Annotated in this window: 94 protein-coding genes, 2 tRNA genes, 2 pseudogenes and 1 riboswitch (2 of these 99 running past the window's edge); of the genes and pseudogenes, 49 read left to right on the top strand and 49 right to left on the bottom strand. The window is 57.5% G+C overall.

The genetic code is table 11. The features are described 5' to 3' along the window. The 3 genes in view from M8N44_RS05395 to M8N44_RS13910 are tightly spaced (at most 12 nt apart) and all read right to left on the bottom strand, a layout consistent with a single transcriptional unit that may run on beyond the window. Nucleotides 1-568, bottom strand: partial view of a S1C family serine protease gene (locus M8N44_RS05395; protein WP_022397152.1) — the 5' portion only. It extends 476 nt beyond the left edge of the window; 568 of the gene's 1,044 nt are visible here — the first part of the coding sequence; the start codon lies at nt 566-568; its stop codon lies off the left edge, out of view. Nucleotides 569-580: 12 nt separating this feature from the next. Further along, complete coding sequence (locus M8N44_RS05390; protein WP_022397151.1) at nt 581-1,321, bottom strand: S1C family serine protease; 741 nt, start codon at nt 1,319-1,321, stop codon at nt 581-583. Nucleotides 1,322-1,333: 12 nt separating this feature from the next. Further along, nucleotides 1,334-1,462: a hypothetical protein gene (locus M8N44_RS13910; protein WP_257228587.1), complete on the bottom strand. Its 129-nt coding sequence runs from the start codon at nt 1,460-1,462 to the stop codon at nt 1,334-1,336. A 188-nt stretch (nt 1,463-1,650) separates the two neighbouring features. Between M8N44_RS13910 and M8N44_RS05385 the strand changes: the two genes are divergently transcribed. Together M8N44_RS05385 and M8N44_RS05380 are read left to right on the top strand one after the other, a co-directional pair. Then, nucleotides 1,651-1,725: transfer RNA gene (locus M8N44_RS05385), tRNA-Gly, on the top strand. Between the two features lie 546 nt (nt 1,726-2,271). Next, complete coding sequence (locus tag M8N44_RS05380) at nt 2,272-3,495, top strand: BACON domain-containing protein (RefSeq protein ID WP_102749411.1); 1,224 nt, start codon at nt 2,272-2,274, stop codon at nt 3,493-3,495. Between the two features lie 115 nt (nt 3,496-3,610). Here M8N44_RS05380 and M8N44_RS05375 read toward each other — a convergent pair whose 3' ends face one another. Both M8N44_RS05375 and M8N44_RS05370 read right to left on the bottom strand, forming a co-directional pair. Next, a complete protein-coding gene (locus M8N44_RS05375; protein ID WP_102728130.1) occupies nt 3,611-4,798 on the bottom strand; it encodes an acyltransferase family protein in 1,188 nt (395 codons plus the stop codon). Between the two features lie 308 nt (nt 4,799-5,106). Beyond that, nucleotides 5,107-5,913 (bottom strand): LexA family protein, encoded by an 807-nt coding sequence (locus M8N44_RS05370; protein ID WP_249853043.1) that lies wholly within the window; start codon nt 5,911-5,913, stop codon nt 5,107-5,109. Between the two features lie 112 nt (nt 5,914-6,025). On the opposite strand from M8N44_RS05370, the gene M8N44_RS05365 reads away from it, so the two are divergent. The 15 genes from M8N44_RS05365 to M8N44_RS05295 all read left to right on the top strand — a co-directional run bounded on the left by M8N44_RS05365 (nt 6,026) and on the right by M8N44_RS05295 (nt 21,224). After that, the gene (locus tag M8N44_RS05365) at nt 6,026-6,343 is read left to right on the top strand and encodes a hypothetical protein (RefSeq protein ID WP_146019686.1); all 318 of its coding nucleotides are present in this window, start codon (nt 6,026-6,028) and stop codon (nt 6,341-6,343) included. 424 nt (nt 6,344-6,767) lie between these two features. After that, nucleotides 6,768-7,955 carry an iron-containing alcohol dehydrogenase gene (locus tag M8N44_RS05360; protein WP_249853042.1) on the top strand — a complete coding sequence of 396 codons (1,188 nt, stop codon included), beginning with the start codon at nt 6,768-6,770 and terminating at the stop codon, nt 7,953-7,955. A gap of 17 nt (nt 7,956-7,972) precedes the next feature. Continuing rightward, nucleotides 7,973-8,509 (top strand): flavodoxin family protein, encoded by a 537-nt coding sequence (locus tag M8N44_RS05355; protein WP_102728133.1) that lies wholly within the window; start codon nt 7,973-7,975, stop codon nt 8,507-8,509. A 402-nt stretch (nt 8,510-8,911) separates the two neighbouring features. Next, a complete protein-coding gene (locus M8N44_RS05350; protein ID WP_022397142.1) occupies nt 8,912-9,265 on the top strand; it encodes a cyclophilin-like fold protein in 354 nt (117 codons plus the stop codon). A gap of 183 nt (nt 9,266-9,448) precedes the next feature. After that, nucleotides 9,449-10,768, top strand: a complete 1,320-nt coding sequence (locus tag M8N44_RS05345) for a DUF418 domain-containing protein (RefSeq protein WP_215709528.1) — start codon at nt 9,449-9,451, stop codon at nt 10,766-10,768. A 21-nt stretch (nt 10,769-10,789) separates the two neighbouring features. After that, nucleotides 10,790-11,800 (top strand): EamA family transporter, encoded by a 1,011-nt coding sequence (locus M8N44_RS05340; RefSeq protein WP_102728134.1) that lies wholly within the window; start codon nt 10,790-10,792, stop codon nt 11,798-11,800. A gap of 275 nt (nt 11,801-12,075) precedes the next feature. Continuing rightward, nucleotides 12,076-12,948 carry a DUF3737 family protein gene (locus tag M8N44_RS05335; protein ID WP_102727817.1) on the top strand — a complete coding sequence of 291 codons (873 nt, stop codon included), beginning with the start codon at nt 12,076-12,078 and terminating at the stop codon, nt 12,946-12,948. Beyond that, a complete protein-coding gene (locus M8N44_RS05330; RefSeq protein WP_102727808.1) occupies nt 12,945-14,120 on the top strand; it encodes a MalY/PatB family protein in 1,176 nt (391 codons plus the stop codon). The genes M8N44_RS05335 and M8N44_RS05330 overlap by 4 nt, the downstream gene beginning before the upstream one ends. A gap of 76 nt (nt 14,121-14,196) precedes the next feature. Then, a complete protein-coding gene (locus tag M8N44_RS05325) occupies nt 14,197-15,210 on the top strand; it encodes a DUF362 domain-containing protein (RefSeq protein ID WP_102728135.1) in 1,014 nt (337 codons plus the stop codon). A 76-nt stretch (nt 15,211-15,286) separates the two neighbouring features. Then, nucleotides 15,287-15,997, top strand: a complete 711-nt coding sequence (locus M8N44_RS05320; RefSeq protein ID WP_215451154.1) for a flavodoxin family protein — start codon at nt 15,287-15,289, stop codon at nt 15,995-15,997. A 181-nt stretch (nt 15,998-16,178) separates the two neighbouring features. Next, a complete protein-coding gene (locus M8N44_RS05315; protein WP_102728136.1) occupies nt 16,179-17,024 on the top strand; it encodes an aldo/keto reductase in 846 nt (281 codons plus the stop codon). Between the two features lie 24 nt (nt 17,025-17,048). Beyond that, the gene (locus tag M8N44_RS05310; protein ID WP_102728137.1) at nt 17,049-18,128 is read left to right on the top strand and encodes an alpha/beta hydrolase; all 1,080 of its coding nucleotides are present in this window, start codon (nt 17,049-17,051) and stop codon (nt 18,126-18,128) included. 140 nt (nt 18,129-18,268) lie between these two features. After that, nucleotides 18,269-19,408, top strand: coding sequence for a metallophosphoesterase (locus tag M8N44_RS05305; protein WP_102728138.1), 1,140 nt, complete (start codon nt 18,269-18,271; stop codon nt 19,406-19,408). A gap of 182 nt (nt 19,409-19,590) precedes the next feature. After that, complete coding sequence (locus tag M8N44_RS05300) at nt 19,591-20,169, top strand: flavodoxin (RefSeq protein WP_249853039.1); 579 nt, start codon at nt 19,591-19,593, stop codon at nt 20,167-20,169. A gap of 77 nt (nt 20,170-20,246) precedes the next feature. Then, on the top strand, nt 20,247-21,224 hold the full coding sequence (locus M8N44_RS05295) for a carboxymuconolactone decarboxylase family protein (RefSeq protein ID WP_215451153.1): 978 nt from the start codon (nt 20,247-20,249) through the stop codon (nt 21,222-21,224). A 156-nt stretch (nt 21,225-21,380) separates the two neighbouring features. On the opposite strand, the gene M8N44_RS05290 is transcribed toward M8N44_RS05295, so the two are convergent. Both M8N44_RS05290 and M8N44_RS05285 read right to left on the bottom strand, forming a co-directional pair. After that, a complete protein-coding gene (locus tag M8N44_RS05290) occupies nt 21,381-21,866 on the bottom strand; it encodes a MerR family transcriptional regulator (protein WP_022397129.1) in 486 nt (161 codons plus the stop codon). Nucleotides 21,867-22,148: 282 nt separating this feature from the next. Then, nucleotides 22,149-22,856 carry a PEP-CTERM sorting domain-containing protein gene (locus M8N44_RS05285; RefSeq protein ID WP_102728139.1) on the bottom strand — a complete coding sequence of 236 codons (708 nt, stop codon included), beginning with the start codon at nt 22,854-22,856 and terminating at the stop codon, nt 22,149-22,151. A gap of 880 nt (nt 22,857-23,736) precedes the next feature. Here M8N44_RS05285 and M8N44_RS05280 point away from each other — a divergent pair. After that, complete coding sequence (locus M8N44_RS05280; RefSeq protein ID WP_180971813.1) at nt 23,737-24,216, top strand: NanQ anomerase/TabA/YiaL family protein; 480 nt, start codon at nt 23,737-23,739, stop codon at nt 24,214-24,216. Between the two features lie 89 nt (nt 24,217-24,305). On the opposite strand, the gene M8N44_RS05275 is transcribed toward M8N44_RS05280, so the two are convergent. After that, entirely contained in the window at nt 24,306-25,796 is a 1,491-nt protein-coding gene (locus M8N44_RS05275; RefSeq protein WP_102728140.1) for an alpha-amylase, read from the bottom strand. A gap of 395 nt (nt 25,797-26,191) precedes the next feature. Beyond that, entirely contained in the window at nt 26,192-27,577 is a 1,386-nt protein-coding gene (locus M8N44_RS05270; protein ID WP_022397124.1) for an MATE family efflux transporter, read from the bottom strand. Between the two features lie 180 nt (nt 27,578-27,757). Here M8N44_RS05270 and M8N44_RS05265 point away from each other — a divergent pair, with 180 nt between their 5' ends. Both M8N44_RS05265 and M8N44_RS05260 read left to right on the top strand, forming a co-directional pair. After that, the gene (locus M8N44_RS05265) at nt 27,758-28,204 is read left to right on the top strand and encodes a hypothetical protein (protein WP_102728141.1); all 447 of its coding nucleotides are present in this window, start codon (nt 27,758-27,760) and stop codon (nt 28,202-28,204) included. Between the two features lie 110 nt (nt 28,205-28,314). Beyond that, nucleotides 28,315-30,492, top strand: a complete 2,178-nt coding sequence (locus M8N44_RS05260; protein WP_102728142.1) for a family 20 glycosylhydrolase — start codon at nt 28,315-28,317, stop codon at nt 30,490-30,492. 105 nt (nt 30,493-30,597) lie between these two features. Here the strand turns inward: M8N44_RS05260 and M8N44_RS05255 are convergent, their stop codons facing one another. Then, entirely contained in the window at nt 30,598-31,548 is a 951-nt protein-coding gene (locus M8N44_RS05255) for an enolase C-terminal domain-like protein (protein ID WP_146020165.1), read from the bottom strand. 72 nt (nt 31,549-31,620) lie between these two features. Here M8N44_RS05255 and M8N44_RS05250 point away from each other — a divergent pair, with 72 nt between their 5' ends. Together M8N44_RS05250 and M8N44_RS05245 are read left to right on the top strand one after the other, a co-directional pair. Beyond that, nucleotides 31,621-32,544, top strand: coding sequence for an SDR family oxidoreductase (locus tag M8N44_RS05250; RefSeq protein ID WP_180971814.1), 924 nt, complete (start codon nt 31,621-31,623; stop codon nt 32,542-32,544). After that, nucleotides 32,541-33,851, top strand: a complete 1,311-nt coding sequence (locus M8N44_RS05245) for a class I SAM-dependent rRNA methyltransferase (protein ID WP_022397119.1) — start codon at nt 32,541-32,543, stop codon at nt 33,849-33,851. The genes M8N44_RS05250 and M8N44_RS05245 overlap by 4 nt, the downstream gene beginning before the upstream one ends. Nucleotides 33,852-33,971: 120 nt before the next feature. Here the strand turns inward: M8N44_RS05245 and M8N44_RS05240 are convergent, their stop codons facing one another. Both M8N44_RS05240 and M8N44_RS05235 read right to left on the bottom strand, forming a co-directional pair. Next, on the bottom strand, nt 33,972-34,928 hold the full coding sequence (locus M8N44_RS05240) for a hypothetical protein (RefSeq protein ID WP_249853037.1): 957 nt from the start codon (nt 34,926-34,928) through the stop codon (nt 33,972-33,974). Continuing rightward, nucleotides 34,903-35,925, bottom strand: a complete 1,023-nt coding sequence (locus tag M8N44_RS05235) for a hypothetical protein (protein ID WP_146024298.1) — start codon at nt 35,923-35,925, stop codon at nt 34,903-34,905. Before M8N44_RS05235 ends, M8N44_RS05240 begins: the two co-directional genes overlap by 26 nt. Before the next feature lie 224 nt (nt 35,926-36,149). On the opposite strand from M8N44_RS05235, the gene M8N44_RS05230 reads away from it, so the two are divergent. Further along, the gene (locus M8N44_RS05230) at nt 36,150-38,618 is read left to right on the top strand and encodes a phage tail protein (RefSeq protein WP_102728146.1); all 2,469 of its coding nucleotides are present in this window, start codon (nt 36,150-36,152) and stop codon (nt 38,616-38,618) included. 13 nt (nt 38,619-38,631) lie between these two features. On the opposite strand, the gene M8N44_RS05225 is transcribed toward M8N44_RS05230, so the two are convergent. Both M8N44_RS05225 and M8N44_RS05220 read right to left on the bottom strand, forming a co-directional pair. Continuing rightward, nucleotides 38,632-38,913, bottom strand: coding sequence for a KH domain-containing protein (locus M8N44_RS05225; RefSeq protein WP_012420852.1), 282 nt, complete (start codon nt 38,911-38,913; stop codon nt 38,632-38,634). A gap of 320 nt (nt 38,914-39,233) precedes the next feature. Further along, nucleotides 39,234-40,418: a class I SAM-dependent rRNA methyltransferase gene (locus M8N44_RS05220; protein ID WP_102728147.1), complete on the bottom strand. Its 1,185-nt coding sequence runs from the start codon at nt 40,416-40,418 to the stop codon at nt 39,234-39,236. A 680-nt stretch (nt 40,419-41,098) separates the two neighbouring features. Between M8N44_RS05220 and nagB the strand changes: the two genes are divergently transcribed. The 3 genes from nagB to M8N44_RS05205 all read left to right on the top strand — a co-directional run bounded on the left by nagB (nt 41,099) and on the right by M8N44_RS05205 (nt 43,885). Further along, nucleotides 41,099-41,842 carry a glucosamine-6-phosphate deaminase gene (gene nagB, locus M8N44_RS05215; protein WP_022397114.1) on the top strand — a complete coding sequence of 248 codons (744 nt, stop codon included), beginning with the start codon at nt 41,099-41,101 and terminating at the stop codon, nt 41,840-41,842. Nucleotides 41,843-42,445: 603 nt separating this feature from the next. Next, entirely contained in the window at nt 42,446-43,138 is a 693-nt protein-coding gene (locus M8N44_RS05210; RefSeq protein WP_102728150.1) for a type 1 glutamine amidotransferase domain-containing protein, read from the top strand. A gap of 18 nt (nt 43,139-43,156) precedes the next feature. Beyond that, nucleotides 43,157-43,885: a nitroreductase family protein gene (locus M8N44_RS05205; RefSeq protein ID WP_102728247.1), complete on the top strand. Its 729-nt coding sequence runs from the start codon at nt 43,157-43,159 to the stop codon at nt 43,883-43,885. 119 nt (nt 43,886-44,004) lie between these two features. On the opposite strand, the gene M8N44_RS05200 is transcribed toward M8N44_RS05205, so the two are convergent. Next, the gene (locus M8N44_RS05200; RefSeq protein WP_102721986.1) at nt 44,005-44,733 is read right to left on the bottom strand and encodes a TlyA family RNA methyltransferase; all 729 of its coding nucleotides are present in this window, start codon (nt 44,731-44,733) and stop codon (nt 44,005-44,007) included. Nucleotides 44,734-44,894: 161 nt separating this feature from the next. Between M8N44_RS05200 and M8N44_RS05195 the strand changes: the two genes are divergently transcribed. Then, on the top strand, nt 44,895-45,458 hold the full coding sequence (locus tag M8N44_RS05195; protein WP_102728151.1) for a DUF2062 domain-containing protein: 564 nt from the start codon (nt 44,895-44,897) through the stop codon (nt 45,456-45,458). A 72-nt stretch (nt 45,459-45,530) separates the two neighbouring features. On the opposite strand, the gene M8N44_RS05190 is transcribed toward M8N44_RS05195, so the two are convergent. Beyond that, a complete protein-coding gene (locus M8N44_RS05190; RefSeq protein ID WP_022397108.1) occupies nt 45,531-46,229 on the bottom strand; it encodes a pirin family protein in 699 nt (232 codons plus the stop codon). A 190-nt stretch (nt 46,230-46,419) separates the two neighbouring features. On the opposite strand from M8N44_RS05190, the gene M8N44_RS05185 reads away from it, so the two are divergent. Beyond that, nucleotides 46,420-49,599, top strand: coding sequence for an AsmA-like C-terminal region-containing protein (locus M8N44_RS05185; protein WP_102728152.1), 3,180 nt, complete (start codon nt 46,420-46,422; stop codon nt 49,597-49,599). 293 nt (nt 49,600-49,892) lie between these two features. Here M8N44_RS05185 and M8N44_RS05180 read toward each other — a convergent pair. From M8N44_RS05180 to M8N44_RS05150, 7 genes and pseudogenes are all read right to left on the bottom strand, one after another. Then, nucleotides 49,893-50,462: pseudogene (locus M8N44_RS05180) on the bottom strand (autotransporter domain-containing protein); the annotation flags it as partial. Nucleotides 50,463-50,492: 30 nt separating this feature from the next. Then, a complete protein-coding gene (locus tag M8N44_RS05175; RefSeq protein WP_102728153.1) occupies nt 50,493-51,026 on the bottom strand; it encodes a metal-dependent hydrolase in 534 nt (177 codons plus the stop codon). A 531-nt stretch (nt 51,027-51,557) separates the two neighbouring features. Beyond that, nucleotides 51,558-52,373, bottom strand: a complete 816-nt coding sequence (locus tag M8N44_RS05170; protein ID WP_102728154.1) for a class II aldolase/adducin family protein — start codon at nt 52,371-52,373, stop codon at nt 51,558-51,560. A 13-nt stretch (nt 52,374-52,386) separates the two neighbouring features. After that, entirely contained in the window at nt 52,387-53,811 is a 1,425-nt protein-coding gene (fucK, locus tag M8N44_RS05165) for an L-fuculokinase (protein ID WP_022398387.1), read from the bottom strand. Nucleotides 53,812-53,856: 45 nt separating this feature from the next. After that, nucleotides 53,857-54,213 (bottom strand): four helix bundle protein, encoded by a 357-nt coding sequence (locus tag M8N44_RS05160; RefSeq protein ID WP_022398386.1) that lies wholly within the window; start codon nt 54,211-54,213, stop codon nt 53,857-53,859. Between the two features lie 93 nt (nt 54,214-54,306). Then, nucleotides 54,307-56,085: an L-fucose isomerase gene (locus M8N44_RS05155; RefSeq protein WP_102721996.1), complete on the bottom strand. Its 1,779-nt coding sequence runs from the start codon at nt 56,083-56,085 to the stop codon at nt 54,307-54,309. A gap of 573 nt (nt 56,086-56,658) precedes the next feature. Beyond that, nucleotides 56,659-58,044: pseudogene (locus M8N44_RS05150) on the bottom strand (sugar MFS transporter); the annotation flags it as partial. A gap of 188 nt (nt 58,045-58,232) precedes the next feature. On the opposite strand from M8N44_RS05150, the gene M8N44_RS05145 reads away from it, so the two are divergent. Both M8N44_RS05145 and M8N44_RS05140 read left to right on the top strand, forming a co-directional pair. Continuing rightward, nucleotides 58,233-58,745: a hypothetical protein gene (locus tag M8N44_RS05145; protein WP_102728156.1), complete on the top strand. Its 513-nt coding sequence runs from the start codon at nt 58,233-58,235 to the stop codon at nt 58,743-58,745. 144 nt (nt 58,746-58,889) lie between these two features. Continuing rightward, entirely contained in the window at nt 58,890-60,938 is a 2,049-nt protein-coding gene (locus M8N44_RS05140) for a sialidase family protein (RefSeq protein WP_180973611.1), read from the top strand. A 322-nt stretch (nt 60,939-61,260) separates the two neighbouring features. Here the strand turns inward: M8N44_RS05140 and M8N44_RS05135 are convergent, their stop codons facing one another. Then, the gene (locus M8N44_RS05135) at nt 61,261-61,854 is read right to left on the bottom strand and encodes an RNA polymerase sigma factor (protein WP_022398380.1); all 594 of its coding nucleotides are present in this window, start codon (nt 61,852-61,854) and stop codon (nt 61,261-61,263) included. Nucleotides 61,855-62,156: 302 nt separating this feature from the next. Between M8N44_RS05135 and M8N44_RS05130 the strand changes: the two genes are divergently transcribed. From M8N44_RS05130 to M8N44_RS05095, 8 genes are all read left to right on the top strand, one after another. After that, complete coding sequence (locus M8N44_RS05130; RefSeq protein ID WP_102728158.1) at nt 62,157-62,642, top strand: GNAT family N-acetyltransferase; 486 nt, start codon at nt 62,157-62,159, stop codon at nt 62,640-62,642. 213 nt (nt 62,643-62,855) lie between these two features. Continuing rightward, nucleotides 62,856-63,131, top strand: a complete 276-nt coding sequence (locus tag M8N44_RS05125; RefSeq protein ID WP_022398378.1) for a metal-sensing transcriptional repressor — start codon at nt 62,856-62,858, stop codon at nt 63,129-63,131. A 125-nt stretch (nt 63,132-63,256) separates the two neighbouring features. Next, nucleotides 63,257-65,167, top strand: coding sequence for a heavy metal translocating P-type ATPase (locus tag M8N44_RS05120; protein WP_102728159.1), 1,911 nt, complete (start codon nt 63,257-63,259; stop codon nt 65,165-65,167). A gap of 142 nt (nt 65,168-65,309) precedes the next feature. Further along, a riboswitch (TPP riboswitch) is annotated at nt 65,310-65,429 on the top strand. Between the two features lie 65 nt (nt 65,430-65,494). After that, on the top strand, nt 65,495-67,321 hold the full coding sequence (thiC, locus tag M8N44_RS05115) for a phosphomethylpyrimidine synthase ThiC (protein ID WP_102728160.1): 1,827 nt from the start codon (nt 65,495-65,497) through the stop codon (nt 67,319-67,321). Between the two features lie 102 nt (nt 67,322-67,423). Further along, complete coding sequence (locus M8N44_RS05110; RefSeq protein ID WP_102728161.1) at nt 67,424-68,368, top strand: thioredoxin fold domain-containing protein; 945 nt, start codon at nt 67,424-67,426, stop codon at nt 68,366-68,368. A 120-nt stretch (nt 68,369-68,488) separates the two neighbouring features. Continuing rightward, nucleotides 68,489-69,067, top strand: a complete 579-nt coding sequence (locus tag M8N44_RS05105; protein ID WP_240454321.1) for an RNA polymerase sigma factor — start codon at nt 68,489-68,491, stop codon at nt 69,065-69,067. A gap of 15 nt (nt 69,068-69,082) precedes the next feature. Then, nucleotides 69,083-69,754 carry a hypothetical protein gene (locus M8N44_RS05100; RefSeq protein WP_146021090.1) on the top strand — a complete coding sequence of 224 codons (672 nt, stop codon included), beginning with the start codon at nt 69,083-69,085 and terminating at the stop codon, nt 69,752-69,754. 386 nt (nt 69,755-70,140) lie between these two features. Next, a complete protein-coding gene (locus M8N44_RS05095) occupies nt 70,141-71,094 on the top strand; it encodes a S1C family serine protease (protein ID WP_180972842.1) in 954 nt (317 codons plus the stop codon). A gap of 272 nt (nt 71,095-71,366) precedes the next feature. On the opposite strand, the gene dgt is transcribed toward M8N44_RS05095, so the two are convergent. The 3 genes from dgt to M8N44_RS05080 all read right to left on the bottom strand — a co-directional run bounded on the left by dgt (nt 71,367) and on the right by M8N44_RS05080 (nt 76,030). After that, nucleotides 71,367-72,686, bottom strand: coding sequence for a dGTP triphosphohydrolase (gene dgt, locus M8N44_RS05090; RefSeq protein WP_215709530.1), 1,320 nt, complete (start codon nt 72,684-72,686; stop codon nt 71,367-71,369). A gap of 68 nt (nt 72,687-72,754) precedes the next feature. After that, nucleotides 72,755-75,004, bottom strand: coding sequence for a multicopper oxidase domain-containing protein (locus M8N44_RS05085; protein WP_102728248.1), 2,250 nt, complete (start codon nt 75,002-75,004; stop codon nt 72,755-72,757). Between the two features lie 141 nt (nt 75,005-75,145). Next, nucleotides 75,146-76,030: an EamA family transporter gene (locus M8N44_RS05080; protein ID WP_146018191.1), complete on the bottom strand. Its 885-nt coding sequence runs from the start codon at nt 76,028-76,030 to the stop codon at nt 75,146-75,148. 80 nt (nt 76,031-76,110) lie between these two features. Here M8N44_RS05080 and M8N44_RS14145 point away from each other — a divergent pair, with 80 nt between their 5' ends. The 3 genes from M8N44_RS14145 (at nt 76,111) to M8N44_RS05065 (ending at nt 77,416) form a co-directional block, all read left to right on the top strand. Further along, nucleotides 76,111-76,725, top strand: a complete 615-nt coding sequence (locus tag M8N44_RS14145; RefSeq protein ID WP_146021091.1) for a hypothetical protein — start codon at nt 76,111-76,113, stop codon at nt 76,723-76,725. Between the two features lie 69 nt (nt 76,726-76,794). Further along, nucleotides 76,795-77,082, top strand: a complete 288-nt coding sequence (locus tag M8N44_RS05070) for a hypothetical protein (protein WP_215709531.1) — start codon at nt 76,795-76,797, stop codon at nt 77,080-77,082. A 22-nt stretch (nt 77,083-77,104) separates the two neighbouring features. Further along, nucleotides 77,105-77,416 (top strand): hypothetical protein, encoded by a 312-nt coding sequence (locus tag M8N44_RS05065; RefSeq protein WP_146021093.1) that lies wholly within the window; start codon nt 77,105-77,107, stop codon nt 77,414-77,416. Between the two features lie 346 nt (nt 77,417-77,762). On the opposite strand, the gene M8N44_RS05060 is transcribed toward M8N44_RS05065, so the two are convergent. The 4 genes from M8N44_RS05060 to M8N44_RS05045 form a co-directional block, all read right to left on the bottom strand. Further along, nucleotides 77,763-80,912 carry a type I restriction endonuclease subunit R gene (locus M8N44_RS05060; RefSeq protein WP_102728169.1) on the bottom strand — a complete coding sequence of 1,050 codons (3,150 nt, stop codon included), beginning with the start codon at nt 80,910-80,912 and terminating at the stop codon, nt 77,763-77,765. Between the two features lie 187 nt (nt 80,913-81,099). Beyond that, nucleotides 81,100-82,233, bottom strand: coding sequence for a restriction endonuclease subunit S (locus M8N44_RS05055; protein WP_102728170.1), 1,134 nt, complete (start codon nt 82,231-82,233; stop codon nt 81,100-81,102). Beyond that, the gene (locus M8N44_RS05050) at nt 82,223-83,728 is read right to left on the bottom strand and encodes a type I restriction-modification system subunit M (RefSeq protein WP_102728171.1); all 1,506 of its coding nucleotides are present in this window, start codon (nt 83,726-83,728) and stop codon (nt 82,223-82,225) included. Before M8N44_RS05050 ends, M8N44_RS05055 begins: the two co-directional genes overlap by 11 nt. A 226-nt stretch (nt 83,729-83,954) precedes the next feature. Further along, nucleotides 83,955-84,029 (bottom strand) — tRNA-Val (locus tag M8N44_RS05045). A 216-nt stretch (nt 84,030-84,245) separates the two neighbouring features. Here M8N44_RS05045 and alr point away from each other — a divergent pair. Next, on the top strand, nt 84,246-85,349 hold the full coding sequence (gene alr / locus M8N44_RS05040) for an alanine racemase (RefSeq protein WP_102728173.1): 1,104 nt from the start codon (nt 84,246-84,248) through the stop codon (nt 85,347-85,349). Between the two features lie 409 nt (nt 85,350-85,758). Here the strand turns inward: alr and M8N44_RS05035 are convergent, their stop codons facing one another. From M8N44_RS05035 to M8N44_RS04975, 13 genes are all read right to left on the bottom strand, one after another. Continuing rightward, nucleotides 85,759-86,766 carry an ABC transporter ATP-binding protein gene (locus M8N44_RS05035; RefSeq protein WP_102728174.1) on the bottom strand — a complete coding sequence of 336 codons (1,008 nt, stop codon included), beginning with the start codon at nt 86,764-86,766 and terminating at the stop codon, nt 85,759-85,761. A gap of 20 nt (nt 86,767-86,786) precedes the next feature. Then, on the bottom strand, nt 86,787-87,764 hold the full coding sequence (locus M8N44_RS05030) for an ABC transporter ATP-binding protein (RefSeq protein WP_102728175.1): 978 nt from the start codon (nt 87,762-87,764) through the stop codon (nt 86,787-86,789). A 3-nt stretch (nt 87,765-87,767) separates the two neighbouring features. Continuing rightward, entirely contained in the window at nt 87,768-90,017 is a 2,250-nt protein-coding gene (locus M8N44_RS05025) for an extracellular solute-binding protein (protein WP_102728176.1), read from the bottom strand. 28 nt (nt 90,018-90,045) lie between these two features. Then, nucleotides 90,046-91,653 carry an ABC transporter permease subunit gene (locus M8N44_RS05020; RefSeq protein WP_102728177.1) on the bottom strand — a complete coding sequence of 536 codons (1,608 nt, stop codon included), beginning with the start codon at nt 91,651-91,653 and terminating at the stop codon, nt 90,046-90,048. Between the two features lie 5 nt (nt 91,654-91,658). Then, nucleotides 91,659-93,047 carry an ABC transporter permease gene (locus M8N44_RS05015; protein ID WP_102728178.1) on the bottom strand — a complete coding sequence of 463 codons (1,389 nt, stop codon included), beginning with the start codon at nt 93,045-93,047 and terminating at the stop codon, nt 91,659-91,661. Between the two features lie 175 nt (nt 93,048-93,222). After that, nucleotides 93,223-93,960: a metallophosphoesterase family protein gene (locus M8N44_RS05010; RefSeq protein WP_102722090.1), complete on the bottom strand. Its 738-nt coding sequence runs from the start codon at nt 93,958-93,960 to the stop codon at nt 93,223-93,225. Nucleotides 93,961-94,125: 165 nt separating this feature from the next. Next, nucleotides 94,126-95,004 carry a hypothetical protein gene (locus M8N44_RS05005; RefSeq protein WP_102728179.1) on the bottom strand — a complete coding sequence of 293 codons (879 nt, stop codon included), beginning with the start codon at nt 95,002-95,004 and terminating at the stop codon, nt 94,126-94,128. A gap of 55 nt (nt 95,005-95,059) precedes the next feature. Continuing rightward, a complete protein-coding gene (locus M8N44_RS05000; protein WP_180972851.1) occupies nt 95,060-97,021 on the bottom strand; it encodes a DNA/RNA helicase domain-containing protein in 1,962 nt (653 codons plus the stop codon). A gap of 31 nt (nt 97,022-97,052) precedes the next feature. Beyond that, the gene (locus M8N44_RS04995; protein ID WP_102728180.1) at nt 97,053-97,970 is read right to left on the bottom strand and encodes a 2-dehydropantoate 2-reductase; all 918 of its coding nucleotides are present in this window, start codon (nt 97,968-97,970) and stop codon (nt 97,053-97,055) included. A gap of 38 nt (nt 97,971-98,008) precedes the next feature. Beyond that, nucleotides 98,009-99,631 carry a formate--tetrahydrofolate ligase gene (locus tag M8N44_RS04990; protein WP_102722091.1) on the bottom strand — a complete coding sequence of 541 codons (1,623 nt, stop codon included), beginning with the start codon at nt 99,629-99,631 and terminating at the stop codon, nt 98,009-98,011. Nucleotides 99,632-99,940: 309 nt separating this feature from the next. Next, a complete protein-coding gene (locus M8N44_RS04985) occupies nt 99,941-100,519 on the bottom strand; it encodes a DUF1287 domain-containing protein (protein ID WP_102722019.1) in 579 nt (192 codons plus the stop codon). 30 nt (nt 100,520-100,549) lie between these two features. Further along, a complete protein-coding gene (purD, locus tag M8N44_RS04980; RefSeq protein WP_022398354.1) occupies nt 100,550-101,806 on the bottom strand; it encodes a phosphoribosylamine--glycine ligase in 1,257 nt (418 codons plus the stop codon). Nucleotides 101,807-102,043: 237 nt separating this feature from the next. Beyond that, entirely contained in the window at nt 102,044-102,544 is a 501-nt protein-coding gene (locus M8N44_RS04975) for a single-stranded DNA-binding protein (protein WP_102722020.1), read from the bottom strand. 242 nt (nt 102,545-102,786) lie between these two features. Here M8N44_RS04975 and M8N44_RS04970 point away from each other — a divergent pair, with 242 nt between their 5' ends. From M8N44_RS04970 to def, 4 genes are read left to right on the top strand one after another with little or no spacing between them, the layout of a single operon-like run. Continuing rightward, nucleotides 102,787-103,953, top strand: coding sequence for a hypothetical protein (locus M8N44_RS04970; protein ID WP_102730949.1), 1,167 nt, complete (start codon nt 102,787-102,789; stop codon nt 103,951-103,953). 43 nt (nt 103,954-103,996) lie between these two features. Next, nucleotides 103,997-104,623: a MotA/TolQ/ExbB proton channel family protein gene (locus M8N44_RS04965; protein WP_102726340.1), complete on the top strand. Its 627-nt coding sequence runs from the start codon at nt 103,997-103,999 to the stop codon at nt 104,621-104,623. A 7-nt stretch (nt 104,624-104,630) separates the two neighbouring features. Beyond that, the gene (locus M8N44_RS04960; protein ID WP_102728181.1) at nt 104,631-105,059 is read left to right on the top strand and encodes an ExbD/TolR family protein; all 429 of its coding nucleotides are present in this window, start codon (nt 104,631-104,633) and stop codon (nt 105,057-105,059) included. Between the two features lie 34 nt (nt 105,060-105,093). Next, nucleotides 105,094-105,642 carry a peptide deformylase gene (def, locus tag M8N44_RS04955; protein WP_102722023.1) on the top strand — a complete coding sequence of 183 codons (549 nt, stop codon included), beginning with the start codon at nt 105,094-105,096 and terminating at the stop codon, nt 105,640-105,642. 453 nt (nt 105,643-106,095) lie between these two features. Here the strand turns inward: def and M8N44_RS04950 are convergent, their stop codons facing one another. The 4 genes from M8N44_RS04950 to M8N44_RS04935 form a co-directional block, all read right to left on the bottom strand. Beyond that, nucleotides 106,096-106,761 (bottom strand): SdpI family protein, encoded by a 666-nt coding sequence (locus tag M8N44_RS04950; protein WP_180975156.1) that lies wholly within the window; start codon nt 106,759-106,761, stop codon nt 106,096-106,098. Between the two features lie 92 nt (nt 106,762-106,853). Continuing rightward, nucleotides 106,854-107,183, bottom strand: coding sequence for an autorepressor SdpR family transcription factor (locus tag M8N44_RS04945; RefSeq protein WP_102728183.1), 330 nt, complete (start codon nt 107,181-107,183; stop codon nt 106,854-106,856). Between the two features lie 332 nt (nt 107,184-107,515). Continuing rightward, nucleotides 107,516-108,697, bottom strand: coding sequence for a glycoside hydrolase family 57 protein (locus M8N44_RS04940; RefSeq protein WP_022398346.1), 1,182 nt, complete (start codon nt 108,695-108,697; stop codon nt 107,516-107,518). A gap of 48 nt (nt 108,698-108,745) precedes the next feature. Then, nucleotides 108,746-110,044 carry a glycosyltransferase gene (locus M8N44_RS04935; protein ID WP_022398345.1) on the bottom strand — a complete coding sequence of 433 codons (1,299 nt, stop codon included), beginning with the start codon at nt 110,042-110,044 and terminating at the stop codon, nt 108,746-108,748. 220 nt (nt 110,045-110,264) lie between these two features. Between M8N44_RS04935 and M8N44_RS04930 the strand changes: the two genes are divergently transcribed. Next, a complete protein-coding gene (locus tag M8N44_RS04930) occupies nt 110,265-112,664 on the top strand; it encodes a glycoside hydrolase family 31 protein (protein WP_102726338.1) in 2,400 nt (799 codons plus the stop codon). 12 nt (nt 112,665-112,676) lie between these two features. Here the strand turns inward: M8N44_RS04930 and M8N44_RS04925 are convergent, their stop codons facing one another. Continuing rightward, nucleotides 112,677-113,690: a chorismate-binding protein gene (locus M8N44_RS04925; RefSeq protein WP_102728184.1), complete on the bottom strand. Its 1,014-nt coding sequence runs from the start codon at nt 113,688-113,690 to the stop codon at nt 112,677-112,679. A gap of 298 nt (nt 113,691-113,988) precedes the next feature. On the opposite strand from M8N44_RS04925, the gene nrfD reads away from it, so the two are divergent. Continuing rightward, nucleotides 113,989-115,329, top strand: coding sequence for an NrfD/PsrC family molybdoenzyme membrane anchor subunit (gene nrfD, locus M8N44_RS04920; protein ID WP_180975157.1), 1,341 nt, complete (start codon nt 113,989-113,991; stop codon nt 115,327-115,329). Beyond that, a protein-coding gene (locus M8N44_RS04915) for a quinol:electron acceptor oxidoreductase subunit ActD (protein WP_102728186.1) crosses the window boundary here: on the top strand, nt 115,326-115,343 show its 5' portion. It continues 543 nt past the right edge of the window; 18 of the gene's 561 nt are visible here — the first part of the coding sequence; the start codon lies at nt 115,326-115,328; its stop codon lies off the right edge, out of view. The genes nrfD and M8N44_RS04915 overlap by 4 nt, the downstream gene beginning before the upstream one ends.

Here is a 115,343-nt window from a genome sequence, read left to right as displayed (position 1 = left end):
CCTTGACGACCTCCTGAATGGAGCAGGGGGTGCCGAAAATCACGCCCATGTAGGCCGTGTCTCCGTTCGGGATGGGCCGCCGCGCCGCGCTTAGGGTGCCCAGCTGGGGGCGCCTGGAAGTGCGGGTGGTGGAGCCGTTGCTGACCACCATCATGCCCATGGCGGCCTCATTGCTGACGGGGCCGGGGGCGGGCAGGCTGGCGGCGTCCACCTTCACCACGGCAATGTCCGTGGCCGGGTCCGTGCCAATCTCCTTGAAATGGCCGTACTTGGAGGAACCTATCCGGACCACCAGGTTCTGGTGGTAATGGAGTTCCGAGGCCTTGGTGGCGATGTAGCCGTCCGGACTCAGTACAATGCCGTAAATCACGACGTCATGGCCGGAAAAGAAAACCGCGCTCAAATCCTGGAGCCGTTCCCGGATGGGCTCAATGGTTTTCAGAACGGTTTTCCCGTTGATGCGCTGTTCAAAATCCAGGCTCCCGTTAAACCCTTCCGCCAGGGCGGAGGGAAGAAGGGAACAGGCCAGGGGCAGCAGGCAGGCGCAGGAGGAGAGTTTCATGACCATGGAGGGAAAAAGCTAGCCGTCCCGTTCCGGTGACGGAGGCAGGGGGGCCTTTCCGCCTGCGGGAGATTCCATCAGTGCGTCGAAATCCTTCATGGGAACGTGGAGATTGTCTTCAAGCCCGGAACCCACCCGGCTGTGAATGCCGATCAATTCCCCGTTCAGGTTGAAAAGAGGGCCGCCGGAATCCCCGCGGATCAGCTTGCAATCCGTCTGAATGACGCCGTGCTTGAGGGAAACCACCCTCCCCAGGCGCACCATCGGGCCGCGTTTCTGGTCCAGGCCGCCTCCGTGCCCCAGCGCGAACACCCAGTCCCCCACGCGGGGCAGTTTCTCCGCCTTCTCCACGCGGGGAAGGTTCTTGTTCAATTTGGTCGTGATTTCAGCCGTTCCGGCGTCCGAATCGCTGTTCTGCGCCGTGGTTTTTCCCGGCAGGCGGGTGCCGTCCGGCAGGATGATCTTGAGCACGGTTCCTTGTTTATCAACGACATGGGCCGCTGAAAAAATCAGGCCTTTTTCCGAAACCAGAATGCCGGTGCCGCTGCCGTTGTTCACTTCAATGCAGACCAGGGCGGGGAGCACCCGGGGAAGCACCTGCTGGAGCTGGTGTTCAATCCGCTGGAGGTCCTCCACGGACTGCGGCGTGGTGGAAAGGATTCCGGCGCTGTCGGCGGACTGCGCCCGTGCCTGCGGAGCCAGCAGGGCCGCTCCGCAGAGAATGGCGGAAAAACAGGGTTTCCGGAAAGCCGTGTTCATGATTGCCGGGGACTACTGTTCAGAGGCGGGAGCTTCCGCCTTCTGCTGGTCTGCCTGTCCGCCTCCCGCCAGGGAATCGTGATAATACACGCCGATGAACAGGCCCGCCAGCGTGATCAGGGTAATGAGCAATTCTTTCATGCCGCCACAGCATAGAATGTGTCTTTCATTCTGACGAGAGAATTTCATTTATAAGCCACACTTTGATGCAGTTCGGCAGAAAAAGGATGGATGGCGTATGGGGAAATTGCCAAAATAAAGGTTGCTTTTTCCCGCAACGGGCGTATAAACCTCCCCAGCGGTCGGTTCCGGTCCGCTGACCCATCCAAGCGGATGTAGCTCAGGGGTAGAGCGCAACCTTGCCAAGGTTGATGTCGTGGGTTCGAATCCCATCATCCGCTCCATTTTTAACTTCCTAATTTCAGGAAGTTTTTTGTTTTCAGAGAATAACAATTGCGGGCCGTTCTAATAGTATCCTATTATCCCGAGTAACCGGAATTATCGTCAAAACCGTTACTGCCTGCTGAAACCTGAATGTTACAGTCAATAAAATCAAGGCTGTCTGTTGTATATTTAGAAAATCATTGACGATGAATGTTTTAAGATAGGGTGGAGAAATATCCTGGAGGAAGTTGACGCTTCATGCAGGATGCTATTTTTCTGCAACAGATACAGGATTTTTTTGAAGTGGCAGCAATGATTGCTGTGTATTCGGAAAATGGAGGACACGTTAAACTAGGGGATGGCTGGATCAGATTCCTGTTGTCCCGGCTGGAAAAAAGGGCTCCTGTGGAAACACCATAGAAGCCGCCTAACCGTTGAAGCTGTCAAAATCCGGGAAGACCGCAGGCTTTTCGCGAGTGAGAATGTTTTCGGAGTTACCATCATGGATATGAAGGCAGCAGAGTCGTCATGCCACTTCATTACAAGTAACAATAATAAACAAAACCATGAATACTATTAATATTCTCAATGGAGTCACCCTGGCATCCCAGGAGGAAGTAACCGGACATACCGGGAATACAACGATGCATCTTACGGAAGAAGAGCGTACGGCCTGGAATTCCGCCGCCGCTATTCCTGACTCATCCGGCACTTACACCGGCAACAACACGCACGCAGGCGTGGAAACATTCAACGGGGCTGTCGTTCTGAACGGCCCCGTAACATCGGACGCACTGGAAACCGGGCGCATGCTCGCGAAGGTGACGGCTTGTTCCTGCATACCTCTGATAAGCGCCTTCAACGCGACGGTTAAGCAGAAGGGGCCTATGGGGTTCAATATCTCCAGGCCTGCCGACGGAAGGCCGGTAAAAGTGGGAGGCACCGGAAACCCGTGGGGATGGTGGAGCAAGGACAAGGTTGTCGTACAAATCAATTTTGTTCCGGATGAACGGGCCGTTTTTGAGGTGGGCTCATGCACGTTTGCGGATTTTACCGCTCCTCCGGAAGATCATTATGCCTATGCCCATACCATACGGCAAACAGGCAATGCCGCCGGCATTTATATCAGTCTTCAAATCGACAGTGCTCTGCGCAAATTCCGGGTGAAATATCATTCCAGGCTCTCGAATTCCGCCGTGGCTCCGGGGGTGCTGAGCGTTTATGAATGGGATATGCCGGAGGAATTTTACAATGTTAAAATGGCACGCCTCATTTATGCCTACCGCCACCAGTATCTGGACGTGTATTACGTGACGCCCTCAGGAGAACTGAAGCTTATCGCCGCTACGCCGGCCTCACAGGGTTACGCTATCACTGAAGCTCAATTGCTGTTTCATGGTAACAGTGAAATTTATTCCGCCATAGCGCACGTGGAAGATAACAAGCTGAGGGACTGGCTCGGCAAGCAGCCGCTTCCCTATTCCCGTTCCAAATGGGTTGAGCGCAATTCGAATGCTCCTTTATCCGGTATTGATCTGCCTTCTGCCGGGGGAAGCTCTTCGTTGACGCTGAATTCCGGCGCCGGTTCTGCATGGACGCTGGTTTCAAAGCCCGACTGGCTGGACGCAGGTGCGGAGCATTGGGAGAACGGCGCTGTCGTGACCGTATCAGCCGGAGCTGCGGAAGAAACGCGGAATGGCTCGCTCATCCTTGCGACGGATGGCAACCATGAGGCGGCCGGAGTTAAAGCCTATGAAAAAGTCGTCATCACGCAAACTGTCCAAGCGTGAGGCAGGCGTAAATAACGGTCATGGCCTGCTCTGGACTGATGGACAGTAACGCTTGAAGCGGCTGTCCGAATCAAACGACAGCAGGAACATTGGTTCGCATTCAGACGGGCGGCTTTTAGCCGTCCGTCTTTTTTTGGAGTACGGAAGATGAAGGCTCAAGGCTGCGGTTATTTTTCCGTTTCAGGAAATGCTTCGCCAGGAAGCTCCGGACCGGTTCATCGTAGAATTTCAGGCACAGCCAGGCCAGCAGGATGCTCCCGATGACGACGGCCAGGGCACCGGGGAGGGATTCAGAGAAGGAGAGGTCTCCGTTTTTCACCCACGCATAATACAGATAGATGAACGGGTAATGCACCATGTACAGGGGGTAGGAGATTCTGCCCAGGAACCGGCATATTTTATCCGTATAGGGATCAGTGATTTTTCCGGAAGCGCCAAAGAGGAGGATAAGGGGGAAGAAGACCGCGAAGCACACGGTTTCATAGAGGCTGTTCATCCAGAAAGCGTCTTCTCCTCCCAGGCGGGGCATGGCCAGCAGGATGGCGAGGGAGATGCCGCACAGCCAGAAGGAACCCTTGATGTTGACGGGCTTGAACAGGCGGAACAGAAGCAGCCCGGCGGAGAAGGAGTACAGCAGGCGCAGGGAGCCGCCTGTCCATTCCGTGCCGGTCATGGCGAAGCCGGAGCATATGTCTCCATTGGGCCCCCAGAAGCTGAAGGAAGCCAGGCCGCATCCGGCCAGGATCACCAGCGCCGCCAGGGAGCGCGTGGAGAGTTTCCGGATGAACAGCGCATAGAGAAGGTTGCCGATGTATTCAAAGAATAGCGACCAGCTTGGCCCGTTGAGCGGGTACATCTCTCCCAGTCCCCGGATTTCCAGACCGGGAGGCGACGGAATCAGCAGGACATTGACGAAGGTGGCGACCAGCAGGGAGATGACCGTGACCTGGGACACATCCCATACGGAACAGCCCTGGAAATAAAAGATGAGTGCGCCGATGACCGCCCCGATCGCCACCATGGGCTGCAGGCGTATGAGGCGGCGCTTGATGAATTCCCCGGTCGTCATCGTTTTCCAGCGGTTGTCGTAGGCGTAACCGATGACGAACCCGGACAGCATGAAGAAGAAGTCAACGGCCAGGTAGCCGTGGTTGATGATTTGGTCCACATGGCTGGTGGCGTATGCTTCAAAGATATGGAACCACACGACGACAATGGCGGCCACCCCGCGCAATCCGTCAAGAATGTGGTAGTGATGTTTTTCACTTCCGGGTGGGATGGGAGAGTTCTGTGAGTTCGACATAGGAGAAGCTGTTTTTTAATGTTGTTTTTGTTTTGCTTTGAGAGAGTGTCCGCCGTATCAGCCCATTCCCCGCTACGGATAGCCCCGTACAGGGGAGAAATCATCCGGAGGCGCAGTTTTCGCGTTACCTAATCAAATACCATTCCACCCTGCAAGTTCTTTCATCCATTGTCCTTTATCATAGGGCTTTATAGGGGGGAATAGGGGGAATAGGGGGAATCACCGCCGGGCAGGGAGAGAAGACGGCTTTAGAGGCGGGAGGGGGTGGGGAAAAGGGAGGGCCTTTTTCTGTATGATGGGGGAGAAGGCTACCCCTTGCGGGAGTTCGCTAGCGTTTCCACGTATATTCCGGAGATGCTGCCTCCCTCCATGGGGGCAATATCCTTGAACGGGGGATTGATGGGTTGCAGGACATGTTCCATTTTTCCCGTTTCCGCATTTTTCTTCCGGATCAGTTTTTTCAGCGTGACGCCGCGTCCGTCGTTGTATTCCACGATGGTTCCCGGCTTGGGGACGGGCGGAGCCGTATGGCGCCGCATGACTACCAGCGCGCCGTCCGGGATGAGGGGTTCCATGGATTTTCCTTCTACGCGGACCACGTATTCATTTTTGCCCAAGGGCCTTTCCATGTAAATGGTGGACGGGACGGTATCGCTTTCCGCAAGGGAGCCCGCGGCGATGTTGCCGACAATCTGCGTGCTGTATTCGCGCCCGGCATGTCCGGCAAGGGACGGGAGTTGTTCCGCCAAGGGAATGAAGGAGCTTTGCCCCGTCCGGAGCTGGCGCGCGTCCGCCGCCTGGTCCGCCAGTTCCGTCAGCCACTGGCGCAGGGGAACTCCCTTTTCAGAGGCGGCCCTTTCGTATTTCCTCATGCGTTCCTCCGTGATTTCCAGCACAAGGCGGTTGGTCTGGATAGCCTCATTTTCCGGCTGAGCCGGCCCGTATTGGGACATCAGGGAGTGGATTTTCAAAATGGCGTTGGAGGGGAAGGGGCCGGAGGGGGAAAGCCAGTTGTTGACCGTTCCTTTCTCCGTGCCGCATTCCCTGGCGAGCCAGTCACGGTCCTTTCCGATGGCTTTCAGCCAGTTTTTCACGTCCCCTTTTGTCGGTGTCATGGTTTGATGATACACGATTTTCGTGAATTGTCGATAGAAAGAAGTAAATTAAATCCGTGAAAAATATGTTGACTGATTAACGAATATCGTTAAAAAAGAAGTCATGAAGTACATGCCTTTGGACATTTCCATGATGAAGCCGGAGCCGTTCCCGTATTCCGTGATGATGAGGCCCGACCTGCATCCCAAAAGACAGCCCTCCGGGGAAGAAGGATGGCGCGGCCGCCTGGGGGCAGTCTGCGGCGCAGTGCAAACGCTGGTCCGTCAATGCAGGGCAAAGGCGGAACGGCAGAAAATGGTGATGACCGTTCTTTCCGTTGCGGGGGCTTGTGCTTTCGGCCTGTTGGCCGTCGGCGTATTCTGGCTGGCCGTGGAAATGGATAATTCCGATTTGCAGGCTTCCAAGCCATCCTGTTCCATAAGGCCGTAAGCCGGACCCTGGCCGGAGTTCCTGAGCGTTTTTTTGTGGCGCCGCTCCCGGAAATAAACAGGGACTGCGTTTGATGAAGCCGGGTCCGTTTTCCCTCGGTTGAAACGGCTTGCGAAGGAATGAAAGGTTCCAGTGGGGAACCGGAGTCCGGATGAGCTTCCATTGTTGCGGAGCTTCTCCGTGGCGGTGGGGGGAATGAATAGAAATCGTCTCTTTTTTGAGGAGGAAATGGCAGGGGATAATTATTTTTTTGTGTCGGAAATATTTGGTAATAAGTTATTTAAAATAAAGATAAAATTATTTTTAAGATTTTTCTTTCATTAGAGCAGGTGTAACCTTTTAGATGATAGGTAGTGTGTTGCTTCCCGTTTCCGGACGGGTGTTCCGGGAGTCCGGGAAGCGGCCTTTAAACCAACCTGTCATCATGTCAAACCATACCCATTCCGCCTTTCTCATGCATGTGCCCACCCGGCTTCTTTTCGGGGCCGGGCAACTGGAGAACCTGCATGCGGAAGCATTGCCGGGCCGCAAGGCCATGATCGTCATTTCCAACGGGAAATCCACCCGGGCCAACGGTTATCTGGACCGCCTCACGGGGCAACTGGACAAGGCCGGAATCGCCTGCGCCATCTTTGACCGGGTGGAGCCCAATCCCCTGAATTCAACCGTCAATGCCGGAGGCCGGTTCGCCCGGGAACACGGCTGCGATTTTATCATCGCCCTGGGCGGAGGGAGCTGCATGGACGCCGCCAAGTCCATCGCGCTGATCGCAGTGAATGACGGCGATTACTGGGATTACATTCCCTCCGGCACGGGGAAGGGGAAGTCGGTTTCCAACAGGCCCCTGCCGATCGTTGCCATTACCACCACCGCCGGCACCGGATCGGAGGCGGACGCGGGCACTGTCATCACGAACGAGAAAACGCATGAAAAGACGGGCTTTGTCCATCCGGACCTGTTTCCGGCGCTTTCCATCGTGGACCCGGAGCTGATGCTTACCGTTCCTCCGCTGTTTACGGCCTTCCAGGGCTTTGACGCCCTGTTCCACAGCGTGGAGGGTTACGTTTCCAACGGCACGAACCTGATGAGCGACATGTACGCCCTGGAGGCCATTAAGCATATCAGCCGCTACCTGCCCAGGGCGGTGGCCGACGGCTCCGACCTGAAGGCCCGTACCCATGTGGCCTTCGGCAATACCCTGTCCGGCTACGTGATGTGCGTGGGCCGCTGCACCAGCGAGCATTCCCTGGAGCATGCCTTGTCCGCCTACCATCAGGAGCTGCCCCACGGGGCCGGCCTCATCATGATCAGCAAGGCGTATTTTACGCACCTGATTGAACGGCATGTGGCGGATGAACGCTTTGTCCGCATGGCGCAGGCCATGGGAATGCCGGAGGCGGCGGACCCCATGGATTTCATCACCATGCTGGACAGGCTGCAACGGGATTGCGGCGTAAGCGGCCTGCGCATGAGCGATTACGGCATTGCGCCGGAGGAGTTCGGGAAAATGGCTCACAATGCGCGGGAAACCATGGGGTTCCTGTTCCAGTGCGACCGCGCGGAGCTGTCCGTGGAGGATTGCGTTTCCATTTACCGGAAGTCTTATCTGTAAGCCGGGGAGCCTGTACCATGAGCAAGAAGATTTTAATCATTTCCTCCAGTCCGCGCAAGGGCGGCAATTCCGACCTCCTGTGCGATGAGTTCATGAAGGGGGCGCGGGACGCAGGGCATGACGTGGAGAAGGTGCGCCTGGCGGAGAAGCGCATCGGCTATTGCCGCGGCTGCGGCGTGTGCCATGACACCCACGCCTGCCTCCAGAAGGACGATATGGAAGAGTTGCTGGACAAGCTGCTGGAAGCGGATGTCATCGTGCTGGCCACTCCCGTGTATTTTTATACGCTGTGCGGCCAGATGAAGACGTTTATCGACCGCACGGTCCCCCGTTATCTGGACATCCGTGACAAGGAGTTTTACTTCATTCTGGCCGCGGCGGAGGATAACCGGGCCAATATGGAGCGCACCGTGGAGTGCTTCCGCGGTTTTCTGGACTGCCTGGAAGGGGCGGTGGAGAAAGGCGTGGTTTACGGCACCGGGGCCTGGAAGATGGGCGGCATCAAGGGCAATCCGGCCATGAAGCAGGCCAGAATCATGGGGATAGGGGTTTGAGCCTTTTTCCCCACTAAAGAAGATCAGCCGTAAAACCGCCCATGGAATAATATCAACCGGATTTCATATAGAATGTTTTTTGCGCCCAGCGAGGATAGGTGAGACAGCTTCCCGCGGCGTCCGATTTCCCGGGTGGGGATGGGGGCGCCGCGGGAAGAAAAGCTCCGGCAATGTTTCCGGCTTCTCTCCTGCCTGTGGTGCGCCTTCCGTTGCCGGAGAAGGCCGGCAGCCGTTTTTTCCTTCTTCGCGGGGATTCCCGGTCCCGTTCAATCCTGCCGGGCAGCCATTCCTATTAAAATATAGACGATGAAAAAATTATTACCATATTTGTACGCGGCAGGGGCTTTCCTTGCCCCCTGTTGCGCCGCGGAGCCGGAGACTCCCCAGCCATCCCCGAACACCATGAATATTACGATTAAAGCAGGAGAAAAGGAAATTGCCGCCACTCTTCAGGACAATGCCGCCGCCAGGGATTTCGTGGCCCGGCTTCCCCTGACGCTGACGCTGGAGGATTACGGCGATACCGAGAAGATCAGCCCTCTGCCCGGCAAGTTGTCCACCGCCGGGTCTCCGGCCATGGGGAAACCCTTCCGGGGGGCCATCGCCTATTACGCCCCGTGGGGCAATTTGTGCATTTTCAGGAAGGCCTTCGAGCCGTCCCGCGGCCTGGTGATTCTGGGGAGCGTGGACGGGGAAGGGATGAAGGCGCTGGATGTTTCCGGAAAGATCCGCGTGACCATTGACGTGAAACGCTGACCTTCCGGTTTGTCCGGCAGGTTTTTATCCCGGTTCTCCGGGATGGGGCAGCGTTCCTTTTTTAAGGAATCGGGAGAAGGCTGTTTTTCCCGGGCGGGGGCCTGTTGCCTCATTTTTTTGGGAGAAAAGATATTAAAGATACATGAGATTTTTTTAATGATATGAAAATAAAACATTTATTGAATGCGTGCGCTGCGGTGCCCGGTGATGGGAAAGGAGGGGCGGATGCCTCCCGTTGACAGGATGGGGCCCGTCAGCACGCGGGAGCGTTCCGTGATTCTAGACGCCTTGAGGGGACTGGCGCTTTTCGGCATCTGCCTGGCGAATTTTCCGGAGTTTTCCCTGTACACGTTCCAGAGTCCGGAGGTTGTTTCCGCCATGCCCACCGCCGGAATCGACCGGGTGGTCCGCTTCCTCCAGTACGTGTTTATTGACGGCAAGTTTTACAGCCTGTTTTCCCTGTTGTTCGGCATCGGCTTTTCCATCATGATGTCCCATTCCATGGAGAAGGGGCGCGACGGCATCGCCGTTTTTTACCGCAGGATGGGCCTTCTGGCCCTGATCGGGCTGCTGCACCTGATGCTCCTGTGGAGCGGGGACATCCTGCTTCTGTATGCGCTGGCCGGCCTGCTGCTGCCGCTGTTCCGGAATGTGCCGGACAGAAAGCTGCTGGCGATTGCCGCCGCGCTTGTTTTCTGCCCCGTTCTCATGGATGCCCTGAAGGTTTTTTCAGGCTACCGGTTTGACCTCGCCGCCCCGGTGGGGGGCGCAGTACGGTATTTCAACGGTCTCAGCGGGATTACGGACGCGAATTTCGGCAGATGGCTGGTGGACGGGGAACATTATTCCGACGTTCTGAAGTTCACCCTGTCCGGGGCGTTCATCCGCGTCCAGGAGCTGCTGGAGAGCAACCGCGTCTTCAAGGTGCTGGGCTTGTTCCTGCTGGGGCTGTATGTGGGAAGGAACGGAATTTATGCGAATCTGGAGAGGCGGCGGACGCTGTTGAAGAGGGTATGCCGCTGCGGTTTTCTGGCGGGGCTGCCCCTTTCCTTCCTGTACGCCGCCCATGCGCTTCACCTGCTGGGCGGCGGGCCCGTGGCCGGGGCCTTCCTGTATGCCGTCAGCGTTATTCCCCTCAGCCTGGCGTATGTGTCCGTTTTCTGCCTGTGGTTCCTTCGCCGGAAGGACGCTCCCTTGTTCCGGGCGCTGGCGGCTCCCGGGCGGATGGCGCTGACCAATTACATCGGGCAGTCCGTGCTGGGCATCGTCCTGTTTTACGGAATAGGCTTCCGCCTGGGGGCCCGGCTGGGGCTGGCGCAGGTGGAACTGGTAGCTGCCTCCGTCTTCCTGTTCCAGGCGCTGTTCAGCCGCGTCTGGCTGAAGTTCTGCCTGTTCGGCCCCCTGGAATGGGGCTGGCGCATGCTGACGTACGGGAAAAGGCTCCGGTTGTTCCGGAAGACTCCGGTTTTCCCCGGAAGGAAGGCGGCTCCTTTTAACAAGTAAAGAGTTCATGGAGGTTTTCCAATGGCTGTTTATCCAATCACGGAGCCGCCGGGCCGGCTGGGAGTCATCACCGCGTATCTGATGATTTACGTGGTGTGGGGATCCACCTATTATTTTATCGGGACGGCGCTGCAGGGGTTCCCTCCGTTTCTGCTGGGCGGAATGCGCTTCTGCACGGCGGGGCTCCTTCTGCTGCTGGCCGGGCGGGCAAGGGGGGAGGATATTTTCCGGGGTCCCCTGGTCCGGAAGTCCGCCGTCAGCGGCATTATCCTCCTTTTCGTGGATATGGCCGTCGTCATGCTGGCCCAGCAGTATTTGAGCAGCAGCCTGGTGGCGATCATCGCATCGTCCACGGCCATCTGGATTATCGCGCTGGATGTTCCCATGTGGCGCAGGAATTTCCGGAGCATTTCCGTTTTGGCGGGGATAGCGGCCGGATTCCTGGGAGTGGGCCTTTTGTTCGCGGAGCAGCTTGGACGGGAGGAAGGGGGCGGCCAGGGCGCGCACGGTATCCTGCTGCTGGTTTTCGGCTGCGTTTCCTGGGCTTTGGGGACGCTGTACGCCAAGTACCGTTCCTGCGCGGAGGAGGCGGTCAACAATGTGGGCGGGGCGGCGTGGCAGATGCTCGCGGCGGGGGTGATGTTCTGGTGCTGGGCCCTCGTCCGGAAGGAGCCGGAGAACATGGATTGGGAGGAAGTTCCTGCTTCCGCGTGGCTGTCACTCCTTTATCTGGTGCTGTTCGGCTCCGTCCTGGCGTACACCAGCTATATCTGGCTGCTGAAGGTTCGTCCGGCGGCGGAAGTAGGGACGCACGCCTATGTGAACCCCCTGGTGGCCGTCGTCCTGGGGTGCGCGGCGGGAGGGGAAGGGATGACGTGGGCGCGGATGGCCGGGCTGTTCGTCATCCTGGGGAGCATCGCGCTGGTGAGGAGAACGCCTCCGGAAGATTCCGCCGGGAAAGGGCGCGCGCTTTCCCCTGCGGCCGCCATGGCGTACAGAAAGGGAATATCGTGCCGGGAATCTGAAAAATGAAGTTGTTTTCATGATTTCACGGTTCATGAAATGATTTTTATGACAGTTAATATTTATTAATTATGAATACATTACAAATGATGAACGAGAAAATGCTAAAAATCCTTTGCATTACAGTTACTATAAGGAATAGCCTGAAGGAAGAAAGAAGAAGGCCAGGAATGCGGAGAATGCCGCTCCCCGTCTTTTTCCCGGTCTTCCTTTTCCGGATGCCGATTGCCGCCGCTTAAACGCATATGATGAATTCCAAAAGAACATTTTACCAACCCATCACCATGACCAAAAAAATGATTAAGAATACTTCCTACGAGGGGGAGCGCCCCTTGTTTGCCTCCCATCATCTGAGGCTGGAAGACGTCACGATTTATCCGGGAGAGTCCGCCCTGAAGGAATGCTCCGACATTGAAGCCGTACGGTGCGAGTTCCGGGGAAAGTACCCTTTCTGGCACAACGACGGCTTGCTGATTGAGAATTGCCTGTTCAGGGAAGGCGCCCGAGCCGCCATCTGGTATTCCCGGAACCTGCGCATGAAGGATACGCGGGTGGAAGCCCCCAAGATGTTCCGGGACATGGACGGGATGGTTCTGGAGAACGTGGTCCTGACGGACGCCCTGGAATGCTGCTGGCACTGCCGGAACGCGGAGCTGCGCAACGTGCAGGCGGACAAGGGCGATTACCTGTTCATGCACGGGGAGAATATGGACATTGACGGTTTCCGGCTGAACGGGAACTACTCCTTCCAGTATTGCAGGAATGTGGTGATCCGGAATGCGGAGATTCATTCCAAGGACGCCTTCTGGAATACGGAGGACGTGACGGTGTACGATTCCGTGGTGGACGGGGAATACCTGGGCTGGCATTCCAGAAACCTCCGCCTGGTGAATTGCCGTATTTCCGGCACGCAGGCGTTGTGCTACGCGGAGAACCTGGTGCTGGAAAACTGCACGTTCGGGGAGGATGCGGACCTTTGTTTTGAATATTCCTCCGTGCAGGCGGAAATCAAGGGGCGAGTGCACAGCGTCAAGAACCCGCGCAGCGGACGCATCGTGGCGGAAGAGTACGGGGAGGTTATTCTGGACGAGCACTGCAAGGCTCCGGCCAACTGCTCCATTGAAACAGGAAAAACGCAGTCGGGAGAAGCAGCATGAAGTACGATTTTGACACCGTTGTGCCGCGCCGGGGAACGAATTCCTACAAGTGGGATTCCATGCCCCGGGCGGACATTCTGCCCATGTGGGTGGCGGACATGGATTTCCGCACGGCTCCGGCGGTGACGGAGGCCATCCGGAAGAGGGCGGAACACGGCATTTTCGGCTACACGCGGGTTCCGGATTCCTATTATGAGGCGGTCACGAACTGGTTTGAACGCCGCCACGGCTGGAAGATCAGTCCGGAGTGGATTATTTACACCACGGGGGTGGTGCCCGCGCTGTCCGCCATCATCCGGGCCCTGACGGCTCCGGGGGACAAGGTGCTGGTGCAGACGCCCGTGTACAATTGCTTTTTTTCCTCCATCCGCAATAACGGGTGCGTGGCGGAAACCAGCCCGCTGAAGTACGAGAACGGGAAGTACGCGCTTGACGCGGAGGACCTGGAGCGGAAGGCGTCCGATCCCGCCGTCAAGCTCCTGCTCCTGTGCAATCCCCACAATCCCGCCGGGCGCGTCTGGACGAGGCCGGAGCTGGAGAAGATCGCGGATATCTGCTGCAGAAACGGCGTGCTGGTGGTGGCTGACGAGATTCATTGCGAACTGACGTATCCCGGCCATCCCTACACGCCGTTCGCCTCCCTTTCGGAGGAGGCCCTGCGCCATTCCGTCACCTGCATTTCCCCCAGCAAGGCCTTTAATCTGGCGGGCATTCAGATCGCCAATATCGTCGCGGCGGATGAGGAGGTCCGGAGGAAGATTGACAAGGCCATCAACATCAACGAGGTGTGCGATGTCAATTCCTTCGCCGTGGATGCTCTGGAAGCGGCCTACAACGGCGGAGAGGACTGGCTGGAGGAGCTGAAGCTTTACCTTTACGGGAATTACGAGACGGTCCGGGACATGCTGGGCGAACGCCTGCCGCAGCTCCGCGTGCTGCCGCTGGAGGGAACGTACCTGGTCTGGATAGATTGCTCCGCGCTGGGGCTTTCCTCCGCGGAAATTGTCCGTTTGCTGGAGGAAGAGGGACGGGTGCTCGTCAACGGCGGGGAAATGTACGGGGAATCGGAGGGCTGTTTCATCCGCCTGAACATCGCCTGTCCCCGGAAACTGCTGCTTGAGGGGGTGGAAAGAATCTGCCGTACGCTGGGCGGCCGCGTTTCCGGAACATGAACGCGTCCGGCGGCCTGAAAGGTCTCAATGGAGAGAGCGCGAAGAACGATCATCAAGAACAAACAATCAAGTTGCCATGAGAAACAATATGACGAGAAGAGCGTGGCTCCAGTCTTCCACCGCGGCCCTGGCGTGCCTGGCCTTGCCGGAATATGCGCTGGGCGCGGCCGCGGAGAAGAACGGAGCTTCCAGGGTATGGATGACGAAGGAGATTTCTCCGGAGGCTCTCGTAAGGATTTACGAGGCCCTGGGGCGTCCGGCCACGGGAAAGGCGGCCGTCAAGATCAGCACCGGGGAGCCGGGCGGCCGCAATTTCCTGAGTCCGGCCCTGATCAAGGGCCTGGTGCACCGCGTGAACGGCACCATCGTAGAGTGCAATACGGCTTACGGCGGCAAGCGGTCCCGGACGGAGGACCACCTCCGTGCCGCGAAGGAGCACGGTTTTTCCGACATTGCCAGGGTGGACATCATGGACGCGGAGGGAGAGTTCACCATCCCGGTAAAGGACAGGAAGCACCTGGAATACGACATCGTGGGGAGCCATCTGAAGAACTACGATTTCATGATCAACCTGGCCCACTTCAAGGGGCACGCCATGGGCGGCTTCGGCGGCGTGATCAAGAACCAGTCCATCGGCGTGGCTTCCGCAAGCGGCAAGGCGTACATCCATTCCGCCGGAAAAACGCGGGACGTTGCCGCCGTGTGGAACAATCTGGCCGCGCAGGACGACTTTCTGGAGTCCATGGCCGCCTCCGCTCAGGCGGTGGCCGATTACTTCGGGGACAGGATTCTGTATATCAACGTGATGAACAAGCTGTCCATTGACTGCGATTGCGATGCCCACCCCCATGACCCGGAGATGAAGGACATCGGCATTCTGGCTTCCCTTGACCCGGTGGCGCTGGACCAGGCCTGCCTGGACCTCGTTTACGCCGTCAAGCCTTCCGCCGGAGACAACAGCAAACCCCTGATCGAGCGCATTGAAAGCCGTCATGGGCGGCACACGGTGGATTATGCCGAACAGATAGGCCTGGGTACCAGGAAGTATGCGCTGAAGGAGCTGGAACCGCAGCAGGGCGTTCATTGGTGATGATGTTCACAGGAGACCGGGTACGGATGCCGGATGAGGATATGATGTAAATTTGGAATCCTAGACATAGTTGGAAATGAGCAGGGAAAAGCATATGACACGGCGCGAAGCGCTCAGAAAGATGGGTGGGGCAACCGCAGGAGGGATGGGGCTCGTCATCGCCGCCGCAAATGCCGCCGATGTGCCGGGATTATCCAATAGTGCACACAAAGAGCGGAAAATGAAAGCACTGGCAATCAACGGCAGTTCACGGAAAGACGGAAATACGGCAGATATGCTGAATGTAGTCTTGGCAGAATTGGGAAAAGAAGGATATGAGACGGAACATGTCCAATTGGCTGGTTCCACGGTCAACGCCTGCAAGGCGTGTTTCGGCTGTGCAGGGAGAGGGAACTGCGTATTCGGCAATGATATTTTCCAGGAATTGTATGATAAGATGGTGAAAGCGGATGCCATTATCCTGGGGTCTTCCACCTATTCGGCAGATGTCTCGTCCACACTGAAAGCGGTTATCGAAAGGGCCAGCGTGGTGAGCGACACAAATCCGGGGATGTTCCGCCACAAAGTAGGTGGAGCGGTTGCGGTTGCCCGCCGTGCCGGGGCCATGAACGCGATCGACACGATCAACCATTTCTTCCTGAACAAGGAAATGTTTGTTGCAGGCTCTACTTATTGGAACATCGCTTATGGCCGTCTGCCCGGTGAGGCGATGAAAGATGAAGAAGCCGTCGCGAATATGAAAAATCTCGGTCAGAATATAGCGTGGCTATTGGGCCGTTTGAAATAAATTTCATAACAAGATATGTACAATTTAAAAGTTGAATAATCACGGCACATCATCTTACAGCGGATCAATTCACAGATGCCGCTTCGCAAGCCGTTACGGAAAATATTAAACACAGTCATTCAGACAGATGCAAAAAAAGTTTTTATCCTGAAGCAAATAACAATAAAAAACAAAAACAGTTATGGAAGAAGTTACATTAAACAACGGAGTTGTCATGCCCATCTTGGGCTTTGGAGTTTTTCAGATTCCCGACGCCGCAGAGTGCGAGCGCTGCGTGCTGGACGCGATCGGCGCCGGCTACCGTTCCATTGATACGGCCCAGATTTACGGCAATGAGGAGGCCGTAGGCCGCGCGGCGGAGAAGAGCGGGGTGCCGCGCGAGGAATTGTTCCTCACCACGAAGGTGTGGATTACCAACGGCGGGTATGAAAAGGCGAAGGCTTCCATTGACGAGTCCCTGCGCAAGCTGCGCACGGATTACGTGGACCTGCTGCTCATCCACCAGCCCTTCAACGATTATTACGGCACTTACCGGGCCATGGAAGAGGCTAACCGGGCCGGAAAGGTCCGCGCCATCGGCGTGAGCAATTTTTATCCGGACCGTTTTGTGGACCTGGCGGAGTTCTGCGAGATCAAGCCCGCCGTCAACCAGGTGGAAACGCACGTGTTCAACCAGCAGGTGAAGGCCCGGGAGCTGATGGCGAAGTACGGTACCAGGATGGAATCCTGGGGGCCCTTCGCGGAAGGCCGCAATGGATTTTTCACGAATCCGGTGCTGAAGGACATCGGAGAGAAGTACGGCAAGGCTCCGGCGCAGACGGCCCTGCGCTTCCTGATCCAGCGCGGCGTCATCGTCATTCCGAAGACGACCCACCGGGAAAGGATGGAGGAGAATTTCAACGTCTTTGACTTTGAACTTTCCCGGGAGGACATGGGGGCCATCGCCAGGCTGGACCGCGGAGAGAGCCTTTTCCTGTGCCATCAGGACCCGGAGTCAGTCCTGTACCTGATCAATTACGGAAAGTAATAATTCACCTTAAGTATTAGAAAGATGACAGGGTATTCATTTAAAAGGTTTTGCGCGGCTTTCTCCGCCTGCATTTGCTGTGCAGGGAGCTTATCCGCTGAAAATAATAACGCCAACACGGACAGGATCATGAACGAACAACTGAATTTAACGCAGGAATGGGACAAGGTGTTTCCGAAGAGCGACAAGGTAGACCACCGCAAGGTAAGCTTCCGCAACCGCTACGGCATTACGCTGGCCGCGGATTTGTATATCCCCCGGAAGGCTGGCGGAAAGTTGCCGGCTATCGCCGTTTCCGGCCCCTTCGGAGCCGTGAAGGAACAATCTTCCGGGCTCTATGCCCAGACGATGGCCGAGCGCGGTTTTCTAACGATCGCGTTTGATCCCTCGTATACGGGAGAAAGCGGCGGGGAACCCCGTTATGTCGCTTCCCCGGATATCAATACGGAGGATTTCTCCGCAGCCGTCGACTACCTCTCCACACGCGACGACGTGGACCCCGAACGCATCGGAATCATCGGCATTTGCGGGTGGGGCGGCATGGCGGTGAACGCGGCGGCTATCGACACCCGCATCAAGGCGACGGTAGCGTCCACGATGTACGATATGAGCCGCGTGAACGCGAACGGCTATTTCGACGCGATGGACGCCGACGCCCGTTATGAGCTTCGCAAACAACTGAATGCCCAGCGCACCGCCGATGCGAAGAACGGTTCTTATGCGCTCGCGGGGGGCGTGCCCGATCCTCTGCCCGACGATGCCCCAGGATTCGTGAAGGATTACTACAATTACTATAAGACGCCCCGCGGCTACCACAAGCGTTCGCTCAACTCGAACGGCGGATGGAATACCACCTCCGCGCTCTCGTTCATCAATATGCCCCTGCTGGCGTACAGCGGTGAAATCCGCAGCGCCGTGCTCATGATTCACGGAGAAAAAGCCCATTCACGCTATTTCAGCGAGGATGCCTTCAAGAAATTGAAGGGGGATAACAAGGAGCTGATGATCATTCCCGGCGCGAGCCATGTGGACCTCTATGACAATCAAGCCGGGGTTATTCCTTTCGGCAAAATCGAGCAGTTCTTTCAGGAGCATCTGAAATAAGGAGGTTCTGCGGCTGACTTTGAAGGGAGCTGATTACGGTGAGGGACTCAACATGATAAGCCGTCTGCCGGTTGTTCGCAGGGGAAGGACAGTGTTCTTCCCGTTCCGGCGGGGTTCAAGCCATTTTAAGCAAGAGACACATGATACTGATTTTCGGAGCACTGCTGGCGGTTTACGTTTTCTGCCGCGCCATTCTGCCGCTTAGGCTGAAATGGGGCTGGAAGGCCCTGCTTGCCGTCCTTCTGGCGGTGGCGGCGTTCAAATTCCATCTGCTGCATTTGTTTGGCGGCCCCATGTTTTTCTCCCCGGTTCTGCCGGAAGGCGTCCTGCTGGCGGCCGCATGGCTGTTCTCCGTGCTTTTCCTGTTCTTTTTCCTGCTGCTGGCGGCGGACGCGGCGCGCCTCCTGTACCTGCTGGTTCTGTTCTGCCTGCGGAAGAAGAGGACGGAACGGTTCCGCATCATTGGCAACCGGGTGAACCTTGTCCTGCTGGCTTTCGCCGCCGTACTGGCTACCGTGGGGATGGTCGGAGGCACCGGGGTGCCGCGGGTAAAGGAGGAAACGATTTCCGTGAACCATCTGCCGGATGGGGCGGACGGCCTGGCAGTCGCCGTGCTGGCGGACCTTCATGTGGACGGCATCACGCGGGCGGACTGCATCAGGAAAATTGTGGAACGCACGAATGCCCTGAATCCGGACATCGTCATTATTGCCGGGGACTTCGTGGACGGGACGGTTCCCGTGCACGGGGATGATTTGAGGCCGCTTGCGGATTTGAAGGCCAGGTACGGGGTGTTCGGCGTGCCGGGCAATCATGAGTATTATTCCGGTTATGAGGAGTGGATGAAGTTCCTGCCCACCCTGGGCATACGGATGCTTCACAATGAGCACGTGTTGACGGGGGGAGATGCGGTGGTGCTGGCGGGGGTGACGGATCCTGTAGCCGGCATCATGGGGAAGGAGGTGCCGGATATACGCAAGGCGCTGGCGGGAGCCCCGGAAAAGGGGGTGCGCATCCTCGCCTCCCACCAGCCGCGCTTGGCCCCGGAAGCGGCCGCGCACGGCGTGGACCTCCAGGTTTCCGGCCATACGCACGGCGGCATGATTGCCGGCATTGACCGGCTGGTGGCTCGGTTCAACGAGGGCTTTGTGTCCGGATTGTACACGGTGGGGGAGATGAAGCTGTATGTCTCCAACGGGGCGGGGATTTGGAACGGCTTTCCCATCCGCATCGGCGTTCCTTCGGAAATCGTGCTGATCCGGCTCCGGAAAGAGGAATAAGAGTGTTTAGAGTGGAGTGGGTGCAATCTTTGGAACAGATGAGGGAAAACATGTTGACTTATAGCTGCTCTAACGTTTAGACAGGAAGAAGGAACAAGGGTCGTGCACGGAGACTGCCGGATGAAGCCGTTTTTCTTCCCGGGCTGTTTTCTGCGCGGCCTTCCAACCCAGACATTAAATTCATGAAAACAATATCAATGATATGCACGCTGGCGGCCGCCCTGATGACGGGGGCCGGATGCTCGGGACAGGAACAGCCCAAGGTTTCCGTGGAACCTGCCAAGGTGCTCGTCGCCTACTATTCATGGGGCGGCAATACGAAGTACGCCGCCGCGCAGATTCAGAAGGCGACGGGCGGAACCCTGTTTGAAATCAAGCCGGTCAAGCCTTACCCGTCCGGGTACCGGGAATGTACGGTACAGGCCAAAAAGGAGATTCAGGAAGGCGTCAGGCCGGAGCTGGCCGCCAGGGTGGAGGACATGGGCAAGTACGACGTGATTTTCATCGGCAGTCCCAACTGGTGGAGCACGATTGCGCCTCCGGTCGCCTCTTTCCTGGCAAGCCACGACCTTTCCGGCAAGACGGTGATTCCGTTTGTGACGCACGGAGGCGGCGGCATGGCGCGCTGCGGGGACGAGGTGCGGAAGCTGTGCCCCAAGTCCACCGTTCTCAAGGGCGGAGCTTTTGCCGGGGAAGGCATCCGGACGGCCAGGCCCGCGCTGGTCAAGTGGGTCAATGACACGATCACCATCAACAAATAATGCTCCTTATGAAACGAACCCTTGCGGGAATGGCTTTTTCCCTTGCCTGTCTGATGAACCTTTCAGAAGCCCAAACCATGAATAACGATACAAGCGCCTTGTCGCCAAAAGAACAACAGATTGCCGCCATCAGCGCCCATACGGCCAGGGGCGACATGCCCGGCCTGCGGAACGCCCTGACGGCGGGGCTGGACGCCGGACTGACCCTGAACGAGCTCAAGGAGGTGCTGGTCCAGATGTATGCCTATTGCGGCTTCCCCCGCAGCCTGAACGCCCTCAATGAGTTGATGGTTCTGGCGAAGGACCGCGCCTCGCGCGGCATCAATGATACGGTGGGAGAGGAGGCGGGAGCGCCGCCTGCCGGAAAGAGCATCGACTTCGGCACGGCCAACCAGACGAAGCTTTGCGGCGCTCCGGTGAAGGGGGATCTTTTCCTGTTCGCCCCGGCCATTGACGAGTTCCTGAAGGCGCATTTGTTCGGGGACATTTTCGGCCGCGACAATATGGACTGGAAGACCCGGGAGCTCGCCACCATCGCGGCCCTGGCCGCCATGACGGGCACGGAAAGCCAGTTGAACTCCCACATCCGCATCGGGAAGCACAACGGCCTGACTGACGGGCAGGTGGAGGCCATTCTGGCCGTATCCGCCGCTGCCGGGAAGAAGGACGCCTTCCCCAAAGGGGAGCCGGCTCCGGCCAATTTCACCGGAAAAGCCTGGGTAGCCATGCTGGTGGACAACAGGGATTACGACATGTCCGCCTATAACGTCACCTTTGCCCCCGGCACGCGGAACAACTGGCACAGCCATTCCGTGGGCCAGGTGCTGTTCTGCACGGAAGGCACGGGATACTACCAGGAGCGCGGCAAGGCCGCCCGGCGCCTGACGCCCGGTTCCGTGGTGGAAATCCCGGCCAATACGGAGCACTGGCACGGCGCGGCTCCGGACAGTGAGTTCGTGCACCTCGGCATCACGCCCAGGGCGGCTTCCAACAGGACGGCGTGGGGAGGCCCCGTGACCGATGCGGAGTATGCGGAGGCGACGGGAAGCAAATAAAAGCGCAGGGATTTTCCGGCGTTTCCTCCTTTTCCTTCGGAGAGGGGGGCAGCCGGGAAGGTTTTTCTCCCTGACGGGAAATGAAGGAAAAAACAGGGCATCCGGGAATTCCAATGGAATTCCCGGATGCCTCCTGTTGCGGATTTAAGGGAAAGATTATTCTTCCGGAGCGATGTTCGGTTCGCTGGCGCTGACGTGGTTCAGCGGATTGCAGCTGTCCGGCCTGTGGTTGTTCAAAAGATCCTGGTAGAATTTCTTCTTGTACTTCAAGACTTCCATTTGCTTTTTCAGGATGCGGAGTTGTTCACGGAGGCTTTTCTCCTGCTTGAAAATCAGTTCGGCGCGTTCCGGAATGGTGGTGTCCCCTTCCTGGCACAGGTCGATGTAGTGCTTGACGCCTTCAATCGGGAGGCCCGTCATCCGGAGGCAGTGAACCAGGCGCAGCCAGCCCAGGGTGTAGTCTGAAAACATGCGGGCATTGCCTCCGCTGCGGTCCACGTCCGGAATCAATCCGGCGTTTTCATAGTAGCGGATGGTGTAGGCGGACATCTCCATCATTTCCGCAACCTGTTTCACGGTATATTTGGGAGTGCGGTCATAGGAAGGCCGGTAGGAGCTGGATGGGGTCTTTTGTGTGATCATTGTGCAGTTGATGGCTTACAGTTACTCTAATATACTACCGGTTGCGGGATGGCAAGCGTTTTGCGTTGCCTCGCGGGCAATAACGTGTTCATAAGGCAGGGAAAACGGCTGGGACCGCTTTCCGGCGGACGGAAGGGTTTTCTGACTGACTAATTGCCGGATGAAGGAAAAGGGGAAAGGCCGGAAAGCCGTCTCCATGGTTGCTCCTGGAGAAGACGCCGGAACATGAAAAAGGCTGTTCCGGTGAAGGAACAGCCTTGATTCATTGGAAGAAAGCACATTTCAGGCGCGCACCCTGCGGCGGCGCAGCATCATGGCGGCAAGCCCCAGCAGGCTCAGGGAGGCCGCGGCCGGTTCGGGGACGGCCAGCGTCCCTTCCAGGGAAAGGTCTTCCACGGTGGCGTTATCTCCTCCCCGGCCTCCGGAGCTTCCCACCACGGCATAGACCTTGCCGTTGCCGTTTTCCTTCATGGCTCTCAACTGGTCTTCCGTGAGGTCATAGTGAACGTTCCAGGGGGAGCCGTCATTGTTCCTCGTTCCCTTGCAGAGTTCCACCATTTCCCCGTCCCTGGTTTCATACCAGACGGAATACGTGTACGTTCCGGTGGTTCCGGACGGGGTGAGGTTCATGCTGAAGCTCAGGCCGGAGTAATCCTGAATGTTTTCAATGGTCATTTTCAGACCGAAGCAGACGCCCGCCGTGCCGGACATGCTGGGCAGGTTGATGGTCTGGTCTTCCGTGTTGGAGGTGGCATTCCCCCAGCGCATGTCGCCGTTGCCGGTAGTGGTGTACCATCCGTCAGCCCGAGAACCGAGCCAGTTTTTAACGTCGTCTCCCGTGATGCCGTCCCCGGCAAGGCGTCCCGCTGAGTTGTAGCCCTGGCCCGTCATGGCGCCGATGTCGGGCATCAGCTCGACGGTTGCCGCCGCAGCGACGCCTGCCAGAGAGGCCACGGCCAGGTGGATGATGAGGTATAATGCTTTCTTCATATTCGTGTGGAATGATTGAATTATTCGCAAACTACCGGATTAACAATCCGCGGAGCTCCGGAGACGTTTCAAACGGGAACGAAGGAAAGCTCAAATGCATGGTTAACAAACACTTTCCCGTTTTCTTCCAAGCCCGCATACTGCCTGGGAATTGGGAACTCCCGGCCCTAATGGATACTCTCGCCGGAGCAGGATGGCGGCTATTGAAGGAGAACCTCCGCTGCGCTGCGGAAAGATTTTTTACCCACGAAAGGCGGGAGCCTTCCGTTCCCAGGCGCGGGAGGCGCAAATCCACCGTGAATAAACATTTCCACCGTTTCTTTTGCAGGTTGCCTTTCGCCTGGAAAGGACGGGAGCCTGCTCCTCATCTCATGGCTGTTTCCTTTCACAGACGCGTCTTTCCCGGAAGTTCGGGCTTCCCTGCTTCGTTGCGGAACGAAGAGAAAATCTATTGCATCAGGAACAGAAGCTGACGATTTACGGAGTATGGACAAGGGAAATTTCCCGAAAACGTTTTTCTTTCAGATGTTCATGCTTGACTCCGGATTGTTAATCCGATGCATGGTCTTCTCTATGTTTTAGGTAATTGAAACAGAATATATTATGGAGACGTTAAGAAGGTGTTTTCCTGCGCTGGTGATGCTTGTAGTTGGCAGCCGCGGGGGAGGAATACCTCAATAAAGGGAGGCGGATGGAGCCAGTGCCTCCCCGTCCGTTTCCTGAAACTCCGGTTTCACGGCTTTCCTTCCGCCGGACGGGGGCCCGGTCAGGAATTGTCCGGAGCGGGAAGTGGGGGCCGGCGTGCGCCGTGTCCCGGCAAGTCCGGGAATTCCCATGGAAAAGAGTCAAAGGGTTTGACGGGCTTTTCCGGCCCGTTACAATGAGACCGCTCCGGGATGGAGCCTGCGCCATGATTATTGCCTCCCTTTCCGATTCCGCCCGTTACGAGTCTTTGAATCCCCTTTTCCAGCGGGCTTTCGATTTTGTCAGGGAGGCCGGTCCGGCTTCCCTGGAACCGGGCCCCCACGTCCTGGAGGAAGACGCCCTGATTGTGATGGTGAATGAGCCGGCGATGAAGAAGCCGGAGAAGGCCCGCATGGAAGTGCACGACAGGTTCATTGACATCCACGTTCCCCTTTCACGGGAGGAAGGGTTTGCGTGGAAGGACCGCTCTGCCCTGGAAAAGCCTTCCGAACCGTTCAACATGGAAAAGGACGCGCAGCATTACGACGATGCGCCGGACACCTCTTTTACCGTGAAGCCGGGGCAGTTCGCCGTCTTTTTCCCGGAGGACGCCCATGCCGGCTGCATCGGGGAAGGGGCTCTCCGTAAACTGGTGATTAAAGTCAGAACGGCCTGACCCGCCTTCCGGAAAGATGGTCCGGCGCCGGAACAGGCCGTTCCTCCACGCCCGCTCCGGCTTGCCTGCCGGTGGGGCAATCATTCAATTTATTCCTCGTCTTCCACCCTCGCGTCCTGCTTGGGGTCCTGCGGAGCGTTTTCCGGAATCCAGACGGCCACGTTGCCGCCGTGGACGAGGAACTGGCCGTTGCCTTCCTCGTCAATGGCGACGGTTTCCTCCACGTTTCCGGTGGCTTCCTTCCAGGTTTCCCCGGCGTGCTGCTTGCCCACGTTCATCACCTTGTCCCCGTCCTCTCCGTTGGAGATGAGCACGGCCACGCCGGAATGCGGGTGGTCGTCATTCCCCACGCGGGTGAAGCCGATGGTGTTCGGGTGGTCAAAGTAGTAGTTCTGCTCCCCGAAGGCATGGTTTTTGCGGATTTCCAGCAGGTTGTCGATGATGCCGCGGTGCATGGGCGGGTTGCCGCTTACTCCGTAGTAGTCTCCGTAGAAGATGCAGGGATAGCCTTCCTTCATGAGCAGGATGAGCGCATAGGCGGAGGGCTTGAACCAGTCTTCCACGGCTGATTCCAGGGAGCTGCCCCACTGGGAGTCATGGTTGTCCACAAAGGTGACGGCCAGCGTGGGGTGGTTCTGGACCAGGGTGCCGTCCAGAATCTTGGAAAGGTCGTAATCGCGGCCCTGCTTGGAAGCCTGGTACATGTTGTAGTGCAGGGGCACGTCAAACAGGTCCACCTTGTAGCGTTCCTCCTTGAGGTATTCGTTCAGGGAGTCCAGGTCCTGCTTCCAGTATTCGCCCACGGCGTAGAAATCCTCTCCCCTGTCCTTGCGGACGGCGGCCAGGAATTTCTTGATGAACTCGTCATTGATGTGCTTGATGGCGTCCAGCCTCATGCCGTCCAGGTCCAGTTCCCGGGATACCCAGACGCCCCATTTTTCCATTTCTTTCACCACTTCCGGGTGGTCGAAGTCCAGGTTGGCGAACATGAGGTAGTCATAGTTGCCGTTTTCTTCGTCCACGCCTTCGCTCCAGCTTTTCCCGTCCCCCATGATCTTGAAGATGGAAGTTTTTTCCGTAGCGGCGTCGTAGTCCGTGCCGGTGAAGTGGTACCAGTGCCATTTGAAGTCGGAGTACTTGTCTCCGCGGCCGGGGAAGTTGAAGCCGGTCCAGCCTTCGATTTCGTAGGCGTCCGTGATTTCCTTGTCCCGGTTCTGCTGGTCCACTTCCTTGGCCATGAATTTTTCCGTATAGTCCGCTCCGGCCTTGTGGTTCATGACGGCGTCCAGGTAGACGCCCACATGGTGTTCATGAAGGGCCTTGATGGCGTCCTGGAGTTCCTGCTTGGTGCCGTATTTGGTGCGGACCGTGTTCTTCTGGTCGAATTCCCCTAGGTCAAACAGGTCGTAGGTGCCGTAGCCCACGTCGTTCTGTTCCTTGCCCTTGTAGGCCGGGGGAATCCAGACAGCTGTGACGCCTATCTCTTCCAGATGGGGGGCGTCTTCCTTCAGCTTGTTCCAGAACTGCCCGTCGTTGGGCAGGTTCCACTCAAAATATTGCATCATGATTCCGTTTTTCATTTTGTCAGATTCCTTGTAAATGTCGTTCGGGTTGTTCCGCCTTCAGGAGGCCGGCTGATGGGGAAGACGGTTCCCTGGCGTCTGCCGGGCGGGGCTCCGCATGATGATTTCACACGAAGCCGTCAACAAGATAGAGTCCTTAAAGCGCGGCGCGTTCGGCATACTGCCGGTGTTATGTCCCGCAAAATGTCAGGGAGAACGTGTGGAAAGCTGGAAAAGAGGGCTTTTCGCCAGGGCCGGACTGAACTTGCCCGCGAGCCGTCAGGAGTGAAACTGGCCCTTGCTGCTGCTGGAAAAACGAGCGTCAGCGAACGAGTGTGGAAAGAGAGGGCGCGGCCTTTGTCCGCCTGTTCATTCCGAAGCCGCAGAGGCCTGCGGCGCTCCCTGGAAGGGCTTCACGCTTCGGCCGTGCTGTGGTCCAGGTAGTGCCTGTTTTTCAGCCGGTAGTATTTGAGGAACCTCCGGATGAAGAGCAGGGTGACGATGAAGGAGAGCACGTCCGCCAGCGGGAGGGAGGCCCAGACGCCGTCCTGTCCCCAGAACCTGGGCAGCACCAGCAGGAACGGCAGCAGGAAGAGCATCTGGCGCGTCAGGGAAAGGAAGATGGCCAGACGGGCCTTCCCGATGGCCTGGAAGAAGTTGCCGATGATGATCTGGCTGCCGATGAGCGGGAAGGCCAGCACGCAGATGGTGAGGCCGTTGGCCGCCAGGCTGATGAGCGCGGCGTCATCCGTGAAGAGCCCGGCAATGCCGCGGGGGAAGAAAACGCAGGCCAGGAAGCCCAGCGTGGTGAAGGAAGTGCCCGCCAGCACGCCGTACTTGAGGGTGAGCAGGACGCGCCCCGGCTTCATGGCCCCGTGGTTGTAGCCGATGATGGGCTGCATGCCCTGCGTGAGGCCGATGACGAGCATGGCGAACAGGATGAGAATGCGGTTGATGATGCCGTAAGCGCCGATAGCCAGGTCCCCCCCGTGGTCCGCAAGCTGCCTGTTGATGGCGATGGTGACCGCGCTGCCGCATACGTTTACCAGGCACGGAGCCATGCCGATGGACAGGATGCCGGTGACGATGGCCTTGCGCAGTTCCCAGATGCCGCGGCGGAAGTGGACCGTGCTGGCCGCGTCCGAGAAGTGGAGCAGCACGCGCGCCATGCCGGTGACCTGGGCCAGCAGGGTGGCCAGGGCTGCCCCGGTGATGCCCCATTTGAACCAGAAGATGAAGATGGGAGCCAGGATGATGTTGATCCCCACGGAGAGCAGGGTGGAGCCCATGGCCTTTTTCGGGTAGCCGGTGGCCCTCATCACGTGGTTGAGGTTGAAAAAGACGTACGTGACGGGCAGCCCCAGCAGGGTGACGAGCATGAAGTCGTACGCGTAGGCGAGGGTTTGCCCGCTGGCGCCGAAGGCGGTCAGGATTTCCGTCAGGAAGAGCAGTGTGGGAACCACCAGCACCACGGCGGCGATCAGGCTCATGATGAGGACGTTCCCCAGCGTGCGCTCCGTCCCCTCCTGGTCCTTCTTGCCCAGACGGATGGAGCTGATGGCCGCCCCGCCGATGCCCACCAGCGTGCCCAGCGCAAAGGTCAGGTTCATGATGGGGAAGGTGACGGCCAGGCCGGACAGGGCCAGGGGGCCCACGCCGTGGCCGATGAAGACGCTGTCAATGATGTTGTACAGGGAGTACACCACCATGCCGGCGATGGAGGGCAGGGAGTACTGGACCAGCAGACGCCATACGGATGCGTTTTCCAATTCTGCGATGTTGCGTGACTGGGCTGCCATGGACGGACCTCCTTTTCAGACGGGAGGCAAACTATAGGAATGCGCGGAGGGGTTGTCAAGCTGTCCACCCGTCCGGGGAGCGGGCATTTTTCCGCCGGAGCGGCCGGAAAGGCCTGTTTTTGATTGACTGGGGAAGCTTTTGGGGGTTGATTCCTTTCCGCCTTTTTCCAGGAACACGCCATGACTTTTTCCGTTTGCCCTTTCCTGCGCCTTGCCGCCGTCTGCGGAGGCGCCCTTCTGTGCTCTTCCTGCCTGCCCATGCTCGGCACCGGGCAGATGCTGGCGGGCAGCCATCTTGCGGACGGCCTGCTGTCCACCTCCCCCCTGGACCTGGTGTGGAGGGGGGACATCCGGTCCTTTCCCTCCTCCGGGCTGGATACGCCCAGGGGCTTCAAGGTTTCCCCCGCGGATTCCTATTCCCTGCTGATGGAGGCGCGCCCCGGCATTGCCGGAGAGTGGGCCTGCTACCATGACCGGAACAGTTACTACTGGGCCTTTGTGGCCGGGAAGAAGGAGGAGGAAGCGGGGCTTTACGCCGTGCGCCGCGGCGTGGCCGTGAACGGAACCACCGGGGAGATTGAAGACCACCCCGCCGCGCAGGCCGTCAAGCCTCCCTCCGTCATGTAGGCGCGGGTTCTGGTCTTTTTGCAAAAACCGCTGCCGGGAACCCGTTTTCCGGGCTGTGGAACACGATAGATTTGACAGGCAGGGGCCTTTGCGGGCGTATTATTACCCGCATGAAGTTCCTTTTATTATCGTTTGCGTGGATGTGCATGGCGTGCGCCGGGGCGTGGGGGCAGGATACGGCTCCCTCCTTCCCGGCGAACGGAGCCAATTACAGGCTGTTCCCGGCGGACCAGCCGCCCCTGGTTCCCAAGCCCCAGCAGCTGCACTGGACCGGCAAGGCCATTCGCGTGCAGTCCGTTCGCATCCTGGCCCCGTCTCCGTCCAGGACTTCCTATCCGGAACAGATGAAGTTCATCGTTTCCGAATTGAAGTCCTTCCTGGCGGACCACCGGGTGAAGGTGGCTCCGGACGGGGCGTTCGCCGTCAAGTTCGTGAAGGGGGAGGTGAAGGCCGGCACGGAGAATCCCAAGCTGAAGGAGGAGGCCTATTCACTCCGCGTGACTCCCGGCGGCGCGCTGATTACGGCGGCGGACACCAGGGGGTTTTATTACGGCATGAAGACGCTGGAGCAGCTTCTTCTGCGCCGCGGCGGGACGACGACCATCGCCGCCTGCGATATCGTGGACTGGCCGGATTTTGAAATCCGCGGGTTCATGAACGACGTGGGCCGCAATTACATGCCGCTCCCCCTGATCGCGCAGGAGCTGGATTCCATGGCGCAGCTTAAGCTGAACGTGTACCACTTCCATTTCACGGAGCATCCCGGCTGGCGGCTGGAGTCCAAGATTTATCCGGAACTGAATGATCCCAAGAATTTCACCCGCATGCCGGGCAAATTCTATACGCAGAAGGAGTTCAAGCAATTGGTGGAGTACTGCCGCCTGCGCAACATCCTGCTGATTCCGGAGATGGACATGCCGGGGCACAGCCAGGCGTTCCGGAAGGCGCTCAACGTGAAGATGAGCGATGAAAAGGCCACGAAGGCCCTGGTGGCCCTGATCAAGGAGATGTGCGCCCTGGTTCCCAAGGAGAAGATGCCCATCATCCACATCGGCACGGACGAGGCCCACGGCAAGGACGAGCAGGTGAACAATGACATTCTGAAGGAATACATCAATGCGGTGGAATCCTGCGGCCGCACGCCCATGAGGTGGCACCCCGGTCTGACGCCTAAGGGCTATAACGGCTCCATCCTGCAATTGTGGTCCGGCCGCCAGAACCGCGGCGCATGGCCTGTCAACGGGTCCAAGTACGTGGATTCCCTGGAGACCTACCTGAACCACCTCGATCCGTTTGAAACGGCCATGACCATGTACTTCCGCCGGGCCTGCCCGTTCCAGAATGCGGACGGCCTGGGCATGATGCTGTGCTCTTTCCCGGACCTGGAAATTACGGACCCGCGCAACCAGGTTCTCCAGACGCCCGTTTACGCAGGGATGGCGTTCGTTTCCGAGCCCTTGTGGAACAATCCCCATGAAAAGGTGCAGGGAGACCCCAACCAGGACGAGTACATGAAGTATTTCTCCAACCTGCCCGTGCAGGGGGACCCGTTGCTGAAAGGATTTGCGGAGTATGAAAACCGCGTGCTCGCCATCCGGGACCGCTTCTTCGTGAACAAGGAGTTCAATTACGTGCGGCAGGCCAATATTCCGTGGAAGCTGCTGGGCCCCATTCCCAACGGAGGGAAGACGGAAACGGAGTTCGCCCCGGAGGCGGACAACAAGACCGGGAAGATGAAGGATTCCTACGAGATTGACGGCGTTACCTACGAGTGGTCCAAGGACGCCTACACCGGAGCCACCATCATCTTCAAGCATTACTGCGATTTCCCGACGCTGTTCAACGGGGCGAAGATGGGGGCCTATCCCCACAAGAACCACACCTATTACGCGCAGACCTGGATTTATTCCCCGAAGGCGCAGACGGTGCCCTTCTGGATCAGCGGTCATACCTGGGCCACGTCCGACTGGCGCAACGGCCCGGCGAGCGTCCCCGGCAAGTGGTTCCACGCGAATCCCAGGTTCTTCGTGAACGGGCAGGAGATTGACCCCCCGCAATGGAAGAAGCCGCGCAACGGCGGCGTGCTGGTGGATGAAAACTACCATTTCCGGGAGCCTTCCATGGTTCCCCTGAAGAAGGGCTGGAACCGCGTGCTGGTGAAGAGCCCCAGCAACAATTCCGCGCGCCGGTGGATGTTCACGTTCGTTCCGGTGCAGGTGAACCCCAAGACGCCCGGCTGCAACGTGAAGGAGTATCCCGGCCTCAAGTTCGCCGCGGAACCGAAGTAAAGGGCTTTTCCGGTTGTTCCCAGGCAAATGACGAAGGCATGAGGCGCGTTCCGCTTCATGCCTTTTTTATGGCCGGACGGGGTTCCGAGAGAGCGCGGCGTCCTGTCAGAGTTTTTTCCAGGGCAGGGCTTCCAGCATCCCGTCAAAGCCCAGGCCCGTTCCGGCGGGAACGGCTACCTGCGGGTTCATGCCGCCCATCTGGTCAAGGAAGGGGTCCGGTTCAAACAGGAGGTGCGTGCAGAGGCCACAGAGGGGGATTTCCGTGGGCAGGGCGTTGCGGTAGTAGTCCGCCGCCTGGTAGACGGCCCAGAGCTGCCCCACGGGATGGTCCATGACGGTGGTGAACACGGGGGGCTCGTAAAGATACTCCGGCGTGGCTTCCCTCGCGGGCTTGACGATGCGGATGATGGGCAGGTCCGAGGAGATGGCCGGCTGGTGCTCCGAGTCCGAGCCCATGTCCAGGGCCAGCGGCATGCCGGCGTCCACCAGCCGTTCCCAGCTCTGGACGGAGAAGGGGCACGGGTCTTCAATGAAGTCTATCCGGGTTTTCAGGTGGTGGGGCAGGGATTTCCAGAATTTCAGGGCGTCGTTTTCATTCAGGCACCCGTTGAAGTCCAGCCGCCAGCGCCAGGCGGGGACCATGGAGGCGAGCATGGTCAGCCGTTCCAGGGCGGCGGCCAGGTTGGGGCTTGCCTTGATTTTTCCGGCCTTGAACCCCTTGGATTCCATGATGCGGATGGTGGCGGGGCTGACGCAGGAGGGCAGCGTGGCGTGGCTGGCGGGAATGTGCAGGCCGTCAAACAGGCTGGCGCCCTTCGCGCGCGCCTCCCCGTCCGTCCGGGCGCATTCCAAGGCGCGGATGCCCAGCGGCAGCGGGTTTCCCTTCCTGAGCGCGTCCAGTTCCTCCTGCAACGTGGCGTCCCCCAGCTCCGGCCACGGCTGGATGCAGCCGTACCCGCCTTCATCCGTTTTAATGAGGGCTCCTTTCCTGCATACTTCCGCGGCTCTGGCGTTCAGCGGACCGCAGGCCGTTAAAGAATATTCATGGTAAAACACAACTTTAATTCAAACAGCCTTTCAATCTTTTGTCACGATGAAAAAAGGTTTTCATTGGATTTTGGAGGGGGAATGGCTAAGCTCCGTGTCATGTACAGAACATTGGTGTTCGGAGCGGGCGGCCGTGTGGGGAGCCGCCTGGCGGCGCATCTGGAAGAGGAAGGCATGGAAGTGGTGGGATGCGGACGGGACGCCTGTGATTTAAAGGATTTAAAAGCCCTGAAAAACGTGCTGCTTTCCTCCGGCGCCACCCACGTGGTGAACTGCGCCGCCGTGAGCGGCCTGGAGGCCTGCCTGGATGATCCGGAGACGGCGCACCGCGTGAACGCCATGGCCCCGGAGATGATGGCTCGCATCTGCCGCCTGGAGGGCATGCGCTTCATCCACCTGAGCACGGACTACGTGCTGGACGGCAGGAGGGCCGGCCTGAAAACGGAGTCGGACAAGTGCCGCCCCGTGAACGTGTACGGAGAATCCAAGCTGGAGGCGGAACTCCGCGTGCGGGAGGAAATGCCGGAGGCGCTGGTTGCCCGCGTTTCCTGGGTGTTCGGCAATCCGGAACGGCCCTCCTTCCCGGAGATGGTGCTGCGGAAGGCGCTGAACGGAGAACCCCTCTCCGCCGTGGCGGACAAATGGTCCATGCCCGCGTGGGTGGAGGATTTGTGCGGGTGGCTCCGTTTCCTGGCCTATGAAAGCGACGCGTCCGGCGTGCTGCACCTGTGCCAGTCCGGGGAACCCGTCTCCTGGCACGGTTATGCCGTGACCGCTCTGAAATGCGCCGTGAAGCACGGGCTGCTGCCTTCTTTGCCGCCCGTGGCGGAACAAAAGCTCGACGAACAGGCCGGTTTCAGGGATGCTCGGCCCCGGCATACCGCCATGTCCTGCGAACGGCTCGCTTCTCTGATGAAGCGGCCCGTGAGGACGTATGAAGAGGCCATCGACCTGGCCGTGGCCCGCTATGCCTCAGATTCAACCTTCCTCTCCCGCATTTCATGAACGATTTCCGCAATTCCCGTGATTCTAGCGATTCCCGCCCCAGGCCCGCCTACCGGGACCGCCGCTCCCAGCCGGGGCGCCCGCGCACGGCTCCCAAAAAGAACCTTTTTGTCAACAAGTCCCCGGAGGGCAGTGAACAATGGCTCACGCCGTGGGTGGAGCTGAAATACTTCACGTACAATCCCGCCGTTTTCCCCCGCATGCTCGGCTCCGTGAGCGGGGAAATAGCCCCGGGAAGCCTGGTGCACGTCTATGACAAGAACGGGGAACTGTTCGGCGCGGGCTTCTGGAACGAGGCCAGCCGCACGCCCCTGCGCGTGGTGTACCACGGGAAGGACGCCTTTACCGAGCGGGACCTGGACGCCGCCCTGGAACGCGCCGTGAAGCTGCGCCGGGAGATTCTGTGCCTGGATGAAACCACCAACGCTTACCGCGTGCTGCACGGTGACTCCGACGGCCTGGGCGGCCTGGTGGTGGACCGTTACGCGGACGTGCTGAGCCTGGAGGTGAGCACGCTGGCCGTCTGGCAGAGGCTGGACCGCTGGCTGCCCCTGCTGCACCGCCTGTGCGGCACGAAGCGCCACGTGGTGCAGGTGGACGAAGGCATTGCCCGCATGGAGGGCATCCGCGCGGAGGACGCCCCGGAATCCCCCGCTCCGGTCCGGCTGGTGAAGATTGTGGAAAACGGCATCACTTATGAAGTGGACTTCGCCCAGGGGCACAAGACGGGCTTCTTCTGCGACCAGCGGGACAACCGCCTTAAATTCGCCTCCCTGGTGAAGGGGGCCGCGGTGCTGGACCTGTGCTGCTACAGCGGCGGCTTTTCCATTGCCGCCAAAATGCTGGGAGGAGCGGCGGAAGTCACGGGCGTGGACCTGGATGAAAAGGCCATCGCCATGGCGAAGAGGAACGGCAATATCAACCAGCAGCGCATCGACTTCGTGCATGCGGACGCCTTTGTCTACGCGCGCCAGATGGTGCGCAACGGGCGGCTGTTTGACGCCGTGCTGCTGGACCCGCCCAAATTCATCATCGGCAGGGAGGGGTATGAGGAAGGCATCAAGAAGTACCATGACCTCAACATGCTGGGGCTGCAATGCGTGCGGCCCGGCGGCCTGTTCGTCACCTGTTCCTGTTCCGGGCTGCTTTCCCCTGCGGAGTTTGAGCACACCGTCATCAAGGCCGCCCAGCGGCAGGGGCGCAAGCTCCAGATCATGGCGATGACCGGCCCCGGCTGGGACCACCCCTTCCTGAGCACGTACCCGGAAGGCCGCTACCTGAAGGTGCTCTGGGCCATTGCCTTGTAGGGAAGGACTGGATATTCAATGTTTCCCCGCACTTTACGAAAGTAATGACTTGAAAAAGCACCTGCCGTTTTTATGGCAGGTGCTTTTGAAAGGTTATTCTTCAAAGGGGAACAGGTGTTTTTATTTCTTTCCCTTCTTTTTAAGAAGTCGGTCATGTTCAACCCGGTGCCTGCCCTGGTAGAGAAAGTCGGTTTCAGGTTCACGGCCAACGGTGTGGTCAATCAGGTTGGGAATGTCTTCCCTGGTGTATCCGGATTGAAGCAGGAATTCTTCTACCTTGGAATATTGACCGGGAAATTCGGAGACGAGCAATTCCATGAACACTTTTTCCAGATGCTTGACTTCGTCTTCCACCATGACGTTTCTTGCTTCAATGAAAGACTCTCCCCACGCTACATCATTGATAAGAATCTTAAGCTCTCTCATGCTGAGTTGTTTGAGTTTTCTCACCTGTTCTTCAGAGCGTTTCCGGTTTTCCTCTGTTTGGGCAGGCATATCTTTAAGATCTTTATAGGCTGCAATCCTGTAGGGATTCTTCTCTCCGGCATTTTTAAACTGTTTCAGAATACAGGCGTAATAGGGGAGCAGAAGTTTCCGAATGACCGTTTTTTTCAGGGGTGGTTTCATTTTCCCGGAATTTCGGACCAGGGTTATATATTTTTCCAGATGGCCGCATACCATGGATTTACGGTTCAGGTCCTCCGCATCGTCCATATCGACATCCGGTTCCGTTTCCCGGTAGGTCTTAAAGGTAAAAACTGGAGCCAGGGCGGCGAGGTAGCAATGCCAGACTTTTTCCTTTAACTCAGCATGGATGTTATCCTGCGTTGTCACTTTAAAAGTGAGGGCATCTTGTTCCATCTTCTTGTAAAAGGATTTGAACCGTTTGTCTTTCAGCATGGCGGCAAGCTCTCCGATGCCGGGGGAAGGGTGTTTGTACTGCTCAATGCAGTCCGGGCTTTCCAACTCAGGAGCAGCCAAGGCGGAATTCCAGCCGATTATTGGCAAGACAAAACAAAGGAATAAGCGTGGCAGTATTTTCATCAAGGTTTTAGCCATCATTGCTGTTTCTTTCAAATTTAATATTGAATTTTTCGACAATCGTATTTGTCGTAGATTCATCAATGGCTTCTATATGATATTTTTGATTAGTTGTGCTCAACAGAATGGTATCTTCTGCTTCGCTTCCCTCTCCTCCATGTCCTCTATGTACATATAATTTGCATACAAACCAAAATTTTTGAGGATTATATTTCGAATTCTTAATTGTTTCTATAATTTCTTCGATAAGACGATTATCGCCTACCATGTCATAAAAATGATTTTTGTTTCCAACGGAACCGGAAAGATTACAAGTTTTATGTTCATTCGCCAGTTCTGGTTTAGTTTTTGGAGGCTTGGAATTTTTCCCTTCCCACATGAGGCCCCCATCCCGTTCAATGATTTTGATCTTTTTGAAACTGACGTTAGTAGGAGAAAGCGTTAATTGAATAAAGCCTAAAAGGCCATGTTCCCCTTTGGAGAATTGAAACATATCAGTAGATATGGGGTTTCCGTCTCCCATGTCTATTATACCCTCAAATTTTTCTTTCTTTAGCTTTTTAGGGATTCTGATATTGATAGTAATTTCAGCTTTTTGACCTTCACTTGTTTCTGCTTTGATTTTTGCGGTCGCGTCCTTCTCCAGGTCATCCTTCGCAGTCAGAGCAATTTTTAATTCTCCCTGAAGTTGTTCGGTATTAACTTGTTTGAACCCATTCCCTTCTATATTCCATTTAAGTTCTTTGATGGCGCCTTTCGGTTTGCCGACAAGCAAGAAAGTGATTTTTTCACCGATCCCGATGTTTTTCCTTTTCCGATCCTCTTCCTTATCTCCTGTTCCGCCTTTGATGTAATAATCTGCAGAACAAAGTGCTGTTTGCTGTTTAATTTGCAGGGGGCCGGTGGCTTCTTCTTCCGTTTCTTCCAGAGTGTCTTTCTCTTCTTCATCAGCCCACAGAAAAACGGAACTGAATAGAATCATCAGAATGAGGATCGACAAACGGGAAAGAAATGAAGGGGGAGTTAGCGGCATTTTATAAAAGAATAATTGAATTTTATATAAAAACATATTATCCGTCAATATGGGTTTTTGAAATATAGGGTTATGAAAATTTTATACCAATAAATGGTTAGTCTGTTCCGTATATGGTGCGCAAAGGAGATTGAAACAGGCAGGCGCCGGAAGAGGCGATTCTTCACATCACCTTTCAGGCGTGTTGACGGCTTTTCCTCCTCCCTGCTTTGGTGGGGAGGAATATGGCAAAACAAGTATTACAGCGGCTCAGTTTCACCGCCGGGGAACTGACCCCGTGGCTGGCCGGGCGCGCCGACCTGGACCCTGTGTCCCGCGGCGCCTCCCGGCTGAGGAATTTCCTGGTCAGCCCATTCGGCGGACTCCGGCGCAGGCCGGGAACGCGCCTGGTTGCCCGCGCTGGGTGCACGGAGGGGGGCGTGAGGCTGGTTTCCTTCAAGTACTCCACGGGGGTGCAGTTCATGCTGGAAGTGGGGCGCGGCTACATCCGGTATTTCAAGGACGGCGCGCCCCTGCCGGATGCGGAGGGCGGCGTGCTGGAAACGCCTACCCCGTGGAAGACGGACGAGCAGGTGGGGAACCTCCGGATGCAGCAGCTGAATGATGTGATTTACTGCGTGGAGCCGTCCACGCCGCCCATGACGCTGGCCCGCCATGCGGACGATGACTGGAGGCTGGAGGCGCTGGAGTTTTCCGGCATGCCCTATGAAAGCTCCCTGTTCAATGCCGTGAGGCTGGAATGCCGCATGGTGCGGGACGGCAGCGCCAACAGGTTGCTGGCCACGGCGGACGAGGATGTGTTCACGCCGGAAATGGAGGGAAGGGAATTTCTGCGCGTCACCAGGAAGTACGGAGAGGCTGTTGTGGAGGGAACGCAGATGCCCTTTTACCATCTGACGACCCTGGACCGGGACCTCTACAAGGGGGAGACTTTTTCCATGGACCGGGAGGACGGCTGGCGGCAGGCCTATACCTGCATCCGTGATTTCAGCCGGAAAAACGACTACCAGCCCGGAGTGAACCGCCCGGAGCGGTACACGGCCTTTTTTGAAAAAGGTTCCGATGCCAGCGCCCGCGTCCATGTCAGCGGCGCGTGGACGCTGGAAACGACGGGCACCTGGGATGCGGAGTGGGAAATCTGCCGGGGGTATCCGGACGGCTCCAACTACCTTCCCAACCAGCCGGAGCTGGTGTGGCATTCCGTGAAGAGCTTCCAGCAGCGGGACGGGTTCCGGAACAACTTTACCCTGAGCGGCAATGAAGAGGAAATGTCCTACTACAAAATCCGCCTGATGGCGTACAGGAACGGCGTTTCCACGGGAACGCCCGTGTTCCGGGCCGCCACCGGCTCCTTCAACCATGAAATGGTAGTGGAGGAATATGTTTCCCCCCGCAGCGTCTACCTCGCGAACGCCCTTCACCTGTCCTATTACGTGCTGGGCGACTGCGAGACCAATGACTGGTCATTCGGCGCGTTCGGCGTCCGGAACGGCTATCCGTGCACGGTGGAGTTCCACCAGGGGCGGCTGTGGTTCGGGGGTACGCCGGGGCAGCCGCAGACGCTGTGGGCCAGCAGGGTGGATGATTTTTCCGCGTTCACTCCCGGCATTCCGTCGGATTCTCCCATGATTCTGACGATGGCGGCCTCCCAGCAGAACCGCATCTCCTGGATTGCCTCACTCCGGGGGCTGATGATCGGCACCAGTGAGGGAGAGTGGCGCTTGTCCGCCTCCAACTCGGAAGGGCTGAATGCGTCCAATGCCGGGTTTGAGCGCCATTCCGGGGTGGGGTCCGCCTCTCTGGACGCCCTGACGGTGGAAAACAGCCTTCTGTTCGTGCAGCAGGGAGGGATGAAGGTCCGGGAATTGTTCTATTCCCTGGAGGCGGACGGCTACCAGACGCGGGACGTCAGCCTGCTGTCCGACCACCTGCTGGCGGCGGGGATTGTGGACTGGACGGTGCAGAGGAGCACGGCGTTCCACGTCTGGTGCGTGCTGGGGGACGGCAGCGCCGTGTGCATGACGCTGAACAGGGAGCAGAACGTGGCGGCGTGGCACGCCCACCGCCTGGAGCATGGACGCATCCTGTCCGTGGCGTCCCTGCGCGGCTCCCATGGCACGCCGGATGAAGAGGTGTGGTTTGCCGTGGCGCGCGGGGAAGGGGAGCGGGCCTGCATCACGGTGGAACGCCTGGCGGACGGCAACGTCTGCCTGGATGCCTGCACGGAGGCCGTGGTGCAGGGAGAGAAGATGGCCGGCCTGGGCCATCTGGCGGGGTGCGGCGCCCTCCTGCTGGACGGGGAGGGAGCCTGCCTGCCCGTCAGCGTGGACGGGGAGGGGAATGCCGCCTGTCCCGGCAGGCTGGACGGAGAAACCGTGACCGTAGGGCTGGCCGCTCCGGCGGAGGTGAGGACGATGCCCCTGGAGACGCTTGAGACGCTGGGCAGGTTTAAAAAGCAGCTTGGCGCGCGGGCGCTCCTTCATGAAAGCACCCTGAAATTCCGTTACGGAACGGGCCATCCGGATGCGTGGAGGGATTTCCAGCCCGGCAGGTACGGCGTGGCGGAGCCTTATTCCGGCTACGTGCGGATGATCCACAACTACGGCATGGATGAACAGTCCTGCTTCGCCCTCCGTGTGGAGACGCCGGACCAGTTCAATCTGCTGGCCCTGGTGCTGGATGTGGAATTATAGGGCGCGGGAGCGCTTACGGCTGTTCGGCCGCCTCCTCATGGGAAAGCATGTGCACGATGACCTTGATGCCGTGCTTTTCCCCGGCCGCCTTCGCCAGGGAGCGGATGGCGGAGGCCGTCATTCCGTTGCGGCCGATGATGCGGGCCACGTCCGTCTTTTCCAGAATCAGGCGGAAGCGGACGGCGTCTCCCTGCGGAGATTCCGCAACGCGCAATTCCGCCTGTTCCGGATGTTGCACGAATTGCAGAGCGATCAATTGCAGGTACTGGCGGATTTGTTCTACGGCAGGATGCATGAAGGGAAATGTGGGTTATTTCCATTACCCTACTATAAAACCGCCTGATTGAAAAGATGCAATTCCAGACATTCCCTGAAAAAGAAAGTCGCCCCGGTCGTAAAACGACCGGGGCGCCCCAACTACCCTATGAAACTGGATCCGTTAAGATCCAGAGAGCTTTTTTAACGAGCGCTCACCTGCTCGAAACGCAATATAGGACAGGAAAAAGGGATAAGCAAGTATTTTTTCATTGAAACGATTGTTTTTATTCAGGGAAAACAACATCGTATTCTTTACAATATCAGGCCGGAAAGAAGGATATTGTTATAATAACAAAATCATCTGCCGGGAAGCAGTTCATAAGTGAAGCCCTTAAGGTATTCCGTTTCCGGAATGTTCAGTAAAATTGGATGATCCGGTCTTTGGCCGTGTTGCTGTATCAGGCGCAGGGTGGCGGGCGCATCGATGGCGGCGTCGAGAACGCTTTCCCGGAACAGGTCCGCCCCGGCGTGGTGGGAACAGCAGAAGGTGGAAAGAATGCCTCCCGGGGCCAGAAGCTTCATGGCGCGGAGGTGGATTTCCTTATACCCGCGCATGGCGTCATGCACGGACTTCTTGTTTCTGGTGAAGGAGGGCGGGTCCAGGATAATCAGGTCCCACTTGTGCTCCCCTCCGTCCCGGACGAGGGCCGCCTCCTTCTTCAGGAAGTCAAACGCGTTGTCCGTAACGCACTGGATGGAGACGCCGTTCAGCTTTGCGTTGCGCGCCACGGCGTCCATGGCGTCCTGGGATACGTCCACAGCTGTTACCTCCGCGGCTCCGGCAAGGGCGCAGGCCAGCGCAAAGCCGCCCTGGTTGCAGAAGCAGTCCAGCACGCGGCGTCCGCGGGCAAAACGGGCCACGGCGGCGTAATTGTCCAGCTGGTCCAGGTACAGCCCTGTTTTCTGCCCCGTCTGGAGGTCAATCATGAATTGCACGCTGCCGCTGCTTGCGGCGAAGGGTTCCGGCTCCTGCCCGCGCGCCACCCGGACGGAAGGCTCAATGCCCTCCGCCGCCAGCATGGGGGAATCGTTCCTGACGATGATTCCCCTGGGGGAAAGCAGGTCTTCCAGAACGTTCAGGATAATGGGGAGGCGGTGCTCCATGGCGATGGTCAGCGTCTGGACGACCAGGTAATCCGCGTAACGGTCCACGATCAGGCCGGGGAGGCCGTCAGACTCGCTCCAGACGAGGCGCGTGAGCGTTTCCTCCGGCAGCCACTGGCGGCGCAGTTCCACCGCCTGGCTGATGCGCCTGGAAAAAAAGTCCCCGTCCAGTTCCTGCTTGCGGCGGGAAAAACGCCTGGCGACGATCTGGGAATGGGGGTTGAACATGGCGGATCCCAGGAAGCGGTCCTTGAAATCCTTCAGCGCCACGACGTCCCCCGGCTGGGGATTGCCGAAGACCTTGCGCACTTCCGTGCCGTAAACCCAGTCGTGCCCCTGAAAAATGCGTGCTCTTGGAGAAATAATCAAACCTGCCATGTCAGGAAAGGCAATACATGATCAGGGTGGAAAGTTCAAGGGTAATGCGGAGGGGTGGCGCAAGGGCCGCGGCTGCCGGAGGGAAGGGGATGTCTGTTAAAGGAGAAAAGCTTTTTTCTCTTCCCGTGCTGTTTATGCCCTTGTGGGAAGTAAGAAATAAGCTCCCTGCCATGCTCCGGATGATGGTTCGGGAGGGAAGGCCGGGAGAACCCGCCTGGTGGCTGGACGGAAAGCGAAGCATGCAACGCACGGAACGGATGAATTTGAAAGATGAACGGCTCAACCCTACGCTTCCAGTTGGCCGTTTTCCATTTAAGCCGTGAACCTCCGCTGTCTCTCTTGATGTCCGCGCCCCGGGAACAAGGGCCTCCCGGCCCTCGTAAATCAAAACAAACCGGGTTTTCCTTCCTTGGCAGTCAGGAGCGCCGCAAACCTTTGCGGCAACTGAAGGGGAACTGGATGGTAGCGAAGTAATATTAAAAATAGCCTTTTCTGATTAAAGGGCGCGTCTTTCAGCCGAATATCCATCCGGCTGTGGCAGAAGCCTGCGGTCATTTTCCGCAGCGGGAAGGGTGAAGGCTTCCGTTCCCTGGAATTTTCCGCACAAGTGAACCAATGCGCATCATTCCGGGACTATTTCGGTTGAAAATGCCCGGAAACGAAGTAAAATGTGGCGCGTTATGAAAGTAGAAACTTTTGAAACTCCCCAGGATGCTGCCAAGGCTTTGGCAGGAGAAGTTGCGGAACTGATCCGCACGCGCGCCGCCGAAGGCAGGAACGTGGTTCTTGGCCTCGCCACGGGCGCCACTCCGCTGCCCTTTTATGCGGAGCTGGTCCGCCTGCACAAGGAAGAAGGCCTTTCCTTTGCCAACGTCATCTCCTTCAATCTGGACGAATACAGCGGCCTGGACCACGACCATCCGGAATCCTACTGGTATTTCATGCATACCAATCTCTTCAACCACATCGACATGAAGCCGGAGAACATCAACCTGCCCTCCGGCACGGTGAAGGGTGACGAGATTGCCGCCCACTGCGCCGCCTACGAACAGAAAATCAAGGACTGCGGCGGCATCGACCTCCAGATTCTCGGCATTGGCCGCACCGGCCACATCGGCTTCAACGAACCCGGCTCCGACGATACCACCATCACCCGCCAGGTGCATCTGGACGAACTGACCCGTTCCGACGCCGCCCCCGCTTTCGGCGGCATTGAAAACGTTCCCACCACCGCCATCACCATGGGCGTGGCCACCATCATGGGCGCCCGGGAAGTGGCTCTGATGGCCTGGGGCGAAAAGAAGGCTTCCATCGTGAAGAAGGCCGTTCAGGGGCCTGTGACGGTGGATGTGGCTGCCTCCTACCTGCAGAAGCACCCGAACGCCAAGTTCCTTCTGGACAAGGGCGCCGCTTCCCAGCTTTAATTATCCGTTCAACAACGAACACGCCGCTTTTCCCGGTTCCGTGGAAAGGCGGCGTTTTTGATGGAATGAAGGAAGGCGGAATCTTCTTTTTCCAGCGGGGATGGCGTGGAGGGAGCTCCGTATGTCCGGACCGTTGGCCCCGTGAAGGAAGATTTTGTGTCATTGAGGGGAGTGTGGAACAGCCGTGGCTGCTCCGGTGGACGCAGGCCGGCAGGTAATAAAGAAGGTCCGTTTTTCCCTTCCATGGCTGGTCCGGCGGGATGAAATGGGAGTGATATTTTTATTGTTTATTAAAAATGAATGAGTTTTAATGCTGTGTGGGACGTGTTTTCCTGTTTCCTGATGCGGTTCCGGAGCCCGGAGGCAAACCCGGAGTTCCTGTCAGGGATTTCCTTTAAAAGGGGGATGGCGGATTGGCCGTTTAACCGGCTGCACCTTTTTATTAGGATGGAGTGGCGCATTGACAAGAGTTTCATTTTCCGTGCATGGTTGAAGGTGCCAATAGATGAAAAATAAATATATCCGGCAGTGTGTAATTAATATTTCATTCAGGAATTACAGATGATGGCCGGTTTTTATAGATAGAACAGGAAAAACAGAAATATGAAACAAATGAAGATACTGATGGTCGTAACCGGAACCGGGATGTTTCCCGACGGAAAACAGGAAACGGGATTGTGGCTCAGCGAGCTCACCCACATTTACGACAGAGCGAAAAAGCGGGGATATGACATCGTCATCGCAAGTCCGAAGGGAGGCGACACCCCCGTCGATCCCATGAGTCTGAAAACGATGTACATGGACAAACTGTCCAAAAGCTGCTGGGACGATTCGGAATTCCGGGATGTGCTGCGGCACACGAAAAGCCTGGATGAAGTTTCCGGTGAGATGTTCGACTGCATTTATTTGGCCGGAGGCCACGGCGCGATGTTCGATTTTACGGATAACGCCGTTCTGCAGGAACTCATCAAAAACCACTATGAAAGTAATAAAATAGTTGGTGCTATTTGCCATGGCGTATGCGGATTGTTAAACGTGAAGCTCTCGGACGGACAATATCTGGTAAAAGATAAGAAGGTCACGGGATTCAGCTGGTTTGAGGAAGGTCTGGCCGGAAAGAAAAAGGAGGTGCCTTTCGATCTGGAATCCGCGCTGAAGGAACGGCGGGCGGATTACAAGAAGTCATTGATTCCGATGATGCCGGAAGTAGTGGCCGACGGAAATCTGATCACGGGCCAGGACCCGTTCAGTTCGGAAAAGATGGCTGAAACGGTCATGGGACGGTTTAATCAATAGCAGTTGGCGGTGAATGGCATGAATTTGGAAGAAGCCTTGAATTACCGCCGGGCCGTGCGGGTATTTGATAAAAATAAACCGCTGGACCCTGAAAAGGTGAAACACTGCCTGGAATTGGCCTCCCTGGCTCCCAGCAGTTCCAACATGCAGTTGTGGGAATTCTTCCAAATCACCCGGCCTGAATTGATAGCCCGCGTTGCCGGGGCCTGCCTAGGCCAGCCGGCTGCCGCCACGGCTTCGGAAATAGTCGTTTTCGTGACGCGGCAGGACCTGTACCGGCAGCGGGCGCAATTCGTCCTCGAATTCGAGCGTGGAAACATCCGGCGGAACAGCCCGGAGGAACGCCAGGCCAAACGCATCAGGGACCGGGAATTATACTATGGAAAGCTGATGCCGTTCCTCTATGCGCGCTGCTGCGGTATTTTGGGGGCTTTCCGGGCTTTGCTGGCCAGGGGCATCGGCCTTTTCCGCCCCATGATGCGCGAAGTCTCGGAGTGCGATATGCGCGTCACGGTCAACAAATCCTGCGCCCTCGCCGCCCAGACGTTCATGATTGCCATGGCCGCTGAAGGATACGATACCTGCCCGCTGGAGGGATTTGACAGCAAGCGGATGAAAAAACTGCTGAAATTGCCTCATGGCGCCGGGATCAATATGGTAGTCCCCTGCGGCATACGGGACAGAGAGAAAGGTATCTGGGGCGAGCGGTACAGAGTCCCGTTCGATGAGGTGTACCATAGGCTCTGACCCGCCGGGGAAGGAAAGTTCCGCTCCGCCGGCAGCGTGCGGCGTCAGCGGGGAGCGGGAGAGGACCGCCTGCGCTGCGTTCCTGGGGCGCGGCATGCCTCACAGGAAAAGGGTTCCGGCTACTTGAGCCACGCCAGGAATTCATGGTTCCCGTCGGTTCCGGTGATGGGGGAGGGCTCGCAGCCCATCCAGGAGCGGTTTAGTTCTTCCGTGACGAAGGCGCGTATGGAGTCCACCGCCCGCTGGTGCAGGACCGGGTCCCGGACGATGCCGCCGGGGCCGATGTCTTCCGGCTGGAGTTCAAACTGGGGTTTGATGAGCACCAGGGCGTCCCCTCCGTCCTTAAGCAGGGGGAAGGCCGCGGGCAGGATTTTTTTCAGAGAAATGAAGGAGACGTCGGAGACGATCAGGTCCACCTGTTCCCCGATGTCTTCCGGAGTCATGTAGCGGGCGTTGAATTTCTCCTTCACGACGACGCGGGGATCCTGCCGCAGTTTCCAGACGAGTTGGTTGGTGCCGACGTCGATCGCGTGCACTTTGACGGCGCCGTGCTGGAGCAGGCAGTCCGTAAAGCCTCCGGTGGACGCGCCGATGTCCAGGCAGACCTTGCCTTCCGCGGAGACGGGGAAGGCGTTCAGGGCTCCCTCCATTTTCAGGCCGCCGCGGCTGACGTAGCGGGGGCGGTTCCGGATGGCTATTTCCGCGTCTTCACTGACCTTGAGGCCCGGTTTGGTGGAAGGGTGGCCACCCACGCTCACCTCTCCGGCAATGATAAGCCTCTGGGCCAGTTCCCGGGATTCTACGAGATTGCGGGAAACCAGAAGGACGTCGAGTCGTTGCTTGCTCATGATTCGGAAGGAAGGTGCGTACGCAGGTATTTCATGAAACTGCATGGGGAATCAAGAAAAACCGCGCGAAGAAAGGCATTTGGGGGCAAAAAGGCGGCATGGCGCGCGCTGGAACATTTTACGATTGATTCAGCCCGGATTTATAGGAGACTTTGCGGCGAATGGAACACCGCTACAGGCAATTGATGCGCAAGGTCAGGCTTTACCTGCTGACGGAGGTGCGTAAAAAATCGTGGGCCAGCAAATTCCTTTCCGCCAGGGTTTTTGACCCCGTCTACTGGTCCTGGAACAGGCAGTCCGTAGCGACAGGCGCCGCCTGGGGGGCCGCCGCGGCGATTGCCCCGCTGCCCATGCAGAGCCTGTGGGGCGTTTTCGCCAGCCTGTGGCGCAAGGGCAATATTCCCGTAGCCATCCTGATGGCGTGGCTTTCCCCTCCCGGCTTCACCTTTTTCGCCATTCCGGCCCAGTGGTGGCTGGGGTGGTTCCTTTTTTCCCTTGTGGGGCTCCCCACGTCCGGAGCGAACTGGCAGATGCTGAAAACGGGAGTGCAGCAATGGTCCTGGGCCCCGTTTGACGGGTTGAGCATCGGCATGGTAAGCCTGGAGTTCCTGACGGGCTGGATTGTTTCCAGCGTGGTGCTGGGCTGCCTGTGCTACGGTCTGGTGCAGCTGGGGTGGGGGATAGGCCATTTTCTGCGCAGCAGAAGAAAGGCTGCCGGGAAATAACAAGAACCCGCCGGCCATTCAGGGCAGGCGGGTCCGGAAGCCGTTTGCGGCCATGGCACGGTGGCGGGAAGGTCAGACGGCCACTTCCATCAGAAGAACGGTTGAGTTCTGGATGGCTTCAATGGTGATGGAGTCCGTATCCGTTATTCCGGCTCCGTCCCGGCGGTGCAGCACCGTGTCTCCGATCTTGATTTCTCCGTCTATCACGAAGACGTACACCCCGGTGTTCTGGCACTTGAATTGATATTCCCGTTCCACGCCCCGGTCGAGTTCCGCCCAGGAGAACCAGGCCTGCTGCATGATGGAGATATCCGTTTCCGGAGCCAGGAAGGTGGAAATCTCATTGTGCTTCAGCAGGGGCTTGATGTCGTAGTCCCGGTATTTGGGGGGCGTGTTGACCCTGTCCGGAATGACCCATATTTGAAGGAATTCCAGGGGTTCCGTGGAACTGCCGTTGAATTCGCTGTGCTGGATGCCCGTTCCGGCGCTCATCACCTGGATTTCTCCGCGGGTGATGGTATGGCTGTTGTTCAGGCTGTCTCCGTGGCGGAGCTGTCCCTTCAGGGGAATGGAAATTACCTCCATGTTCTTGTGGGGGTGGGTGCCGAAGCCTTCTTCCGGGAGAACCGTGTCGTCGTTGAGTACGCGCAGGGCTCCGAACTGCATGCGGTCCGGATTGAAGTAATTGGCAAAACTGAACGTATGGTATGTATTCAGCCATCCGTGGTTGGCATGCCCACGGGAAGATGCACGGTCAATGATGATGTTCATGATTGATAGGGTTGGTATGGAAAGCGGATTCCCGCCTGTAGATGGTTTGACCGGATGGACCCCGGGGCTGTTCAAGGCGCATGACAGCATGTCCGTTGCCGTAAAATAAATCGGCAACACAAATTGATGGTGCAATGTCTCTTATTTTAAGGTAGCGTGTCGCGGTACCTGTGCAAACAAGACAAGGCGTATGGCTCATCGGACATTCATGAGATGGATCAAGGGATTGGTTCCTACGGTGATTATTTTGCTGGGCGCCTTGGTGCTTGGGTGCATCTGTTATGTCTCCATCTGGGGCGCTCCCTCCTTTGTCGTGCAGCGTGTGGAACAGGCTCTGATGGAAAAAGGCATTCCCGTCCACATAGAGACGCTGAAGATTTCCCTGTGGCCCCGCGCCGTGGTGACCTTGAAGAATGTGGAGCTGCTGGATCCTGGTGTTCCTCCGGAGGCGCGCCGCCCCGTGGCCCTGCTGCATGAGGCGGACGTGGCCCTGAACTGGAAGGAGCTGATAGACGGGCAGGTAGTGCCGGAACGGCTGAACGTGAAAGGGCTGGACGTCAATCTTCCCGTGGACGCGGAAAAGCCTGAAAGAGTTTTTTCCACCGCAGGGCTGAATGCGGAGCTGGACCTGGGGCGTCCCGGCATGGTGGACATCGTGAAGGCTGATGCCGTGGTGCAGGGTATCCGCGTGACTGCCCAGGGGGCGTTTTCCATCGGGCAGGGGGATTCCGGAGATTTTACGCTGACGGCTGAAGACATGGCCGCCGCCAGGGAGCAGTTGAACCAGGTGCTGAAATACCTGGACCGGGTGAAGTGGCCGGAGGCGTCTCCGCCCAGCCTGGCCGTCAATTTGAGCGACGACCCGAAAGGGGGAGTGCGCGTGGGCATGGATTTGCAGGCTCCTTCCCTGAGGTACGGGAAAATCCGGGTCAGGGATTTCCTGTTCAGCGGGGATTACGCGGATTCCGTCATCATGGCCAAGCGCTTTACCATGAGGGATGCGGAAACGGCCGGCTTCGTCAATCTTTCCCTCCAGGCCGATTTGAAGAAACGTTCCCTGATCTGGGATGTCCGCAGCACGGCCCCCCTGGTGTCCTGGGCCGTAGCCATTGTTGATGAAGCCCTGGTGCCGCGGGAGATGAAGTTCCTGAGCGAGCCGCACGTGCAGGTGTCAGGCCGTGCGGTTTTCACGGAGAACTGGGAGGGCGTGGAGCATCTGAACGTCATGGGCTCCGGCTCCATGGGAGCTTTCTCCGTGCTGGGGGAAAAGTTCCAGAGGGCCTCCTGCGATTTCAGCTATGAGGACGGCAATTTTTATGTGACGGATTTGGACATACGGCACCCCGGCGGCGTTTTTTCCGGCAAGGTGATGGGCGTGGACGGAGAGATCAAGATAGACGTGCACAGCACGCTGCCCATGCATGCGATGCTGGACATGGCCCGGTCCATTGCTCCGGAAGACGTGAAGCTGCCGCTTACGCTGGAAATCAAGGGAGACCCTGAATTGAAAGTGTACGGCACCGTGGGAATGGGGAAGGGCTGGAAAGGGCCGTTCCGGGTGGACCGCCTCCAGATTGAGGCGGCTGTGACGGACGTCTCCTACCAGGGGGTGGAGTTCGCCTCCGCCGCCGCCAGGGGGGAATTGATCGGCCGCTCCATCAATGTCACCCAGTTGGACCTGGCGCGGGAGGACGGCCATGTGAAGCTGGAAGGCAGCTATCTGGGAACCGATCTTGTCTTCACGCTGGAATCTGATTTGAAGCCTGAATTGCTGGTAGCCCTGGCCGGGAATTTGGCGCCCATTCCCGAGAATTTGAAGTTGCCGGAAAAAGCCTCCCTGTGGGTGCACGGCAGGCTGGATATTCCGGAAGGCAAGCCTGTGGAGCCCACGCTGGTCCGGGCGCGCATCAATGCGGAAAACCTGGCCTGGAACAAGGTGCCCGTGAAGACGGCGAATGTGGAGGTGGAGTACCGCCCCAACCAGCTTTTTGTACAGAATTGCCGGATCGGGATGGAGAAGGGCGTTTTTGAGCTGTTCGCCAACGGTTTCCTAGACGGCCAGATGTTCGTGATGGGGCAGTCCACGGTTCCGCTGGAAACGATAGACCGGCTGCTGGGCATGAAGGATGACGACTTTTTTATGAGCCGCTTCGTCTTCCGCAAGGATTCCGGCCTGGAGCTTTCCTTCCAGGGGACGCTGGGCCTGTACAATCTGGAAAAGGCTTACGATTTGCAGGCCACTGTTTCCGCGACGAATACGCGGTACAAGGGCGTGGACCTGAAGTCCGCGCGGGCGGATGCCCATCTGGTGACGGACCAATTGGTGCTGACCAACGTGACGACGGTGGTTTCCAACGGGAATTACCTGTCTTCCGCCGGGTTGTCCGGCGGTCCCGCGGAGTGCACGCTCAAGGCCAAGAGCATAGATTTCCGCTTTGTCCAGGATACGGTGGAGGTTCTGGGCATGGAGGGGCAGGCCTACCCCGGTTATACCATGCGCATGTTTTCCGACAACGCCGCCAAGGTTTTGAAGGAGTTTGTCTTTACCCGGCCCGTGACGCTTTCCGGCGGAGGCATGTTCCCGATGGGGGACGACATGAAGCTGATGAAGGGGCGCATCCGCTTTGACGCCTCCGCGGGGCGCGTGCGCTATCCCTTGCTGGGAACTACGCTGGACCTTGGAAAGGCGAAAGGGGAAATTCTTATTTCCCCGCAGTGGGTGGTGGTGGACAAGATGAAGGGCACCATCTGGGACGGCTCCTTTACGGGCCGCGTGCTGGCGCAGATTGACGACGGGGACGCCCTGAACGGCTCCTTTGTCCTCCAGGACATGAACCTGACCTCCATCGGGAGATCCTACGGCAAGAAGATGGAGAAGGCCACCGTGCACGGGGCCATTGAATTTTCATCCAAGGGAGGCAATATGAACTCCATCCAGGCGAAGGGCGAGGCCGCCCTGGTGCATGGGGACCTGGTGGAAATCCCCCTCTTCGGCTTTTTGGGGGAAGCCCTCTCCAATTATATTCCGGGCCTGGGCCACCTGATCAATTACAAGATCACCAGGGCCGACTGCGATTTTTCCATTGAGAAGGGCTATATCCGCACCAGCAATTTCTCGGCCAAGGGCAGCAATATGTCCCTGGAAGGCGGCGGCTGGATACGCCTTGCCGACTTGCAGGTTAATTCTGATTTCAAGCTGGGGCTTCGCGGCCTGCCGGGGCTGATTACCTCTCCCGTCTTCCTGCTGGCGGGGGGATTGTTCCAGGTGCGCGGCACGGGGCCTTTGAGCAATGTTTCCTGGAGCTTTGCGCCGTTCTCCGGCGGAAAAGCCCCTGTTCCCCCCGCGGCGGCTCCCGCCCGGAGGAGGTAGAGAAGGGGAATGCCGGGTTTCCCGGAGAAAAGCGTCATGGAGCGCCGCATGCCCACGCGGCAACTGAACGGAAACGCGGCTGCAAGCCGCGCCCTTTTGTAGTCCCGTATTGGATTGATGTTTCCCGTCTTTAATGAACCGGTCCGCCAACGCTCATTAATAATCCGGTTGACACACAGCATGCAATGTTCCGTGACGCAGCAGGGCCGTTCCGGACAATGCCGGAACGGCCCTGGAAGTCCGGAGAGCAGAGCGTCTCCGCTCAACTCTCCTCTCTCAACTTTCAACTCTCCTTAGAAGTCATAACGGTAGCCCACGCTCCCGTTCACCGAGTTGGCTCCGTCACGGAAGTCCGCGTTCCCGTTGATGAAGACCGTTCCCTGCGTTCCTACCGGCACGCTCAGCCCCGCTCCTATTTGCAGAGCCATCGTTCCAACCTTGGTCCCACGCACGCTCTGCATGAAGCCGGGGTTGCCCAGCAGCGCCACATTGGTTTCTCCGCGGCGGTCGCCCATGTCCTGGGCCGCGTTCACCCGGAACTCAGCCAGCGCTTCTCGCCCGAAGATGTTGCTGCCAATGAGCCCCATCCACCGGCCGCCCAGCGCAACCGTTCCCGTTGTCCATTCCTGCTTGCCTACGTTCAGGCCCGCGTTCCCCGCTCCCGTTTCCGTGTAGCCGTCCATGCGCGTCGTCACTACCGAGGCGTTGGCCAGGGGCTGCAGGATGCTGCTCCTGTCTTCATTGAGGTACACGTCGTAGGTCAGTTCATACATCGCTCCAAAGCCCCACCCGCTGGTGTTGCCCTGCGTCCTGTAGCTGCCTTCCCCGTAGTTGACCGTGCGGTTGAGCTTGGCGTTGTCCCATCCTCCGGAAAAGGAAGAGGCGTCCCAGCGTCATTCATCATGGATTCCTGTAGAAAATGGATTTCCTGAGGGAGATTCCGTCTTCCTTCTGCCAGAAACCATGATACAGACGGAAACGGCAATGATGAGCAATTCCAGAAAAAAAGACCAGTGCAGCAGGAAGTTCAGCCACCAGGGGGGGTATTGCGCCTGGACAGTGGCCAGCGCGTGAAAGCGCATGGACCACGGAGCCAGGAGAGGGATGTCTCCCACGATGAAGTCCAGAAGGAGGTGCAGGAAGCCGCTCATGGAAAAGATCAGCAGCCATGTTCCGCCCGTGCTCCATGGTTTGATCCGGCTGGCTCCCCATGCGAGGAGCATCAGCGCGAACCAGACGGAAGGATAGTGCGTCCAGTAGGAATGATGGTGGTGCTGGCGGCCGTCCAGGGTATAAAAATAAAACAGGTCCAGGTCCGGGGCAATCGCCCCCAGCAGGGCGGCGGTCATGACGGCCTTCCTTCCCGGTGTGCGTAAACGGATGGTTTTTGCCAGGAGATAGCCTGCAGGCAGATGGGCGATGAACATGAGCGTTCAATAGAAGAAAAACGGACAAAGACGGACAGTCCGGGTGCGTACTACCTGGAAAAAGGTTTTTCCACCCAGTCAAAGGATAGTTCCCTGTTTCCGCCTCCCACGGAAGAATAGACTGTTCTAACGCCGCTGGATGAAGGATTCTTCCAGATGAGGGACAGTTCCTCAATCCGGCTTTCCCCCGATTCCAGGAAGATCTTGTGAATGCGGAGGCCAGGCAGGCGCCAGGCCCTCACGTCCGGGTGGACATAGGTGGTTTCCCAGGCGGTTTGATGTTCTTTGCCGGTTCCGCACGTCCATGTAATGCTCAAGGACATTTTTTTATCAGGGGTGCTTTTTCCGGCCCCGGTATATTCCACACTGACGGGAATGGTCCCGGAAGATTGCGGGATGGCTGCCGGGCTGCAAACAAGGGCGGCGAGGGATAGGGGAAGGAGGCTGATCATTTTTTCACAAGGGAGGGGGGCGTTGAGAAAAAAGGGGGCGGCTGGCCTGCATCAGCCGCCGCCCCCTTGGAGAGAGGGGTTATCTGCCGGATTTGCCCAGCTTGTACCCGGCGTAGGTTTCCGTGTTGTACAGGGGCTGGTTGTCCGGCACGGCGTAGCCGATGGATTTGCGGATGGCGAGGAAGTCCGCCACGCCTTCCGGTCCTACCTGGTTCAGGGGGGCCTTGTGCAGCCCGGCCATCAGCACCATGCGGCAGTAGGCGTCCGCGTTTTCCATGAACCATTCCGCTTCTTCCACGTCGCGGGCTCCGGTGATCACGCCGTGGTTTTCCATGAAGACCACGGTGGATTGTTTGGCCGCTTCCGCCACAGCTTGTGCCGTCTCCAGAGAGCCGGGCGTGCCGTAGGGGGCCAGCGGGATGTGGCCCAGGAAGATATCCGCTTCCGGATTGATGCCGGAGGGGGGAACCTGCCCGGCGAACAGGAAGGCGTTGCAGTGCGGGGGATGGGCGTGGATGCAGGAGTTGACGCCCACGGATTTCATCATGGCGATGTGCGTTTTCACCTCACTGGTGGAGGGGCGTATGCCCGCCTTCTGGCGCGCGTCCATGTCCACCAGGCAGATGTCTTCCACGGTCATGAAGCCCTTGGAGCACAGGGTGGGGGAGCAGAGCAGCAGGTTCTGCGTCACGCGCACGGAGATGTTGCCCCCGTTGCCGTCCACATATTCGCGGTTCCACAGGCGGCGGCCTATGTCGCACATGCGTTCCTTGATAACCAGGATTTCAGGGGAATGGAAGAATTCGTTCACTTCCTCCCGCGTGACGGGGTTGTATTTTTCCCACGGGAACACCTTGTCCGGGAGGGGAGGGGAGATTGACCAGTCTTCTGACATATTTAGTTGCGTGTTAGTGGTTGAGCTTTTCGTAGGCGGCTTCCTGGGGACCCGGCATATACGTCCGGTAAGTGATGCCGAAGGCGTCCCTGGCCTGCTCTGGCGTAGAGTACACCCCGGCGCCCGCAAAGGCAAACATGGATGCGCCCAGCACGGTACTTTCAGATACTTCAGAGACCTTCACGGGGATCCGGAGGATGTCCGCCCGCATCTGGGTCCAGACGCTGTTTCTGGCTCCTCCGCCCACCAGGATGAGGAATTCGCTTTTGAACCCGCCCACGGATTCCAGGCGGCGCAGGCGGGATTTCAGCCGCCAGGTAAGCGCCTCCATGGCGGCGCGGTAAATGTGGCCGCGCGTCCGGCCCAGCACCAGGCCGCCGATGGAGCCTTTCCGGTCCCCTGAAGCCAGGAAGTCCGGAACCATCGTTACGCCGTCGCAGCCGGGGGGGATGGCGGCCGCTTCCGCATCCATGGTATCGTAGGATTCACCGCGGAAGCAGGCGGCTTTCACCCATTCAATGATGCCGGAACCGAGCCATTGCAGGCCGGGGTTCAGAAGGCCCGGTTCCGCGTCGAACTCCGCCGTGGCTCCGTCCTCATAATCCTCCCGGGTCAGCCGGGCCTGTGCGGAGCGCGCCATCAGGATTTCCCAGGTGCCGGAGGACAGGACCGGCTGGTCCCTGTCCGCGCCGGAACCGAAGATGGCGAACTGGGTGTCGTGCCCCGCGGAGATAACAGGAACGCCCTCCAGGGCGGGAATGCCCATGGCCGCCGCCGCTTCCGGAGTAAGAACGCCGATGGTCTCCCCCGCGTCCACCGTGGGGGGGAAGAGGCCGCGGCGCAGGCCTAGGCGGTTCAGGATAAGCTCGGAAAAGTCTCCCGTTTCCAGGTCCGTGAGCTGGGAGGTCCCGGCCATGGTCCGGTCCGTCGCCATGACGCCGGTGAGCTTGTACGCCAGGAGGTTGGAGATGAAGAGCCACGCATGGGCCTTTTCCAGCAGCTCCGGGCGGTTTTCCTTAATCCAGACGAGCTTGTAAATGGTGTTGAAGGCAAAGGCGCCCACGCCGGAGATGCGGTCAAGCTCTTCCTGGGAGATGTACTTGCCGATGTTTTTCATGACCTCCGCCGTGCGGGGACACTTCCAGGATATGACGGGGTAAAGCTGGCTGCCGGAGGCGTCCACCAGCGCGCCGTCCACGCCGAAGGTGGTGACGGTTACCGCCCGCACCTGTTCCACATCCAGGCCCTCAAGGGCCTTCACGGCGCATTCGGAGAGCTGCTTGAAAATCCGGTCCGCGTCCCAGACGTGGAATTCCGGGTTTTCCTTACCGGGCAGCGTGGCGTTCGGCTGCGAGGCCTTCCCCGCGATGACGCCTTGTTCATCCACAACCATCGCGCGCACGTTCGTCGCGCCGCAGTCCAAGCAGAGGGAGTACATAGAGAAATACTAAATATTGAAGATTAGATACTAAAGGGAAACTGTTCAGAGATTTTGCCCGGCAAGCGTTTTTGTCGTAGCGGTCAATAGCCGCATTAATTCCAGGCAATCCTGTTTCAAGCTTTCAAATTGCTGGTCCGTCAGGCAGGAAGTTGCATGCAGAAGGCGGAGCCAATACCAAGTCTCCGAACATTCTTTTAGTGAAATGTGTACTTTGGAGAAGAAGTCTTTTTTGCTTACGGCATAGGAAGCTTCTGCGAGGTTGGCTCCTATGCTTGTTCCGGAGCGCAGAATTTGCTGGATCAGTGCCTGCTCGCACCGTTGCTTGCGAAGATGGCGGCATAAGGAAACGATACGAATGGAAAAGGCAAAACTTTTTTCATGAGCGGCACTTTCGTTCATCTTTTAGTCTTTAATCATTCGTATTTAGTCTTTGATATTAACGCTGAACGTCATCAGGGGAAGAATGTCTTCCCCTGATGAAAAGGTCAGTCGTTAATATTTGCCGTACAGCGGGCCGTAGTTGGCGCAGGCGCGGAAGTCGGCGCCTTCCGGGTCCGCGGTGCCATGGAGGCCCCAGGCGGAGGGACGGTAGATTTGGTCGTCCGGGATGTTGTGGGCGTATACGGGGATGCGCAGCATGGAAGCGAGCGTCAGGATGTCTGCGCCGATGTGGCCGTAGGTGAAGGCTCCGTGGTTGGCGCCCATGTTGGCCATGACGCTGTAGACGTCCGTGAAGGCTCCCTTGCCGGTCAGGCGCGGGGCGAACCAGGTGGTCGGCCAGCCCGGATCGGTGCGTTCGTCCAGGGTCTTGTGCACCTTGGCGGGCAGGTCCACGGACCAGCCTTCCGCCACGATGAGGACGGGGCCGAGGCCCTTGACGATGTTCAGGCGCATCATGGTGACGGGCGCGCCGCCCTTGGTGACGTAGTGGACGGAGTAGCCGCCGCCGCGGAAGTATTCCCGGTTGGCCGGGCACCAGACGGCTTGTTCCATCATGGTTTTCGCGTCGTCCGGGGTAACGTCCCAGTGCTTTTTCATGACGGGCTTGCCGTCCTTGTCCGTGCAGGCCATGCAGCCGTCCAGGGCCGCGGAGCCGGAGTTGATGAGGTGGATGATGCCGTCCTTGGCATGGCCTTCCAGCTTGTAGCCCGTGACGCGCTTCACGGCTTCCGGGCTCCAGTAGGTGCGCACGTCCGCAAAGACGTTGGCCTGTCCGGTGAGCAGGTAGCCGAAGAGGAGGCAGGCTCCGTTCAGGGAGTCGTTTTCCGTGGCGAAGGGCATCGGCGCGCGCGGGCCGTTCCAGTCAAAGGTGGAGTTGAGCAGGGTTTCCGCAATGTCTCCGTTCGGGTAGAAGTCCGTCCAGTGGCGCTGGCCCTGGAAGCCGCCGGCAATGGCCTGGTAGCCCAGGGATTCCTCTTCGCGGTCAATTTTCTTGAGCTTGGGGTTGCCCTGCATCATGTCCCGGAAGATCATGGCCATCAGCACGCTTTCCTTGAAGGTCCTGCGGCGTCCGGCTTCGTCCAGCTTCAGGTCCGGGCGGTTCTTGTCTTCGGCGAATTTGAAGACGGCGTCCGCCCATTGCATGGCGAGGTCGAATTCCGCTTCGTCGTAAATCTTCTGGTCCATGCGGCGGCGCACTTCCGTCATGTCCACGGCCTGTACGCGGATGCCCAGGTAGTTTTCCCAGAAGGACTGGTCCACGATGGAGCCGGCGATGCCCATGGAGCAGCCGCCGATGGAGAGGTAGCCCTTGCCGCGGAGGGTGGCTACGGCCAGGCCGGCGCGGCAGAAGCGCAGGATTTTTTCAGCCACGTCTTCCGGAATGGAGGTATCCCCGGCGTCCTGGACGTCTTTTCCGTAAATGGAGAAGGCGGGGAAGCCCTTCTGGTTCAGTCCGGCCAGGGCGGCGGCCAGGTACACGGCGCCGGGGCGTTCCGTGCCGTTGAAGCCCCAGATGGCCTTGGGCGTGAACGGGTCCATGTCAAAGGTCTCGCTGCCGTAGCACCAGCAGGGCGTGACGGCCAGGGAGACGCCGACGTTGTTGGCCTTGAATTTGTCCGCGCAGGCGGCGGCTTCCGCCGGACCGCCAATGCAGGTGTCTGCGATCACGCACTTGACGGGTTCGCCGGAGGCGTGGCGGATGTTGGCCTCAATGAGAGCCGCGGCCGCCTTGGCCATGTTCATGGTTTGATCTTCCAGGGATTCCCGGACGCCGAGGCGGCGCCCGTCAATCGTGGGGCGGATACCGATGGTTGGTAATGCTGTTTTCATATCTTGCGTAGGTGATGTGAAGCTGGTTCAGGCCTGGGCAGGCGCGTCCTCTTCCTTTTTCAAATGGGTGTTGCGGAAGAAGAAGCCGTAGATTAGTACCACGGCAAAGCAGATGATGGGAATAAAGAAGGATGACCGCACCGCTTTTTCCACAAAGTTTTCCTGGGCTGTCTGGAATTGCTTCATGTCCAGGGGGTCGGAAATCAGGTTGCCAAGTACCTCGGCCTGGTTCCCGGAGAGCGTGGTGAGCGCCGGAATCAGGGAGAATTGCTGAATTTGCTGTTCTCTCCCGGCGGGGGCGGGCAGGCGGTCCAGGTTGGCCTTGAAGACCACCAGTTCTTCCGGCTTGAGGCCGGAACAGCCGGGCAGGGATTTGGCCGCCTGGTCAAAGGCTTCCCCGTCCAGGGTATGGAGGGAAAGGAAGGTATCCAGGTTTTTCTGGAACTTGGCGGCGGCTTTGGCCTGTTCTTCCCCCCCGGCGGGATTGGCTTCCGACATCTTGTAGAGGGCCAGCATGGCGCCGGAGACGGATTTGCGGGAGTCCGCTGCTTCCGCCTGCGCGATCAGGGGGCGGTCAATGGATTCAAAGTAGGCCACCTGGTTTTTCACCGTGGTGTTGTCAATGAAGGAGCCCATGTACGGGGTGATGACCGCGCCCCCCAGAATGGCCATGATGAGGCCCGCGGCGCCCAGTTTCACTTCGGAACCCAGGCCGCGCAGGGCGATGCCGTAAATGGTGGGGAACATCAGGGACATGCAGCCGGAGATGCCCACCAGCGTCCAGACGGAGATTTCCTTGGGCAGGTACATGGTGCCCAGGCAGCAGAGGATGCCCGCGATGGCAAAGAGGGACATCATGTTGGCCGGGTTGAATTTTTTCATCAGCGCCGTGGTGATGGCGCGGCAGGCGATGAACAGAACGATGGAGAAGATGTAGTAGTTGGAGGCCGCCGCTTCCTGCATGCCGGGGAAGACGGACATGATGTACTTGATGGTCCACGTCCAGACGGCGATCTGCACGCCCACGTAGAAGAACTGGGCCACCACGCCGCAGAAGTAGCGCGGCAGCTTCACCAGCTTCATGAGCTGGCAGCGGTAGTCCGGCATGATGAGCAGGAAGGCGATGGGCCCGATCATCATGATCAGGATCTGCTGCACCATGCTGAATTCAAAGGTGGAGTAGTACTGGAACAGGAAGGGAATGAGGATGAAGGCGACGCACAGGCCCAGGCGGCCGAGCTTGGAGGAAAGGGGCTGCGTGTTTTCCCGGGTGGGCACGCTTTCATCGTCGGACTTGTAGCGGCAGAAGAAGAACCAGATGACGGCGGCGATGGCGACCAGGCCCACATAGGGAACGCACACCCAGAAGAGCTCGTCGCTGACGATGGCGTTCAGTTGTTCCGGGTCCATGGCCTTGCGGGTGTCCATGTCCGCATCATTCAAATGCGCCAGGATGAAGTATTTGGCCAGGAAGATGCCCGTCAGGGAGCCGATTGGGTTGAAGGCCTGGGCGAAGTTCAGGCGGCGTACGCTCGTCTCCTGGGACCCCATGGAGAGGACGAACGGGTTGCAGGTGGTTTCCAGGATGGAGAGGCCGCCCGCCAGCACGAAGATGGCTACCAGGTAAATGTCAAAACTTTGCCCGATGGCGGCGGGTATGTAGCACAGCGCGCCGATCATGTAGAACCCCAGCCCGATGAGCACCCCAGCCTTGTAGGAGAATTCCTCCAGCAGGATGGAGGCGAAGATGGCAAGCACCGCATACGCCCCGTAAAAGGAGATTTGCACCCCTGCGGATTCCGAAGCGTTAATCATGAAGATCTTGCTGAATGCCGGGACCAGGTTGTCCGTCATGTTGTTCAGCAGCCCCCACAGCGCAAAACAGGAGACCAGCATGAAGAACGGCAGCCGGTACTGTTTGGGAACGATCGGCACGGTAGAGGTACGGTTTTTGTCCATATTGCTTTTGTCAATCTCTCACAAGGACGGCGGTGCGTCAATCTGGAAACGGAAAAGAGTCCAGAAATCATCCAACATGTTGACAAATAAAACAAAGCGGTATGTTTGGGTTGGGATATCCTGTCAGCGTTCACGGGAGACCCGGCTTCTTCTTGACTCCTGTTTCCGAGGCGGCTAAGGATGGGCTGATGAAGAAGTGCATTCTTGCCGTTTGTCTTGGGCTGGCCGGTTTTTGGGGCGTTCAGGCGGAAGATTCCCCCGTCGCCAATCCGGAAAAGACGGATGAAAAAAGCGGCGTGACGCTGCCGTCCGGAGAACTGCTGTCAGACCATGTGGCGGAGGCGGAGTTTACGGGTATTATTCACCGCAAGTGCAGGTTCCTTACCTCCCTCTGTCCGGACAAGTGCGACCACGCCAAGGATTTCGCCGCCTTCCGGATTATCAAGTATCTGGATTACCGGAAACCCGGCAAGTACGGGGATGAAAAGCAGGAGCAGCTGATGATCGACGTTAATCCGGCGCACAAGCCCATCCTGCAGGGGGCGGACATCCTGAAAAAGGTAGCCGCCCTGAAGCCGGGGGACAAGGTTGTCCTTCACTGGTCCCATTACTACATGCACCGGGATTCCAGCTCCTTTCCAGAACGTCCCGTGATTTCCATGGAGCCGGCGGCTCCTTCCAGTGGAAAAACGGAGGGTTGAGGACTGGTCTTTCTACAGGCCTCCCAGGCAAGGCTGGACGCGGCGGAAAAGCGTGTGTTAGGAAACAGGCTGGCAATGACGCAGCTCCGGGCAAGATTGTTCCGGTTCGCTGCGTATTGTCCTGCGAAACACACCATAAATACGATGCGTTTACCTTTGAATACATTAACGGGGCTTGCCCTGCTGTGTGCCCTGGGCATGTCTGTTCCCGCTGCCTTGGGTACGGAAAGCTTTGAGCAGGCCAAACACGGCAAGTTTACCACGCTTTCCACCAAGTACGGCCCCATGTCCTGCCGGGACGGCGTGGCGGAAATCGGGGGAGGGGGAAAATCCGGGAAATCTTCCCTGCGGATGTTCGGCGGGCAGGATACCGAACTGAAGCTGGACTTGAAGGATACTCCTTCCAGGGAAGTACGGCTGTCCGCCTGGGCGGAGCGCTGGACCGGACAGGCCCCCTTTGAATTTTCCATTGTGGCCGTAGGGCCCAAGGGGGAAAAGAAGATTTATGACGGCAAGGACATCAGGACGGGCGGCTTCAATACCAGGATAGAGGCCGGCGTTCCCGCCGGAACGCGCTCCCTGGTGTTCAAGCTGACGTCGCCGGAGAACAAGGGGTTGAAGCTGGACGACCTGTTCATCGTGCCCTGCATCCCCATGAAGGTGAATCCGCAGGTGGAGATGGCTTCTTCCGCCTATCCGGTGATGGTGCGCATCCCGTGCAGTCCCGTTCTTTCCCTGAAGGTTCAAACGGACGGCTGTCTTAATCCTCAGTTCCTGACGGCCGTCAATCTGGATTTTACGGGCACGACGAAGCTTTCCGACATTGAATCCGTGACGGTGGTGCGGGGAGAAGAGGCTCCGCCCATTCAGCACGGGGAAGACCCGTTTCCGAAGGATGCCTCCCAGGTACTGGGTACGGTGAAGCTTTCCGGCTCCTCCAGGCCCCAGGTTTCCGTGAAGGGGAAGCTGGAGCTGGACCCCGGCGACAATTACCTGTGGGCATGCGTGACGATGAAGAAGGGCGCCTCCCTGGACGGCAGGGTGGTGGTGCGCCCGGCCAGCGTTGTGGCGGGGAACAAGCTGATGAAGGTGGCCAATGCCGCCCCGGTGGCGCAGCGCATCGGCGTGGCCGTAGTGAAGCACGGGGATTTCAACTCCAAGTTCTACCGCATTCCCGGCCTGGACAGGTCCAGGAAAGGGACTCTCCTGGCCGTTTACGACATCCGTTACAACCATTCCGGCGACCTTCCGGCCAACATTGACGTGGGCGTGAGCCGCTCCACGGACGGGGGCCGCACCTGGTCCGACGTCAAGATCGCCATGGACGATTCCAAGATTGACCCCTCCCTGGGGGCTACCAAGGGCGTGGGGGACCCCGCCATTCTGGTGGATGAAAAGACGGGCCGCATCTGGGTGGCCGCCATCTGGAGCCACAAGCATTCCATCTGGGGCAGCAAGTCCGGGGACAATTCCCCGGAAGCCTGCGGGCAGCTGGTGCTGGCGTACAGCGATGACGACGGCCTTACCTGGTCCAAGCCCATCAACATTACGGAACAGACCAAGGACAAGGACTGGCGCATTCTGTTCAACGGCCCCGGCAACGGCATCTGCATGAAGGACGGCACGCTGGTCTTTGCCGCCCAGTACTGGGACGGCAAGGGCGTGCCGTGGTCCACCATCGTTTATTCCAAGGACCAGGGCAAGACCTGGCACTGCGGCACGGGCGTCAACCAGCAGACGACGGAAGCCCAGGTGATTGAATTGAAAGACGGCTCCATCATGATCAATGCCCGCTGCAACTGGGGCGGCTCCCGCGTGGTGGGCGTTACGAAGGACCTGGGCAAAACCTGGGAAAAACACCCCACCAACCGCACTCCCCAGTTGAAGGAACCCGTCTGCCAGGGCAGCCTGCTTGCCGTGGACGGAGTGCCGGGCGCGGGCAGGGTGGTCCTGTTCTCCAACCCCAACACCACTTCCGGGCGTTCCCACATGACCCTGAAGGCCTCCACGGATGACGCCGGCTCCTGGCCGGAGGACAAGTGGCTCCTTTACGATGCCCGCAACGGCTGGGGTTATTCCTGCCTGGCGCCCGTGGATAAAAACCACGTGGGCGTGCTGTATGAATCCCAGGGAGCGCTGAACTTCCTGAAAATCCCGTACAAGGAGGTTCTCAACGCGGGCAGTGCGCGCTGACGCCGCTTTCAGGTAATCGTTTACGGGCCGTTTCCTTCCGGGAGCGGCCCTTTTTTGGCAGCGGTCTTTGGGTAGGAATTTCTCCAAAGCGCAGGGGAGGGAGTTCAGGTATGAGGGCCGGGAGGACGGAAAGAGAAGCTTGAAACGCGCAGGGGGAGTGAATCTGAAAGAGGCACGAATCAAGCCTCCGTTTCCCGGCGGCGGTGTTTCTTCCAGGCCGCGGGAGTGTGAGTCCCTGGTGGCTGCGCTGCTGGAGCAAGGGCCTCCGGGCCCTTGTAAAAAAGCTTTCTCCGGATCAGCCCTTTTTCCTGTTCCCTGGCCGTCACTCCAGAAAAGAAGCCAGCGCGTCCTTCAGCATGTTCCTGGCGCGGAACAGCAGGCTTTTGGTGGCGGGAACCGTCATGTCAAGCGTCCGGGCTATTTCCTCGTAAGGCATGTTTTCAAAGCGGCGCAGCTGGACGGCCAGGCGCGCCTTTTCCGGCAGGGCGGCAATCGCTTCATCCACGGCCCGCTGGAGTTCCGTGTGCTCCATGGCTTCATCCGGGGCCTGGGAAGGTTCCAGGAACACGGTCATGCCGCCTTCCTCCTCCATGGCGTCCGCGGAGGTGGTGGGCTTGCGCTTCTGGCGCCGCACTTCATTGAAGACCAGATTGCGCAGGATGGTGAACATCCAGGTGGTGAAGCGTGCGGAGGGCTCATAATTCCCGGCTCCTTTCCAGATGCGGATGAAAACCTGCTGGGCGATGTCCTCCACCTCCGGCCCGTTGTTCAGCATGCGTGCTACGGTGGCGTACACGGAGTTCTGGTGTTTGCGGACCAGCATTTCCATGGCGGAAGCGTCGCCATTCCTGACTCTCAGCATCAGCTGGGCGTCCTCGTCTGGTTCCGCAGGCGGCATGTCTTGTGCTTCGTCCATGAAATTCCCTTCTATAAACCCCGTGTCCGGTGAAAGGTTGCATCCGGAAGGGCGCATGCCCCGGAAAAAAGGTCTATCCCATTTTTCCGCGGCTGACGAGATGAAAACGGGTCTTTCTTCTCTTTCCGCGCAAGGCGCCGGACAAAACGTTTTGCTCCTGCCGATGGCCGGGGACGGCTGAGGGGGTGGAACATTCCGTTCTTTTCCCGGTGGGAAGACGGAGCGTGATGGAAATACGGAGGCCACCCTCCATGCCGCTCCGGTTTGACAATGACCGGAGGGGCCTGCTAGGGTAAGGGAAAATGAAAGGGAGAAACGCCGGTAAATTGGTCTGTTTAAGGAATCATCCTGAATTCCTTTCCACAGCTTCCGTCTGGTTCGGCTCCAAGTGGGACGTTCCCGTAGAGGCCTATGAGGAAAGCATGAAGGAATGCATGGAACGGAAAACGGGCATTCCGCAATGGTACGTGGTCATGAACGGACAGGGGGCAATCATTGCGGGTGCCGGAGTGATTGAAAACGATTTCCATGACCGGAAGGATTTAGCCCCCAACTTATGCGCGCTATTTGTGGAAAAAAGGCATCGCGGCAGGGGCGTGGCCGCGTCCATCCTGGACTTTGTGCGGAAGGATTTGGCCGCGCTCGGATATCCCCGTCTCTATCTGGTGACGGACCTGGCGGGGTTTTATGAAAAATGCGGGTGGGAACTGCTGACAATGGCGACGGGCGGTCATCATGCCCGGGAACGCCTGTATACGGCTCCCGCCATGGAAACCGGACCCGTTTGACGGGGGAAGGCCGGAACTTCGTTCTTCCGGTCTTCATGCGGGGGCGGGAAGGGATTGTTGCGCCTGGAATAAGGAGGAAAGAAGGGAGGCCGGACACAGTAGGCCCTTCCGGATGGTACGCGCCTGCGGGAGGACTCTGTTCTTGACAGCATTTCCTGTCTGCCTGATAACTTGATGATACAGATACCCCTAACAGTATAAGGAAACGCCGCAATGAAACAATGCATGAATTCTGAAAATTTGCATCGCCGCCTCAAGAAAATCATCGGACAGGTGCAGGCGATCGACAGGATGGTTGACGAGGACGTTCCCTGTGAAGATGTGCTTGCCCAGCTCAATGCCGCCAAGTCCGCATTGCACAAGGTGGGCCAGGTCGTGCTGGAGGGGCATATCAGCCATTGCGTCCGGGACGGACTGGAGCACGGAGACCCGGAGCAGACCATCGCACGCTTTACCAAGGCGGTCGAACGGTTTGCCAACATGATTTAGCAGGAGGGGGCAAGAGCCTTTTTTCAACCGCCATTTCCGGGGATTTTTTCGTCTCATCTTGACAAACCTATACCCCTATAGGTATATAAAACCCGTACCTGCATGGGTATGGAAAGGAGAATCATATGCTGGACCGATTGGAAAAACTGCTGGAATGGGGAGGGACAAGGCGCGACGTCGCGCTGCTGTCCGTTTCCGGATTCGCGCTGCTGTTGAGCATGCTTGATATTGAACCGCTTCCCTTTGGCGTCGCGTGGATAGCCATTGTGCTGTGCGGCGTTCCCATCGTGCTGGAAGCCGTGCTTGGACTGGCGGCGGCCTGGGACATCAAGGCGGATGTGCTCGTTTCCATCGCGCTGGTCGCTTCCGTCATCATCGGGGAGGACTTTGCCGCGGCGGAAATTGCGTTCATCATGCAGCTCGGCGCGCTGCTTGAGAACCTGACCGTGGCCAAAGCCCGGGCGGGAATTGAAAAGCTGGTTCATCTGACCCCGGCTACCGCCCGGAAAGTGGACGGCTTCCGGGAGGAGGTCATTCCGGCGGAACAGGTATGTGCGGGGGACGTCCTCCGCGTGCTGCCCGGAGAGACGGTTCCGGCGGACGGAGTGATTCTTTCCGGCCACACTTCCATCAACCAGGCCGTAATGACGGGTGAACCCCTTCCGGTGGACAAGGAAGCCGGGGACGAGGTTTCCAGCGGAACGGTCAACCAGTTCGGAGCCTTTGACATGAAGGCGTCCAGGGCCGGGGAGGACAGTTCCATTCAGCGCATGGTCCGTCTCGTCCAATCCGCGGATGCGGGAAAGGCCGGAATCGTGAGCGTGGCGGACCGCTGGGCCACCTGGATCGTCGTCATTGCCCTGGCTTCCGCAGGGCTGGCCTGGCTGGTCACGGGCGAACTGATCCGCTCCGTCACCATCCTGGTGGTATTCTGCCCCTGCGCGCTTGTGCTGGCTACCCCCACGGCAATCATGGCGGCCATCGGAAACGCCACCAGGCATGGATTCCTGGTGCGGGAGGGGGATGCCCTGGAACGCCTGGCCTCCGTATCCCACCTCACCTTTGACAAGACGGGAACGCTTACCCACGGGACGCCCCGCGTGGCGGCGGTACGCAGTTTTCTGCCGGACCTCCCCGAACAGGTGCTTTACAGGTATGCCGCCTGCGCGGAACTGCAGTCGGAGCACCCTCTGGGCAAGGCGGTCGTCCGCTGTTACCGGAAGGGAGAAACGCGGGAGCTTCCCCAGCCGGAACAGTTCCGCATGATTCCGGGGAGAGGCGTCCAGGCCGTCCTGGACGGGAGGGAACTGATGGCCGGGAACCTGGAATTGTTCCGGGAAAACGGGCTGGAGGTGCCCGGCGAAGTCAGAAGGGCGGCGGAACAGTACCAAAGGGAGGGATGCACCGTGATTTTCCTCGGCATGGACCGTAAGGCCGCAGGCTTCATCGCCCTGTCGGACACCCTGCGGGAGGACGCCGTCTCCACCATCCGGGAAGTGGCGGAAACCGGGGTGGTTCCCGTGCTGCTGACCGGAGACCATGGGAATGCCGCGGCCCATGTAGCCGGGCAGCTAGGCATTGAGCGGGTTTACGCGGACTGCCTGCCGGAGGACAAGTTCAACTGGATTGACGCATTCCAGAAGGAACGGAACCGGGTGTGCATGATCGGGGACGGAATCAATGACGCCCCGGCCCTGAAAACCTCCCATGCCGGAATTGCGATGGGAGGCATAGGCAGTGACATTGCCGTGGACGCCGCGGACATTGTCCTGGTAAGCGACGATATACGGGAACTCCCCCATCTGCTGCGCCTGGCAAGACGCATGATGCGAACGATCAAGTGCAATCTGACGTTTTCCATGGCCCTGAACTTCATCGCCATCATGCTGGCGGTGGGCGGAATATTGAATCCCGTGGCGGGCGCATTGGTCCATAATGCAGGCTCCGTCGTCGTGATCGTCAATTCCGTCTTTCTGCTGAAATGGGGGAGCAAGAAGAGCATGGCTCCCCACGGCGCGGAGGGAACAGCTCCATAACGGGGGGAGAGGGGAGTATCGCGCACCCTGCGGACGCATGATAGCAAGTTGCCGCATTGGCATGCGACGCTCCTGCGCCGTGGGTTTGGCACCCGGACCGGAAAACGCTTGGATGGGACGGGAGCCCGTGCTATCTTTTTCCCAAGTTCGGCAGGGGTGCCCAAACAAAGGCTGAGATTGCGGGAACGGCATGCTGTTCCCGCAGAACCCTTCAAACCTGATGCGGATAATTCCGCCGCAGGGAGTTCGATTGAACGGGCATGCCCCGTTTCTCGGGAAGGTCTCGTTTCCGCTGTTCCCCTGCCGGCACAGAACAGCATCCATTCCATGAACGACACCGCCAATTTGACCTATCCCGGCTCCCGACGCATTTATATTCCGGGCCGTCTGCATCCGGACGTGCAGGTTCCCTTGAGGGAAATCCTCCTGAGCGATACCCTGCTGCCAGATGGCACCGCCCACTCCAATGACCCCGTGCGCGTGTACGATTGTTCCGGACCGTGGGGGGATGCGGCTTATGAGGGAACCGCGGAGCAGGGGCTTCCCGCCCTGCGCGCCGCGTGGATCCGGGCCCGCGGTGATGTGGAGGAGGCGGAAACGGACCAGGGCCGCTGCCTCCGGGCTGCGGGGGGCACGCCTGTGACTCAGCGGCATTACGCCCGCCAGGGCGTCATTACGCCGGAAATGGAATTTGTAGCCATCCGGGAAAACCTGGGCAGGGAAGAAGCGTTCAAGGCGGTGTATGACCGTTATCCGAACGCCAAGAGCCGCCCGGACGAAGCCCGGGAAGTCCTGGAGGCGCTCACCATGATGCCGCGGCCGTCCGAGCTGGAGGCGCAGGAAGGCTTCGGCCCCTCCAGCATGGTGGCCCGCGACCGGCTGGACCACCAGCACGCGCCGGAACGCCGGAACGGCTGCCGCATGCCCGCTTATTTTACGCCGGAATTCGTCAGGGATGAAATCGCCGCCGGGCGCGCCCTGATTCCCGCCAACATCAACCATCCTGAGTGCGAACCCATGGCCATCGGCCGCAACTTCCTGGTGAAAATCAACGCCAACATCGGCAACTCCGCCCTGGGGTCCGGCATTGAGGAGGAGGTGGAAAAACTGCGCTGGGCCATCCACTGGGGGGCGGACACCGTCATGGACCTTTCCACCGGGAAGAATATCCACGCCACGCGGGAATGGATCCTGAGGAACTCCCCCGTTCCCATCGGTACCGTGCCCATCTACCAGGCGCTGGAAAAGGTCGGCGGGAAAGTGGCGGACCTGAGCTGGGAAGTCTTCCGCGACACCCTCCTTGAACAGGCCGGGCAGGGCGTGGATTATGTGACGGTGCACGCCGCCCTGCTGTTCCGGTTTGTGAACCACACCGCCCGGCGCATGACGGGCATCGTCTCCCGCGGCGGGTCCATCATGGCGCAGTGGAGCATGATCCACGAACAGGAAAACTTCCTTTATTCCCACTGGGATGAAATATGTTCCATTCTGGCGGCTTACGACATTGCCGTCTCCATCGGGGACGGCCTGCGGCCCGGCTCCGTGGCGGACGCCAATGACTTCGCCCAGCTGGCGGAGCTGGAAGTGCAGGGGGACCTGACCATGCGCGCGTGGAAAGCGGGCGTACAGGTCATGAATGAGGGGCCGGGCCACGTGCCCATGCACCTCATTGCCGAGAACATGAGCAAGCAGCTGGAATGGTGCATGGAAGCTCCCTTTTACACGCTTGGTCCACTGGTGACGGACATCGCCCCCGGCTACGACCATATCACCGGAGCCATCGGCGGAGCGATCATCGGCCAGCGCGGCTGCGCCATGCTCTGCTATGTGACCAGGAAGGAACACCTGGGCCTCCCGGACCGGGAGGACGTGAGGGAAGGCGTGGTCACCTACAAGCTGGCGGCCCACGCCGCGGACCTGGCCAAGGGGCACCCGTCCGCCCAGTGGCGGGACAACGCGCTGGCGCAGGCCAGGTTTGAATTCCGCTGGGAGGACCAGTTCAACCTTTCCCTGGACCCGCAGAAGGCGCGTTCCTACCACGACCTGACGCTTCCCCATGCCAACGCCAAAAAGGCCCACTTCTGCTCCATGTGCGGTCCGGACTTCTGTGCCATGCGCCTGAGCCAGGACATCCGCCGCCGGTCACGGCAGTAGGGGGACCGAAGGCGCGGCGTCACGGCAGCCGCCGGGCTGTCAGGAGCGGGAACGTCTGAAAAAGAATGACAAGGGCAGGGATGGTGCTATGATGCCTTTAAGATGAAGAATTCATTTTTTTCTGTCCTTGGCGTTCTTTCTCTGGCTTCTGCCGTGGTTTGTTCCGCATCTCCCGTCTGGGAGACGGATTGGAGCAAGGCTCTGGAGAAAGCCGGCAAAAGCGGACAGCCGGTGCTGGTTGACTTCACCGGCTCCGACTGGTGCCCGGGGTGTATTTATCTGCGGAAAAATATTTTTGATACGGACGCCTTCGCCAAGTATGCGGAAGACAACAACTTCGTGCTGGTGGAGCTGGATTTTCCCAGGACGGAGGGGAAAATGCCTCCGGAACAGCTCAAGTTTCATGAGGAATTGATGCGCCGTTACGGAATCTCCGTGTTTCCCTCCGTCCTGATGATGGAGGGGAATGGCGCTCCCTATGCCAAAATAGTGGGGCCCTCCAGAACGGTGGAGGAATATTTGAAGAAACTGGAAGCCGCCGGGGAGACGAGGCTGAAGCTGAAAGAAGCCGTGGCTGCGGCCCGCGCGCTGGAGGGAAAGGAAAAACTGGAAAAACTGGTGCAGGCCATCAAGCTGCTTCCGGAGGATTTGCAGCCCTATCAGAAGGAATTGATTGCGGAAATCTCCGCCCTGGACCCGGAGGACAAATACGGATTTGCCGGGAAGGCTGAAAAAGCCGTGACCCTGGCGGCGCAGCGGCTCATGATGGAGCAATTCTACAAAAAGCACGCGGGCCCCTTTTCCGCAGAAAAAGTCCGCGCGGGACAGGAGGAAGCTCTGCAAATGCTGGAGAAGCGGGACCTCCTGCCGCCCATCCGCCTGGAAATAGCCAAATACGTCAGCGACGGGTATGCGCTGGAGCGCAATTATCCCAAGGCCCTGGAATACCTGAACATGGCCCGTGACGCCGATCCGGAATCTCCGGCGGCCAAAAAGCTGGAGCCATGGATCAACAATATGCAGAAAATAATCAATAAGGAAAAATAAGCCCTTTTCAGGAAGGCATTCCCTCTTCCCGTGAAAAGGAAAACTATATTCCGTCTTTTATTTTAAACAAAAAAATGAACTTGCTGCGCTATGATTGATGAAGGAACCGAACATGCAGAAATGAATACGTCCGCCTACATCAGGGAAGAGGAAGTTAATGAAGAAGACAGCCATTTGCTGAGCTGGGATGAATGGCTGCGGAGGCACGTCGCTCAACTGCTGCTGTTTGCCCGCCAGCAGTCCCGCTCTCCGGAAGATGCGGAGGACATCCTTCAGGATGCCCTGATACGGCTGGCGCGCAAGGAGGCCTCCGGAGAGTTTGTGGGAGGGCAGGAGGCATGGCTTTCCTATGTCTTTGCCTCCATCCGGCGTCTGGCGGTGGACTATGGCCGCAAATCCGACCGGCGCCAGAAAAGGGAGGATGAAGCCTGCGCCGCCGAACAGGACGAGGATGTTTATGCGGACCCCTGGTTTTCCAGCGCCGCGGCGGACGAGGAGCTCAAGCAGTTCATGGAAATGCAGCTCAGGAAGCTCCCTTCCAAATTCTCCGAGGTCATTGTCCTGAAAATATGGGGGGAACAAACCTTTCAGCAAATTGCGGAAACGCTGGAAATCTCACAGAACACGGTGGCGAGCCGGTACCGCTATGGCATCGACCTGCTCCGCAAGGCGCTGAGAAACAAAAAAGACCAACTCTAATGCCGCTCCACTCTTATGAAACATGAAACAACATCATCCGCCGCAGGGGAGGAAGGCGGCGGTACTGCCGCCATGCAGCCCCTTCCCGTATCCGATGAACTGATTTCCCGCCTGGCCGGAAGGTGTGAGGAAATCTTCCCCCTGAACGACCGTCTCCGGCATGATGAAATATCCGATGAGGAAATTCATGAGATGGAATCCCTTTTGAAGCGTTTGCGGCCTGCCCCGGTGAGGGTTCTGTTCCGGGAACAATGCTGTTCCCTGATGTGCGCCGAGTCCGAACATGAAATGGAAACCCGGCTGAAAAGGCTTTCCGCCTCTTCCATGCTGGAATTCTCCGTGTGCAAAATGGCGCAGGCCATGGACTGCGCCGGAGAGGCGAAGCAGGAAAAAGCGGTGAAAATCCCCCTGTGGCGGCGGCTCGCCTATATTTCAGGCATTTCCGTGGCGGCTGCGGTGGGCGCCGTTCTGCTGGTTCAAAATACGCTGGTAGCGCCCGGCGGCACGGTGGCCGGAGGGAATGAGGCGGAAGCCGGAGCTGAAAAGACGGAAGCCCCTGTACTGCCCGGGGAAAAGCGGGAGCTGCTGCGGAAACCCACTCTTTTTGAATTGCAGGGCGGAGACGAGCGCGTGCCCGTGATTGCCCCTGCCGTCATCCGTAGAATTCTTCCTGAAAAGGAATATTAAACGACCGCCGCGTGAACGCCTGTGGGCAGCGCGGTTGAAATTTTCCATTCTGTTGCTGCAAGCGTTCGCGCTCTCCGGTCCTGTTCCTTGTTCCGCGTCTCTGCTTTGTGAAGAAAAAGAAAGCGCCCTGGATGCATGGCGGAGCTCTTTTCCCATGCCCGGAAATAAATGTTCTACCGGGAGGGAAATCTCCCTGCCGGTGGAGGGAAAGGCGTCCGGATAAAGGTCTCACCCAAGTGTGGGTTGGCTTGGCTTTACTCCCGTGATGCGTTCCTTGGCGGTCTGCCGACACTGCGGGACGGAAGGGGCGGGGCGAGGACCTGCAAAAAAAATGCACAAATTTTGAACATTGCGCGGACGGATGCTGTATATTATCTCACATGGATATGAAAACCTGTATCTTTCTGACATTGGGATTGCTGATAGGTTCGGGCTCCGGATATTCCATTGACCGGCCCGCAGGAAGTACGGACAACCTTCAGCCGCCGCCCTTGACTCCCTACACGCCGCAGACCAAGCCGCTGCCCTCTTCCAGACCGGCCAGGCTGGGCATTGTGCCCGGCACGGTGCCGCAGGCAGTCGTGGCTCAATTGGAACTCAGCGGATTTCCCGGCGTGCTGGTGACCAAGGTGATGCCGGACAGCCCCGCCGCCAAGGCCGGACTTCAGGAAAACGACGTCATCATCAAGCTGGGGGACATCTCCCTGTCCGGCCCGCGCTCCGTGACGGAAGCCCTGTCTGAAAAAGTTCCGGGAGACAAGATTACGGCTGTATTCTACCGCAAGGGCAAGCGGGAAACGGCGGATGTCACGCTGGACGGCGGAACGCTTTCCGCGGAAGAAATACTGGCGGCCCAGGGAGATCCCCGCACCCAGCCGCGCGTGGTTCCCTCCGTCCGGCGCCAGGCGGTTCCTCCCGCCGGAATGGCCGCACGGCCCAGCCTTCCGCAGCGCATTCTGGACATGCAGCAAATGATGGATGATTTTTTGAGGGACTCCGCGATTGATGATTCGCGGATGGATGACATCATCGGCCGGATGAACCTGACGCCGGGAGCGGCCCAGATGCTCCGGAGCCTCCAGAACCTTCACCAGATGCCCATGCCCCCCATGGGCAAGGTGTCCGGCGGAGGGCAGAGCACGTCTTCCGTCCGGATGTCGGACGCCAACGGAACCATTGTGGTTTCTTCCAGCTCCCAGGCGGGCACCACCGTCCATGTGACGGATTCCGCGGGAAAAGTCCTGTACTCCGGCCCCTACAACACGCCGGAGGAAAAGGAAGCCGTGCCGGAAGCCGTCAGGGAACGCCTGAAAAACATAGAAACCAACTTCTGCTTTTAACCTCTTCATGAAACAATGGAGAAATCCATGATCATTATGTTAAGGACGGCTGCCCTGTGTGGGGCAGCCTTTTTCATGCAGAAAAGGGGCTTTTTCCTCTTCTGAAAAAGCGGCGCGTTCCGGGAAGAAAAAACACGGAACAGCAGCAGGACATCTATTCCACATCCGGAGGAACCTCCGGAAGAAGATGGAAGGAAAAGAAAGGGGATATCCCTGCGGCCTCCCTGTGGGCAGGTCTTGAACTCCTTTTGAAAAGCGGAGTGCGGCAGGAACTACAGAATGCCGGTCAATTTCCGGTACGTCTCCAGCGCGAAGGAATCCGTCATGCCGGAAATATAATCAAGCATGTGCGCCAGGCGTGCGTCCTTCCCTTCGTCATCCTTGGGCAGACCGGTTCCCTGAAGCATGATGGCTACTTTTTTGGACTGCCCGGAGGAAGGATGGTTCACCCACTCCATGAAAAAGTCGATCAGCTCTCCCAGCACCTTGTAGCCCATGGCTTCCACTTCAATCACCTCCCGGGCCTGGTACACGTTCTCAATGGCGTACCGGTACAATCCGTTCAGCGGCCCGGCCAGTTCCGAACGGTCAATCAGGGATTGATCCATGCTCCCTTGCAGAAGCTCCTCTTCATGCTTCATGAAACTGTCCACGGCGGACTGGATGCTCCTGCCGATGGCGAGCGCGCGCATGTAATGGATGCAGGAATCTTTTTCATCCTTCTTTTCCAGTTCCCGGACGTAGCAAAGCTGGGATTCCGTCAGGAAAGGGCTGAATAAATCCCTGGTAGGCTCAAAATCCAGAATGCCGGAAAAATGCCCGTCTTCAATATCCGCGATACGGTAGCAGATATCGTCCGCGGCCTCCATCAGGTACGCCAGGGGATGGCGGCACCAGCAAAGATATTTTTCATCAGGCGCGGAACGGGGAAGCAGCCCCAGATGGCCGGCCACGAAGGAAGCCGCCTCCCTCTCCTGTTCCCCGATGCCGAACTTCTTGCATTCAAGCTTGTTGGCTGCCGTCATGCCGCCTTTCCTGACGGCCGCGGAATAGGATTGCGTGCAGGGATACTTCATGAAGGCGCCCAGAACGGCAGCCGTCAGTTTCAGGCCGTTGCCTTCCATCGGATCCCCGGTGCGGGTAAGGATGCGGAACCCCTGGGCATTCCCTTCAAACGGCATCTCCAGGCCGTGCCGTTTCAGGGCGGTTTCAATGGCGTCCTCCCCGGAATGGCCGAAGGGCGGATTGCCGATGTCGTGGGCCAGGCAGGCAGTGGAAACGATGGTGGCCACGTCGGAAGGCACTATAGGAGCGGGAAGGGAACCTTTCTCCGCCAGCCACTCTCCCGCCAGCATGCCGAGGGAGGAGCCGATGTGGGCCACCTCCAGGCTGTGGGTCAGGCGGGTGCGAACGTAATCATTGCGGCCTAGGGGGAAAACCTGCGTCTTGTCCTGAAGGCGGCGGAAAGCGCTGGAAAACAGAATGCGCCCGTAATCCCGGTCGTAATTGCTGCGGTTTTTCTGCGGAGACGCCGTACTCTGGTGCCTGGACCCCCAGCGGGCGTCCGACAAAAGCTGCTGCCAATTCATCATCCCTGACATGGTGAAGGAATGCTACAGGGGAATGCCCGGCTGGAACAGGAGAAAATGGGGGAAGGCGTTCAATAGGTCAGCATCAGCCCCACTCCCCAGTGCAGGTTGTTGTCGTAATTGGTAGAAACGCTGAGATGGGAGGTCAGGATGTAGTGCAGGCCCACGGAATAATCTCGGTCCGTATTCAGGGAAAAGGAAAGGCGCAGGCGGGAGGCGAGCGGGATATCATCCCTCTCCAATTGCAGGCGCACCTTTCCGTCCGTATCAATGCGCGCATCCCCAATCAGGAGCAGGGGCAGCGTATACCGGACGCCCAGGGTGCCGTCCACTTCCCGGTCCTTTTGGGTGGTCTGGCGGAACATGTTGCGTTCTCTGGCCTCACCCTTGCGGCAGGTCCAGTCCACCCCGATGTAGGGGTAAAGCCACTGCTTCTCCCCGATGTACCTGCCCAGCCGTCCTTCCGCCTCATAGCCGCGCGTATCCTTGTAGCCTATCTGCCACTCTCCCTGAACGCTCCAGCGGGTGCCTCCGAACTCCAGGTCTCCGATATTCCCGTTGGAGGCGAAATCATTGTTCACGGTCAGGTACCACTTCCGGTCCATGTCGTAAACGTGCTGGAGTGCCCGCATGGGGTGTGGAAGCTGTGGATTGGGGGGAGAATCCTCATACGTGAAAATCCGCCCCATGCCGCTCATCATGTGGTACAGGATATGGCAGTGGAAAAACCAGTTGCCGCGCGTCTTCTCCGCCGCGTTAAACTCAATCACCTGGGTGGCCATGGGCTGGATATCCGCCGTGAACTTGAGCGGTGAAAAATTCCCGTGCCTGTTCACCAGCCGGAAAAAATGCCCGTGCAGGTGCATGGGATGCCTCATCATGGTATTGTTGGTCAGGATGATGCGTACATTCTGCCCTTCCTTGATCATGATACGGTCCGTCTCTGAAAGAGTCTTCCCGTTCATGCTCCACACGTAGCGGTTCATATTCCCGCTCAGCATGAAATGCAATTCCTTCACGGGCACGCCGGAAGGAAGGTTGGTGCGGGAAGGGGACTTCAGCATGTCATACGTCAGGGTGGTTTCCTCCCCCTCCTCCTGCATGCTGCCGTGGCCTCCACCATGGGAGGAACCGGACTTCATGTCCATCATCCCCATATCTCCGGAATGGGAGGCCGGCATTCCGCCGGACATGCCGTGGTGATGCATCTGGCGCATGGGACCGGAATTCATTTTCATCATCTTCATGTTACCGCCCATGGTCATCATTCCGTTCATCTGCTTCATCTTCTTGAAGTAATTCAGCCTGGGGAAGGGGCGCAGCGGCTGCCTTTCCCCATGGCCCAGCCACAGGGAGGAAGACCCGGAGGTATCCTCCGCCGTCGCCTGGAACTCGAAAGCCCTGCCTGATTCCGGTACCGTCAGGACGACGTCGTAAGTCTCGGAAACCGCAATCATCATGCGGTCCACGTCCACGGGAACGACATCCTTCCCGTCGCTGGCCACCACGCGGATTTTGCCGCCCGCGTACCTCAGCCAGAAATAGGTGGAGGAAGCCCCGTTGACGATGCGCAGCCTGAGGCGGTCGCCGCCCTTCAGCCGGGGCAGGGAAGCCTGCGAAGAGCCGTTCAGCAGAAAGCGTTCGTAATACACGTCGCTCACGTCCATGGCGTTCATGCGCTTCCATTCGCTGGTCAGCTTGGTTCCCAGGTAGCCGGCGCGCAGGGCCTCCCAGTAGCTCTGCACGCTCCCCTTGCGGATGGAAAACCAGTCCGACCCGGTGTGAAGCTTCCTGTTCACCTCCTGGGGATTCTCGTTCGTCCAGTCGCTCAGCACCAGCGTATACTCCGGCAGGGCGTCCTCCGGCCTGCGCGCCGGGTCGCCGGGCCGCTTGCGGACGACGAACGCGCCGTACAGGCCGCTCTGCTCCTGAAGGCCGCTGTGGGAATGGTACCAGTACGTGCCGTTCTGGATGATGGGAAAAGTATAGGTATGCGTGGTGTGGGGCTTTACCGGCGCGGAAGTCAGGTACGGCACCCCGTCCTGGTCATTGGGCACCAGCAGGCCGTGCCAGTGAAAGGAAGTCTCCGTATCCATCAGGTTGTGCACCCGTATTACAGCGGTGTCCCCCTCCGTAAAATACAGAACGGGGCCGGGAATGCTTCCGTTGATGGTCATGGCCGGGCGCGTGACCCCGGTAAAATTGACCGGAGCGTTCCGGACGTATAAATCGTATTCCACCGTTTTGGCGAATGACGGAGAGAACTGGGCCATCAGGCAGCAGCACAGGAATGGGAAAAAATGGGAGGCGACCTTAAACATGAACAGGAGGAAAGTACTGCCAGAAAAGACCTGTTCATTCCATCTCCGGTTCAAAATGAAACGGATGTGATGTGTCATGCCTTTCCTGGAGCATGAAAGGAGAATCTGGAAACTGGCGCGGGCGGAAATGACAAGGGTGCGTTATTCCGGAATCCGGCCGCCGGAAGCCTGTTTCCGCGCAGCCTTCTTGGGAGGAATGGGCGCGATCAGGAAAGAGGACAGGATAAGCAGGCACCCGAGAGCCAGGAGGAACATATTGGGCTGTTCCCGGAACAGGAGCAGGGAAATCAGCGCCGCCAGGGGAATCTTGAGATTGTTCATGATTGCCAGCTTGACGGGCGTCACCCGGCGGGCGCCGTAATTCCAGAGGAAAAAGCAGACTCCTGAAGCGATGACTCCCAAATAGGCCAGCAGCCACCATTGCATGGCTGAAATCTCCTGCCAGCAGGCCAGCCCTGACGGCAGTCCGGCAGGCAAGGTAACCAGCAGGGCGCCTGCGTAGGCATAGGCGAAGCAGGAAGCTTCACTTCCGCCGAACCAGGAATCCTTCAAGGAAATGTAGGCGATTTGCCCTGCCGCGAAACAAAGGTTGGAAAGCTGTACCAGAACAATTCCCGTAAGTTCGCCATTGCCGGCGGAATACCCTTTCCAAAGGATGCCCGCGCCTCCTATGGCCGCAAGAACGGCCGCCGCCAGATGGAGCGGCGGCAGCTTCTTCTTCATCAGGCCGTTGACCAGAACCACGTAAATCGGCGTAGTGGCCGTGAAAAGGGCGACCTGGTGGGAAGGCAGATAATGGAAGGCTGCGATATAGCAGAGGTACATTCCTCCGAATTGGACGGCGCCTATCCCCATCATCCCCATTGCATGGCTGAAAGGAACCTTCCGGACGAAGGGGAGGAAAACGGCCAGCGAGCCGGCCATGCGCGCCAGCGCGACAAAACTGGCGGGGAGGTCGGACAGGCAGTTCCCCAGCAGTCCGAATGACAACGCCCAGATGAAAGACGTGATCAGCAGCGCAGGCATGAGGGCGGAAGCATACGGAGAAAGGAAAACCAAGTCAATGCCCATGCTGCCGGGAGTATGCAGCGTTCATCAAAAAAGCAATGGCACGGTTAAATCTTCCCAGCCAGGAGGGGTTAAGCTTTTTGCTTATAAGACTGTTTGATCAGGGTAAGGATGTAATCCAGCTTGTCCGCATTTTTGATAGCCAGCTCGTAAACGCCATTTCCATGATGGCCGATATTGGAAACGTCCCTGGCGAATTTATAGGGGTCTTCCAATTCGCCTTTGGGAAGGTTGATCCAGAGTTTCAGGCCTTGTTTCTGCAAAGCGATATCCGTGAAATTCGAATCGTTGACAGTGAAGGCGACATAAAGCTTGTTGGCCTTGATTCCAACGTTTCCCAAATCGAGAATTTTTTCTCTGAGGCTGTGGTAAACGTCCTGCACCTCTTCCGGAATGGCCTTCAATCGGTCTTGCTCCGTATAAACTACGACTTCCTTGCTGACGGCATTTACGGCGCTGTTTTCAGGAGAAACCGTTTTACCCTGTTAAATAAGCTTCGGGACAATTTTATTCCGCTTAAGGTGGAGAAGTACTATGCATTCAGGATCACCCACGAATTTTCCATGGCCAAGGTAAGCGCCTATCTGAATAATTTGGAGAAGATTCAATGGTATGTGCATCCCAAATGTGCATTAAGAAGCATGGTTGGATAAGGCGGTGAGCTGGTAACAGTCTTGCGCATCAATCGGGAAATTAGAGGCCTTTCCGGACTGACTCCATGTTTGCCTGGAGAAGATGCCGAGGTCATTGTTGAAGTAGTTTTCGATGATCCATTGGTCTATTACAATGTCGAACAGGCATCTAGCATCAGACTGCTTTCCCTGCTGGCGGCCTACCTGGAATATCATCCTACAACAACGTTGGAACGGCATGTTTTGGAATTGGCCGAACAAAGGATTTTGAAGCAGCCATCTCAAAGCTACATGAATTTTTTAAGAGAGGACGAGATTCAATACCTGAGAAATGCCTGGATATCTTCAGATGCGCAAGAAGAGGCTAATCTTCTCTGAAGTTCTAATCTTCTACTCGAATATGAAAATCATAGAAGGTACTTTTGTCTCTGCCGAGGACATCATTACAGAGTTAAGGCGCATTCGAGAATGTCTGGATGTTCTTCTTACCCGGGAAACAGCTAAATCGGGTTCCGTTGTTTGGGCAAGCCAGGCGACTCTTGCCAGGCGTTATGATACCAGTAAATCGACCATTTGCAGATTACTGGCAGAGGCCGTGAGTTCAGGTCATGTCAGGATGATTCGCCCACATGGCGGCGTCCAGAAGTATCATGTTGCCGAATTTGATGCTTTCATGGTGTTTATTTCGACTCCTTCCTGTAAAAGCATTTAAGCTGGAATCAGGGGAATGAATATTTGAAAGGGATTCCGGAAGTAGAGCCAATGAGAGGATTGTCCTGTTAAGTCCCTCTTGGAATTACTTTGTTTATGATTTATCATCAATGACAGCCGGATCACCACTTCTGCCTCTGAGCTGATTGGATGCACAATGTCTTGCACAAGGAATCTATGGGGGTTGTCTGCTCAGGCACTCCTGCCGATGTGGATCGCAGTAAATCATACGGGCGCAGCCTGGAAGAGAAAAAAATCCGAAAGGCGGGGATATACTGCTCCGAAGATGTTCGGAACAGGCAGATGCGGATTCCATTTTCCATCCCTGGTTGAATGCCTTGCCATGATCAACTGTTGACCCAGTATTGTTCCGGATCTTCCGCTACTCTGAGGGCTCCCTCATCCTCGGAAGAATCATTCAAATAACTCTTTTTTCCGACATCCATAATGTTGTCTGCCCACAGCTCACACTGTCTCATGACGGTTTGAAGAGCCTTCGGCACATCATCAGGCGGGTAGTTGTACTTCTTCAAAAGGCGTTTGATCATGATGCGCATTTTTGCCCGCGCCTGGGTGCGCTTTTGCCAGTCGATGGTGCTGTTTCTGCGCAGAGCCTCTGTCAATTCCCTGCTCATGGCGATCAGCTCGTCATTTTTATAAAAATCCTTAACGGCCTGCGGCCTGTTCAGCGCATCGTAAAAAGCCTCTTCTTCAGAGGAAAGGCCATTATTTTTACCTTCCTTGTGGGCTTCCGCTATCTGTTTAGCGAGTTTCAGCATCTCCGCGATGACTTCTTCATTAGTAATTAAGCCGTTGATGTAGGAATTAATCAACCGCTGCATCTTCTCGCTAAATTTTTCCGACTTGACGATGTTGGTCCTCTTGTAAATGGAGACCTGCTCAAGAATCAGCTTTTTAAGCAATTCCAGAGCAAGGTTCTTTTCTTTCATCCTCGCAATTTCCTCCAGAAACGTTTGGTCAAAAAGTGAAAACTCCCTGGAAACGTCGGAGAATAGATTGATGACGCCTTCGCTCCGGATGCTTTGTTTTAACAGCGCGTTAATTCTGTCGTTCATCTCCTTCAGGGAGATTTTCTTCCCGGCGCCCGCGTTTCTGAGCCTTTGCACCAGGACCCGGACGGACTCAAAGAAGGCTGCTTCGAACCGGTCGGCTTCCTGGGCAATGGAAGCGCACAGGGACAGGGCCTGGCGCAGCATCAGCGCTTCCTTGAGGAAACATTCCTGTTTCTTTTCCTTATCCCTGCCAATGATAAAATTAACTGCTCCGCTGATACATCTGGCCCGTTCAAGATCAGTACCCGTCGTGAATCCGGAATAGTCAAATCCATGGAACAAATCCCGGCAGATGCTGAGTTTTTCCAGAAACTTGGGATGGGCCGCTTTGGCCACGTCGGTATCTCCGTAGTTGGCTTTATCCCGGCCCGTATAGTCGTTCATCGCCTGTTTCAGGGCGGAAGCGATGCCCACATAATCCACCACCAACCCCCCTTCCTTGTCGCCGAACACGCGGTTGACGCGGGCAATGGCTTGCATGAGGTTATGGCCGCTCATCGGCTTGTAGACATACATGGTCGCCAGGGAGGGTACGTCAAACCCGGTCAGCCACATATCTACCACAATGGCAATTTTCATCGGGCTGTCATTATCCTTGAACTCCCTGGCCAATTCATTCCTGCAGCTCTTGTTGCCGATGATTTCCCTCCATTCTTCCGGATCATTATTTCCGGAAGTCATCACCACCTTTGCCTTTTCTTTCCATCCCGGGCGCAATTCCAGCATGCGCCGGTAAATTTTCATGGCGATGGGGCGGGAATAAGCCACAATCATGGCCTTGCCCGTCAGCAGGCCTTCCCGGTAATGCTCATAGTGGTCCAGAATGTCGTGGACAAGGGAATTAATGGTGTTGTCATTGCCCAGAATGGCTTCCATTTGCCCCAGCTGCCGCTTGCTGCGTTCAATCACGTCCGGGTCGGCGTTGGCGGCCATGAGCTCGTATTCGTCATCAATCCGCTTCAGGGTTTCCTGATCCAGATTCAGTTTGATCACCCGGCTTTCATAGTAAACCGGGCGGGTGGCTCCGTCCTCAACCGCCTGAGTCATGTCGTAGACGTCAATGTAGTCCCCGAACACTTCACGGGTGCTTCTGTCTTTGGTGGAGACGGGAGTTCCCGTAAAGCCGATATAGGTGGCGTTCGGCAGGCTGTTGCGGATCATGCGCGCCGTGCCGACAACTCTTTTGGCAATTTTCTCTCCTTCTTCATTTGTGGAGATTCTGATCTTTTCCGCCAGTCCGTATTGCCCCCGGTGGGCCTCATCCGCCATGACGATGATGTTTCTGCGTTCGGAAAGAGCCTCATGGGATTCCTCAAACTTCTGCATGGTGGTGAAGAAAATCCCGTTGGCTTTCCTCCCGTGTAAAAGTTTTTTCAGGTGTTCCCTGCTTTCTGCCCGGATGGGTTCCTGCCTCAGGAAGCCCTTGCATTTGGCGAATTGCCCGTATAACTGGTCGTCCAGGTCGTTCCTGTCGGTAAGCACAACGATGGTCGGGCTTTCCAGAGCCTCTTGCAGGAGGTGGGCGTAAAAAACCATGGACAGTGATTTGCCGCTCCCCTGCGTATGCCAGAACACCCCGCCCTTGCCGTCGGTAAGAGTGGCGTTCCGGGTAGATTCAATGGCTTTTTTAACGGCAAAATACTGATGGTAGCCCGCCAGTATTTTAATGGCCTCTTTTCCGTTATTGGAAAAACAGATAAAGTTTTTAAGAATATCCAGCAGGCGTTGTTTTTGGAACAGTCCCTCGAAGAAGGTGTCAAATTGGGCGAACCTAGTATTTTCATAACTGCCGTCGACCGTTTTCCATTCCATGAAACGGTCTTCTCCGGAGGTAATGGTTCCGGCCTTGGAAGTCATTTGGTCGCTCATCACGCAAATGACATTGTAAACGAATATGGAAGGGATTTCCTTCATGTAATTGCGGAGCTGCCGGTAGGCTTCGGAAGCGTCCGTCTCTTCCCGGGAAGGAGATTTCAACTCAACAAGCACGACAGGCAAGCCGTTCAGGAACAGAATCATGTCCGGCCTCTTGCAGCTGTTTTCCATGAATGTCCATTGATTGGCCACGACAAAGGAATTATTGGCCGGATTGTTGTAATCCGCCAGGTAGACAATGTCGGAACGGAGTTCGCCCTTGTCGCGGTATTGTACGGAAATTCCATTTTGCAGATAGTTCATAAACACGGCATTTCGCTGTACAAGCTCTCCATTATCAATGTTTTTTAATTTGTTGAGCGCTTCCGTCACAGCCTCTTTCGGCAAAGCGGGGTTTAAGTGGAAAATGGCGCTTTTCAATTCATCTTCATAAAAGGGAAGGTGATAGTCGCGCTCCACGTCGGGGCCGTAAACGTGGGTGTAGCCCATGTTCTGGAATAGTTCCACTACAGACTTTTCATAGCTGTCTTCCGTGTATGCTCCTGCCATCTGAATGCGTGCTTCAAGGTTGATGATGAATGTAATTATACAACCCTCTGTTGAAAATCAATCATTTTGTGATGGGAAGGGATATTGAAATATCGGTTGTTATGATGTTGATATGTTGTTAAACAAATTGAGACGAGAATAGGCTAAATAGGCAATCATTGATCCGGCTAAATGATAATTTAGTAGCTTAGATCTTGATGGAGGAAACATTAATCTCGCCGGACATCAAACGGGGCAGGAGATAATCTCTAAGGGCTTGCAGGCGATAGTTTTCTTGGACGCGTTGCTCTATTGCGTGGTTTATTGTAGAAAAGGTGTCGATGATTTCACATTTATCAAGTTCTCTCGGAGCCAAAAATGAGAAATTCTCAAGATTCCCTTTCGTAATAAACCTAATTACAGAACCTCTTGCCGCACTCGTAATCTCAGCGAGATTGTATTTGACGGCATAGTAGAGCCAACTGGTATACCTTGGATTATACGGAATAAGAACATATGTCCTTTGATACGCTTCAAATTTACCGTTATACCATTTGACATTAAAGTCACCATTCCCGGCAACCAATATGGCATTTCCTTCAAAGGAGTAATTATCAGTCCACGCTATGTTTTGAGAGCAACTGAAGAACGGGTATTGGCCTTTATCCGATGATACATTGGCATTTTTCTTACCCGTAATTACAGGCAAGAAATCTACCAAACGATATTCCTTCCATGTTGATGGAACCATGCCATTGAATGGCTCATAGTCGATAAACCAGGATTTGAATATAGCCTGCGCTTGCTTCTCTAAATTATCATTTATGCGGTTGTTTAATTCGATTTTATCATCCAATGCCCGAAGGATGCTTCCTATTTTCTGTTGTTCTTCCAATGGAGGAACTGCAACTTCGATCCTTTCAATAACATTGATTTGTGCTCTTTGTCGGCCAGACGAACCAACCATTGACTTAACAGCAGGTTCTCTTACCATTGGACTGCAAACCAAATAATAAAGAAAGTCTGCATTGGTCATATTCTTTTTTGCTCTGAAAACGATGTATTCTGTTGATCCAAAGCCCACTTCGTCATCATCCAAAATTGAGACTTGAGCCCGTTTCCCGTTTTCAAGGCAAGGTGTAATTCGAGCCATGATAGTATCTCCATTGCGAAATTTTGTACCACCAGTGAAGGCCGCTATCTCATATCCCGGAATATCACGACAAAATGGCTGTAACTTTTCCATACTGATTTTCTTAGCCATCCTGTCTTTTTTTATACTCTCTTTGGGATTGAATTCGGCAATATCAGAGAGCTTTTTTAATGTCCATTTATATTTCATACCCGATAGCCTTCAATCGTTCCTTAATTTCTGTTTCCAGTTTGTGGGATTTCTTGAACAGTCCGGACAGTTCGGAAGTCAAATGGGCCATTTTTTCTTCAAATGGTTCTCCGTCGTCTTCCTGTTCCTCAATTCCGACGTAGCGGCCGGGGGTGAGAACGTAGTCCTGTCGTTTGATGGTTTCCAGATCTGCGATGGCGCAGAATCCCCTGACCTCCGCCAGGGCTCCTTTCTGGAAGGATTCAAAGGCATCGGCCAGTTTCCGGATATCTTCCTCTGAAAAGTCGCGGTGCTTGCGGGTGACCATGGTTCCCATTTTCCGGGCGTCAATGAACAGCGTTTTGCCTTTTTGCCGCTTGTTCTTGCTGATGAACCAGAGGGTTACGGGAATGGTTACGCTGTAGAAGAGGTTGGGGGGCAGGGCGACGATGCCTTCCACCAAATCCGCCTCAATGATGTTTTTGCGGATTTCCCCCTCGCCGGAAGACTGGGTGGACAGGGAACCGTTGGCCAGCACCAGCCCGATTTTCCCATCCGGGGCAAGGTGGTGGATCATGTGCTGGATCCAGGCGTAGTTGGCGTTGCCCGCGGGGGGGATGCCGTATTTCCAGCGGACATCATTCCGCAGCTGGGATTGTCCCCAGTTGGAGAGGTTGAAGGGAGGGTTGGCCATGATGAAGTCCGCCTTAAGGGAAGGATGCAGGTCTTTGAAGAAGGTGTCCGCCTGGTGGGGGCCGAAGTCGGCTTCAATCCCCCGGATGGCCATGTTGATTTTTGCCATTTTCCAGGTATCCGCATTGCTTTCCTGCCCGTAAACAGCGATGCCGTCTTTCCGCCCGCTGTGCGCCTGAAGGAATTTGACGCTCTGCACGAACATGCCTCCGGAGCCGCAGCACGGGTCGTAAATCCGGCAGTTGTCAAAGGGTTTCAAGATGGCGACGATGGTTTTGACGATGCTAGCGGGGGTATAGAATTCGCCGCCTTTCACGCCTTCATAGGCGGCGAACTGAGCGATGCAGTATTCATAGGTCCTGCCTAGCAGGTCTTTCCCCACCTCAGCATCCCCCATGTCCATATTGGTGAAGATGTCCACGACGTTGCCCAGCACCCGTTTGTCCATATCCGGGCTGGCGTAGTTTTTGGGAAGGACATTTTTCAGGCTCCTGTTTTCGGTTTCGATGGCAAGCATGGCTTCATCAATGACCTTGCCGATTTCTTCCGTGTGCGCTGCCGCGGCCACGGCGGACCAGCGCGCTTTTTCCGGGACAAAGAAGATGTTTTCCGCTAGATATTCGTCACGGTCGTTTTCAAAGCCTTCCCCTTCCGCCAGGAGCGCCTGGAATTTCCGTTCAAAGGCGCAGGAGATGTAGCGCAGGAAAATCAGGCCGACGATGACTTTACGATAGTCTGCGGCGGGGATGTGCCCCCACAGTTCGCAGGCGGCGTTCCATATTTGTTTTTCAAAGCCAATGTTGGCGTTATTCTTTTCAGCCATTGCAGTTGTGGTTTACGAAGAGGAAGTTTAGGGAGGATGGCGGAGCACGTCAAGATCAGACCATGGAGCTGATCATGAAGGAAACTCCCGCCAATTTTCAGAATCATCTTGGACAACTTCAAACAGGTGTGAATCAGAAAAAACAAGGTGCTAGTATGGTGCTAGTTGAGCAATTTCGAGAAAGAAAAACGCCCCGAAATGCTTGATTCCGAGGCGTTTATGAAGATGGTACGCGGTACTGGTTTCGAACCAGTGACCCCATGCGTGTGAAGCATGTGCTCTACCACTGAGCTAACCGCGCATTTGCAGTGCGGGTGGGAATATATCGTTCATGCAGGGGATTGGCAAGGAGTTTTTTGAAGGCAGGTGAAAAAGAGGGAATACTTTCCTTCCGTCAAGATTCCCGGATTCATTCCTCCTGACTGATGTGCGGCTTTGTCCGGATTCCGTTCCGGAAAGTGGGAAGGTGGCTCAATTCCGGCTTGTACAGCATCAACCGTCTTCCTACACTCCGGGCATGAGTTGCACAAGCCCTCCCAGAGCATGGGCCCAGGTTGATACCAATGCGTTGAGGCACAATTTGAACGTCGTCCGCCGCGTGATGCCGGACCACGGCCTGATGGCCATTGTGAAGGCGGAGGCCTACGGGCACGGACTGGAAGGGGTAGTGAAGGCTCTGGATGGTGAAGACTGCGCTTTTTTCGGCGTTGCCACGGTGGCGGAGGCTGGCCGGGTGAGGGATGCTGGGGTGAAGACATGCCCGTTCATTCTCGGTCCCTGTTTTGCCGGAGAACGGGAGGAGATTGTGCAGAACGGCTGGCGAGCCGCCCTTTCCAGCGTGGAGGAGGCGGAACATTTCAATTCCCTGGGCGCCCTTTACAACAAGCCCGTCCATGTCCATCTGGGCGTGGATACCGGGATGGGCCGCAGCGGCTTTCTTCCCAGTGAATTGCACGGCCTGACGGAAAAGCTCAAGCAGTTCAGCCATCTGGATCTGGAGGGCGTGTTTTCCCACCTGTCCGCGGCTTCCGACGATATTTCCTTCACGCACGGGCAGATCAGCGGCTTTGCGGAGGCCGTGAACGAACTTTCCCTGGGGCACCAGTACAAGTTCCGGCACCTGTGCAGCAGCGCGGCCGTGTTCAATTACAAGGTTCCCTGCGCCAACATGGTGAGGCTGGGCAGAATCCTGTACGGGTATTCCCCCATGCCGTCCCCGTACAACAAGGAGCTGCGGCCCACGATGACCCTGTACAGCCGCATTACCCTGATACGCACGCTGCCGGGCAACCACGGGGTTTCCTACAACCACTGCTATATGACGAAGGGGAGCACGAAGGTGGCTACCATCGGCATCGGCTATGCGGACGGCTACCTCCAGTATCTTTCCAACCAGGGAGCGCGCGTGTATATCAACGGACAGTACTGCCCGGTTCTGGGCCGTGTGACGATGGACCAGATTATGGTGGACGTCACCTACATGGACCAGGTGGAGACCGGGGACCTGGTAGAGATCATGGGCCCTAATGTAAGCTGGGAGGAGCTGACGCGCCGCGCCAGTACCATCCCCAGCAACGTGCTGACCAGCATCAGTGCCCGCGTGCCGCGGATTTACGTGTAAGGGGACGCGGGCTGTTTCGCGCTCGTTTGTTTTTTTGACGGGATGGCAGGCACCGAAGCCGCAAAGCTGCGGTGAACCGGTGTTTCCGCTATCGCCTTTAAAGGCGGTGACTCTTCCGGGAGTGAGGGAGTTGTTCCCCTCATGGGTGTTTTTCCTAAGCGGAACAGAGGCTTTTTGTTGGGGTATGCTGTCCGCCGGCCGGAGAAAATTTCCTTGGCTGCGCTCTGGATGGATTTTTAGTTATGAAGGGCGGGGAGGCCGTCATCCCCAGGCTGCCGGAACCGTAAATTCATGGTTAATCAGCATTTCCGCCATACCTCTTAGCAGCCGGAATTTTCTTGAAATTGGAGGTTTTACTTCTGGGAGCGCCTTTTCCAATAGGTAACGGATGCGACGTTTTTCCGCGCTTTTACCGCTGGCGCACCTTGTTCCAGTCCTCCGGCTCCAGGGAGCAGGGGTCCGGGGCTACCCAGTGGCCCGGCTCTATTTCCACGGGGGTGAGGTCCGCACCCACTGTTTCCGGATAGGAGGGGTGCTGGATGCGGTGGCCGAAGGCGGAGCCGAGCGGCGGATTGATGGGGGAGGGTACGTCACCGGGCAGGGGCTGGTGCTTGTTGGCCCTGGCGGGGTCCGGTTCCGGGATGGCGTCCAGCAGCGCCTTGGTATAGGCATGCTTGGGAGACCGGTAAATGGTTTCCGCGTCAGACATTTCCACGATTTTACCGAGGTACATGACCGCTACGCGGTCGGAGATGTGCTTGACCACCGCCAGGTCATGGGCAATGAAGAGGTAGGAGAGCTTGCGTTCCTCCTGGAGTTCCAGCAGCAGGTTGAGCACCTGGGACTGGACGGATACGTCCAGCGCGGAGACGGGTTCGTCCAGAATGATGAGGCTGGGGTTCAGCGTGAGGGCGCGCGCGATGCCGATGCGCTGGCGCTGGCCCCCGGAGAATTCAAAGGGGAAGCGGTCAATGGCGCTGTCCGGCATTCCTACGCGGTCCAGCAGGCCACGCACCCATTCCCGGCGCGCGGCGGGTGTGCCCATGCGGTGGATGACGAAGGGTTCCGCCACAATCTGGCCGATGGATTGGCGCTGGTTGAGGGATTCCGCCGGGTCCTGGAAGACCATCTGGATGTGCGGGCGCAGGGGGCGCATTTTCCGCTGGGAGAGTGTGGCGATGTTTTTTCCGTTGAACTGGATGGAGCCACCCGTAGGTTTCAGCAGGCGTACGATGCTTTTCCCGATGGTGGATTTGCCGCAGCCGGATTCTCCCACCAGCCCCAGGGTTTCTCCGGGGTAGATGCTGAAGGAGACGTCGTCCACCGCCTTGACCCAGCCCGCCTGCCGCAGGAATATCCCGGAGCGGACGGGGAAGTACATTTTCAGGTTGTTGACTTGCAAGATTGGTTCCGGCATGGCAGAGAAGGGGAAAAAGGTTAAAGATTGGCGCAGCGGGGGCAGGCTTCCACAAAGTGGTCCGGGGATACTTCCACGAGGGGCGGGCGTTCCGTGAGTTCTTCCACAGGCACGCCCTGGCGCTGGCAGAAGCGGCAGCCGGGCACGAAGTCCGCAATGGAGGCCACCTGGCCGGGGATAGTGGGCAGCTTGGTCTTGCGCACGGAGCTCAGCTGCGGGATGGAGGCCAGCAGTCCCTTGGTGTAGGCGTGGCGCGGGTTGGCAAAGAGTTCCCCCACCGGTGCTTTTTCCACCACGCGGCCGGCGTACATGACTACGACGGAGTCACAGCTTTGCGCAATGACACCCAGGTCATGCGTGATGAGGATGGAGGAGGAGCCCATTTCCGCCTGGAGGTCCTTGAGCAGGGAGAGAATTTGCGCCTGTACGGTGACGTCCAGCGCCGTGGTGGGTTCATCCGCAATGATGAGTTCCGGATGACAGGCCAGGGCGATGGCGATGACGACGCGCTGGCGCATGCCTCCGGAGAGCTGGTGCGGGAATTCGTCCACGCGTTGTTCCGGGGCAGGAATGCGGACACGCTGCAAGAGCTGGATGGCGGCGTCCCGGGCTTCCCTGGCGTTCATTCCCCGGTGGAGCATCAGGGATTCCCCGATCTGCCTGCCGATGCTGTGCACGGGATTGAGCGCCGTCATGGGTTCCTGGAAGATGACGCCGATGTGGCGGCCGCGGATGCCGTGCATGTCCGTTTCTTTTGCCTGAACCAGGTCACGGCCCTTGAAGAGTATTTGCCCGTCCAGGATTTTTCCCATGGGCTGGGGCAGCAGGCGCACGATGGACATGGCCGTGACACTCTTGCCGCAGCCGGATTCTCCCACGATGCCCACGCAGGTTCCCTTGGGTACGGTGAAGCTGACGCCGTCCACCGCTTTCAGCAGGCCGGATTCCGTCTCGAATCCGGTGACCAGGTTCTTGATTTCCAACAGGGGTTCGCTCACTTGTTATTTCTCCGTTTTAGAGGGTTCCAGGGGGGCGCCGTTTTCCGGGATGACAGGCACGGACGGCAGTTTTCCGCTTCCTTCCTTGTTGTCCAGGCTGTCGATGGAGTCCATGTAGCGGTACTGGTCGTACACGGCGTCCACTTCCTCAAAGGTTTTTCCTTCACGCTTGGCTTCCATCGTCTCCTTCTTGATGTCGTTGTCCACCCAGTACAGGTAGCTTTCCATCGGGTCAAATACGACGGGATGGCAGAATTGCGTGGTGGCGCTGTTTGGCCACCTGACCCAGCGCCAGTAGCCCAGCCTGACGAATTCCGTGGTCCAGGCCGGAACCCACAGGGCTTCATCATGAATTTTCTGCTGTACCTTCCACGTGGCTTTTTGCAGTTCGTCTTCCGTAGCGGCGTTCGTTTCAGCGTCCAGCAGCTTGTCCATCTCCTTGTCTGCGTAGGCGCAGATGTTGTTGGTGTAGGTGATGAGGCTGCCGCGTTCGTCATAGGCGTAACGGGAATGGAAGCCTTGCTCGTTCATCGGATGGGGCGGGGTGAAGCCCCACGCCATGAAGGAGGCCTGAACGCGCTTTTCCATGATCTTGCGGAAGGCTACGGTGGAGTCCAGCGGGTCCAGCTGGATTTCCAGGCCGCATTTGCGGGCGTCTTCCTTCAGCTTGCCCAGCGTGGAGGCCAGGGAGGGGGAGGAGTTGGGGAAGGTGATGGCGGCGGTGAGCCGGGTGCCGTCCGGCTTGCGGAGGATTCCGTCCGGGCACGGGATGGTGTATCCGGCTTTGGCGAAGCAGGCGCGGGCCTGTTCCGGAGAGTAGGGGCGCGCCTTGATGTAGGAGTTGGTGAATTTGCCGAAGCCGGAGTTGTAGGAGTTGAGCCGCTGGTAGTCTCCGCGGAAGGTGATGTCAATGATGTTCTGGATGTTCAGGGCGTACTGGAAGCCCAGGCGCACGTCCAGGTTATTGAAGGGGGATTTGGAGGTGTTCAGGAAGAGGCCGTACGGAGGCCGGGGATAAATGGTGTAAAACGTGCTGCGGTTGATGTAGCCGTTGTGGACTTCCGGAATTTCCATGCGTTCGTGCCACAGCTCCGGCTTGGTGATGTTCATCACGTCCAGCTCGCCGATGCGGAAGAGCTCAATGGCCTTGGACGGTTCCGCGATGAAGTTGTACACGATCTGGTCCACGTTATACATGTACTTCGTGAACTTTTTGTCCCTGGCCCACCAGTCCGGCACGCGCTGGAGCGTTACCTGGCGGCCGCGGATGATGCCGTCCGGCTTGACCACGTAGGCGCCCGTGGTGGGCGGCACGCGCCACTGGTAGCGTTCCACGTAACTGGGGCCGAATTCGCAGTAGAAGTGCGGCGGGGACGGGATGAACAGCGTGCAGTAGTACGGGAGCAGAGGCTTGGCGAAGGGGAGGGTGATGGAGAAGCGGCTGTCGTCGTAGATGGTGATGTTGGACGCATTCTGGTAAAAGAAGTTGTTGTAGAAGACGTCCCGGCTGTATTCCGAGGTGCGGATGTACATGTTCACCAGCAGGTCAATGGCCTTTACCTTGGCCCCGTCCGTGTAGCGGGCGTCCGGGTCCAGCTCAAAGTAAACGGTGCGCCTGTCCGCGGTTTCCGCCCATTTATGGGCGATGCCGGGGATGATTTTCCCGGTGACCGGATGGATGGAGACGAGGCCGATGATGATTTCATCATACAGGGGGCCGCGGAAGCCGCTGTTGCTGTTCGGGCCGTTGGGGCGGAATGTGTCCGGATAGGACCCCGGAGCCCACTGGCGCAGCACGCCGCCTTTTTTGGCGTTCGGATCGCCTATTTCCGGATTGTCCAGCCCGTCTTCCCATTTAAGGTCCTGGGGGATGTCTGCCGGAGTCTTGAACTTGATGTAGTCTCCTTCCGTCTGCCTGCGGTGGATGACGGAGAGGGCCGCTTCATCCGCAATGAGCTTGCTTTGCAGCTTTTCCCTGATTTTGGGGTCTTCCTCCTTGAAGAATTGATCACGAAGGTTCTTGATTTCCTTCTGCTTGGCGGCTTCTTCCCTTGCCAGGCGGTCATTGACCTGCTTGTTCCACCGTTCCGGGAAGGAGTCAAACCCCGGAGGAAGCGTGCCGAATGGCACGTTAGGCTGCCAGCCCACCCCCTGGGATTGGGAGGAATCCTTGCAGCCGGTGCCGGCTGCCAGCAGGAGGGACAGCGTCACGGAAGAAAGGAGGGTGCGGAGGATGGAGGACAGCTTGAGCATGGGTATGTGGAGGAACGGATGTCTTTTGTTATTTATAGGTGGTGAATTTCTTGGGGTCGAAGGCCTCGCGGATGGCTTCCCCGATGAAGGTGACGAGCAGGAGCGTGATCACCAGGGCGGCGAAGGCGGAGGTGACCACCCAGCTTGCGGAGAGGTCCGCCAGGCCGTCATTGAGCAGGCGCCCCCAGCTGGCGTACGTATCCGGCAGGCCAAAGCCCAGGTAGTCCAGGGAAGCCAGGGCCAGGATCAGGGCGGAGACACTGAATGGAACCAGCGTGACCAGAATGGCCACCAGGTTCGGGAGGATGTGGATGAAGAGGATGCGGCTGGTGGAGGCCCCCAGCACACGGGCGGCCGCCACGTAGTCCCGCGCCTTTTCCTTCATGGTGGAGGTCCTGAGCTGGTAGGTCATGGACATCCACCCGAACATGATGAGCAGGCTGATGATCAGGAACATGCCCTTCATCTGAAGCGGCACCATGTCTGAAATGATCATGATGATGAACAGGAAGGGAACCTGGGAGAAGATTTCAATGAGGCGCTGCATGCCGAGGTCAAACATGCCGCCGAAGTACCCCATCATCATTCCGAAGGTGATGCCGATGAAGTACACGATGGGGAGATAGAAGATGGCGGCTTTCATGTTCACCTGGAGCCCGCCGTACAGGTACGCCAGGATGTCCGCGCCCTGGGTGTTGGTGCCCAGCAGGTGGCCTCCCTTGAGGGGAGGGGCCGGGTGGTAGAAGATGCGGCTGATTTTGTTTTCATCCGTCTGTTTCAGGAAGTCCTCCTTGGTGCCGGGGCCGCTGTAGTGCTCCGCCACGATCCGGTTGTTTTCATACGTGGCGCTGTACACCTCCGTCCGGTCTTCCAGCCAGCCGGTGGCGCGGTCCACCTTTTTTCCCTTGCGGAATTTGTAGCTGACGTGGGGGAGCGCTTCTTCATCCTTGTGCAGCCGGGAGGCCAGGCCGGAGTACGGTTTGCCGCTGGATTCGCACACCAGGCCGTCTTCATTCACCGTCAGGGCCTCGGAACCGGGATTGGTGGAATCCCCCGTGGGATCGTACGGAACCAGGGGCATGATGACCAGGGAAGGCTTGCCGGGCTGTCCGGCCTGCTTTTTCAGTTCGCGGTAATTAGCTTCCGCATCCGCAAAGTCCCCGGTCTGGCCAAAGGTGGAACCCTGGTACACCTTGCGCATGATGGCGGGGAAGTACCAGGAACCGTCCTGGACCACAAGGAGCGCCCGCTTGCCCACCAGGCACTGGTCCATGCAGGCCAGCAGCGTCAGCACCAGCAGGATGATCAGGGAGATGTAGCCGCGGGAGATGCTTTTAAAGCGCTGGATGCGGCGCCTGGTGATGGGCGTGGGGTTAAACCGGCGCGGGCCTTTCAGCATGATCCAGAAGCCGACCCCGGCCATGACCAGCACGCAGGCCCAGCCGAACCACAGGAATTTTCCCTGCGGCGTCAGGATGCCGCCGTTGTTCTGGTCCGTGCAGACGATGTTGAGCATGCTCATTTCCCGTGAGACGGTAAAGGGCCAGCTCAGTGTGGGCAGGAGCAGGCCGCACAGCTCTCCCACGGCGGTGAGGACCGCCAGAATGACCAGAAGGTATGCCAGTTTTCTAACCATGTGTGTTATTCAAATTTAATGCGGGGGTCCACGGCGGCCACGATGATGTCTGAAAGCAGGTTGCCCAGCACCATCAGGAAGGAGGTAAGCAGCAGCGTGCCCATGATCAGGGCGTAGTCCTTGTCCATCAGGGCCTGGTAGCTCAACATGCCGAAGCCCTGGATATCAAAGACCTTCTCCACCAGCATGGAGCCGGCCACGATGAGGCTGATGAGGCTGCCCAGCGTGGAGGCGATCGGGATGAAGGAGTTGCGGAAGGCGTGCTTGATGACGGCGCCCTTGAAGCTCACGCCCTTGGCCATGGCCGTCCTGATGTAGTCGGAGGAGAGGTTGTCCATCAGGTTGTTCTTCATCATCATGGTGGTGATGGCGAAGGAGCTGACCACGTAGCAGATGAGCGGGAGCACCGTATGGTGCAGCAGGTCCCCGGCCTGTCCCCAGAAGCCCATGTCCGCAAAGTCCGGAGAGGTCAGGCCGCAGAGCGGGAACCATTCCAGCCGCGCGCCCAGATATACCACCAGCACGGCGCCCAGGGCGAATCCGGGGACGGAGTACCCCAGGAAGATCAGGACGGAGGAGATGTTGTCCACCAGGCTCTTGTGCCGGATGGCCTTCACCACCCCCAGGGGAATGCAGACGGAGTACGTGATGATAGCGCTCAGGATGCCGAAGTACAGGGAAACGGGAATGCGCTCCTTGATCATGTCCCACACCGGCTCGTTATATTTAAAGGAATTGCCCATGGTGCCCTGAAGCAGGCCGTCAAAGCTGGTCTTGTACATCACGGCGCGCCACGCGTAGCTCTTCGCCTTGTCCTGGACGGCTGCCGTATTGTCCGTCTGCCTCATGCGGCGCGCCCAGCGTTCCGCCCGGTCCAGGGGGGATTCAATGTCCACGGTCCAGCCTTCCGTGGCGGCTTTCCGGGACGGCGTGCCGGAAAAAAAGGCATCCTTCACGCTCCCGGAATTTTTGTCCGGACGGACTACGACGACCTGTTCCCCGGTTTCATTCAGGTTGATCCGGGTGTGCGTATCGGAAATGCCGGAATATTCATCCTCCTTGTCGGACGGTTCCATGCCGCCGATGTCTCCGAACTCCTCACGGGAGATGAAAATCTTTTTCGGAAGCACTCCCAGCCATTGCAGATAGGCGGTAATGATGGGCTCCTGGAGGCTGTACTGTTCTTCCAGCCGCTCCATATCCGCTTCACTCAGGTTATTGTCTCCGCGCTGGGAGCCCGCTTTCTGGCCGGACAGGGCGCTCATGCTCTGCTGCTGCATCATCTGCTCAATGGGACCTCCCGGGACAAAGCGGGTTATGCAAAAGACGAGGAACGTGACCCCCAGGAGCGTCAGGGGCATGAGAAGGAGTCGTCTGATGATATAGGTCTTCATTCGTCGCGCAGAACTCTACTGGTTTGTGGCAGGCGAGGCAAGTAGCAATGCAAATTTGTGAGCCTTTGCTAACATGCGGTTTCCCCATTTTTTCTTAATGCGGAATGGAAACAATTAAAGATTCCGCAGGATTTCAATGGAGCATCCCGTATTACCGTCAACGGTTCGCAAAACATTAAATGCCTTCTCCCAGGCGGCGCGCCAGCATCTCCGGGAGTCCGGCGGCCAGAATGCGCCTTTGCGCTTCCTCCACGTCGTATTCCACGCGGCGCTGGTAATAAACCATGCTGTCCACATCAAGCACGCCGTAGGCGGCGCGGGGGTCTCCGTCCCTGGGCTGGCCGACGGAACCCACGTTAATAAGGTACTTGTTGGTTTTGAGAAGCTGGATGTCCCCGGATTCATATTCCTGGATGCTCCCTTCATGGCGGATGAAGGTGCGGGGGACGTGCGTATGACCGTTGAAGCACAGGAACTGATTGTCGCGCAACATGTTGATGCTGTGCGTGGCCGTGTCCACATTCGTGACGTAGGACCAGGAATTGGGCTTGTCCTGGGTGGCGTGCACCAGAACGATTTCATTGGGCAGGATACGCTGGAAGGGGGCGCGGCGAAGCCACTTCTTCTGTTCTTCGGAAAGCTGCTGGCGCGTCCACATCAGGGCTTTGTACGCCACGGGGTTCATGCCTGCCGGATTGTCTTCCCCAATGGCTTCCTCATCATGGTTGCCGCGCACGGTGGGAATCTGGCGTCCGCGGACGAACTCAAGGCATTCGGCCGGATTGGCGTTGTAGCCCACAATATCACCCAGGCAGTAAACGGCGTCGCATTGAAGCTGTTCTATATCCTTCATCACCGCTTCCAGAGCGGGCAGATTGGCATGGATGTCACTGATCAGGGCTATTCTACTCATGGTGTTGTGGAGAAAAAGCATAGCACCTTTCCGGGGCGTTGCCAAGCGCCTTCAGCGGAGTGGTTAAAGATTAAAGGCCGGAAATTAAAGTTCATTCCGGCCGTCATTGAAAAAGCGCCCCTTTAAAGGAGGAGCTCCTTTTAATTTATCTTTAGTCTTTTGTTTTTAGTCATCCGTTTTTGCGGGAGGCAAGGCCTCCAAGGCCTCCCTCAAGCCGTCCACGGGGTATTTCAGGGAATTGGCCAGGTGGCTGCTCATCAGGTCGCGGGCAATCTCGTCCGTCGGGAACAATTCCCGGAAGGGAACGCGGTCTTTTTCCGGAACTTTCAGCCTGTTTTCCAGGACGAAAATATTGCTCACCAGGCTGGGCGTCCGGTTCCTGGGATCCTTGAACAATTCCCGGCCCAGCTCCAGCGCCTCGCGGGATTTGGAGGGAACGCGGACAAGCGCATAAAACTCCTTGCGCGCCGTCAGGGGCGGCGCTCCCTGTTCCCGGGCCTTGCGGTAGGCTTCCGCAGCCTTTTCAAAATCCGGCTGGCGGTAGGTATCGCTGTACATGTTGCCCAGCAGGGATTGCAGGTACCAGCTGTTCGGGTTGGCGCTGATGCCTTTTTCCAGGAAGCTGCGTCCCTTCTGGATGTACTTCCGGAAGCCTTCCCTTCGTTCCATGGGAGAAAGCCGCTTATTGTCCAGATAGCTGGAGGAGGCGTTATTGCCCAAATGCCACGAACCGTTGTCCCAGTAAAAGTCGGAATGGGGGGCAAGAGAGGTGATTTGGTTGTAGCGGCGTTCCAGATTGGCCCAGTCGGAAATCAGGAAGCAGTCGAAGGCCTCCATGCTCAGCACGGCCGCTACCAGGGAGCGCAGCCCCCCCAGGGAAACCATGGCGAGCTGCTGTTCCAGATAATCGGAGGAGGAGAGCTCCACCGGGTCATCCAGCAGCCCCGCCGCCTTCTCCTGCTCCAGAATACGGTTCTGCAAAGGCAGGCGGATCATGCCGAAGCCCAGCAGGGCAATGATGAAAATGACGATGGTTTTCAGCATGATGTTACAAAAAGTGGTGAGGCTCTTTACCCCAGAGAAAGATTCTCTAGAATTCTCATAGCTCCTTCATTCCTATTTTCTTTAGATAATAATAGATACCATCATAAAAGGAGGATTGCCGAGTCAAATCCGCGTCACATCCCTCCGGGATAAAAATCACGAATCCCTGGCGTGCTCGTGTCAATAAGACGCGGTAGGTATTTTTAAGATAGAGCTGTGCGTCTTTTTTACAAACCGTTTTCCAACTAGAACCTGTAAAATTATAAGCTTTAAAATGTCCTTTTTCTATGCGGTAGTCTGCATCCCATGCAACGATTGCCCAGTCAATTTCTAGCCCTTGAATATCAAATTCGGTGGCCGTGTCTTCGAGGAAATAGGAGGAACGAATATCCTCCTTATCATTTAAAAACCAGTTTTCTGCTTGAATATTACTCTGTACCCAGATTCCAAATTGGCGTAAACGTTTGGCCCCAGAGCTAGCGATGAGTCCATAACGTTCCGTTCCTCGGGCTTGGGCTCGTATCCATTCTTGGGCTTTTTCCAGGCTGCGGGTAATCGTGATGGGATAATTAGGCGATAGCTCAGAGTAGAGCTGTTGGGCTACTGGTAAATTTTCGTCCAATAATGATTTTACAAACGCAGAAACTCGTTCATTCCGGAAAGAACGGAGTGAAACTGAAAGATGGAGGTTTGGTTCCCGATAGAGGCGTAATCCCGTAAAGAGATGTTCAAGTGGTTTTCCGTGTGTATATTCCACATCAGAGATTTGGGGTGATACATAAACATTCCAATCTGGAAAATGGTCTCTTAGTGCATCAAACCAAGCTAGCAGCCCTGCTTCTCCAGTATGTATCTCTTGACCACCTCCGATTAAGCAGATGATAACCGTCCAATCTTGGTGGCGATCCATTACACTGATAAGAAATTCAGGTTCAGACATGTTCCAGCCGGGAACATGGCGTTTTAACATAAATTTGGCTGTTTGTTCTTTTGTCCAAGCACGTTGTGCTTCGTCAAAAATGGCTACTTTCTCCGCAGGGACTTGTTCTGAAGGAGGCAGATAAGCATCACGAAAGTGGTGGATGTTTTGGATAAAGGCAGCAACTTTTCTTTTAGATGCTGTCTTTGTTATTTTACCTTTAAAACGTTTGATTTCATCTCGTGCTAGAGCTTCTCGTAAGACAGCAACCAAAGGACCATTACCGGAAAGAAAGACCGCATGTTCTTGCTCATCATATTGATGCCGCTCATTTGCAATATTGAGGCCTACTAACGTTTTTCCAGCACCAGGTACGCCAGTGACAAAGCAAATGGATTTTTCATGATGCTGCTTACTCTGCTCAATAATGCGATTCAGTGCCTTTGTGGTGAGGCTAAGATTGTAAGCTCCGGCATCACTACGTGAAATTTCTTTAACATCATGTCCACGGTAAAGTGCTTGAGCTGCTTCAATAATCGTGGGAGTAGGCATGTATGGTGAAGTTAACCATTGTTCAAAATGGAATGCCTCATCACACAGAGTGCTAGTCAGCTTTGTTAAAGTAGGTCCTAAGGTGTTATCATTACAGAGGATAGGATGATAAACTCCGTCTTGACCTACTGTAAGTTGATGTTCCTTAGAAGGAGCATGGGTACAAATTACCAAAGGAACAATTTTCTTTTGATGGCTTTCTTGATGGAAATACTTTAAAGCTAGTGCATAGTCTACAACCTGGTCAATAGCATGTCTGGGATAAGATGATTCTCCTACTTTAAATTCAAGGACATAGAGAATACCTGCACAGGCGATGACGACATCTATTCGTTCTCCGATGCGGGGAATGGTGTATTCAAAGGCTATTGAGCCAGCAGGAATATCTTTAAGAACGTGTTGGAGTGATTTGATTTCGTGAACAAAGGAGTTGCGCGAATTTTGATCTAGGTCAAATGGTGTATGAAAAGCAATCTGCCCTAAAATTTCTTTTAGAGATTGGGTACAAAAAGACTGTAGGTCATTGGAATAATAAGACCGTTGCATCATCTTTGGTAGTAGGACAGAACCAGAATGGTCAATCCATGTTCAGGCGCTTGCGGATGTCCTTATCCAGAAGTTCCCATTCCGGCACGGATGTTCCGGCCTGCCGGGCCTTGGAGAGAGGGTCTCCCCAGATGGCCGTGTATTCGACAGGGCGTCCTTCGTTGTAGTCCACGGCGCTGGACGGAATGAAGGAGCCCATGCTTTCCGTGCGGGAAAGGTGGAATTCCACCAGGTCATCCGGCAGGGTGTAGCCGCGGGCCTTCGCCGCCCGGACTACTTCCTCCATGATGCGGCGCGCCCGGGCGACGTTTTCCGGGTTTTGATAGAGTTCCGCAATGCTGATGCCGCCCAGCGCCAGGCACAGCCCGTTGAACGGGATGTTCCAGACGAGCTTGTACCACTGGATTTGCTCCGCGACGTCAAAGGCGCGCGTCTTGATGCCGGCGTTGGCAAACAATTCGGAGAGTTCCCGGGCCTTTTCAGAGCCTTCCGGTGAGGGGACGAAGGGTGCAAATTGAATGTTGCCGCCTTCCAGATGGTTGACGTGGCCCGGTTCCGCGCGCATGGCGCAGATGAAGCACAGACCCACATAGATGCGGTCAGCCGGGATGATGCGGGCGATTTCCTCCGCATTTCCCATGCCGTTCTGGAGCGTGACTACAACCGTATCCGGTCCCATCAACGGAGGGAGGGCCTTGGAAAAACCGGCATTTGCCGTGCTTTTCCAAGCGACTATGACGAGGTCCACCGGGCCGACTTCCGCCGCGTCCCGGTACACCTTGAGCCGGGGCAGGGAGATGTCTCCATGCAGGCTTTTTACTTGCAGGCCGTGTTCTTTCAGGTAGCCGTATTCCGAACGTACGATGAAGGAGATGTCCTGGCCGGATTCCTGAAGCCTGGCTCCGTAGTAGCAGCCGAGGGCTCCGGCTCCCAGAATGGCGATTTTCATGGTGTGCGGTGAAGGTGTGTATCTTGTATTGAGATTGCCTAGAGGCCCTGAACGTTGCCCTTGTTGTCCAGATAGATGTGCATGGCGTTCGGTGAGACGGGCAGGGCCGGCATGCGCATGATTTCACCGCAGAGGGCCACCAGGAAGCCGGCTCCGTTGGCAATTTCAAAGTCACGCACAGTGACGGTGAAACCGGTGGGGCGGCCACGGAGACGACCGTTGTCGGAAAGCGAGTTCTGGGTTTTTGCCATGCAGATGGGCAGGTCCGTGAGGCGGCTGGCTTCAAACTGGGCCAGCTTCTTTCTGGCCGCGGGCGTCAGTTCCACTCCATCCGCTCCGTAAATACTGCGGGCGATGATGTTGAGCTTTTCTTCCACCGGAAGGGCGGATTCATAGAGGGGCTTGAAAGGAGCGGAGGGCTTGTCCGCAGCTTGCACCACCATTTGGGCCAGGTTTTTGCCGCCTTCCCCTCCCTGGGAGAAGATGTCCGCAATGGCGCAGGGAATGCCGCGTTCCGCACAGTGCGCCACGATGGCGTCCAGTTCCTCCTGGGAGTCGTCAAAGAATTTGTTGACGGCTACCACCACGGGGCGCTTGTAGTGGGCGGCGGCGTCCAGATGGGCGTCCAGGTTGGCAAGACCTTTTTTCAGTGCGGCCACGTCCGTGTTTTTCAGGTCCGCCAGGGCGGTGCCTCCGTGCATTTTCAGGGCGCGCGCCGTGGCTACGATGACGATGGCGGCAGGGTCCAGTCCGGATTGGCGGCACTTGATGTCCAGGAATTTTTCCGCGCCCAGGTCAAAGGCGAACCCGGCTTCCGTGACGGCATAGTCCCCAAAGTGGAGGGCCATTTTGGTGGCCAGCACGGAGTTGCAGCCGTGGGCGATGTTGGCGAACGGGCCTCCGTGCAGGAAGCAGGGCACCCCTTCCACGGTCTGGACCAGGTTGGGCATCAGGGCGTCTTTCAGCAGGGCCATGACGGAGCCGGTGATGCCGAGTTCCCTGGCGAATACGGGCTTGTCGTCCGTCGTGAAACCGATCACGATGCGGTTGATGCGGTCTTCCATGTCCTTGTAGGAGGTAGCGAGGCAAAGGCACGCCATGATTTCCGAAGCCGGAGTGATGTCGAAACCCGTTTCACGCGGGAAGCCCTGCTTGTTGAGTCCCACGATGATGGAGCGCAGGGAGCGGTCATTCATGTCCATGACGCGCTTCCACGTGACTTTGCGTTCGTCAATGTTCAGCGTGTGGAAGAACATGGCGTTGTCAATGATGGCGCTGATCAGGTTGTGGGCGGACGTGATGGCATGGAAGTCTCCCGTGAAGTGCATGTTGATTTCATCAGGCGGCGTCAGGGAGCTTTTACCGCCGCCGGTGGCACCGCCCTTGCGGCCGAATACCGGGCCCATGGAGGGCTGCCGAAGCGCCAGGCAGGCTTTTTTACCGATGGCCTGCAACCCCTGCGCCAGACCGATGGAGACGGTGGTTTTCCCTTCTCCGGAAGGGGTGGGCGTGATGGCGGAAACCAGAATGAGTTTGCCGGGTGCGGCCGGCTTGTCCAGTACGTCCAGGGAAATCTTGGCCTTGTTGCGGCCGAAGGGGATCACGTCGTTTTCATCGACGCCCAGCTTGTTGACACAATCGGAGAATGCAGGTGTGACCATGAATGCATGATGACGGAAGCCCCCTCTTTTTGCAAGAAGGTTCATGGGCATTCATGTGGCGGAAACGGGGATGTTTTCAACCATCATGGGAGTGGGCCCAGGGAAATCCTGGGTTCAAGGAGGGTACAGGCAGAGGGTGCGCGGGAGAGGGAAAATTGGGCGGTGCGGGCACCGTTGTTTTTCAAACCGTGGGAGCGTGTCCTTCCACTATGTTTTCTAATGAAAGCGTTCCGGGAATGAGGGCCTCTGGACCTTATAAAAATTTCCCTTGAAACCAGGGTATTTCAGGAAAGAAGCCGATTTGAAGGGTTACCGCTTCAGCACAGGGCGGTAATGGCCCGTGATGGTATGGGAGAAGAGGAAGTCTTCCTCCTGCGCACCGCAGCCGACGTTGTGAATAATCAGCGGCGTTCCTTCCTTCGTCTTCCGGTCGGAAACGATGCCGATGTGGGGAACACTGTCGGACAGGTTCCACGTAACCAGGTCGCCGGGCTTGTAGTCCGCCGCGGTTTCCGTAATGGGAACGGACCATCCTTTCCGGGCAAAGAAGGCGCGGAGATTGGGAACCCTGCGGTGGTCAATGCTGCGGTCCGTGGTTTTCAGGCCCCATAGTTTCGGATATTTGGAGAAGTGGGCCTTCATGTCTTCATGCACGGCTTTCTGGAGGTCCAGTCCGAAAGCCCTCATGGCTCGGATGACCACGTCCGTACATACTCCCGTTTCCTTGGGGACATCCCCGTTGGGGTAGGGGATGGTTTGATAGCCTCCGTTGTAGGAGACCGTTACTCCTATCTGTTCGCGCGCCTTGGCGGCCAGTGCGGCGTTGTCCGCCATCAGGCACGCGGAACAGGAAAGGAAGAGGAAGGTGAGAAGGACGGCGGGTTTCATGGGGTAGTTGGGCTGGGAAAAGGGTAAAAATCAGACGAAGCTGGCAAAGCCGATGTCCGGACGGCGCTGCATGCCGTCAAATTTGACCTTTTTGGTTTCGTTGTGGGCACGCTGGCGCGCTTCGGAAAGGGATTCCCCCTGCGCCACGACGGCCAGCACGCGGCCGCCGTTGGTTTCATAACAGTTTTTGTCCGCATTCCATTTGGTGCCGGCGTGGTAAACGGAGGCATTCGCAACGTCGTCCAGCCCCTGGATGGCGTCGCCGGAGCGGGAGGTTTCCGGATATCCCTTGGAGGCCAGCACGCAGCAGACGCTCCAGCCGTTTTGGAAGGAGATTTCTTCCGGAGTGAATTCTCCCTTGGCCCCGTGCAGGCAGAAGGAGGCCAGATCCCCGGAGAGCAGGGGCATGACGGCCTGGCATTCCGGATCCCCGAAGCGGCAGTTGTATTCAATCACCTTGGGGCCGTTCGGGGTCAGCATCAGGCCGAAGTACAGGAAGCCGCGGTAGGGCAGTCCGTCCTTTTTCAGCCCGGCTACCGTCGGGGCCACGATTTCCTTTTCAATGCGTTCCAGCATGTCCGGCTCCACAAGCTGGCGGGAGGCCACCGCGCCCATGCCGCCCGTGTTGGGGCCCGCGTCGCCTTCTTTGAGGCGTTTGTAGTCCCGCGCCGGGCACAGGATGAGGTAGTGGTCGTCCACCAGGGCTCCGAAGATGGAGACTTCCGGCCCGGTCAGGAATTCTTCCACCAGCAGGCGCCCTTCACCGAAGCGCCTGTCCGTAAATACTTCTTTCAGGAAAGCGTCCGCTTCTTCCTTGCTCATGCAGACGGCCACGCCCTTGCCGGCGGCCAGGCCGTCAAATTTGAGCACGGTGGGGTAAACGCCGCCGATGAATTGCCGGGCTTCCTCCAGGGTGGCGGCCACACGGGCCTGCCCGGTGGGGATGTGGTGGCGGAGCAGGAATTCCTTGGCAAATTCCTTGCTGGCTTCCAGCTGGGCGCTTTCCTTCACCGGCCCCCAGCAGGGAATGCCCACGCGGGCACAGGCGTTCGCCAGGCCTTCATCCTTCACCAGATAGCTTTCCTCCCCGGCTACGCAGAGGTCCACTTTATTGGAAACCATCCAGTCGATCAGTGTAGGCAGATCCCTGGCGGGAATGGGGGCTGCCAGACGGTTGATGGCGTCACTCCCCGGGAAACAGTACATTTCCGGTGCGGAGGGAGATTCCTTGAGCGCCTTGACCAGTGCGTGTTCACGCCCACCTTTTCCAATAACGGCTATTTTCATACGCGGCAAGTATGCCGGGACGGACTGATTTTGCCAAGCTGAAATGAATGGGGAAGGCTCTCCCGGCATACGGTTTTTTCCGTGCTGCTCCAAGGGGCTTTCATGATTCAGGGGACGGCTGTGGAACGTCTGCGTGCCCCTGGGCGGTGTTTTGCTTCCGCGGGAATCCCGGCCATGAAAAAGACCGCCTGACACGGAGGAAAGGCGGCCTGTGAAAAGAAGTTGTTTGTCCTGGCTTTAGAACGGGATTTCGTCATCCATGTCTCCAAAGTCGCTGGACGGCTGGTTGGAGGGAGGCATGGGGGGCGGATTGTAGTTCTGGGCCGGACGGGACTGCCCGTAGTTGTTGGAGCGGGGAGCTCCCTGGGGCTGCTGGCGCGGAGCGCCGCCCATGTCGCCTTCACCGCCGCGGGGGAAGAGCTGGATGTTTTCACCGATCACGCGCAGCTTGGTGCGCTTCTGCCCGGAGGCCTTGTCTTCCCAGGAGTCCAGTTGCAGGCGTCCTTCCACAAAGACTCCGCGGCCCTTGCTGAGGTAGTTGCCGGCTACTTCCGCCTGGCGGTTCCAGAGGGTGACGTCCACAAAGGTGGTTTCCTCCTGGCGTTCGCTGTTGTCGCCCGCATAGTAGCGGTTGATGGCGAGGCGGATGTCCGTGACGGCGGTGCCTTTGGGGGTGTAGCGCAGCTCGGGATCGGCGGTCAGGTTGCCCATTAAGAAGACTTTGTTGAGATTGGCCATATGGGGTGGGTGTTAACGAGGTGTGTGATAACGTATAAGAAAGGTGCCTTGCCGTTTGGGAGGCGTGTGGCTGGTCGCTAGCAACTATGGCCCTGCACGTGATTTTGTGCAATACTAAATTGCGGAATCGTTCTTCATCATGTCTCCTTTCTACATTGCATTCGTCATGGAACCGTGAAAACTTCACCTCCATGAGTTTCAAGCAACGGCGGCGAAACGGACTGTTCCGGGTTTCCTGGAGCATGTGCCTTTTGCTGTCCGTGCTGGCGCACCTGTTCCTGCTGGCGGGAAGCTACTTGGTTCCGGAGGAATGGCTGGCTTCTCCGCGCCCGGCGGAAGCGGCGCGGCGGCAGGTGGTGGTGAGCGCGCGCATGGTGAAGAAGGTGGAGCCTCACCCGGAGGGCCGGAGGCAGGCGCCGAAGGAGCATCTGCCTGCCATCGTGAAGACTAATGAGGAGCAGGAAAGCGCCACTAGGCCGGAGGCCCCCAAATTCCAGAGCAACAGGAACACGCGTGCGGAAGGCGGCCGAAAGGACCCGGACAGCAGCAGGGACATGCCTGCCCAGGACGGCGTGGAGCGCGAGAATGGGGAGATTGTCCTTTTTGACCAGAATAGGCAGGATGGCGACCTGAGCCATGAACGGGACGGCAACAAGAATGCCGCTCCCGGAGCGGCCGCCAACGTTCCCTACCAGCCCCTGGAGCCGTCCATGCCTCCCGCGGGCCATCCGGATTCCGTAGACCATTCTCCCAACAGGGAGGGCGTTCCGGGCAAGGCAAGCGAGGAAGGACTGGCCCGGCAGAACCGCCGCCCCGCGCAGGAAAGGGCCATGCAGCTTCCGCATGCGGTGACATTGCCCCGGCCCGGTGAACCGGAGAAGCCTGACGCCCTTCAGGAACTGGCCAAGAGCATTGCGAAAGGGGCGGACAATCCTCCCCTCAATCTTCCCAACCTGAACCTGCCTCCCAATACGAGGCCGGCGCAGAAGCAGCCTTTATACGACCCCATGTTTAACGCGGAGAGCCAGCCCGGCTTCAAGACGCATGAGCAGAAAACCAAGCAGACGGGCAAATTCAGCTTTGGCCGCCGCCCGACACTGGATGTGGAAGCCACCCCCATGGGGACGTACCAGGCGATCGTTTACCGGGCCATCGGGGAGCAGTGGTACCGTCAGTGTGACTTGAACCGCGACCTGATCGTCACCGGAACCGTGCGCATCCGCATCCTGATTAACAAGAATGGCAAGGTTTCCTCCATGAGGCAGACTTCCCGCGTGGGAGCCAGCGAGGTCCAGAAGTCCTTCACCTTCCTCGCCATTAAACTTGCCCGGCTGCCCGCGATGCCGCCGGAGGTGAGGAACGCGCTCGTCGGGGATTCGCTGGAAATGTACTTCGACTTCAATTTTTAACAACCTACCATCCTACAACAACATCATTCACTGATACTTCACCATGAACTTTATCAAGGACTGCATCACATTCTTCCAGGCAGGCGGCGTTTTCATGTATCCGCTGGCGGCCTGTTCCGTTCTTCTCATTGCGGCCATCATTTACCGCATGTTCAATATGAAGAGGAGCACCATCTGTCCCGCCAGGCTGACCCGGGCCGTGGAGCAGTACACCCGCGGGGCCTTGGAGCGCAGCGAACTGGAAAGGATGGCCGCGGATTCGGATTCCGTGGAGGGGCGCCTGGTGCTGGACGCCCTGAATTCTCCTCTGGAGGATGAAGCCGCCCTGAAGGAGATGATCCAGGTGAAGGCCCGCGAGGAGTTCGTGACGCTCCAGGCGGGGCTTCCCCTGCTGGACATGATTGTGATGATCGCCCCCATGTTCGGTATTCTGGGGACTGCCAGCGGCCTGGTGCAGATTTTCAGCGTTTTCGGGATGGATGAGAGCCACGGCATGATCGCGCAGGGGATTGCCCAGGCGCTGAACACCACGATTGCCGGGCTAGCCATCGCCACTCCCGCCGTAATCGCCCACGTTTATTATTCCCGCAAGCTGGAGCGCATTTCCGCTTCCATGGAAGTCCTGCTGACGGAGCTGATTTCCTTCCGCTGCCATCATTCCCAACGCTGAACAGGCCATGCAGTTTTACCGCAAGAAAGCAAGAACCATGGGGGTTCCCATCGTCCCCATGATTGACATATTGACCATTCTGCTCATCTTTTTCATCGTTCACACCCAGTGGAAAAAGCCGCAGTCCCTGCTGAAAATAGACGTGCCGGGCGCGGAGTTCATGGAAGGGGCTCCTTCCACGGAGCAACGGGCCGTCCTGGCCGTGACGGGGAAATCCTCCATTTCCCTGAACGGGAACCTGGTGGAGATGAATGAGCTGGCCGCCGCCCTGGAAGCCCTGAAAAGGGAGAAGCCGGACGTCAAATTGCAGCTTGACGTAGATAAAAAGGCGGAGTTTGGCGTCATTGTCGGCATTTGGGACGCGCTGACGTCTGTGGGTATTGACGCGGGGGATGTTCCTGCCAGAATAGAAATCAACAAATCCGGCGCACAGTAAGCGCCTTAACACATATATACTCCCCTCCCTCCCGATGTTATTGGAAATCGCGCAGTATGGAAATCCGGTATTGAAGGAAAAATGCCGCCCCGTAGAACATTTTGACGACGGCTTGAAAGCCCTGGCGGAAAACATGCTGGAAACCATGTACGCCGCAGAAGGCATCGGCCTGGCGGCTCCGCAGGTGAGCATTCCCATTCAACTGGTGGTGATTGATATTCCGGAGGAGGAAGAGTCCGTCACCTGGCTAAAGGTGAACGGGGAGGACAAGGAGCTTTCAGACATTATGCCCCTGATGTTTGCCAATCCCGTCCTGGAGCCTTACGGGCCCATGCATCCCTTCCATGAAGGCTGCTTGAGCGTGCTCAAGATACGCGCTTCCGTCGTGAGGCCGGATTTTGTCAAAGCTACGGTGCTCCTGATAGATGGAAGAGAAGTGACGATTGACTGCAACGGATTGCTGGCGCGATGCCTGCAGCATGAATGCGACCATTTGAACGGCATCCTGTTTGTGGAGCGCGTTTCTTCCGCCCAGAAGATCACCCTGCGCAATAAATTGAAGCGCCTGGCTACTGGGTATTGACGGTTTCCCGGATCGGGATCGGGCCGCCTGTTTGGCGAAAGGTCTCGGCGGCAGGGGAAATCACTCTTGAGCTGCCGCGATAAAGCGCGGGGTTAGCCGGTCTGTTGCATCGTGAGGCATAATGGGCTGTGAAATTTCTGGACTGGGTTTCTTTCTGCACGTGCCTGAATCCCTCTCCATGAACTTTATTTTACTCCGCATCTGCTCAAGGAGTCCATTGGGGCGCGCAGAAAATCTTGATCCCCTTTTCTTCAAATAGAGTGATGATTCCTCATGGTTCCGCTGTTTGGTTTTCTGCGGTGCAGAGAAGGGAGGAGTATCTTCCTCCTTCCAGCTTCCCGATCATGCCAGGTCTTTCGTTTGGCCGTTGAGGTACACATGGGCAGAGAGGGGGGTGCAGAGGCATTGCGAACCAGTCGTCCTCTTTCTTCTACTAATGATTAGGGCCGGTCATCAACAAACGTCGCTGTCAGACGAAGATGAAAGTTCAGTCCTGTTCCTGTGGGGCTTCCAAAGAAGTATGACCAATGCCTGGAGCAGAAGGGAGACCATGTTAAAAATGAAGATTGCAGGAAAGGAGCCGGGAAGGAGAAGCGTCACAAGGATGTTGAACAGGCTTCCGCAGAATAGAAACCTGCCGCCCAGTCGCTGAACACTTACCCATGCTTCATTACTACTGAAGGCGTAAGGGGTGCGTATTCCGAACCATTTGTTGGGAGTTATCTTGGGGCAAACGTTGGCCAGGAGCAGAAGAAATGTGTTCAGGCTTATGAAGATGACTTTGGCCGTGTCTCCCAGGCTGACCGTATTTGCCAGGCTTGTCTTTTGAATGGTCAGGCAAAGATAGGAAAACAGGACGACCAGGAAGAATTCCGCGTACGTGGCCATCTTCGCGCCAATCCGCCGGTTGTTTTCATTCCTGCTGAAGTGAATGGGCAAAAGGATGATCAGACGGAGAATCTTCCCGATGAGGAAGCCGAGGATTCCCAGGCCAATGAATCCCAGAAGGGCGTCCATGCCGTTCTTGTCCTCAAAACGGGTGGGCATGCCGTATTCATTGAAATGTACGGCGACGCGGGCGGGCAGCCGTGACGATACGGCTGCATAGTAAGTCAGCACGGGAAACAGGGCTATGACAAGTTCGTTGAAAATTGGCCCGATCCACCAGGATGGGGAAGATTGAGCAGAGAGCGGGGTTGGCTGCATGGCGTTTAATGATTGGGCTGGGTTCCGATGATTTTGCTCCATTTTCCGGAGGATGTTTCGCGGGCCGCCTTGAAATTGCCTATCCAGACCAGTATTTCTTGAAGAACGCTCAGGTTGATATCGTAAAAGATGAATTTGCCTTCCCTGTGGTCGCGGACGAGATCGGCTTCTTTTAAAACAGACAGGTGGCGGGAGATAGCGGCTCCGGTAATACTGAAATGTTCCGCGATTTCTCCGGCCGGCATGGCGCCGTTTTTCAGTATTTCCAGAATTTCACGGCGTGTGGGGTCAGCCAGGGCTCTGAGCGTAGGTTGCAGGGAAGAGGGATTATTCATTTTATATTTAACTTTAATGTTAAATATTTCTAATATGGATTCCCGGCGAGGTCAACAAAAATGAAGAGAAGGACCGAACGGGAACACTTGTTTATTACGTTCCTGCGTGTCGTGATAGCCGCTCTGGTGGGATCATTCTTTAAACCGGACCGCCGTCCGCTATCCGGATATGGATTCCAAGGATTTAGTCTAAAGCTTTCCCGCGCCGCAAGCCTTTGCAGCAAACTGAATCATTTGTGCGGATGGAGAACGTACGGTGGGGAGGAGCGTTCGCTGACGCTTCCAGTTTCAGGTCGAATGCTGCAAATGTTCGCTGCGCTCCAAGGGGAGCTTCAGGAGGCTGCCGCAGGGACCGGAGCGTTCTGTGATTCCCTTTTGACGCGGATTTGCAGGTCCGCCAGGGCGTTCATGTAGTAGATGTACGCGTCAAAGGCAGAGGCATACGGGGTGAAGGAGTTTTCCTTCTGCATGTAATGGAAGTGGTCCGCACTCTGGAGCTTGCGCCAGACGTGGGTGAGGTCCTTGTCATTGGCGGCCTTGACCGGTTTTTCCAGGCGGTAGATTTTGCGGATGGCTTCGTCCTGCATGACGTTGCCGTTCCAATGGGACATGGTTCCGAAGGTGGAGCAGGTCATTTCCTGGGTGCATTCGCAGACGGAGACGGGCTTGATTTCACGCACCACTTCAGACGGGGTCATGAACCGGTTGCCGGCATCCACGCAGGCAAGGATCATGGTGCGCCAGAATTCAAAGACGCCCGTAGCGTCAGACTGGCGTTCGCCAAGCGTCTCATAGTCCATGGACAGGGTGGTGACGCTGCCCTGCTGGTGCGTCAGCCAGTCCGCGAAGGTGGTGGGGGAAAGCGGGTATTCCGGCCATTCCGGATCGGTTCTCATGATCGCCAGGTCATTGGAGAGTTCCCGGTTGCGGAATATGGTGGTGGTGTTATAGACCCACGGGGCCAGGAATACTTCATTGCTGGTGAATCCCTTGAGCATCGCCGGATTGCCGTCCGCCATGATGCCCTTGAAGCCGAGCGTTTCCGCCTGCGCCGCAATGGCGTTGGAGTACAGCATGCCGGTGTTCATCAGCACGTCTGATTCCTGGCGGAAGAGTTTTTTAAGGAGTTCCCGGTGCTCTTCAATCTGCTCCGCAAATTCCTGCGGTGAGTAGACGGAGGCGAGGGAGTTGTAGTACGGCATCACCAGAAAGTCCACGCAGCCGGTTTCAGCCAGCTCCTTGAAGGCGGCAATCAGGTCCGGCCTGTGGTACAGGGCCTGTTCCAGAATGACGCCGCTGAGGGCCAGCCCGAAGCGGAATTTGCCCCCTGTGAGTTCGATGAGCTGCTTCATCAGCCGAGTGGCCGGGAAGTAGCAGCGTTCCGCCACCGTGCTGAGCACGCGGGCATTCAGATCGTCATCTTCATAGAAGGCGTGTTCTCCAATTTTGAAGAAGTCGTAATGAATCAGCCGGTTGGGCTGGTGTGCCACGAAAGTGAGGGAAATGTTGCTCATGTACGGGGAAAGGGCTGGGAGTTATCGTGTGGGGTGAAAAGGCGGTTCTTAGCGGTTCAGCACATGTTCGTAAACCCGGATGACCTTGTCTGCGGCGGCGTCCCAGGTGGAGGCCTTGATGTCCTCCGTGCTTTGTTCCACCACTTTCCGGTACAGTTCCTCATCCGTGCAGAGATGGACGATGTGTTCCGCCATCTTGTTGACGTCCCAGAAGTCCGCTTTCAGGGCTCCCTTCATGACTTCCGCCACGCCGGACTGCTTGGAGATCACGGCGGGAATGTTGAATTGGGCGGCTTCCAGAGCCGACAGGCCGAAGGGCTCCGATACGGAGGGCATGCAGTAGATGTCCGTGATGGAGAGGAGGTCATTCACCTTGTCCTTGTTCAGGAAGCCGGTGAAGTGGAATTTGTCGCCCACGCCCTTGAAGGCTCCGGATTCAATCAACTGGCGGAGTTTTTCCCCGGTACCGGCCATGACGAAGCGCACGTCGTCCGTCTGCTCCAGAACCTTGGCGGCAATTTGCAGGAAGAAGCCCGGACCTTTCTGGGCCGTCAGGCGTCCCAGGAAGAGCACGAGCTTTTCCGGAAATTTTTTCTTTCCCTTGAAAACCTTGACGGGGTCCGCCCCGTTGTGGATGGGGAAGATTTTATGGGGGTCTATGGCGTAGTGCCCGCTGGCGATGGTGCCCGTGTATTTGCTGACCGGAATGACGGCGTCCGCCTGTTCCATGCCGAATTTTTCAATATCGTAAATCCATCCGCGGGCGTCCGCTCCGGCGCGGTCAAACTGGGAGGCGTGCAGGTGCACCACCAGGGGCTTGCCCGTGGCTTTTTTCACCTCCACGCCGGCCAGGTAAGTCATCCAGTCATGGGCGTGGATGATGTCAAAGTCCTGCTGCATGGCGACTTTTACCGCGATTTTGGAGAACTGGATGACTTTCAGGGCCAGGTCCCCGGCATAGAGGTCCTCCTTGTTTTTGAATAGCTGGAGGTCCGCTTCATGCGTCTTGGAGAAGGTGATGCGGCCTTCCTTGGTGAACTGCACCACGCCGGATTCCCCCTCCACGGTGGTGTAGGGGTCCAGTTCAATGGGGGCGTGCTCCACCAGGGCGAAGCTGTCATAGGAATACTTCCGGTCCACTTGCTCCACTTCCCGATAGGAGACGTTGTTGAGACCAGTGAGCTGGAACCCGTCAAAAAGAACGGAAGGATCGGCCTTGGGGACGATCACTCTTAAATCCACTTTTTTTGCCAGCGCCTTGGAAAGGCCCAGGCAGGCAATGCCCAGCCCCCCGTTAACCAGGGGTGGGAATTCCCATCCTAATGTAAGAACTCGGATTGTGCTCATTGGTTGATGTGGGTTGTCGGTGTCGGGAAGGAAGCGGCCTCATGCCGTGTTGTGCACCAACGCAATAAAACCAGATTTTTCATGTTCGGTCTAGAGTAATATGAGTAATTTTGTCCTAATAATGAAAAGAAAAATGGTGGTTTAGTTCAATCTTGCGTTCGTCATGAAATTAATTTAATCTGAATCGAACGCTTTTGATTCTCTCTTCTGTTTGGCTTCAATGTGCACCTCTCCCAACATCCCTGAAAGACGAAAAACGCCCCCTCTCCGGGGGCGTCTCGTCAAATGGGAATACACCAATGCGGTTTCTAAAATAACTCTCAGCGTGTGCCTTGCGGACGATGGAATTGTCCGCGTGACGTATTTCACCGGACCGGTGCCGGAAGATGAGCCCAGCTATGCCGTCAGCCCCGGGTATTCCGCCCCCGGCGCGGAGGTCCGGGAGTATGACGAAGCCGAAGTGCATGTCATTGAAACGTCCCTGCTGCGGATTCGCATCCGTACGGAGGAGCAAAAGGTGGATTTTTACGATATTGTCACGGACGAACCCCTGCTGGCGGATGAAGGCGGCTTTGGCCGGGAGTCCAAGGACTGGACGGGGGACGCCCGCGTGTGGATACGGAAAAGGCTTCAGGACACGGAGCATTTTTTCGGGCTGGGGGACAAGCCCTGCGCCCTGAACCTGAGGGGCAAGTATTTCTCCATGTGGGGGGCGGACCATTATGATTTTCACGAGGAATCGGATCCTCTCTACAAGAGCGTTCCGTTTTTCCTCAGCCTGCGGGAAGGGAAGGCGTACGGCCTGCTGTTTGACAATACGTGCCGCTCGTACTTCGACTTCGGCGCCTCGGATGAAAAGGTGCTGGCTTTCGGGTCGTTCGGCGGCCTGATGAATTATTACTTCATTTATGACCGCAGCCCTCTGGACATCGTAGCCGCCTACACGCGCCTTACCGGCACGCCCGAACTGCCGCCGCTGTGGGCGCTGGGCTACCACCAGTCCAAATGGAGCTATTATCCGGACAAGGCCGTGTATAACCTGGTGGAGCGGTTCCGGGACCTGGGCATCCCGTGCGACGCCGTCCATCTGGACCACCATTACATGGAGCAGAAGGAGGGGTTTACGTGGGACAGGCACAATTTCCCCGATGCGGCGGGGATGGTCCGCTCTCTGGAGGAGGACGGCGTGAAGACGGTCCTGATCGTGAATCCCGGCGTGAAGATCAACCCCGCCAATCCTGTTTGGGCGGAGGGTTTGGAACGGAATTATTTCTGCCGGCGGTCGGAGGGCAATCTTTTGTCGGAGGAAGTCTGGCCGGGACTCTGCAATTTTCCGGATTTCACGGCCCCGGCCGTCCGCAGCTGGTGGGCGGACCTGTTCAGGCATGATCTGGAAGAGGTGGGCGTGCGCGGCCTCTGGAACGACATGAACGAGCCTGTCGTCTTTCCGGACCGCACGTTCCCGATGGATACGCGGCATGAGTACGACGGCATGCCCTGTTCCCATGAAAAGGCCCATAACATTTACGGGCAGTGCATGGCGGAAGCCTCCTGGCTGGGCATGAAGCGCCACGCTCCGGACAGGCGTCCCTTCCTGCTGTCCCGGTCCGGTTTTGCCGGATTGCAGCGCTTTGCCGCCACCTGGACGGGGGACAACCGGTCCAGCTGGGAGCATTTGAAGCTGGCCAATTTCCAGTGCCAGCGGCTTGCCGCCTCGGGCATCTCCTTCGCGGGGGCGGATGCGGGGGGCTTCATGGGGCATCCCACGCCGGAGCTGTTTTGCCGCTGGATGCAGATGGCCGCGTTCCACGGGCTTTTCCGCAATCATTCCTCCGGGGAATTCGGAGGCCAGGAGCCCTGGGTGTTCGGACAGGAGGCCACCGCATACGTGAAAGCCGCCATTGAGGGCCGCTACCGCCTGCTTCCCTACATTTACACGCAGTTCCGCCGTTACGCGGAGACGGGGATGCCCGTGCTGCGCTCCCTGGCCCTTCAATGCTTCAGGAACAGGGACACCTACTGGCGGGGGGCGGAATATTTCTTCGGCGACCATCTGTACGTCATTCCCATCCATGAGCCGCAGGAAGGCGGCCGCTTCCTCTACATCCCGGAAGGCGTCTGGTATTCCTACCACACGGACAGCCTGATGGAGGATACCGGAAAGGATGTCTGGGTGAAATGCCCGCTTTCCTTCCTGCCCGTGTACGTGCGCGGCGGGGCGGTCATTCCCCATTGGCCGGTGCAGCAGCACGCAGGCGAACTGCCGCGGCCCCCGCTGACACTGGACGTCTGGTGGGCGCCGGATGAGGAAGTGGCCTCCCACCTGTATGAGGATGCGGGGGACGGCTATGCGTACCGGAACGGGGAATGCGCCGTTCATGAGTTCCTTTACCGCGGCACCGGTTCCCATTCCCTGGAACTGGCGTGGAAGTGCGAAGGGGACCCCTGCGCGTTCCATGAGTCCGCGGAGGTTGTTCTGCACGGCCTGCCTGCCGGGATTGCCCTCAGCGCGCACATGGACGGCGTTCCCTGCCGTGGCGTGGCGAGGGATGGCCGGGTATGGAGAATCCCGGTAGAGGGCAAGTTTGAGACGCTTTCCGCCTGCTGGACGGAGGAATAACAGGCGGGAATGTCAGGGAAGCAGGAAACTGCGCCTGACCGTATCCCGCTTTAATTTCAGCTCCCGCCATTCATGCGTCAGGGTGGAGGAGGCCACCACCCCGCCCCCGGTGCAGAGCGCGAGCCGCCGCCCCTGCCAGTACATGGACCGGATGCCCACCAGGCAGAAGAAGTCTCCGTCTTCCAGAAATCCGAACGGAGCGCCGAAATGGGACGGACAGCGGAGGCGCGAACGCCAGTCGTCCAACTGGGCGAGTGTCTTCTCCGTCCGGGGCTGGGATCCCAGGGCCGGAGTGGGGTGGAGCAGCCGTATCCAGTGGTCCGGCGGCAGCAGTTCGTCCGCTTCCAGGGTGAGGTAGGTGGCAAAGTGGATCAGGGTATCCAGGTTCAGCACGCTGCGGGCCGTTCTGGTGACGCTGCCGTAGGGGGACAGGCGGGAAAGGATGCTGCCGGCCACGATTTCATGTTCGCGGATTTCCTTGTCGTCATTGATGAAGACGCCCTCGTCTTCCGGCCGCGCCGTTCCGGCCAGGGCCATGGTCGTCAGGCGTCGTCCCTGCTGGTGGAACAGGGTTTCCGGGGTGGCTCCGCAGAAGCCTTCCTGCTCCGTCCACCAGGCATAGGGGTAATGAAGCGGGGAACCGTTGACGGCCCGCAGGATGAGTTCACGGGGAACGTGGGGAGGCTGCATCTCTCCAAACTGGGGCGTTGCCGGAACGCTTTTCACCAGATGTCCGGAGGCGATTTGTTCAATCATTTCCGCGAATACCTGGGCATACGCGTCCGGGGACGGTTCCGTCCACAGGATTTCCGGAGCGGGCGGCGTGGGGCTTTCCGGTTCCGGAATGGGATGCAGGGCGGACGGTATTTTCCACGGCTGCGGGTCATCCAGGCGGAACGTGTTGACATAGAAGGCGGGGCCGGAATCCGGGGGGGCGGCCGATTCCCGGAAGGGCCCGGTCCCGAGAAGAAGGCCGCGGGAAGGGTGTCTGATCAGGGCTCCGGAAGTCAGCGTGTTTATGTCCATGCGGGGGCCATGTTAAAATGCTGTGGCAGGGAATTCCAGCTATTTGAATGTTTGTGGAGCTTCTCCCGGGAGCGAAGGCCTCCGGCCTTCGTGCGTGAAACCTCTTCCGCAGCATAGCGCAGGGGATTTTTCCTTTTTCCATTTCCTGTCCGGAGTTTGTAAGGGGCCGGAGCCCCTTACTCCCGGGAATATGTCCCCGGAAAAACAGAACCTCGCGTCATGTCACGTGCCTTCCCCTTTTGAATTGACGGGAAAAAGCACTCAAGTAAGCTCTAACGAGCTTCCGCCCAATATGCAGATGATGACCAGACCAGCGCCAGCCCTTTCTTCCTCCGCCGTTCCGGTGAAGACCATGCTGGCGGAGGTGCGGAAGCCGCTCGGCCCCGTATGGTGGAGCGTGTTTCTCGCCAGCGTGCTGCTGGCGGCGTGGGGTGTGGGGTGGAGTTCCTGGCGCATTGCCGCGGAGGGTGTGGGAGTGCTGGGGCTGAACAATAACGTGGTGTGGGGGCTGGACATCGTGCATTTTGTCTTCTGGATAGGCCTGGGACATGCGGGCACCCTGATTTCGGCCGTCCTGCTGCTGACCCGCCAGTCATGGAGAAGCCCGATTGCCCGCGGGGCGGAACAGATGACCCTGTGCGCGGTGGTCTGCGCCGCCGTCTTTCCCGTGGTGCACGTGGGGCGTGTCTGGATGGCGTGGATGGCCTCCCCCCTGCCGGAGGTGAGCGGCATCTGGCCGGACATGGCCTCCCCCCTGATGTGGGACGTCATGGCCGTCAGCACGTATTTCCTGCTTTCCCTGTTGTACTGGTACATCGGGCTGGTGCCGGATTTCGCGCTGCTGCGGGATTGCTGCGCGGGGCATTTGAGGCGGCGGTACGGATGGCTGGCTCTGGGCTGGCAGGGGACGGGGCGCCAGTGGCGCGCCTATGAAAAGGCCAGCCTGCTTTTTGCGGCCATCCTGACTCCCCTGGTGGTATCCGTCCATTCCGTGGTGAGCTTTGACTTTTCCGTGACGCAGGTGCCGGGGTGGCACCAGAGCATTTTTCCGCCCTATTTCGTGGGGGGCGCCATTTTGAGCGGCATGGCGATGGTCCAGTTGATTCTTCTGGGGGTGCGCCGCCTGATGTCCGGCAGCGGCGTCCGGCAGGCCATTACGCCGGCCATTCTGGATTTGAGCTCCCGCTTCGTGCTGGCCCTGGCCCTGGTGATGGGGGCCATGTATCTGTGGGAGCACCTGGCCGTGGTGCTGAATGGAGGCTCTCCGGCGTTGTTCCCGGGCAGGAATCCCGTGAATGCCGTGTTCCTGGGCGCCATGGTCGCCGGGAACGTGCTGCTGCCCCAGTTGTTCTGGTTCCGCTCCCTGCGCACCAACCGGTGGGTGATTGCGGTCGTGGCCTTGGGCGTGCTTGCCGGCATGTGGATGGAACGCTTCTGGATCGTCGTGAATTCCCTGAAAGCCTCCCTGCTGGCCGCCAATATCGGGGATTATTCCCCCAGCCTGACGGACCTGGCCATGATGGCCGGGAGCGTGGGGCTGTTCACGGCGCTGTACATGGTGCTGGTGCGCGTGACTCCGTTTTTTTCCCTGTGCGACGTGCGGGAACAGCAATCCCTGAACAAGGAGGGCGGGGCATGAAGAAGCGCGTCACT

Origin of the sequence: Akkermansia massiliensis (genome assembly GCF_023516715.1) — a bacterium.
Lineage (GTDB): Bacteria > Verrucomicrobiota > Verrucomicrobiia > Verrucomicrobiales > Akkermansiaceae > Akkermansia > Akkermansia massiliensis.
Note: the sequence above shows the minus strand (reverse complement) of the source record. Positions and strands in the feature narration are given on the sequence as shown.

What these genes read in the sequence shown, in the direction of transcription:
- M8N44_RS05390 (WP_022397151.1), bottom strand. Translation starts at nt 1,321, where the DNA reads ATGAACACGGCTTTCCGGAAACCCTGTTTTTCCGCCATTCTCTGCGGA.
- M8N44_RS13910 (WP_257228587.1), bottom strand. Translation starts at nt 1,462, where the DNA reads ATGAAAGAATTGCTCATTACCCTGATCACGCTGGCGGGCCTGTTCATC.
- M8N44_RS05380 (WP_102749411.1), top strand. Translation starts at nt 2,272, where the DNA reads ATGAATACTATTAATATTCTCAATGGAGTCACCCTGGCATCCCAGGAG.
- M8N44_RS05375 (WP_102728130.1), bottom strand. Translation starts at nt 4,798, where the DNA reads ATGTCGAACTCACAGAACTCTCCCATCCCACCCGGAAGTGAAAAACAT.
- M8N44_RS05370 (WP_249853043.1), bottom strand. Translation starts at nt 5,913, where the DNA reads ATGACACCGACAAAAGGGGACGTGAAAAACTGGCTGAAAGCCATCGGA.
- M8N44_RS05365 (WP_146019686.1), top strand. Translation starts at nt 6,026, where the DNA reads ATGCCTTTGGACATTTCCATGATGAAGCCGGAGCCGTTCCCGTATTCC.
- M8N44_RS05360 (WP_249853042.1), top strand. Translation starts at nt 6,768, where the DNA reads ATGTCAAACCATACCCATTCCGCCTTTCTCATGCATGTGCCCACCCGG.
- M8N44_RS05355 (WP_102728133.1), top strand. Translation starts at nt 7,973, where the DNA reads ATGAGCAAGAAGATTTTAATCATTTCCTCCAGTCCGCGCAAGGGCGGC.
- M8N44_RS05350 (WP_022397142.1), top strand. Translation starts at nt 8,912, where the DNA reads ATGAATATTACGATTAAAGCAGGAGAAAAGGAAATTGCCGCCACTCTT.
- M8N44_RS05345 (WP_215709528.1), top strand. Translation starts at nt 9,449, where the DNA reads ATGCGTGCGCTGCGGTGCCCGGTGATGGGAAAGGAGGGGCGGATGCCT.
- M8N44_RS05340 (WP_102728134.1), top strand. Translation starts at nt 10,790, where the DNA reads ATGGCTGTTTATCCAATCACGGAGCCGCCGGGCCGGCTGGGAGTCATC.
- M8N44_RS05335 (WP_102727817.1), top strand. Translation starts at nt 12,076, where the DNA reads ATGACCAAAAAAATGATTAAGAATACTTCCTACGAGGGGGAGCGCCCC.
- M8N44_RS05330 (WP_102727808.1), top strand. Translation starts at nt 12,945, where the DNA reads ATGAAGTACGATTTTGACACCGTTGTGCCGCGCCGGGGAACGAATTCC.
- M8N44_RS05325 (WP_102728135.1), top strand. Translation starts at nt 14,197, where the DNA reads ATGAGAAACAATATGACGAGAAGAGCGTGGCTCCAGTCTTCCACCGCG.
- M8N44_RS05320 (WP_215451154.1), top strand. Translation starts at nt 15,287, where the DNA reads ATGAGCAGGGAAAAGCATATGACACGGCGCGAAGCGCTCAGAAAGATG.
- M8N44_RS05315 (WP_102728136.1), top strand. Translation starts at nt 16,179, where the DNA reads ATGGAAGAAGTTACATTAAACAACGGAGTTGTCATGCCCATCTTGGGC.
- M8N44_RS05310 (WP_102728137.1), top strand. Translation starts at nt 17,049, where the DNA reads ATGACAGGGTATTCATTTAAAAGGTTTTGCGCGGCTTTCTCCGCCTGC.
- M8N44_RS05305 (WP_102728138.1), top strand. Translation starts at nt 18,269, where the DNA reads ATGATACTGATTTTCGGAGCACTGCTGGCGGTTTACGTTTTCTGCCGC.
- M8N44_RS05300 (WP_249853039.1), top strand. Translation starts at nt 19,591, where the DNA reads ATGAAAACAATATCAATGATATGCACGCTGGCGGCCGCCCTGATGACG.
- M8N44_RS05295 (WP_215451153.1), top strand. Translation starts at nt 20,247, where the DNA reads ATGAATAACGATACAAGCGCCTTGTCGCCAAAAGAACAACAGATTGCC.
- M8N44_RS05290 (WP_022397129.1), bottom strand. Translation starts at nt 21,866, where the DNA reads ATGATCACACAAAAGACCCCATCCAGCTCCTACCGGCCTTCCTATGAC.
- M8N44_RS05285 (WP_102728139.1), bottom strand. Translation starts at nt 22,856, where the DNA reads ATGAAGAAAGCATTATACCTCATCATCCACCTGGCCGTGGCCTCTCTG.
- M8N44_RS05280 (WP_180971813.1), top strand. Translation starts at nt 23,737, where the DNA reads ATGAGACCGCTCCGGGATGGAGCCTGCGCCATGATTATTGCCTCCCTT.
- M8N44_RS05275 (WP_102728140.1), bottom strand. Translation starts at nt 25,796, where the DNA reads ATGAAAAACGGAATCATGATGCAATATTTTGAGTGGAACCTGCCCAAC.
- M8N44_RS05270 (WP_022397124.1), bottom strand. Translation starts at nt 27,577, where the DNA reads ATGGCAGCCCAGTCACGCAACATCGCAGAATTGGAAAACGCATCCGTA.
- M8N44_RS05265 (WP_102728141.1), top strand. Translation starts at nt 27,758, where the DNA reads ATGACTTTTTCCGTTTGCCCTTTCCTGCGCCTTGCCGCCGTCTGCGGA.
- M8N44_RS05260 (WP_102728142.1), top strand. Translation starts at nt 28,315, where the DNA reads ATGAAGTTCCTTTTATTATCGTTTGCGTGGATGTGCATGGCGTGCGCC.
- M8N44_RS05250 (WP_180971814.1), top strand. Translation starts at nt 31,621, where the DNA reads ATGGCTAAGCTCCGTGTCATGTACAGAACATTGGTGTTCGGAGCGGGC.
- M8N44_RS05245 (WP_022397119.1), top strand. Translation starts at nt 32,541, where the DNA reads ATGAACGATTTCCGCAATTCCCGTGATTCTAGCGATTCCCGCCCCAGG.
- M8N44_RS05235 (WP_146024298.1), bottom strand. Translation starts at nt 35,925, where the DNA reads ATGCCGCTAACTCCCCCTTCATTTCTTTCCCGTTTGTCGATCCTCATT.
- M8N44_RS05230 (WP_102728146.1), top strand. Translation starts at nt 36,150, where the DNA reads ATGGCAAAACAAGTATTACAGCGGCTCAGTTTCACCGCCGGGGAACTG.
- M8N44_RS05225 (WP_012420852.1), bottom strand. Translation starts at nt 38,913, where the DNA reads ATGCATCCTGCCGTAGAACAAATCCGCCAGTACCTGCAATTGATCGCT.
- M8N44_RS05220 (WP_102728147.1), bottom strand. Translation starts at nt 40,418, where the DNA reads ATGGCAGGTTTGATTATTTCTCCAAGAGCACGCATTTTTCAGGGGCAC.
- nagB (WP_022397114.1), top strand. Translation starts at nt 41,099, where the DNA reads ATGAAAGTAGAAACTTTTGAAACTCCCCAGGATGCTGCCAAGGCTTTG.
- M8N44_RS05210 (WP_102728150.1), top strand. Translation starts at nt 42,446, where the DNA reads ATGAAACAAATGAAGATACTGATGGTCGTAACCGGAACCGGGATGTTT.
- M8N44_RS05205 (WP_102728247.1), top strand. Translation starts at nt 43,157, where the DNA reads ATGAATTTGGAAGAAGCCTTGAATTACCGCCGGGCCGTGCGGGTATTT.
- M8N44_RS05200 (WP_102721986.1), bottom strand. Translation starts at nt 44,733, where the DNA reads ATGAGCAAGCAACGACTCGACGTCCTTCTGGTTTCCCGCAATCTCGTA.
- M8N44_RS05195 (WP_102728151.1), top strand. Translation starts at nt 44,895, where the DNA reads ATGGAACACCGCTACAGGCAATTGATGCGCAAGGTCAGGCTTTACCTG.
- M8N44_RS05190 (WP_022397108.1), bottom strand. Translation starts at nt 46,229, where the DNA reads ATGAACATCATCATTGACCGTGCATCTTCCCGTGGGCATGCCAACCAC.
- M8N44_RS05185 (WP_102728152.1), top strand. Translation starts at nt 46,420, where the DNA reads ATGGCTCATCGGACATTCATGAGATGGATCAAGGGATTGGTTCCTACG.
- M8N44_RS05175 (WP_102728153.1), bottom strand. Translation starts at nt 51,026, where the DNA reads ATGTTCATCGCCCATCTGCCTGCAGGCTATCTCCTGGCAAAAACCATC.
- M8N44_RS05170 (WP_102728154.1), bottom strand. Translation starts at nt 52,373, where the DNA reads ATGTCAGAAGACTGGTCAATCTCCCCTCCCCTCCCGGACAAGGTGTTC.
- fucK (WP_022398387.1), bottom strand. Translation starts at nt 53,811, where the DNA reads ATGTACTCCCTCTGCTTGGACTGCGGCGCGACGAACGTGCGCGCGATG.
- M8N44_RS05160 (WP_022398386.1), bottom strand. Translation starts at nt 54,213, where the DNA reads ATGAACGAAAGTGCCGCTCATGAAAAAAGTTTTGCCTTTTCCATTCGT.
- M8N44_RS05155 (WP_102721996.1), bottom strand. Translation starts at nt 56,085, where the DNA reads ATGAAAACAGCATTACCAACCATCGGTATCCGCCCCACGATTGACGGG.
- M8N44_RS05145 (WP_102728156.1), top strand. Translation starts at nt 58,233, where the DNA reads ATGAAGAAGTGCATTCTTGCCGTTTGTCTTGGGCTGGCCGGTTTTTGG.
- M8N44_RS05140 (WP_180973611.1), top strand. Translation starts at nt 58,890, where the DNA reads ATGCGTTTACCTTTGAATACATTAACGGGGCTTGCCCTGCTGTGTGCC.
- M8N44_RS05135 (WP_022398380.1), bottom strand. Translation starts at nt 61,854, where the DNA reads ATGGACGAAGCACAAGACATGCCGCCTGCGGAACCAGACGAGGACGCC.
- M8N44_RS05130 (WP_102728158.1), top strand. Translation starts at nt 62,157, where the DNA reads ATGAAAGGGAGAAACGCCGGTAAATTGGTCTGTTTAAGGAATCATCCT.
- M8N44_RS05125 (WP_022398378.1), top strand. Translation starts at nt 62,856, where the DNA reads ATGAAACAATGCATGAATTCTGAAAATTTGCATCGCCGCCTCAAGAAA.
- M8N44_RS05120 (WP_102728159.1), top strand. Translation starts at nt 63,257, where the DNA reads ATGCTGGACCGATTGGAAAAACTGCTGGAATGGGGAGGGACAAGGCGC.
- thiC (WP_102728160.1), top strand. Translation starts at nt 65,495, where the DNA reads ATGAACGACACCGCCAATTTGACCTATCCCGGCTCCCGACGCATTTAT.
- M8N44_RS05110 (WP_102728161.1), top strand. Translation starts at nt 67,424, where the DNA reads ATGAAGAATTCATTTTTTTCTGTCCTTGGCGTTCTTTCTCTGGCTTCT.
- M8N44_RS05105 (WP_240454321.1), top strand. Translation starts at nt 68,489, where the DNA reads ATGAATACGTCCGCCTACATCAGGGAAGAGGAAGTTAATGAAGAAGAC.
- M8N44_RS05100 (WP_146021090.1), top strand. Translation starts at nt 69,083, where the DNA reads ATGAAACATGAAACAACATCATCCGCCGCAGGGGAGGAAGGCGGCGGT.
- M8N44_RS05095 (WP_180972842.1), top strand. Translation starts at nt 70,141, where the DNA reads ATGAAAACCTGTATCTTTCTGACATTGGGATTGCTGATAGGTTCGGGC.
- dgt (WP_215709530.1), bottom strand. Translation starts at nt 72,686, where the DNA reads ATGATGAATTGGCAGCAGCTTTTGTCGGACGCCCGCTGGGGGTCCAGG.
- M8N44_RS05085 (WP_102728248.1), bottom strand. Translation starts at nt 75,004, where the DNA reads ATGTTTAAGGTCGCCTCCCATTTTTTCCCATTCCTGTGCTGCTGCCTG.
- M8N44_RS05080 (WP_146018191.1), bottom strand. Translation starts at nt 76,030, where the DNA reads ATGCCTGCGCTGCTGATCACGTCTTTCATCTGGGCGTTGTCATTCGGA.
- M8N44_RS14145 (WP_146021091.1), top strand. Translation starts at nt 76,111, where the DNA reads ATGGCACGGTTAAATCTTCCCAGCCAGGAGGGGTTAAGCTTTTTGCTT.
- M8N44_RS05065 (WP_146021093.1), top strand. Translation starts at nt 77,105, where the DNA reads ATGAAAATCATAGAAGGTACTTTTGTCTCTGCCGAGGACATCATTACA.
- M8N44_RS05060 (WP_102728169.1), bottom strand. Translation starts at nt 80,912, where the DNA reads ATGGCAGGAGCATACACGGAAGACAGCTATGAAAAGTCTGTAGTGGAA.
- M8N44_RS05055 (WP_102728170.1), bottom strand. Translation starts at nt 82,233, where the DNA reads ATGAAATATAAATGGACATTAAAAAAGCTCTCTGATATTGCCGAATTC.
- M8N44_RS05050 (WP_102728171.1), bottom strand. Translation starts at nt 83,728, where the DNA reads ATGGCTGAAAAGAATAACGCCAACATTGGCTTTGAAAAACAAATATGG.
- alr (WP_102728173.1), top strand. Translation starts at nt 84,246, where the DNA reads ATGAGTTGCACAAGCCCTCCCAGAGCATGGGCCCAGGTTGATACCAAT.
- M8N44_RS05035 (WP_102728174.1), bottom strand. Translation starts at nt 86,766, where the DNA reads ATGCCGGAACCAATCTTGCAAGTCAACAACCTGAAAATGTACTTCCCC.
- M8N44_RS05025 (WP_102728176.1), bottom strand. Translation starts at nt 90,017, where the DNA reads ATGCTCAAGCTGTCCTCCATCCTCCGCACCCTCCTTTCTTCCGTGACG.
- M8N44_RS05020 (WP_102728177.1), bottom strand. Translation starts at nt 91,653, where the DNA reads ATGGTTAGAAAACTGGCATACCTTCTGGTCATTCTGGCGGTCCTCACC.
- M8N44_RS05015 (WP_102728178.1), bottom strand. Translation starts at nt 93,047, where the DNA reads ATGAAGACCTATATCATCAGACGACTCCTTCTCATGCCCCTGACGCTC.
- M8N44_RS05010 (WP_102722090.1), bottom strand. Translation starts at nt 93,960, where the DNA reads ATGAGTAGAATAGCCCTGATCAGTGACATCCATGCCAATCTGCCCGCT.
- M8N44_RS05005 (WP_102728179.1), bottom strand. Translation starts at nt 95,004, where the DNA reads ATGCTGAAAACCATCGTCATTTTCATCATTGCCCTGCTGGGCTTCGGC.
- M8N44_RS05000 (WP_180972851.1), bottom strand. Translation starts at nt 97,021, where the DNA reads ATGCAACGGTCTTATTATTCCAATGACCTACAGTCTTTTTGTACCCAA.
- M8N44_RS04995 (WP_102728180.1), bottom strand. Translation starts at nt 97,970, where the DNA reads ATGAAAATCGCCATTCTGGGAGCCGGAGCCCTCGGCTGCTACTACGGA.
- M8N44_RS04990 (WP_102722091.1), bottom strand. Translation starts at nt 99,631, where the DNA reads ATGGTCACACCTGCATTCTCCGATTGTGTCAACAAGCTGGGCGTCGAT.
- M8N44_RS04985 (WP_102722019.1), bottom strand. Translation starts at nt 100,519, where the DNA reads ATGAAACCCGCCGTCCTTCTCACCTTCCTCTTCCTTTCCTGTTCCGCG.
- purD (WP_022398354.1), bottom strand. Translation starts at nt 101,806, where the DNA reads ATGAAAATAGCCGTTATTGGAAAAGGTGGGCGTGAACACGCACTGGTC.
- M8N44_RS04975 (WP_102722020.1), bottom strand. Translation starts at nt 102,544, where the DNA reads ATGGCCAATCTCAACAAAGTCTTCTTAATGGGCAACCTGACCGCCGAT.
- M8N44_RS04970 (WP_102730949.1), top strand. Translation starts at nt 102,787, where the DNA reads ATGTGCCTTTTGCTGTCCGTGCTGGCGCACCTGTTCCTGCTGGCGGGA.
- M8N44_RS04965 (WP_102726340.1), top strand. Translation starts at nt 103,997, where the DNA reads ATGAACTTTATCAAGGACTGCATCACATTCTTCCAGGCAGGCGGCGTT.
- M8N44_RS04960 (WP_102728181.1), top strand. Translation starts at nt 104,631, where the DNA reads ATGCAGTTTTACCGCAAGAAAGCAAGAACCATGGGGGTTCCCATCGTC.
- def (WP_102722023.1), top strand. Translation starts at nt 105,094, where the DNA reads ATGTTATTGGAAATCGCGCAGTATGGAAATCCGGTATTGAAGGAAAAA.
- M8N44_RS04945 (WP_102728183.1), bottom strand. Translation starts at nt 107,183, where the DNA reads ATGAATAATCCCTCTTCCCTGCAACCTACGCTCAGAGCCCTGGCTGAC.
- M8N44_RS04940 (WP_022398346.1), bottom strand. Translation starts at nt 108,697, where the DNA reads ATGAGCAACATTTCCCTCACTTTCGTGGCACACCAGCCCAACCGGCTG.
- M8N44_RS04935 (WP_022398345.1), bottom strand. Translation starts at nt 110,044, where the DNA reads ATGAGCACAATCCGAGTTCTTACATTAGGATGGGAATTCCCACCCCTG.
- M8N44_RS04930 (WP_102726338.1), top strand. Translation starts at nt 110,265, where the DNA reads ATGTGCACCTCTCCCAACATCCCTGAAAGACGAAAAACGCCCCCTCTC.
- M8N44_RS04925 (WP_102728184.1), bottom strand. Translation starts at nt 113,690, where the DNA reads ATGGACATAAACACGCTGACTTCCGGAGCCCTGATCAGACACCCTTCC.
- nrfD (WP_180975157.1), top strand. Translation starts at nt 113,989, where the DNA reads ATGATGACCAGACCAGCGCCAGCCCTTTCTTCCTCCGCCGTTCCGGTG.